This window comes from Algihabitans albus, from assembly GCF_003572205.1.
GTDB lineage: Bacteria > Pseudomonadota > Alphaproteobacteria > Kiloniellales > DSM-21159 > Algihabitans > Algihabitans albus.
Map to the genome: position 1 here is coordinate 1 of NZ_QXNY01000008.1, position 106,164 is coordinate 106,164.

103 protein-coding genes and 2 pseudogenes are annotated in these 106,164 nt (G+C 66.6%); 72 read left to right on the forward strand and 33 right to left on the reverse strand.

Going from position 1 to position 106,164, the window contains the following annotated elements:
* The 3 genes from DBZ32_RS19900 to DBZ32_RS19910 form a co-directional block, all read left to right on the forward strand.
* On the forward strand, positions 1–498 hold a 498-nt coding region (locus DBZ32_RS19900), incomplete at its 5' end, for a hypothetical protein (protein ID WP_208539339.1).
* 168 nt (positions 499–666) lie between these two features.
* Positions 667–2,397 carry a ShlB/FhaC/HecB family hemolysin secretion/activation protein gene (locus tag DBZ32_RS19905; RefSeq protein ID WP_162906870.1) on the forward strand — a complete coding sequence of 577 codons (1,731 nt, stop codon included), beginning with the start codon at positions 667–669 and terminating at the stop codon, positions 2,395–2,397.
* Between the two features lie 500 nt (positions 2,398–2,897).
* Positions 2,898–3,722: a VPLPA-CTERM sorting domain-containing protein gene (locus tag DBZ32_RS19910; RefSeq protein WP_162906871.1), complete on the forward strand. Its 825-nt coding sequence runs from the start codon at positions 2,898–2,900 to the stop codon at positions 3,720–3,722.
* Positions 3,723–3,985: 263 nt separating this feature from the next.
* On the opposite strand, the gene DBZ32_RS19915 is transcribed toward DBZ32_RS19910, so the two are convergent.
* Positions 3,986–4,234, reverse strand: coding sequence for a hypothetical protein (locus DBZ32_RS19915; RefSeq protein ID WP_119169023.1), 249 nt, complete (start codon positions 4,232–4,234; stop codon positions 3,986–3,988).
* Between the two features lie 134 nt (positions 4,235–4,368).
* On the opposite strand from DBZ32_RS19915, the gene DBZ32_RS19920 reads away from it, so the two are divergent.
* A complete protein-coding gene (locus DBZ32_RS19920; protein ID WP_119169024.1) occupies positions 4,369–5,145 on the forward strand; it encodes an SOS response-associated peptidase in 777 nt (258 codons plus the stop codon).
* A 21-nt stretch (positions 5,146–5,166) separates the two neighbouring features.
* Here the strand turns inward: DBZ32_RS19920 and DBZ32_RS19925 are convergent, their stop codons facing one another.
* On the reverse strand, positions 5,167–6,483 hold the full coding sequence (locus DBZ32_RS19925) for a methyltransferase family protein (RefSeq protein WP_119169025.1): 1,317 nt from the start codon (positions 6,481–6,483) through the stop codon (positions 5,167–5,169).
* A gap of 459 nt (positions 6,484–6,942) precedes the next feature.
* Here DBZ32_RS19925 and DBZ32_RS19930 point away from each other — a divergent pair, with 459 nt between their 5' ends.
* From DBZ32_RS19930 to DBZ32_RS19970, 9 genes are all read left to right on the forward strand, one after another.
* Complete coding sequence (locus DBZ32_RS19930) at positions 6,943–7,356, forward strand: hypothetical protein (RefSeq protein WP_119169026.1); 414 nt, start codon at positions 6,943–6,945, stop codon at positions 7,354–7,356.
* A gap of 292 nt (positions 7,357–7,648) precedes the next feature.
* A complete protein-coding gene (locus DBZ32_RS19935) occupies positions 7,649–8,959 on the forward strand; it encodes a terminase large subunit domain-containing protein (RefSeq protein WP_119169027.1) in 1,311 nt (436 codons plus the stop codon).
* Positions 8,960–8,961: 2 nt separating this feature from the next.
* Positions 8,962–9,186 (forward strand): hypothetical protein, encoded by a 225-nt coding sequence (locus DBZ32_RS19940; RefSeq protein ID WP_119169028.1) that lies wholly within the window; start codon positions 8,962–8,964, stop codon positions 9,184–9,186.
* Positions 9,187–9,491: 305 nt separating this feature from the next.
* Positions 9,492–11,231 (forward strand): portal protein, encoded by a 1,740-nt coding sequence (locus DBZ32_RS19945; RefSeq protein WP_162906872.1) that lies wholly within the window; start codon positions 9,492–9,494, stop codon positions 11,229–11,231.
* A 108-nt stretch (positions 11,232–11,339) separates the two neighbouring features.
* Positions 11,340–11,687 (forward strand): Bbp19 family protein, encoded by a 348-nt coding sequence (locus DBZ32_RS19950; protein ID WP_119169030.1) that lies wholly within the window; start codon positions 11,340–11,342, stop codon positions 11,685–11,687.
* A 104-nt stretch (positions 11,688–11,791) separates the two neighbouring features.
* On the forward strand, positions 11,792–12,475 hold the full coding sequence (locus DBZ32_RS19955; RefSeq protein ID WP_119169031.1) for a hypothetical protein: 684 nt from the start codon (positions 11,792–11,794) through the stop codon (positions 12,473–12,475).
* 12 nt (positions 12,476–12,487) lie between these two features.
* Positions 12,488–13,498: a major capsid protein gene (locus DBZ32_RS19960; protein ID WP_119169032.1), complete on the forward strand. Its 1,011-nt coding sequence runs from the start codon at positions 12,488–12,490 to the stop codon at positions 13,496–13,498.
* A 25-nt stretch (positions 13,499–13,523) separates the two neighbouring features.
* A complete protein-coding gene (locus tag DBZ32_RS19965; RefSeq protein ID WP_119169033.1) occupies positions 13,524–13,967 on the forward strand; it encodes a Bbp16 family capsid cement protein in 444 nt (147 codons plus the stop codon).
* Positions 13,964–14,374 (forward strand): hypothetical protein, encoded by a 411-nt coding sequence (locus DBZ32_RS19970; protein ID WP_119169034.1) that lies wholly within the window; start codon positions 13,964–13,966, stop codon positions 14,372–14,374. Before DBZ32_RS19965 ends, DBZ32_RS19970 begins: the two co-directional genes overlap by 4 nt.
* Here DBZ32_RS19970 and DBZ32_RS19975 read toward each other — a convergent pair.
* Complete coding sequence (locus tag DBZ32_RS19975) at positions 14,371–15,483, reverse strand: TauD/TfdA family dioxygenase (RefSeq protein ID WP_162906873.1); 1,113 nt, start codon at positions 15,481–15,483, stop codon at positions 14,371–14,373. The genes DBZ32_RS19970 and DBZ32_RS19975 overlap by 4 nt on opposite strands.
* A gap of 194 nt (positions 15,484–15,677) precedes the next feature.
* On the opposite strand from DBZ32_RS19975, the gene DBZ32_RS19980 reads away from it, so the two are divergent.
* Entirely contained in the window at positions 15,678–16,172 is a 495-nt protein-coding gene (locus DBZ32_RS19980) for a GNAT family N-acetyltransferase (RefSeq protein WP_119169036.1), read from the forward strand.
* Between the two features lie 26 nt (positions 16,173–16,198).
* Entirely contained in the window at positions 16,199–16,810 is a 612-nt protein-coding gene (locus tag DBZ32_RS19985) for a LysE family translocator (protein ID WP_119169037.1), read from the forward strand.
* Positions 16,811–16,826: 16 nt separating this feature from the next.
* Here the strand turns inward: DBZ32_RS19985 and DBZ32_RS19990 are convergent, their stop codons facing one another.
* Both DBZ32_RS19990 and DBZ32_RS19995 read right to left on the reverse strand, forming a co-directional pair.
* Positions 16,827–17,699: a transglutaminase domain-containing protein gene (locus DBZ32_RS19990; protein WP_119169038.1), complete on the reverse strand. Its 873-nt coding sequence runs from the start codon at positions 17,697–17,699 to the stop codon at positions 16,827–16,829.
* 16 nt (positions 17,700–17,715) lie between these two features.
* Positions 17,716–18,456, reverse strand: a complete 741-nt coding sequence (locus tag DBZ32_RS19995) for an aspartate/glutamate racemase family protein (RefSeq protein WP_119169039.1) — start codon at positions 18,454–18,456, stop codon at positions 17,716–17,718.
* 219 nt (positions 18,457–18,675) lie between these two features.
* Between DBZ32_RS19995 and DBZ32_RS20000 the strand changes: the two genes are divergently transcribed.
* From DBZ32_RS20000 to DBZ32_RS20025, 6 genes are all read left to right on the forward strand, one after another.
* The gene (locus DBZ32_RS20000; RefSeq protein WP_119169040.1) at positions 18,676–19,512 is read left to right on the forward strand and encodes an isocitrate lyase/PEP mutase family protein; all 837 of its coding nucleotides are present in this window, start codon (positions 18,676–18,678) and stop codon (positions 19,510–19,512) included.
* A gap of 191 nt (positions 19,513–19,703) precedes the next feature.
* Positions 19,704–20,198 (forward strand): AAA family ATPase, encoded by a 495-nt coding sequence (locus DBZ32_RS20005; RefSeq protein ID WP_162906874.1) that lies wholly within the window; start codon positions 19,704–19,706, stop codon positions 20,196–20,198.
* A gap of 94 nt (positions 20,199–20,292) precedes the next feature.
* Positions 20,293–20,637, forward strand: a complete 345-nt coding sequence (locus tag DBZ32_RS20010) for an ArsR/SmtB family transcription factor (protein ID WP_119169042.1) — start codon at positions 20,293–20,295, stop codon at positions 20,635–20,637.
* A gap of 164 nt (positions 20,638–20,801) precedes the next feature.
* Positions 20,802–21,311 carry a YybH family protein gene (locus DBZ32_RS20015; RefSeq protein ID WP_119169043.1) on the forward strand — a complete coding sequence of 170 codons (510 nt, stop codon included), beginning with the start codon at positions 20,802–20,804 and terminating at the stop codon, positions 21,309–21,311.
* Complete coding sequence (locus DBZ32_RS20020; RefSeq protein WP_119169044.1) at positions 21,308–21,862, forward strand: SRPBCC family protein; 555 nt, start codon at positions 21,308–21,310, stop codon at positions 21,860–21,862. Before DBZ32_RS20015 ends, DBZ32_RS20020 begins: the two co-directional genes overlap by 4 nt.
* Positions 21,859–22,212, forward strand: a complete 354-nt coding sequence (locus tag DBZ32_RS20025) for a DUF1428 domain-containing protein (protein ID WP_119169045.1) — start codon at positions 21,859–21,861, stop codon at positions 22,210–22,212. The genes DBZ32_RS20020 and DBZ32_RS20025 overlap by 4 nt, the downstream gene beginning before the upstream one ends.
* A 24-nt stretch (positions 22,213–22,236) precedes the next feature.
* Here DBZ32_RS20025 and DBZ32_RS22905 read toward each other — a convergent pair.
* Positions 22,237–22,416 (reverse strand): annotated as a pseudogene (locus DBZ32_RS22905) (hypothetical protein); the annotation flags it as partial.
* Between the two features lie 150 nt (positions 22,417–22,566).
* Here DBZ32_RS22905 and DBZ32_RS20035 point away from each other — a divergent pair.
* Positions 22,567–23,223 (forward strand): hypothetical protein, encoded by a 657-nt coding sequence (locus tag DBZ32_RS20035; RefSeq protein WP_119169046.1) that lies wholly within the window; start codon positions 22,567–22,569, stop codon positions 23,221–23,223.
* 24 nt (positions 23,224–23,247) lie between these two features.
* Here DBZ32_RS20035 and DBZ32_RS20040 read toward each other — a convergent pair whose 3' ends face one another.
* A complete protein-coding gene (locus DBZ32_RS20040) occupies positions 23,248–23,877 on the reverse strand; it encodes a glutathione S-transferase (RefSeq protein ID WP_208539340.1) in 630 nt (209 codons plus the stop codon).
* 99 nt (positions 23,878–23,976) lie between these two features.
* Between DBZ32_RS20040 and DBZ32_RS20045 the strand changes: the two genes are divergently transcribed.
* The 11 genes from DBZ32_RS20045 (at position 23,977) to DBZ32_RS20090 (ending at position 36,905) form a co-directional block, all read left to right on the forward strand.
* Entirely contained in the window at positions 23,977–26,343 is a 2,367-nt protein-coding gene (locus DBZ32_RS20045; RefSeq protein ID WP_119169047.1) for a phage nozzle protein, read from the forward strand.
* Entirely contained in the window at positions 26,340–26,831 is a 492-nt protein-coding gene (locus DBZ32_RS20050) for a hypothetical protein (RefSeq protein WP_208539341.1), read from the forward strand. The genes DBZ32_RS20045 and DBZ32_RS20050 overlap by 4 nt, the downstream gene beginning before the upstream one ends.
* Positions 26,824–27,351 (forward strand): virion core protein, T7 gp14 family, encoded by a 528-nt coding sequence (locus DBZ32_RS20055; RefSeq protein ID WP_208539342.1) that lies wholly within the window; start codon positions 26,824–26,826, stop codon positions 27,349–27,351. Before DBZ32_RS20050 ends, DBZ32_RS20055 begins: the two co-directional genes overlap by 8 nt.
* Positions 27,336–28,757 carry a hypothetical protein gene (locus DBZ32_RS20060; protein ID WP_119169048.1) on the forward strand — a complete coding sequence of 474 codons (1,422 nt, stop codon included), beginning with the start codon at positions 27,336–27,338 and terminating at the stop codon, positions 28,755–28,757. The genes DBZ32_RS20055 and DBZ32_RS20060 overlap by 16 nt, the downstream gene beginning before the upstream one ends.
* A 295-nt stretch (positions 28,758–29,052) precedes the next feature.
* Positions 29,053–29,253 (forward strand): hypothetical protein, encoded by a 201-nt coding sequence (locus DBZ32_RS20065; RefSeq protein WP_208539343.1) that lies wholly within the window; start codon positions 29,053–29,055, stop codon positions 29,251–29,253.
* A gap of 136 nt (positions 29,254–29,389) precedes the next feature.
* Complete coding sequence (locus DBZ32_RS20070) at positions 29,390–29,920, forward strand: hypothetical protein (RefSeq protein ID WP_162906876.1); 531 nt, start codon at positions 29,390–29,392, stop codon at positions 29,918–29,920.
* Between the two features lie 162 nt (positions 29,921–30,082).
* The gene (locus tag DBZ32_RS22205; RefSeq protein WP_162906877.1) at positions 30,083–30,412 is read left to right on the forward strand and encodes a hypothetical protein; all 330 of its coding nucleotides are present in this window, start codon (positions 30,083–30,085) and stop codon (positions 30,410–30,412) included.
* Between the two features lie 658 nt (positions 30,413–31,070).
* Positions 31,071–31,886 (forward strand): hypothetical protein, encoded by an 816-nt coding sequence (locus DBZ32_RS20075; protein ID WP_119169051.1) that lies wholly within the window; start codon positions 31,071–31,073, stop codon positions 31,884–31,886.
* Entirely contained in the window at positions 31,886–34,564 is a 2,679-nt protein-coding gene (locus DBZ32_RS20080) for a hypothetical protein (RefSeq protein WP_119169052.1), read from the forward strand. Before DBZ32_RS20075 ends, DBZ32_RS20080 begins: the two co-directional genes overlap by 1 nt.
* On the forward strand, positions 34,561–35,256 hold the full coding sequence (locus DBZ32_RS20085; RefSeq protein WP_119169053.1) for a hypothetical protein: 696 nt from the start codon (positions 34,561–34,563) through the stop codon (positions 35,254–35,256). Before DBZ32_RS20080 ends, DBZ32_RS20085 begins: the two co-directional genes overlap by 4 nt.
* A 398-nt stretch (positions 35,257–35,654) precedes the next feature.
* Positions 35,655–36,905 (forward strand): hypothetical protein, encoded by a 1,251-nt coding sequence (locus DBZ32_RS20090; protein WP_119169054.1) that lies wholly within the window; start codon positions 35,655–35,657, stop codon positions 36,903–36,905.
* A 94-nt stretch (positions 36,906–36,999) separates the two neighbouring features.
* Here the strand turns inward: DBZ32_RS20090 and DBZ32_RS20095 are convergent, their stop codons facing one another.
* Positions 37,000–37,611, reverse strand: a complete 612-nt coding sequence (locus DBZ32_RS20095; protein WP_162906878.1) for a tetratricopeptide repeat protein — start codon at positions 37,609–37,611, stop codon at positions 37,000–37,002.
* Positions 37,612–38,181: 570 nt separating this feature from the next.
* Between DBZ32_RS20095 and DBZ32_RS20100 the strand changes: the two genes are divergently transcribed.
* Positions 38,182–39,405, forward strand: coding sequence for a glycine-rich domain-containing protein (locus DBZ32_RS20100; protein WP_119169056.1), 1,224 nt, complete (start codon positions 38,182–38,184; stop codon positions 39,403–39,405).
* 7 nt (positions 39,406–39,412) lie between these two features.
* Positions 39,413–39,811, forward strand: coding sequence for a hypothetical protein (locus DBZ32_RS20105; protein ID WP_119169057.1), 399 nt, complete (start codon positions 39,413–39,415; stop codon positions 39,809–39,811).
* A gap of 104 nt (positions 39,812–39,915) precedes the next feature.
* Here the strand turns inward: DBZ32_RS20105 and DBZ32_RS22210 are convergent, their stop codons facing one another.
* Together DBZ32_RS22210 and DBZ32_RS20115 are read right to left on the reverse strand one after the other, a co-directional pair.
* The gene (locus DBZ32_RS22210) at positions 39,916–40,386 is read right to left on the reverse strand and encodes a class I SAM-dependent methyltransferase (RefSeq protein ID WP_162906879.1); all 471 of its coding nucleotides are present in this window, start codon (positions 40,384–40,386) and stop codon (positions 39,916–39,918) included.
* A 595-nt stretch (positions 40,387–40,981) separates the two neighbouring features.
* On the reverse strand, positions 40,982–41,932 hold the full coding sequence (locus DBZ32_RS20115; protein ID WP_208539344.1) for a class I SAM-dependent methyltransferase: 951 nt from the start codon (positions 41,930–41,932) through the stop codon (positions 40,982–40,984).
* A gap of 116 nt (positions 41,933–42,048) precedes the next feature.
* On the opposite strand from DBZ32_RS20115, the gene DBZ32_RS20120 reads away from it, so the two are divergent.
* From DBZ32_RS20120 to DBZ32_RS22215, 5 genes are all read left to right on the forward strand, one after another.
* Positions 42,049–42,357 carry a hypothetical protein gene (locus DBZ32_RS20120; RefSeq protein WP_119169060.1) on the forward strand — a complete coding sequence of 103 codons (309 nt, stop codon included), beginning with the start codon at positions 42,049–42,051 and terminating at the stop codon, positions 42,355–42,357.
* A gap of 27 nt (positions 42,358–42,384) precedes the next feature.
* A complete protein-coding gene (locus DBZ32_RS20125; protein ID WP_268877963.1) occupies positions 42,385–42,834 on the forward strand; it encodes a hyaluronate lyase N-terminal domain-containing protein in 450 nt (149 codons plus the stop codon).
* 158 nt (positions 42,835–42,992) lie between these two features.
* A complete protein-coding gene (locus tag DBZ32_RS20130) occupies positions 42,993–43,382 on the forward strand; it encodes a D-Ala-D-Ala carboxypeptidase family metallohydrolase (RefSeq protein ID WP_119169062.1) in 390 nt (129 codons plus the stop codon).
* A 113-nt stretch (positions 43,383–43,495) separates the two neighbouring features.
* Positions 43,496–43,675: a hypothetical protein gene (locus tag DBZ32_RS20135; RefSeq protein WP_119169063.1), complete on the forward strand. Its 180-nt coding sequence runs from the start codon at positions 43,496–43,498 to the stop codon at positions 43,673–43,675.
* Positions 43,672–43,890: a hypothetical protein gene (locus DBZ32_RS22215; protein ID WP_162906882.1), complete on the forward strand. Its 219-nt coding sequence runs from the start codon at positions 43,672–43,674 to the stop codon at positions 43,888–43,890. The genes DBZ32_RS20135 and DBZ32_RS22215 overlap by 4 nt, the downstream gene beginning before the upstream one ends.
* 455 nt (positions 43,891–44,345) lie before the next feature.
* On the opposite strand, the gene DBZ32_RS20145 is transcribed toward DBZ32_RS22215, so the two are convergent.
* Both DBZ32_RS20145 and DBZ32_RS20150 read right to left on the reverse strand, forming a co-directional pair.
* Entirely contained in the window at positions 44,346–45,341 is a 996-nt protein-coding gene (locus DBZ32_RS20145; protein WP_208539345.1) for a mechanosensitive ion channel domain-containing protein, read from the reverse strand.
* Between the two features lie 203 nt (positions 45,342–45,544).
* On the reverse strand, positions 45,545–46,573 hold the full coding sequence (locus DBZ32_RS20150) for a polyprenyl synthetase family protein (RefSeq protein ID WP_119169113.1): 1,029 nt from the start codon (positions 46,571–46,573) through the stop codon (positions 45,545–45,547).
* A gap of 260 nt (positions 46,574–46,833) precedes the next feature.
* Between DBZ32_RS20150 and DBZ32_RS20155 the strand changes: the two genes are divergently transcribed.
* The 8 genes from DBZ32_RS20155 to DBZ32_RS20190 all read left to right on the forward strand — a co-directional run bounded on the left by DBZ32_RS20155 (position 46,834) and on the right by DBZ32_RS20190 (position 53,992).
* On the forward strand, positions 46,834–47,061 hold the full coding sequence (locus DBZ32_RS20155; RefSeq protein ID WP_119169066.1) for a putative signal transducing protein: 228 nt from the start codon (positions 46,834–46,836) through the stop codon (positions 47,059–47,061).
* 2 nt (positions 47,062–47,063) lie between these two features.
* A complete protein-coding gene (locus DBZ32_RS20160; protein WP_119169067.1) occupies positions 47,064–47,822 on the forward strand; it encodes a tRNA1(Val) (adenine(37)-N6)-methyltransferase in 759 nt (252 codons plus the stop codon).
* A 116-nt stretch (positions 47,823–47,938) separates the two neighbouring features.
* On the forward strand, positions 47,939–49,054 hold the full coding sequence (locus DBZ32_RS20165; protein WP_119169068.1) for an ABC transporter ATP-binding protein: 1,116 nt from the start codon (positions 47,939–47,941) through the stop codon (positions 49,052–49,054).
* The gene (locus DBZ32_RS20170) at positions 49,054–50,013 is read left to right on the forward strand and encodes an ABC transporter permease (RefSeq protein WP_119169069.1); all 960 of its coding nucleotides are present in this window, start codon (positions 49,054–49,056) and stop codon (positions 50,011–50,013) included. The genes DBZ32_RS20165 and DBZ32_RS20170 overlap by 1 nt, the downstream gene beginning before the upstream one ends.
* Before the next feature lie 14 nt (positions 50,014–50,027).
* Positions 50,028–50,822, forward strand: a complete 795-nt coding sequence (locus DBZ32_RS20175) for an ABC transporter permease (protein WP_119169070.1) — start codon at positions 50,028–50,030, stop codon at positions 50,820–50,822.
* A 78-nt stretch (positions 50,823–50,900) separates the two neighbouring features.
* Entirely contained in the window at positions 50,901–51,941 is a 1,041-nt protein-coding gene (locus tag DBZ32_RS20180) for an extracellular solute-binding protein (protein WP_119169071.1), read from the forward strand.
* Between the two features lie 84 nt (positions 51,942–52,025).
* Positions 52,026–52,952, forward strand: coding sequence for a nitrilase-related carbon-nitrogen hydrolase (locus DBZ32_RS20185; RefSeq protein ID WP_119169072.1), 927 nt, complete (start codon positions 52,026–52,028; stop codon positions 52,950–52,952).
* 8 nt (positions 52,953–52,960) lie between these two features.
* Positions 52,961–53,992, forward strand: a complete 1,032-nt coding sequence (locus DBZ32_RS20190) for a histone deacetylase family protein (RefSeq protein WP_119169073.1) — start codon at positions 52,961–52,963, stop codon at positions 53,990–53,992.
* A 22-nt stretch (positions 53,993–54,014) separates the two neighbouring features.
* On the opposite strand, the gene DBZ32_RS20195 is transcribed toward DBZ32_RS20190, so the two are convergent.
* Positions 54,015–54,962: a phosphotransferase family protein gene (locus DBZ32_RS20195; RefSeq protein ID WP_119169074.1), complete on the reverse strand. Its 948-nt coding sequence runs from the start codon at positions 54,960–54,962 to the stop codon at positions 54,015–54,017.
* A gap of 240 nt (positions 54,963–55,202) precedes the next feature.
* Here DBZ32_RS20195 and DBZ32_RS20200 point away from each other — a divergent pair, with 240 nt between their 5' ends.
* On the forward strand, positions 55,203–56,039 hold the full coding sequence (locus DBZ32_RS20200) for a S49 family peptidase (protein WP_235830284.1): 837 nt from the start codon (positions 55,203–55,205) through the stop codon (positions 56,037–56,039).
* Between the two features lie 24 nt (positions 56,040–56,063).
* On the opposite strand, the gene DBZ32_RS20205 is transcribed toward DBZ32_RS20200, so the two are convergent.
* Both DBZ32_RS20205 and DBZ32_RS20210 read right to left on the reverse strand, forming a co-directional pair.
* The gene (locus DBZ32_RS20205) at positions 56,064–56,816 is read right to left on the reverse strand and encodes an SDR family oxidoreductase (protein ID WP_119169076.1); all 753 of its coding nucleotides are present in this window, start codon (positions 56,814–56,816) and stop codon (positions 56,064–56,066) included.
* A 102-nt stretch (positions 56,817–56,918) separates the two neighbouring features.
* Positions 56,919–57,428, reverse strand: a complete 510-nt coding sequence (locus DBZ32_RS20210; protein ID WP_208539346.1) for a MarR family winged helix-turn-helix transcriptional regulator — start codon at positions 57,426–57,428, stop codon at positions 56,919–56,921.
* A 150-nt stretch (positions 57,429–57,578) separates the two neighbouring features.
* Here DBZ32_RS20210 and DBZ32_RS20215 point away from each other — a divergent pair, with 150 nt between their 5' ends.
* Positions 57,579–58,571: a DMT family transporter gene (locus DBZ32_RS20215; RefSeq protein ID WP_162906883.1), complete on the forward strand. Its 993-nt coding sequence runs from the start codon at positions 57,579–57,581 to the stop codon at positions 58,569–58,571.
* On the opposite strand, the gene DBZ32_RS20220 is transcribed toward DBZ32_RS20215, so the two are convergent.
* On the reverse strand, positions 58,487–59,410 hold the full coding sequence (locus DBZ32_RS20220; RefSeq protein WP_119169078.1) for a LysR substrate-binding domain-containing protein: 924 nt from the start codon (positions 59,408–59,410) through the stop codon (positions 58,487–58,489). The two genes, DBZ32_RS20215 and DBZ32_RS20220, sit on opposite strands and share 85 nt — an antisense overlap.
* Positions 59,411–59,516: 106 nt before the next feature.
* On the opposite strand from DBZ32_RS20220, the pseudogene DBZ32_RS22600 reads away from it, so the two are divergent.
* A pseudogene (locus tag DBZ32_RS22600) lies at positions 59,517–59,942 on the forward strand (EamA family transporter); the annotation flags it as partial.
* 423 nt (positions 59,943–60,365) lie between these two features.
* Here the strand turns inward: DBZ32_RS22600 and DBZ32_RS22605 are convergent.
* Positions 60,366–61,124 (reverse strand): DUF6064 family protein, encoded by a 759-nt coding sequence (locus DBZ32_RS22605; RefSeq protein ID WP_235830285.1) that lies wholly within the window; start codon positions 61,122–61,124, stop codon positions 60,366–60,368.
* Positions 61,125–61,143: 19 nt separating this feature from the next.
* Positions 61,144–62,073 (reverse strand): aldo/keto reductase, encoded by a 930-nt coding sequence (locus tag DBZ32_RS20235; RefSeq protein WP_119169079.1) that lies wholly within the window; start codon positions 62,071–62,073, stop codon positions 61,144–61,146.
* A 576-nt stretch (positions 62,074–62,649) separates the two neighbouring features.
* Here DBZ32_RS20235 and DBZ32_RS20240 point away from each other — a divergent pair.
* Complete coding sequence (locus DBZ32_RS20240) at positions 62,650–64,065, forward strand: hypothetical protein (protein WP_162906884.1); 1,416 nt, start codon at positions 62,650–62,652, stop codon at positions 64,063–64,065.
* A gap of 250 nt (positions 64,066–64,315) precedes the next feature.
* Positions 64,316–64,735 (forward strand): GFA family protein, encoded by a 420-nt coding sequence (locus tag DBZ32_RS20245; RefSeq protein WP_208539348.1) that lies wholly within the window; start codon positions 64,316–64,318, stop codon positions 64,733–64,735.
* 102 nt (positions 64,736–64,837) lie between these two features.
* Here DBZ32_RS20245 and DBZ32_RS20250 read toward each other — a convergent pair whose 3' ends face one another.
* Positions 64,838–65,407, reverse strand: coding sequence for a carboxymuconolactone decarboxylase family protein (locus DBZ32_RS20250; protein ID WP_119169081.1), 570 nt, complete (start codon positions 65,405–65,407; stop codon positions 64,838–64,840).
* Positions 65,408–65,676: 269 nt separating this feature from the next.
* Between DBZ32_RS20250 and DBZ32_RS20255 the strand changes: the two genes are divergently transcribed.
* From DBZ32_RS20255 to DBZ32_RS20285, 7 genes are all read left to right on the forward strand, one after another.
* Entirely contained in the window at positions 65,677–65,979 is a 303-nt protein-coding gene (locus tag DBZ32_RS20255; protein WP_119169082.1) for a hypothetical protein, read from the forward strand.
* A gap of 119 nt (positions 65,980–66,098) precedes the next feature.
* Positions 66,099–67,052: a glycine--tRNA ligase subunit alpha gene (locus DBZ32_RS20260; protein ID WP_119169083.1), complete on the forward strand. Its 954-nt coding sequence runs from the start codon at positions 66,099–66,101 to the stop codon at positions 67,050–67,052.
* Positions 67,045–69,156 carry a glycine--tRNA ligase subunit beta gene (gene glyS / locus DBZ32_RS20265; RefSeq protein ID WP_119169084.1) on the forward strand — a complete coding sequence of 704 codons (2,112 nt, stop codon included), beginning with the start codon at positions 67,045–67,047 and terminating at the stop codon, positions 69,154–69,156. The genes DBZ32_RS20260 and glyS overlap by 8 nt, the downstream gene beginning before the upstream one ends.
* A gap of 1 nt (position 69,157) precedes the next feature.
* Entirely contained in the window at positions 69,158–69,844 is a 687-nt protein-coding gene (locus DBZ32_RS20270; RefSeq protein WP_162906885.1) for a TenA family protein, read from the forward strand.
* Between the two features lie 64 nt (positions 69,845–69,908).
* Positions 69,909–72,581, forward strand: a complete 2,673-nt coding sequence (gene ppdK / locus DBZ32_RS20275) for a pyruvate, phosphate dikinase (protein WP_119169086.1) — start codon at positions 69,909–69,911, stop codon at positions 72,579–72,581.
* Positions 72,582–72,765: 184 nt separating this feature from the next.
* Positions 72,766–72,990 carry an AbrB/MazE/SpoVT family DNA-binding domain-containing protein gene (locus tag DBZ32_RS20280; RefSeq protein ID WP_119169087.1) on the forward strand — a complete coding sequence of 75 codons (225 nt, stop codon included), beginning with the start codon at positions 72,766–72,768 and terminating at the stop codon, positions 72,988–72,990.
* Positions 72,987–73,424, forward strand: coding sequence for a type II toxin-antitoxin system death-on-curing family toxin (locus tag DBZ32_RS20285; protein WP_119169088.1), 438 nt, complete (start codon positions 72,987–72,989; stop codon positions 73,422–73,424). The genes DBZ32_RS20280 and DBZ32_RS20285 overlap by 4 nt, the downstream gene beginning before the upstream one ends.
* Before the next feature lie 24 nt (positions 73,425–73,448).
* Here the strand turns inward: DBZ32_RS20285 and DBZ32_RS20290 are convergent, their stop codons facing one another.
* Positions 73,449–74,027: a DUF2786 domain-containing protein gene (locus DBZ32_RS20290; RefSeq protein ID WP_119169089.1), complete on the reverse strand. Its 579-nt coding sequence runs from the start codon at positions 74,025–74,027 to the stop codon at positions 73,449–73,451.
* Positions 74,028–74,281: 254 nt separating this feature from the next.
* Between DBZ32_RS20290 and DBZ32_RS20295 the strand changes: the two genes are divergently transcribed.
* Positions 74,282–75,076 carry an SDR family NAD(P)-dependent oxidoreductase gene (locus DBZ32_RS20295; RefSeq protein ID WP_119169090.1) on the forward strand — a complete coding sequence of 265 codons (795 nt, stop codon included), beginning with the start codon at positions 74,282–74,284 and terminating at the stop codon, positions 75,074–75,076.
* A 55-nt stretch (positions 75,077–75,131) separates the two neighbouring features.
* Here DBZ32_RS20295 and DBZ32_RS20300 read toward each other — a convergent pair whose 3' ends face one another.
* Positions 75,132–75,773 (reverse strand): DUF1013 domain-containing protein, encoded by a 642-nt coding sequence (locus DBZ32_RS20300; protein WP_119169091.1) that lies wholly within the window; start codon positions 75,771–75,773, stop codon positions 75,132–75,134.
* A gap of 301 nt (positions 75,774–76,074) precedes the next feature.
* The gene (locus DBZ32_RS20305; protein ID WP_119169092.1) at positions 76,075–77,667 is read right to left on the reverse strand and encodes a glucan biosynthesis protein; all 1,593 of its coding nucleotides are present in this window, start codon (positions 77,665–77,667) and stop codon (positions 76,075–76,077) included.
* A gap of 220 nt (positions 77,668–77,887) precedes the next feature.
* On the opposite strand from DBZ32_RS20305, the gene DBZ32_RS20310 reads away from it, so the two are divergent.
* Positions 77,888–79,900, forward strand: a complete 2,013-nt coding sequence (locus tag DBZ32_RS20310; RefSeq protein ID WP_119169093.1) for a PAS domain-containing sensor histidine kinase — start codon at positions 77,888–77,890, stop codon at positions 79,898–79,900.
* Positions 79,901–79,957: 57 nt separating this feature from the next.
* Here the strand turns inward: DBZ32_RS20310 and DBZ32_RS20315 are convergent, their stop codons facing one another.
* The gene (locus DBZ32_RS20315) at positions 79,958–81,304 is read right to left on the reverse strand and encodes a globin-coupled sensor protein (protein WP_119169094.1); all 1,347 of its coding nucleotides are present in this window, start codon (positions 81,302–81,304) and stop codon (positions 79,958–79,960) included.
* Between the two features lie 252 nt (positions 81,305–81,556).
* Between DBZ32_RS20315 and DBZ32_RS20320 the strand changes: the two genes are divergently transcribed.
* The 3 genes from DBZ32_RS20320 (at position 81,557) to pbpC (ending at position 90,048) form a co-directional block, all read left to right on the forward strand.
* On the forward strand, positions 81,557–82,579 hold the full coding sequence (locus DBZ32_RS20320; protein WP_119169095.1) for a M48 family metallopeptidase: 1,023 nt from the start codon (positions 81,557–81,559) through the stop codon (positions 82,577–82,579).
* Between the two features lie 159 nt (positions 82,580–82,738).
* A complete protein-coding gene (locus tag DBZ32_RS20325; protein WP_119169096.1) occupies positions 82,739–87,973 on the forward strand; it encodes an alpha-2-macroglobulin family protein in 5,235 nt (1,744 codons plus the stop codon).
* On the forward strand, positions 87,973–90,048 hold the full coding sequence (pbpC, locus tag DBZ32_RS20330; protein ID WP_208539349.1) for a penicillin-binding protein 1C: 2,076 nt from the start codon (positions 87,973–87,975) through the stop codon (positions 90,046–90,048). The genes DBZ32_RS20325 and pbpC overlap by 1 nt, the downstream gene beginning before the upstream one ends.
* A gap of 21 nt (positions 90,049–90,069) precedes the next feature.
* Here pbpC and DBZ32_RS20335 read toward each other — a convergent pair whose 3' ends face one another.
* From DBZ32_RS20335 to recQ, 3 genes are all read right to left on the reverse strand, one after another.
* A complete protein-coding gene (locus tag DBZ32_RS20335) occupies positions 90,070–90,510 on the reverse strand; it encodes a hypothetical protein (protein ID WP_119169097.1) in 441 nt (146 codons plus the stop codon).
* A 336-nt stretch (positions 90,511–90,846) separates the two neighbouring features.
* Positions 90,847–91,173 (reverse strand): hypothetical protein, encoded by a 327-nt coding sequence (locus DBZ32_RS20340; protein ID WP_119169098.1) that lies wholly within the window; start codon positions 91,171–91,173, stop codon positions 90,847–90,849.
* 108 nt (positions 91,174–91,281) lie between these two features.
* Positions 91,282–93,171 carry a DNA helicase RecQ gene (recQ, locus tag DBZ32_RS20345; protein ID WP_119169099.1) on the reverse strand — a complete coding sequence of 630 codons (1,890 nt, stop codon included), beginning with the start codon at positions 93,169–93,171 and terminating at the stop codon, positions 91,282–91,284.
* Between the two features lie 98 nt (positions 93,172–93,269).
* Here recQ and DBZ32_RS20350 point away from each other — a divergent pair, with 98 nt between their 5' ends.
* Positions 93,270–93,584 carry a hypothetical protein gene (locus tag DBZ32_RS20350; protein ID WP_119169100.1) on the forward strand — a complete coding sequence of 105 codons (315 nt, stop codon included), beginning with the start codon at positions 93,270–93,272 and terminating at the stop codon, positions 93,582–93,584.
* A gap of 14 nt (positions 93,585–93,598) precedes the next feature.
* A complete protein-coding gene (locus DBZ32_RS20355) occupies positions 93,599–93,934 on the forward strand; it encodes a c-type cytochrome (RefSeq protein WP_119169101.1) in 336 nt (111 codons plus the stop codon).
* A gap of 16 nt (positions 93,935–93,950) precedes the next feature.
* On the opposite strand, the gene DBZ32_RS20360 is transcribed toward DBZ32_RS20355, so the two are convergent.
* A complete protein-coding gene (locus tag DBZ32_RS20360) occupies positions 93,951–94,496 on the reverse strand; it encodes a queuosine precursor transporter (RefSeq protein WP_235830287.1) in 546 nt (181 codons plus the stop codon).
* Positions 94,493–95,224, reverse strand: a complete 732-nt coding sequence (locus DBZ32_RS20365; RefSeq protein WP_119169102.1) for an SAM hydrolase/SAM-dependent halogenase family protein — start codon at positions 95,222–95,224, stop codon at positions 94,493–94,495. Before DBZ32_RS20365 ends, DBZ32_RS20360 begins: the two co-directional genes overlap by 4 nt.
* Positions 95,225–95,443: 219 nt before the next feature.
* On the opposite strand from DBZ32_RS20365, the gene DBZ32_RS20370 reads away from it, so the two are divergent.
* Positions 95,444–95,989 carry a GcrA family cell cycle regulator gene (locus DBZ32_RS20370; protein WP_119169103.1) on the forward strand — a complete coding sequence of 182 codons (546 nt, stop codon included), beginning with the start codon at positions 95,444–95,446 and terminating at the stop codon, positions 95,987–95,989.
* A gap of 99 nt (positions 95,990–96,088) precedes the next feature.
* Here DBZ32_RS20370 and DBZ32_RS20375 read toward each other — a convergent pair whose 3' ends face one another.
* Positions 96,089–97,216, reverse strand: coding sequence for a zinc-dependent alcohol dehydrogenase family protein (locus DBZ32_RS20375; RefSeq protein ID WP_119169104.1), 1,128 nt, complete (start codon positions 97,214–97,216; stop codon positions 96,089–96,091).
* A gap of 172 nt (positions 97,217–97,388) precedes the next feature.
* On the opposite strand from DBZ32_RS20375, the gene DBZ32_RS20380 reads away from it, so the two are divergent.
* Positions 97,389–98,285 (forward strand): DMT family transporter, encoded by an 897-nt coding sequence (locus DBZ32_RS20380; RefSeq protein ID WP_119169105.1) that lies wholly within the window; start codon positions 97,389–97,391, stop codon positions 98,283–98,285.
* 149 nt (positions 98,286–98,434) lie between these two features.
* Positions 98,435–98,827: an ArsR/SmtB family transcription factor gene (locus DBZ32_RS20385; RefSeq protein ID WP_235830288.1), complete on the forward strand. Its 393-nt coding sequence runs from the start codon at positions 98,435–98,437 to the stop codon at positions 98,825–98,827.
* A 206-nt stretch (positions 98,828–99,033) separates the two neighbouring features.
* On the opposite strand, the gene DBZ32_RS20390 is transcribed toward DBZ32_RS20385, so the two are convergent.
* From DBZ32_RS20390 to DBZ32_RS20405, 4 genes are all read right to left on the reverse strand, one after another.
* A complete protein-coding gene (locus DBZ32_RS20390) occupies positions 99,034–99,423 on the reverse strand; it encodes a c-type cytochrome (protein WP_119169106.1) in 390 nt (129 codons plus the stop codon).
* A 213-nt stretch (positions 99,424–99,636) separates the two neighbouring features.
* Positions 99,637–100,296: a c-type cytochrome gene (locus DBZ32_RS20395; RefSeq protein ID WP_119169107.1), complete on the reverse strand. Its 660-nt coding sequence runs from the start codon at positions 100,294–100,296 to the stop codon at positions 99,637–99,639.
* Complete coding sequence (soxC, locus tag DBZ32_RS20400) at positions 100,280–101,650, reverse strand: sulfite dehydrogenase (protein WP_119169108.1); 1,371 nt, start codon at positions 101,648–101,650, stop codon at positions 100,280–100,282. Before soxC ends, DBZ32_RS20395 begins: the two co-directional genes overlap by 17 nt.
* Before the next feature lie 199 nt (positions 101,651–101,849).
* Positions 101,850–102,470: a SoxW family protein gene (locus DBZ32_RS20405; protein WP_119169109.1), complete on the reverse strand. Its 621-nt coding sequence runs from the start codon at positions 102,468–102,470 to the stop codon at positions 101,850–101,852.
* A gap of 205 nt (positions 102,471–102,675) precedes the next feature.
* Between DBZ32_RS20405 and DBZ32_RS20410 the strand changes: the two genes are divergently transcribed.
* Together DBZ32_RS20410 and DBZ32_RS20415 are read left to right on the forward strand one after the other, a co-directional pair.
* Positions 102,676–104,256, forward strand: a complete 1,581-nt coding sequence (locus tag DBZ32_RS20410) for a fused MFS/spermidine synthase (protein WP_119169110.1) — start codon at positions 102,676–102,678, stop codon at positions 104,254–104,256.
* A 681-nt stretch (positions 104,257–104,937) separates the two neighbouring features.
* The coding region (locus tag DBZ32_RS20415; protein WP_162906886.1) for an MCP four helix bundle domain-containing protein at positions 104,938–106,164 on the forward strand (1,227 nt) is incomplete at its 3' end.

Sequence of the window (106,164 nt, forward strand, 5' to 3'; positions counted from 1 at the left end):
GGTGGCACGACCGGCGGCACCACGGGCGGCACCACAGGCGGAACCACGGGTGGGACGACTGGTGGCACGACGGGTGGCGGCGGGGACGCGGCAACGGTGGAACCCGGAATCTTGGTCGAACGCGAGTTCCTGGCAAACTTCGCCGAGCTTCCCGGTGAGCTTCTCGGACGGTTGACGCTGGCAGAGCTTCTGGCGAGCCTGGCACCTGCGGCCGGCGGTGACGTTGGTGCCGCCGGCACGGAGGGTGACACCGGTTTTCTGATCACCGACAATCCGACTCAGGTGGCGTCGCTGGTTCCGCAGGGAACGTCGGCCGTGATCGACTTCTCCGCCTGCGGACGTCAGCAGCTCTCGGGGACCGACTGCGTCGAGGCGTTAACCTTTGAGGACCTATTGGCCCAGTATGGTCCGGAGGACTTGCCGGAAGACCTGCAGGAGTTGACGAACCTGATCGATGGCGCAGATCTGGAGACGGGCGCCGCACCGGACGGCCAGTAAGCGGTCGCGGGCCGTAAAAGTCGTTCGTGGTGGGCGGATGTCTGTCGTCTTTTGCCCGTAACCGGTTTGGGGCATTTCAGATTTCGATGGTCTTCACCGGGTCCGATGCGGTTTTCTGTATCGGGCTTGGTCTATCGGGGCAGGGACAGACATGGCTTCGGGGGCAGCATGCGTCAGATCGTTCTAGGGCTCGGCGCGACTGTCGGGGTGACAGTCGGTCTTCTGCTGGCGGCGACCTCGGGACTTGCCCAGACGACCAGCCGCTCGATACCCCCCTCCGCCGATCCCGGGCGTCTCGATCAGCGGCTGCAGACGCCACTCGATATCCCGGGACTTGAGACCGGTCCAGGCTTCGCCGTTCCCGAGACCGCGCCGGCGCCCGAGGGTGCTGACGAGATTCGCTTTCAGCTCGAGCGCGTCGTTCTGGAAGGGAACAGCGTTTTCGCAGACGAAGAGCTGTCGGATATCTGGGCGGACGATATCGGTCGTGAGATCAGTCTCGCCGATGTCTATGTCTACGCCGACGCCATCACCACCCGATACCGCAACGAAGGCTACCTACTGAGTCTCGCACTGGTTCCGCCGCAGGAGATCGTGGAGGGCGAAGCGGCGTTGCGTGTCGTCGAGGGTTTCGTGGAAAGCGTCTCGGTGCGCGGCGAACCGCGCGGCGGTCGGGGTCTGCTACAGACCTATGGCGAGAAGATCGCGGAGGATCGCCCGCTGCGCGCCCGCACGCTCGAGCGCTACCTGCTGCTGATGAACGATCTGCCGGGGATCGAGGTGAGCTCCATCCTGTCCCCGGCGCCGGAGACGCCCAACGCGGCCGTGCTGGACGTGCTGGTCGAGGAGCGCCGCTACGACGCCTTCCTTGAGGCGGACAACCGTGGTACGCGATTTCTCGGGCCGCACCAGCAGTCGGCGGCGGTCGCCGTTCACTCGCTGCTGGCCAGTCACGAACAGATCGAACTGCAGTACGTGCGGGCGGGGGATTTCTTCACGCGCGAACTCGACTTCGTCTCCGCGGCCTTCCGCTGGCCGATCTTCGACGAGGGCACCACCATCGGTCTGTCGGGAAGTCTGGCCTGGACCAAACCCGGCGACGATCTGGAGGATCTCGACGTCGAAGGCGATTCCGCCTCGCTGGTCGTCTCCGCGACGCACCCGGTGATCCGTTCGCGCACGGAGAACCTCTTTCTCTCGGCGCAGATCGACCTTCGCCGCAGCGAAACCCGCATCTTCGAGGACGAGGACCTGCAGGAAGACCGCCTGACGGTGGCACGGGTCGGAGCCTTCTGGAACCGTGCCGACCGCCTGGGCGGCAGCAATTTCGCCAGCCTGCAGATCAGTCAGGGTCTCGATCTCTTCGGACCCTCGGAGCGCGGCGACCGTCTGCTGTCGCGCGCCGAAGGCGACCCCGAGTTCCTGAAGGCCGAAATCAATGCCAGCCGCTTGCAGAGCCTGGGCTTCCTGGTGCCGGGCCTCAGCCTTTTCGCGTCGGCATCGGCTCAGGTCTCCGACGATCCTCTGCTGGCCGGCGAGGAATTCGGCCTGGGAGGCGAGGATCTGGGCAGTGCCTTCGAGCCCGCCGAGCTGGTCGGCGAACACGGCCTGGGCGGCCGTGTAGAACTGCGCTACGCGCAACAGGTCGAGGTGGAGGATCTGCCGCTGGATGGCTGGCAGGTCTACGGCTTCGCCGATGGCGGGCGGGTTTGGAACGACGACGCGGGGGTCGGTGAGGACGATCGCGAGAGTCTTGCCTCGGTCGGCCTTGGGATGCGTTTGCGGCTATTCAATAGCGTGAGCGCCGATGTCGAGGTGGCTCAGCCGCTGTTGCGCGATCCCGGCGACGACGACGACCGACGGCCGCAAGCCTTCTTCCTGTTGCGCGCCGATTTCTGACCGTTCTCTGTTTCTGATCGGTCTCTATTTACGAGTGTAGATCGGGCAGAGAGCAGTTCGCGGGGCGAACGATCCCTCTGCGACGTCCCTCGCGCCCGAGCTGTCGTGCGGCGGCCAAAGCCGCGATGTTCCGGCGAGCGGATAGCGACGCCGGGAGGGCCTCGGCCGGAGCGCCGCCTGCCGCCGTCGGGTTCGTCCCTTCTCTTCGATTCATCCTCCGAGTTGGCCGAGCGTGTTGCCGGACGCGGACGGATTGCTTCGAAGCCTGACCGGCTGGCCAGTGACGCCGTCCGACCAACCGTTCGGTGAGGCAAAAGTGAGCCGATCTCCTTCAGCTACACAAACTTTTGATGGCTTTTCGCAGCGCAAAAAATCTCCTTTATAGCGAAAGTGGTACCTCTTAAAAGGCAAAAAGCTGCCACTCCGAAAGTGTAGTTCTGTTTCAGTATTTCTAATAATATCAATAATTTGAATTCCTATTCACCCAACCTTCACGTTCATTGCAAGCCAGAAATTTACATATTTACGAAAATTTAATTTTTACTTTATCTATCGTCCTCAATCTGTTACAGAATAGCGACTGCGCGGTCAGACCTCGTCGCAGAACGCGAAGCAAAATTTGGGGGTGCCTGATCATGATGATGCATGAAAAATTGAGTCGTATTGCTGTTGCCTTGGCGGTCGCGACCGGCCTTACCGTCGCCACCTCGACTGCGTCGCAAGCCAGTCTGATCTATGCGACCGAGGTCGACTGGTTCAACAACGGCACGGTTTCGAATCTCAACGATCGGGACAATCCGGCGAACGCGCTGGGCGCTCCGGACCAGGATTTTCTGTCGCTCGGTCAAAGCAGCGCTGGCAATCCCGGTTTCGCCGTGTTCGGGTTCGGCCAGGACTTTCTCGACGAAGGGCGCGTTTGGGAGTTCACCTTCAATTGTGTTGACGGATGCGACTTCCTGGAGACGGCGACGATTTACGTCGGCACCTCCAGCCAGTACACCATGGGACAAGCCAGCCGAGCCGATCAAATCGATCTCGTTACGGGCCTGGGCGGTTTCTTCGGCGAATGGGAAGAGGTCGGCCAGATCTCCAACCAAAATGCCCAGATCGATGACGGTGGAGCCGCCATCTCCTTCGCCGGCCAGTTCTCTTGGCTCGCGATCGTCGATAACACACCCGCCAACAGCCCCAGTCCCGACGGCTTCGATGTCAATTCCGTCGGCGTGGCGCCGGTGCCCTTGCCGGCCGCGGCGTGGTTCCTGCTGACCGGTTTGGGTGGCCTTGCCGGCCTGCGCTGGCTGCGCAACCGGCCGGAAGAAGCCTAAAGCAGGATCGCCGCGACGCTTCCGCTCTAGACCAGATAGTGATCAGCCGGACCCACGTATTGGGTCCGGCGATTCCGTTAAATCCAGTCTCGATTCAAAGTGTGAGAGTCTGTTTCCTAGGGTCGGCGGAACCGCAAAGCGAGTCCATACGATCACAACAGGCTCTAGGCGGCCTCTCCGTTCAGTTCGCGGAAACCCGTTAGGGTCTCTGTTCACGGCCTGCGACGGCGCCGCCCGTCGCAGGCTGTCGATCTTTTCGCCGCTCAGTTCCGCGCCAGGCGCCCCACGCTCAAAGAGTTTCCATAGCGGTTGCCGCAGGTGCGGCAGCGCAGTTTCCGTTCCAGATCCCCCAGCTTCGTGCGTGCCGACCAGCGTCTCCGCAAAGCTTCGGGATCGATGATCGCGCTATGGCGACAGCGAAAGCAGGTCGCCCGAAAACGGTGCCAGCGCCCCAGGTCGGAGAGGCGCAGGGCGTACTTGGGCCCAAGGTTTTCGTTCTCTAAATGTTCCATGCCGGCAGACTAGCCGAGCCCTGCAATTATCGTCCATTTGTATACAATACGATCTTTCGCCCGATCTTCCGATCCGGTGATATTTTCATCGCGCCGTCTTGCATTCGGGCGGGGAGTGCGGCGAACTGCGGGGCATGTGCAATGCCATGTCGCTGCGTCATTCCCGCAAGGAAGTGAGTCGCCTCGCCGATACCCTGGGTCTCGCCCTGGCCGGGCCGGGTCCGGAGATCGCTCCGCGGTATCGGATCGGTCCGCGGCAGTGGCACCCGGTCTTCCGGGTTTCCAGCCCGGACAGCCTGCGGATGGAGCCGGCCTTATGGGATCTGATCCCGCCCGGGACCGGACCAGGAGCGAAGGCCGAGGTTGGAGCGGGGGCGGGTCGGCCGAAATACCTGCTCACCAACGCCCGCGCCGATAAGCTGGCACACGGTTGGCCCTGGCGATTGATCCCGAAGCAGGGGCGTGCGCTGGTGCCCTGCGATGGCTTTTACGAGCCGGAGAAGCCAGCCAGGGCGAAGGGCGCGGCGCCTTGGTCCTACTATGCGCTGAAGGACGGCGGCCCTTTCCTGCTGGCGGGTCTGGTCAGCGAGGCAGTGATTCCGCAGACCGGCGAGGTGGTGGCCAGCTTTGCGGTGATAACCACCGAGGCCAACGCCCTGGTGCAGGCGCGCCACCACGACCGCATGCCCGTTCTGTTGACCCCCGAAGCAGCGAAGGCTTGGCTGTTCGAGGACCGTCTGCCGGAGCGCGTGCTGCGCCCCTATCCGGCGGAGGCCATGACGGCCTGGCGCGTATCGGACGCGGCCAAGAACTTCCGCAAGCCGGATGACGCAGGAATGATCGTGCCGGTCGAAACCTTGGAGACCTTCGGAACGCCCGAGACCGTGGAGACGCAACTCAGTCTGCTGTGACGGATCGATCCGCCGGCCCGGTCAGGTCTCGATTGGAGGCCGCTTGCCGAAGAGGCGTTTGCCGACCCGCTCGAGCAAGCCGTGCTCGGCCATCCAGGCGAGGTAGGCGCGGTAGACCGGGTCCTCGCGCAGGTGGCGTTCCTCCGTGCGCGCGCGCAGCCAGTAGATCAGATTGACCGAGAGCAGAAGCAGGCAGTTCTGAACGGTCTGGGCCGTGTCGCCGAGTGGGAGGAAGGGCAGAAAAACCAGCCACCAGAAAAGGTTCTTGGCGAGGTAGGCCGGATGCCGGAAGAAGCGGTAGGGACCGTTGGTGATAATGCCGCGATGGGTCAGGTTGGAGAAGCGTAGGCCGAAGATCACGGTCGCCCAGGCATAGAGGGCCAGGACGACCGACAACAGCGCGCTCCAAGCCCAGAGGGCGGGCTCGCTGCCCTGCATCCAGACCGCCCAGTCCTGCGTGCCCTGGCGGTAGTCTAGGGGACCGCCGTAGCCCATCAGGATAATGGGCGGATAGCAGATCAGCGCGGCGACCCAGGCGAGCAGGAAGGGGTTGGGCGAGCGGATGTGGGTGTCGAGGGGCCGCAAGGTCGCGGCGTACCCGAGGGTGCCGAAGGTGACGTCGATCAGGAACAGCAGATTGAAGACGAAAATCACGGTCACGATGGGGTTTTGCAGCAGCAAGCCCATGTCGTAGGTCACCACGGCCTGAACGTGCGAGGGCATCAGGGAGGCGGTGAAGGCCAGGAAGAAGGCCTTGATCGCCCAACTCCGCAGATGCTGGGCGATTTTCGATCCGTCAGCCCGCGCGCCGTCGCCGATGGCGAAGCGGCCGAAATGCCAGAGTTCGTCGTGCGGGTCCGTGGCATAGCGGTCGACCAGGAAGACGTAGAGCGCGGCAAGCAGGACCAGCGGCAGCCAGATGGCCCGCAGGATGCCGAGGTAGGCGGCGAACTCCTCGCCCTGATAGGAGGTCACGCTGAAGTAGAAGAGGGCGATGAGGGCCCAGGTCGCGGCCAGCCCCGCCAGCTTGATCCGGGTCGTCGCGATCGTCTCCGCGAGCGGGCGCGGCGCGGCCCAGTTGAGGCCGGTGCTGGCGCGCCGATGCACCCGTTCGACCAGCAGGCTGTAGAGGACCATAGGGACGGCGGCGGCGGCCAGGCAGAACAGCCATTGGGCCTGAAGCGTCAGTGTCGAGCCGGGCAGCCATAGGAGGGCGAGGCCCAGGCCGGCGAGCCCCGAGAGGCCGACGCCATGGCCGATCACCGAGCGCGGCCGAACGACCGGCCCGGTGACGGCGGGCGCTTCGGAGGACAGGACGGCAGACGGCTGCGGCTGCATCGGTGGCTCTTCTAAAAGCGGGGAGCGCAAAGTACCGAGCTCCCCTTCTCAAGCTCGGTGAGCCTAGACGGAAGGCCCTTGCCAAGGCGTTTACGGCGATTTCCCGCAAAATCAAGGTATCTCGGGCCGCCGTCTATTCAAGCTGGGTGGCGGATCGACCAGATCGCCAGACAGCTCCTGCGCAAAAGGCATAGGGAAACGTTTTGCGATGCTTTCGAAAAAAGTCGCGCCGTCGGGTTGACGAAAGAGGGTCGAGCAGAGGAAATTTCAGGTATCGGTGAAGAGCTGCAAGCGCCGCTGTCCGGCGAAGTCTGCCGACCGACCTGTCCGAAAAGCGCCCGCCCGATCCGTCGCGGCGGGTTTCTGTTTGCTGGAATCCCCTCTCGACGGCGCGTCGGAGGCTGGCCGGTCGTGGCGCGACAACTCCTCGTCGTGATCCGGTGGAAAGAGGGAAGCGATATGGCGGCCGACCGAAAGAGCGATCCGCAGGGAGCGGGCAGCGGCAAGGCGCTCGTCAAGGCGCGGCCGAGCCGAAGACAGGATGCGCGCTCCAAGCGCCCGTCGGGCGATCCGACCCGTCAGACGACATTGCACCTGACCGAGGCGATCCTGCTGGCAGCCGAGCAATCAGGCGAGGACTGCGAGGGAAAGGACGGTCTGGTCGGCTATCTGCGCCGGATCGCCAACGAGGATATCAAGACCTTCTCGGGGTTCCTCGCCAAGGTGCTGCCCTTGCAGGTGGCCGGCGACCCGGAAAGTCCGCTACGCGTCGTCGTCGCCACGGGGATCGAGCGGGCGCCGGACGAGCGGGCTGCGGAAGAGGCGGGACAGGAGACGGTCCGGACCGAGAGACGCGGTTCAGTCTCAAAATAATTTTCAGGACGGGTTGACGATCAGGCAGGGTTTCGAGGATATTTTCGTTAGACGTGGAGCTCTGCATCTCGCGCCGGTTTTGCCGAAGGCAGAGTCGAGAGACGAGGTCCTCCACCGTCAGTCTCCAAGTTTCGAGAACATGCCTGTCCCGCCCGCTCCGCCGAGGCGGATTTCCGCGTTCGGTTTCACCGGGTCGGGAGGGCCGTGAAAGCCGGCAGCGCGCGGTCGTGCCGCCGAGTCCGCCGCGGCGACAGACCAGCGAAACCCGACGAACAACAGGCGATGGAGAGCCGTGGAGGAACAAGCCGTTTCCACCGGCTACCGGCCGCGTTGGTATCAGCGAGACATCCATGCCGGCTTGCGGCGCTTCTCGGTGCTGGTCTTGCACCGGCGGGCCGGCAAGACGGTGCTGGCGATCAATGCGCTGATCGACGCGGCGCTGCGCTGCGAGAAGCCCAACCCGCGCTTCGCCTACCTGGCGCCCTACCAGAAGCAGGCCAAGCAGATCGCCTGGGACACGCTGCGGAGCTACAGCCGGCCGATCCCCGGCACGCGGGCACAGGACGGCGAGCTGCAGGTCACCCTGCCGAACGGGGCACGCATCCGGCTTTACGGGGCCGACAATCCCGATGCCTTGCGCGGACTCTACTTCGACGGGGTGGTGTTGGACGAAGTCGCCGACATGCGACCCGAGACCTGGGGCGAAGTGATCCGCCCGGCCCTGTCCGACCGCCAGGGCTGGTGTCTCTTCATCGGGACGCCCAAGGGGTTGGATCTGTTCCACGACCTTTATCACCACGCCGTCAAGGGGACGGACCCGGCCTGGTACGGCGCGCTCTATACGGCCGACGACACCGGGGCGATCGCGCCCGGGGAGCTGGAGCTGGCCCGGCGCAGCATGTCGGACGCGCAGTACCGCCAGGAGTTCCTCTGCGACTGGCAAGCGGCCAGCGACAACGTGCTGATCCCGCTGGACCTGGTGGCCGCGGCCATGCAGCGCCACCTGAACCCGGCCGAGGTGGCGGAACTGCCTGTCGTGCTGGGTGTCGACGTCGCGCGCTACGGCAGCGACCGCTCGAGCCTCTGTCTGCGCCAGGGACTCTGGTGCCGCGAGGTGCAGGCCTTCCAGGGGCTCGACAACATGAGCCTGGCGGCGCGGGTGGCGGTGAAGATCGCCGAGTGCCGGGCCGACGCCGTCTTCGTCGACGCCGGTCGCGGCGAAGGTGTGATCGACCGTCTGCGCCAGCTCGGCCATAGCGTCGTCGAGGTGAATTTCGGCGGCCGCCCGACCAGTCCGCGCTATCTCAACAAGCGCGCCGAGATGTGGGATGCCGTCGCGGCCTGGCTGCGCGCCGGAGGCGCCTTGCCGGCCGACAGCGCCCTGCGGCGCGATCTCTCGGCACCGACCTACGACTTCGACGCGGCCAATCGACTGCGCCTGGAAAGCAAGGACGCGCTGCGCGAGCGCGGCCTTTCCAGCCCCGACCTGGGCGATGCCCTGGCCCTGACCTTCGCCCTGCCGGTGCAGCCGCGTGGCGCTGGCGGCAACCGGCCGCGGCTGGCCCTGGGTCTCGACTACAACCCCTACGAAGAGGCGATCTAGCCATGTGCATGTTCTCCAGCCCGCCCGCCGCGCCCGCACCGCCGCCACCGCCCGAGCCGCCGAAGCAGCCGCACCGCGCGCCCGAAGGCCCGGACGGCACGGCGGCCCGCCGCGAGGAAGAGCGCCGCACCCGGGCGCGCCGGGGCGCCGCCTCGACGATTACCTCCGGTCCGCGCGGGCTGGAGACCGAGGAGCGGACCGCCGGCAAAACCTTGTTGGGAGCCTGATATCCATGTGCTCGAACCCGATCGCCCGACCTTCCGGCCCCGCGCCGCCGCCGGCGCCGGCACCTCCCCCGCCGCCGCAGGCGGAGCGTCAGCCGGACGCGACGCAAACCGGGAGGGACCGGACCACCCGCCGCCGTGCCGCGGGAGGCGCCACGCCGGGCCGGGTGACGATCCTGGGTGGAGGGACGGGCGCGGACGGCCAAGCCGCCCCCCGAGCCCGGAAGACCCTGTTGGGTCAGTGAAGATTCTGAACCAGTGAAGACTGGGAACCGGCAATGACTTCCGGGTCACTAAGGAAGGTCGCGATGACCGAACGAGAAACCCTGCGCAGCCGCCTGTTGAAACGGCGCAACGCGCTAAAGAACGAGCGCGAGGACTGGCGCGACCATTGGGAGGAGCTGGGCGACTTCGTACTGCCGCGGCGCCTGCGCTTCAGCGACCGCGACGACAAGGGCCGGCGGGGTAAGAAGATCAACACCCGCATCGTCGACAGCACCGCGACCTTCGCCCTGCGCACTCTGGTCGCCGGCTTGATGACCGGCGTGACCAGTCCCGCGCGGCCCTGGTTCAAGCTGACGCCGCGCAGCCCCGCCCTGGCCGAACAGCCGGAGGTCTCGCGCTGGCTCCACGGCGTGAGCGGCTTGCTGCGCGATATCTTCGCCGCCTCGAACGTCTACAACGCGCTGACGGTCGGCTACGAGGACCTGGGTCTGTTCGGCACCACGGCGATCTATATCGAGCCGGACTTCGACGACGTGATCCGCCTGCGGCCCATGCCGATGGGCAGCTACTATCTGGCGTCCGGCGCGAACGGTCTGGTAGATACCTGTTATCGCGACCTGCGCATGACGGTGGCGCAGATGGCCGAGGAATTCGGACTGGAGGCCTGTTCCGCCAGTGCCCAGAGTGCTTACCGCAACGGCGAGCTGGATCAGGCTTACTGGGTCTTCCACGCCATCGAGCCGCACCGAGACCGGAACCCCACGCTGGGCGACGGCCGCAACAAGCGCTGGCGCTCGGTCTACCTGGAGGAGGGCGCCGAGGAAGGCAAGCTGCTGCGCGAGAGCGGCTTCGACAGCTTCCCGGTGCTGGCGCCGCGCTGGTACGTGACCGGCAACGACGTCTACGGCCGCAGTCCGGCGATGGACGTGCTGGGCGACATCAAACAGCTGCAGGTGATGCAGAAGCGCAAGGGTCAGGCCGTCGACAAGCAGGTCAACCCGCCGATGCAGGGCGGGCCGGCCTACGGCAACCACCATGTCTCTCTGCTGCCCGGCGCGGTCAACATTCTGGCCGACGGCGATCTGCAGCGTCAGGGCCTGCGCTCCGTCTACGACGTGCGGCTGAACCTGGGCGACCTGCGCCAGGACATCTTCGAGACGCAGGAGGCGGTGCGGCGCGGCTTCTTCGCGAATCTCTTCTTGATGATCTCCAGCATGGACCGGCGCCAGGTGACCGCGACCGAAATCGCCGAGCGCCGATCCGAGAAGATGCTGGCCCTGGGGCCGGTGCTGGAGCGCCTGCAGAACGAGCTGCTGGAACCCCTGGTCGAGCGCACCTTCGAGATCGCGGCGGCGGCCGGCATCCTGCCGCCGGCCCCCGAGGTCTTGCAGGGCCTGGACCTCAAGATCGAGCTGCAGTCGATCCTGGTACGCGACCAGCGGGTCGACGCGATCCAGGGCATCGAGCGCCTGACCGGCTACGCCGGCGGACTGGCGCAGATCGATCCCGCCGCCGGCATGAAGGTGGACTGGGCCCAGTCGGTCGACGAGATGGGCGAACTGCTGGGCGTGCCGCCGACCATCCTGCGGTCCGACGAGGAAGTGGCCGCTTTGCAGCAGCAGAGCGCCCAGCGCCAGCAGATGGCTGAGGGCCTGGCCATGGCGCAGCAGGGCGCCGGCGCCCTGAAGGATGCCGGCGCGGCGGCCCAGTCGCTCGATGGCTTGCAGATGCTGCAGGCCGTGATGGGGCAGGGTGGTATGACGGCTGCGAATACTGCTCCGGATGCGGCTGCGGGCGTGACTGAAATCTCTGGGAGCGCTTAACATCAGGCCTTTTGCCACACGCAGATATTTTTGTGTGGCAAGCGGGCTGCGTATCGCGCGACAGGCAGCCGCGAAAGCGACACCGTTTCAAGAAATGGATCGAAGATCATGGAGCCACAGGACCGGCGCGAGCGGCGGACCCGCGAGAAGCTGGAGGAGCGCCAGGCGGCCTTTCTGGCGGACCTCGCCGCGCTGCTGGAGACGGAGGGCGGACGGCGCGTTTTCGCGCGACTGCTGAGGGAGACGCGGCCCTTCGCCAGCGTCTTCTCCGACAACCCGCTGGAGATGGCGCGGCGCGAGGGCGAGCGCATGGTCGGCGAGACCTGGCGGCGCTACTGCGCCGTGGCCGACCCCGAGCGGTATCTGGCGATGGAACGCGACATCGCGCGCCAGGATGGGCGCGGGCCGGCGGGGCGGGAGATGCGGGAGACCCTGTCCGAGGACGACGAGGCTTAGCCGGCGGCAGCCGGCTCGTTCGTTCCCGCGCTGCCTTACGGGCCTGGCGGCCCGGCCCTTCGCGCCGCCTGTCACATGCGCATTCAACAAGGTGATCATCGAACATGACGAGAGACTCTGAGTCCTCCGCCACGGCGGCGGAGGGAGAGAGGCCGTTTGTCTCCGGAGCCGAGGACGGCTTCGGACTGACGGTCGAGGTGCCCGGCGGCGTGACGTCACCGGGGGCCGAGGCTGACGACGACGCTGGGAGCGGGGATCGCTTTGGCGAGTCCGCCAAGTCGAACGGGGCCGAAGAAGAGAGCGACTACAGGTTCGATCTGCCGCCGGACGTGATGCCCGACGGGGGAGTCCCCGCGGGACTGGATGCCGAGCGCCTGGAGGCCTTCAAGCCGCTGGCGCGCGAGCTGAAGCTGTCCAACGCGCAGGCGCAGAAGCTGGTCGATCTTCACGCCAGGGCGCTGAAGCAGGGCACCGACCTCCTGATGCAGCGCCACGCCGAAACGGTCGAGGATTGGACGCGGCAGACCCGCGCCGACCCGGAGATCGGCGGAGACAAGCTGGAGGAGACGCTGCGCCTCGGCAACGCCGCCGTCCAGCATGCCTTCGACGCGCCGACGATCGAGCTGCTGAAGCACTTCGGCCTGCTGAACCATCCCGGGTTCATCCGCGGTCTGCGCGGCTTCGGCCGGATCGTCTCCGACGACCATTTCGTCGAATCCAGCGGGACCGCCGCGCCGCGCAGCCGCGCCGAGCGGATGTATCCCGACATGCCCAAACCCCAGCGATAAGGAGCTCGCCCCATGGCGACCGTTGGCAGCAGTTACATGACCCTGGCCGATGTGGCCAAGCGCACCGACGCGAACGGCACCACGGCCGACATCATCGAGATGCTGGCCGAATTCAACCCGATCCTCGACGACGCCCCGGCGGTCGAGTGCAACAACGGCACCAAGCATCTGACCACGGTGCGCACCGGATTGCCGACCGCGACCTGGCGCCGACTCTACGAGGGTGTTCAAACCAGCAAGTCCCACACCCGCCAGGTCGAGGACGCGACCGGCAGCCTGGTCGCGCGCTCGATCATCGACAGCAAGCTGATCGACCTCTCGTCCGATCCGCAGCAGCTCCGCCTGTCGGAGTCCGCGCCCTTCCTGGAGACCATGGCGCAGGAGATCGCCGACACGGTGATCTACGGCAATTCCGGCAGCGAGCCGGCTGCCTTCACCGGCTTCGCGCCGCGTTTCAATGACCTGTCGGCCGAGAACGGTAACCAGATCGTCGATGCCGGCGGCACCGGCGCCGACAACACCTCGATCTGGATGATCACCTGGGGCGACACCACAGCCCACCTGATCTACCCGAAGGGCTCGCGCGCCGGCGTCCAGCGCACCGACCTGGGCGTGCAGACCGTGATCGACCCCAACAACAGCGGCCGCTACGAGGTCTATGAGGAGAAGTTCGAGCAGGACATCGGCCTGTCGGTCCGCGACTGGCGTTACATCAGCCGCGTCGCCAACATCGACGTCTCCGCCCTGACCGCCGATGCCTCGGCCGGCGCCGATCTCAACGACTTCATGATCCGGGCCTATTACCGCCTGCGCAACCGGCGGATCGGCAGCGGCAACGCCGGACGCCTGGCGATGTACTGTAACACCAAGGTCAAGGAGTTCCTGCACCGCCAGGCGCTGAACGCGAACGCCAACACCTTCGTTCGCTTGAGCGAGGTTCAGGGCCGCGAGGTCATGACCTTCATGGGCGTGCCGATCCGCGAGATCGACGCGATCACCAACAGCGAAGCCCGGGTGGTTTGAAGGGTTTGAGAGAAAGGAACGTCACATGATCTTCGATACGCAGAGTCTCTTTTCCGACGCCCAGGCGATCACCGCCACGGCGGCCTCCAGCAACATTATCGACCTGGGCGCCACCGGCACCGCCAGCAACGGACCCGACGGCGGTGCCGCGCCCCTGAGCCGCGACATGGGCAAGGGCATGAAAGTGCCCCTGCGGATTCAGGTGGTGGAGGATTTCGCCACCCTGACTTCGCTGCGGGTCGCGGTACAGGTCGACACGGTGGAGAGCTTCGCCAGTCCGACCACGGTGTTGGAGACCGAAGCGGTGCCGGCTTCCGACCTGACGGCCGGCTACGTCTTCGCGCTGGACTCCCTGCCCCTGACGACCGACCAGCGCTACGTCCGGCTGAACTACGGCGTGACGGGTCCCGCCGCCACGGCGGGCCGGATCACCGCCGGCGTGACGGCCGGCAATCAGACCAATCCGTGAAGCCGGCCGGTCCGAAGGGCGAGGGTTCGCGGGGCGGCGGCCTGTCCCGCCTGCGCCTGACGGCGGCCGGTCCGACCCTTGTGCGCGCCAGGGAGAAGGGCTTCTACCCGGCCCAGCGGCGTGCGCCCGGCGAGGTTTTCGCGTTGCGCGAAGGCGAGACTCCGGCCGCCTGGATGGAGCCCTTGGCTCCCGGCCAGGCCGCCCCGTCCTCCGCCTCTTCCTCCGCCAGGTCCACGCCCGACCCAGCGTCCGGGCCGCCTGCCGAACGCGGCAACGGCCCCTCGACCTGGTCGCGCCCGCGGCTGGCCGCGTTCCTTCGGGAGCGCGGTCAGACCGCCCCTCCGCGCGCCAAGGACGCCACGCTGGCGGCGCGCGTCGCGGCGATCCTGGCGGTGGAGGGTGGCTAGCTTGATCCCGCCCGGCTTACACCCAGCATACGCAGGCGGCTGATCAAGTCGGTCCAGTCGACGTAGCAGCCGCGCAGGTGCCGGGTGCCGGAGGCGGGATCGAAGGCGGTGCGGCCGTGCAGGGTGCGGCGGTTGTTGAAGCCGATCAGGTCGCCCGGCCGGGTCTTGAGGGCGATGCGGTAGGCGGGATCGCGGGTCAGGGCCATGAAGGCGCGATAGGCAGGATAGTAGGCCGCCGTGACCTCCGGCTCCATGTCGAAGCTGTCGGCGAGGTGGGCGTTCCAGTTGACCTCCACCGGCTCGCCCCGTTCGTCCTCGCGGATGACCGGGCGGCGATAACGGATGTCGTGGCCGCCGTCGTGGAAGCGGAAGGGAATGGCGACGTCGCGCAGGATCTCGTAGTGCGCCGGCGCGTCGCGGCGCAGGGCTTCGGCCATGCGCAGGCCGTCGGCGAAGAGGGACTCGCCGCCGGTCGCGGAGTTGATCAGGGTGTGCAGGAATTGAAAGCCGGGCGGCATCTCCTGGTTCGGCAGATCGGTGTGCAGCGGCAGGGCGATCGGCGTGTAGGCCAGATTGATTGGCTGCGGCTCGCTGCGCACCTCGAAGGTCAAACCGAAGTTGGTTTCGCGCAGATGGGCGATGCGCCGGCAGACGGCCTCCAGGGCGCCCGGCTCGGCCGGCACGTTCTCCAGGACCGCGATGCCCCAGCGGGCCAGGTCGGTGATCCAGGCGGCCAGGACGCCATCATCGCTCAAGACCGCCGGGCCGGACTGGCGCGGGATCCGTTCGGCGAAGTTCGCATCCCAGCTTTCCGGCAGGACCGGCGGCAGGGTGCTGTGCCGGGCGGCGCTGCCCGCCGCGCGCAACCAGTCGCGGGCCAGCCGGGTCTCCGTGCCGTCGGCCCAGCGCAGACGGATCGTCTCGAGTTCGGCTTGCGCCTCAGCCAGGGTGAGGTCGTCCGGGACGCTCAGGAGGTCGAAGACCCGCTCCCGCGTGTCGGGGTGGAAGCCGGCGGGGTCGTTGTCGCGCAGCCACTGCAGCGCATGGCGGGTGCGCGCGCCGTCGGGCCAGTCGACCGTAAGGAAGGTGTCGTCGGCGGTAAGCTGCATTGCGGGCCGGTCCCCGTTGCGAGAGAAGGACATCTCGAAACACCTTGCCACAGGCCGTGTCAGGCCGTCCTGCTTCGCGGCGACGCAGAGCGTCGTTTTCCAGCTTGCCGGCTGGCTTGCGCTTGTTATGAGGGGGCATTCGGCGCGAAGGTGCGATGGGCAAGGTTGGGGCGCGAGCTTGGAGCTAATCGGGTATGGAGTTGGTCGAAGGCGATCTCGAGAGGGCCGACGTCGCGGCGCTGCTGGCCGCGCACCTGGACGGTATGGCCGCGCTCTCGCCGCCGGAGAGCGTGCATGCCCTGGGATTGGAAGAGCTGCGCCGGCCTGAGGTGACCTTCTGGAGTCTGCGCGATGAAGACGAGGTGCTCGGCTGCGGTGCGCTGAAGGAGATCGGGGCCGGTCACGGCGAGATCAAGTCGATGCGCACGGCCGAAGGGCATCAGCGCAAGGGCGTGGCGGCGACCCTGCTGCGTCACATGCTCGCCGAGGCACAGGCGCGCGGCTACCGGCGCGTCAGCCTGGAAACGGGTTCGACAGCGGACTTCGCGGCCGCCCATGCGCTCTACGAGCGTTTCGGCTTCCTCGACTGCGCGCCCTTCGGCGACTACCGCGAGGATCCGCACAGCCGCTATATGACACTGGAGATCCAGAAAACGCCTTTCCCCCATGAGTCTCCCGCGCCAGACTGAGCGTTCCGAAAGCTGGAGCGGCCCCTATGACCCCGGACTACCTGCTGACCTCGCTGATCGTGATTCTGCTGCCGGGCACCGGCGTGCTCTACACGCTGGCCTACGGGCTGGGCCAAGGCTGGCGGGCGAGCGTGCTGGCGGCGCTGGGCTGTACGCTCGGCATTCTGCCGCACATCGCCGCGAGTATCGCCGGGCTGGCCGCGCTGCTGCACACCAGCGCCTTGGCCTTCCAGGTCGTGAAGTATCTCGGCGTCGCCTACCTGCTCTACATGGCCTGGAGCATTCTGCGGGACGGCGGGGCGCTTCAGGTCTCCGAGCGGACCGCCTCCGTCTCTCCGGGCAAGATCGTCGTCAACGGCCTCCTGCTGAACGTTCTGAACCCCAAGCTTTCGTTGTTCTTCCTGGCCTTCCTGCCGCAGTTCGTGCCGGCGGCGGCGGCCAATGCCACGGCCTCCATGCTGATGCTGGCGGGTGTTTTCATGCTGCTGACCTTCGTGGTCTTCGCCGGCTACGGCGCCTTCGCCTCGGCGACGCGGAACTACGTCATCTCGCGGCCGGGCGTGATGCGCTGGCTGCGGCGCGGTTTCGCCGGTGCTTTCGGGGCCTTGGGTCTGCGGCTGGCGCTGGCGGAGCGTTAGACGCTGGCTCTCGTTCTCAGCGCAGCGGGCGTTCCTGCAGCCGGCCGCCGACGGCACTCAAGACCGTTTCGCCGGGGATCGCCCAGGGAAAGTCTGCGAGACTGGCGCGGGCGGCTTCCGGCGTTTCGGGTGGCTGTTCGAAGGTTTGCGCCAGGGCATCGAGATCCCGGGCCGCATCGTCCGTGACGGCTTGGGTCAGGCAGAAGTTGCGTGCCGGTCCCCAGTAGTCCCAAGGCAGCGGCTCGATCATCGCCAGCGTGGCGGCGTCCCTGAGGACGCTGGCCGCCGGAAACCAGTCACCGCTTATGCCGGCGAAGGAGACGCCACAGGTGTCTGGGTCGACCCGGCCGGCGCGGAGGTCCAGCCAAAGCTGGCTGCCGGAGCGAAAGCGCTGCCGGGGAACGCTTTCGACGGCGAAGCCGATGCCGTGGCCTTCGCGGGCGCGTCGACCCATCTGGGCATCGAGCAGATGCCATGCGCCGTCGGTCCGGTATTCGCAGAGCCAATGGTCCTCCCAACGGCCCTGGCGGAAGTAGTCGACGAAGCCGACGCGCAAACGTGCCGCAATTCCGTTGAAGCGGAAGACGCTGGCGGCAAGCAGCGCGAAGTCGTGACAGGAACCGTAGAGGTAGGCCGAGAGCTCGCGCTGTTGCGAAAGAGGCCGAGCGTCGCGAGCGAACGCTGCGGTCAGGAGCTTCTCCACGGTTCGAAGATTCCGGTCCGGCTCCGCCTCCTCCGGCACGCCGAACTTTAGAAACCGTGCCGCCACGTGATGAATCAGAAAGTTCTCCAGCGCGTCGGCCAGGTCGCGCGGCGCAACGGGCAGTTCGGTTAGACGCTCACGCAGCGGGCCGGGGTCCGACCAGAGAGTCTGTTCAGCGTAGTCCATCCAGGTTCTCCCGGCCCTAAGCCACACTCTGAACGGCCCGGCGGAGGGCGGCGCGGGCGAGCAGGCGGGTGGAGTCCAGGGTCGGCAGCGGGGAGTTGCTGTCGTCCACGATCAGAGGGATCTCTGTGCAGCCGAGGATCACGGCGTCGCAACCCCGGTCTCCCAGACCGCTCATGACCCGCTGAAAGGTTGCCACCGCCTCCGGCTTGAAGCGGCCGTAGACCAGGTCCTCCATGATGATGCGGTCGATCGCTTCGCGCTCGTCGGGCTCGGGGCGGAGGCAGTCCAGCCCGCGTGCCGCAAGCTTTTCCGGGTAGACCTCGCTCTCGACCAGCCAGCGGGTGCCGGTCAGGCCGAGCCGGCGGAAACCGCGGGCGACGGCGGCTTCGGCCACCACCTCGGCGATGTGCAGCCAAGGCAGGGGCGAGCGCGGCGCCACATAAGCGAAGGCCCCGTGGATCGTGTTGTCGGGGCAGATCAGGAACTCGGCGCCGATCTTCGCCAGTTTCTCCGCCGAAGCCAGGATCAGATCGCCCACGGCCGGCCAGTCGCCCCGTTCGAGGCAGGCCGTGTAGTCGGCCAGCGAAGGGGTGTGAAGCGACACCTCGGGGTGGGCATGCGGGCCGAGAAACTGCGCGCCCTCGACGCAGATGGTCCGATAGCAGAGGGCGGCGCCTTCAGCCGAGCAGCCGACGATTCCGATGTGCAGGGGGGCTGGGTGCTGGGGTGTGGGGTGTCGGGACTTTGCGTGGAGCATAGCGCTTTCGAGGCCTGAGACTGAGTGGCGGATCCGGTGGTTGCCGATCCAACGATCGCTCACTTTGCCTGGGGAGATGTGACGCCGCTACCTCTCAAGCGTGAGAAACCGACCGCGCCACGACAGTGTGAAGCCGGGTCGGACAGAGCAATGTTTGCGGTATGTTCTTTTTCGGTGGTAAGATCGGCTCTGAGACGCACCGCACCGCGAGAGACTGGGATGAAGCTCACGCAGCAGGAAAAGTTCGACCGCTTTCGCGCGCTGCACGAGCGCGCCGGCGCCTTCGTCATGCCGAATCCCTGGGATGCCGGTACCACGCGCTTACTGTCGGCGATGGGCTTCGAGGCGCTGGCCACGACCAGCGCCGGCTACGCCTTTTCGGTGGGGCGTCGCGACTCCTTCGCCGGTCTGACGCGCGCGGAGCTGATGGAGAACGCCGGCGCGATCGTCGCGGCGACGGAGCTTCCGGTTTCCGGCGATCTGGAGGACGGTTTCGGTGCCTCGCCCGAGAGCTGTGCCCGCACGATCGAGCTGGCGCTCGAGGTCGGGTTGGTCGGCGGGTCGATCGAGGACGCCACCGGAGACCCCGAGGCGCCGATCTATCCCTTCGCGCAGGCCGTGGAGCGGATCGCCGCGGCCAGCCAAGCGGCGCGGGAGCGGCCGTTCCTTCTGACCGGGCGGGCCGAGAACTTCCTCTGGGGCCGTCCGGACCTGGAGGACACGATTCGCCGGCTCCAGGCTTTCTCCGAAGCCGGTGCCGACGTGCTCTATGCACCGGGTCTGCCCGATCTGGAGGCGATTCGAAGGGTCTGTTCGGAGGTCGACAAGCCGGTGAACGTGGTGATGGGCCTGCAGGGCAAAAGCACGTCGGTCGCGGAGCTGGCCGAAGCCGGCGTCAAGCGCATCAGCGTCGGCGGCTCCTTCGCCCGCGCGGCCCTGGGTGCGATGGTCCGCGCCGCCGAGGAGGTACGGGACGGGGGGACCTTTTCCTACGCCGAGCAGGCCCTGGCCGACGCGGAACTCGCCGGCATGATGTTGCAGGAAAAGCGCCGGTAAGGCCGCTGTCGGCGCGCGCCGAGAGAGGGTGCTGACAGAGGGTTCGCAGCGTGCTACCCCGCGCCGACTATGCCGGGCGAGCAACCTGTCCGCCCGATGTTGAGTCAAAAGATGAGAGTCTGTTTTTCGTGATCGGCGGAATCGCGAAGCGGTTCCATAAGATCGCAACAGGCTCCAAAGCACGGGGCTTTATGACGACTGTCTCTCTAATCGTGGGAAACACCGGCGCGGGTAAAAGCACTTACGCCGCGAAGCTGTCGCACGCGCAGGACGCCCATGTCTTTGCGGTCGACGAATGGATGAAGACGCTGTTTCTGGCCGACCAGCCGAACCCCCCAAGCTACGAATGGGCCCTGGAGCGTGTGGAGCGCATCGAGGTTCAGATCCTGCGCGAGTCCCTTCGCCTCCTGGAGCGAAGGGTGAACGTCATCCTGGATCTCGGGTTCTTCCAGAAGGTTCAGAGGATGCGGGTCCTGGACTTCTTTTCCCGTCAGGGCCAGACGGCGGTCGTTCACTATCTGGATGTGGACAAGGAAACCCGCTGGCAAAGGGTGAACCACCGCAATACCCGACAGACCGAGACCTATCAGTTCGAGGTGTCGCGCGAGATCTTCGAGTTCTGCGAGACGATCTTCGAGCCCTTGGACGGTGGCGAACTGCGGGATGCGGTGGTCGTTCCCGTCTGACGGCGGGTCGAAAGAGCCGAGGCGCCAGCCGCAGAAAGTTAGGCGGAAACCTAAATGTCTTGCGCGCTAGGGTGGATTTCGATAAGTTAGGCAGATGCCTAACCAAGAAGCCGCTCTCGACACGATCTTTCGCGCCCTGGCCGATCCGACGCGGCGGGCGGTGATTCAGCGGCTTGGGCGGGGACCCGCGTCGGTCAGCGAGTTGGCCGAGCCCTTCGAGATGGCGCTGCCGTCCTTTCTGCAGCATCTGCGCGTGCTGGAAGAAAGCGGCCTGGTGCGTTCCAAGAAGGCCGGGCGTGTGCGGACCTGCGAGATCACGCCGGAGGAGCTGGCGCGGGCCGAGACCTGGATGGTCGAGCAGCGCGCACTTTGGGAAAGCCGTATCGACCGGCTCGAGGTCTACCTGCAGGGGCTGCAGGCCGGGGAGGACGAGGCGTGACTGCTATCGACAAGAGCGCCGCGACGCCGGATTTGGAGATCGTCGTCGAGCGCATTCCGGATGCCTCGCGCGTTGTGTACCGCTTCGCCGCGAACCTGAGAGAATTGAGACGTTAGAGATCGGGTGGGACGCCGATCGAGCTGGGACGCAAGAGGGAGGGAGTTATGGAAGCGACAGACCATAAGGCCGGCGCCTCGGCGCAGGACGAGGCCGAGCTGCGCGGCATTCTGACCGATCAGACCGAGGCGCTCCGGCAGAAGGATGTCGAGGCGCTGGTCATGCACTATGCTCCGGGGGTGTTGATCAGCGATCTGGCGCCGCCGCTGACGCACCGGGGAATCGACTCTGCCGGGCTGACGGCCTGGCTGGAGACCTGGGACGGTCCTATCGGTCTCGACCAGCGCGACCTCGTCTTCACCTTGGGCGATCCTCTGGCCTTCGCCACCAGCCTCAATCGCATGACCGGACGCAAGCGGGACGGAGAGGAGGTGGATGTGTGGTTTCGCGCGACGGTCTGCTTCGAGAAGAGCGCGGGGCGCTGGCGGGTGGTTCACGAACACACCTCCGTGCCCTTCCATATGGACGGAAGTCTGCGCGCGGCCGTCGATCTGATGCCCCCCGGTCCGATACCCGCCGATGCAATCTCCACCACCAGTCGGGGAGCAAGAGCATGACACGGATCACGGCCGTTTCTCCGGCACTGTCCGGCCGGAAAGAGCAAAGACCGACGCAGGAAGACGCGACGTCCCTTGATATCGAAGTCGATGTGGTCGTCACGCGGATCCTGGCGGCGCCGCCGGTACTGGTCTGGCGCGCCTGGACCGAGGCGAAGCGGGTCTCGGCCTGGTGGGGACCGCAAGGCTGCGAGGTCAGCGACTGCGAGATCGATCTCAGGGTGGGCGGTGTCTTTCGCCTCAATCTGCGGGCGCCCGACGGCACGGTCCATCCCTGTGCCGGTATTTTCCGGGAGGTCCGGGCCCCTGAGCACCTGGTCCTGGAGGGCGTGACGGCGGAAGGGGCGGCTGGCGCCGGCAGCGCCTGCGGAGCGGGGTTGCCGCTGGGATCCGTCGTGACCGTCACCTTTCAAGCGGCGGGAGACCAGACCCGGCTGACGCTCCACACACGCTTTCCAAACGCGGCGGCGCGGCGTGCCGCCGAGGCGAGCGGCTACAAGGAAGGTTGGCCGCAGAGCTTCGACCGTCTGGCAGAGGAGCTTGCGGTATGACCTACGTGGACGGTTTCGTGCTCGCGGTGCCCACGGCGAAGCGTGCGGACTACGAGAAAGTCGCGGAGGCGGCGGCCGTGGTGTTCAAGGAGCACGGCGCGCTGAGCCTGGTGGAGTGCTGGGGCGACGATGTGCCGGACGGCGAAGTCACCTCCTTCCCTATGGCCGTGAAATGCCGGGGCGACGAGACCGTGGTCTTCGCCTGGATCACCTGGCCGTCGCGCGAGGCGCGCGATGCCGGCAATGAGAAGGTGATGGCCGACCCGCGCATGGAGGGCGCCATGAACGACATGCCCTTCGATGGGAAGCGGATGATCCTGGGTGGCTTCCAAGCCATCGTCGAGCGCTGAGACACGGCCCGCGCAGACCGCGCTCTAGCCGCGGCGTGCGGTGATCCGCAGCTCGACCGCATCGCCGAAGCCGAGGCCGGCCGCCGCGAGATGCGCTTGCAGGAAATCGAAGACGTCGCGGATTTGAGCCTCGGGCTGCCGTGTCAGCGTGCCGTCGTGGTGCGTGCCGGTGACGCCGGAGAAGAACAGGGAGTCGCCGGTGTCGAGTACCGGCGAGCGTCTTCTTCACGGAGTCGTTCCTCTTCCAGAAAATCGGACTCAGGCGACCGGCTTCGAGACTTCCGAAACTTCGCCCGGTCCGCGCGCGGTCCTCGCGCGCGATGTCAGAACCGCAAACATCATGGATCTTCGACGATGACCTCAGCCGTTTCTCTCTGCAACCTCGCGCTGACGCGGATCGGGGCGCAGACCATCAACGACCTGAACGAGGCCTCCTCGGCCGCGCGGCATTGCACCGCGCTCTATGCGCCGACCCGCGATGCGCTGCTGCAGTCTCAGGCCTGGCGTTTCGCCCGTGCCCGCCAGCCGCTTGCAGAACTGCAGCTCGAGCCCGGCGAGCGGTCCAGTGAGTGGGCCCATGTCTACGCCCTGCCGACCGACTGCCTGACACCGCTCTATATCGAGCCCTCGGGCCGTGCGCTCGCGGCTGGCTGGAGTGCAGGGTCCCCCTGGCCGAGCGAGGCGGTAACGCCGCCGGTGACCCTGCGGCCGGCCCAAGCGACGCCGGACTTCGAGGTGCGGGCCGGGCGGCGGATCCTGAGCGACCAGCCCGAGGCGGCGTTGATCTACACCGCCCGCATCGAGGACCCGAACCGCTTCGACCCGCTGTTCGTCGAGGCCCTCTCCTGGCGCTTGGCCGCAGATCTGGCATCGGCGCTCAAAGGCGACGTACGCCGCCGGCAGGAAGCCTTGCGCGAGGCCCTGACGGCCAGCAATGCCGCGCGCGCCGCGGATGCCGCCGCGGCGACGATCCGGGACGATCACGACGCCGCCTGGATTCGCGCGCGCTGACGCGTTCCGCAGGGCGAGAAGCGATCAGGAAGGTGGGTTGGCCGGTTCGGTCTCGCGCAGGGACGGCCGCTCGCAGAAGGTTCCGTACCAAGCGGCCACCTTCGGAGCGTCTTGCCTCCAGTCCTTGTCCGGAGACCGGAAGTCCAGATAGCCGAGCAGCACGCCCAGCGCGATCTGACCGAGGTCGATGGGCTCGCGCAGGACTTGCTCGTGCTCTTCGAACCATTTGAGGCCGCTATCGATCTTGTCCCATTGGTCGTCGATCCAGACCGACCAGCGCTGCGCCTCGGGCCGCAGCCAGGTTTCGTAGCGCAGCAGGACCGCCGACTCGCACATGCCCTGGGCCAGGGCGTGGCTGGTCAGGACCTGCCAGCGGCGCTCGCGGTCCTGAGGAATCAACCGCCCCCCGCCCGCGCGGTCGTCCAGGTATTCGCAGATCACGGTGGAATCGTAGAGCACTTGTCCGCTCTCGGTCGTCAGGGCTGGAACGCGCCGCAGGGGATTGGCCTCGCGCGCGTAGTCGGCGTTCGGCTTGCCCGGAACGACGGCGGTCGGGATGAGCTCGATCCTATCGTCCAAGCCAAGCTCGATCGCCGCGATCCGCACCTTCCGCACGAAGGGCGAACTGGAACTGAAATAGAGTTTCATCGCCATCTGTCTATCGGTTCCGTCTGGTTTGAGCCGGGCGCCGCGAGAGGCGTGGCGACGCCGGAAGGGTGGGGCTGCAAGCAGGGTTATCCCACCGAATCGTCGTTGCGACAAACCTCCAAGGCCGTCCCGGCGCTGCCGTGGCGTCGCAACACCTTTTCACTCTGGAACGAGATCTTCGCGGCCATGCTGAAAGCCTTGCAACCCTCCTTCGCCGGCGGCGAGATAGCGCCGGACCTGCTGGCGCGGGTCGATACCGCCAAGTGGCAAGTCGGCGTCGCCCAGGCGCGGAACGTTTTCGTGCGGCCCTACGGCGGGCTCTCCACCCGGCCCGGCCTGCGCTTCGTCGCGGAGGTCAAGGACTCGGCGGCCACAACGCGGCTGATCCCTTTCCAGTTCAACACCGAACAGACTTACGCGCTGGAGTTCGGCGGCGGCTACATCCGCTTCCACCGGGACACGGGGCAGATCGTGGAAGGCAATCAGGCCATCGGCGGAGCGACCCAGGCCAACCCGGTTGTGATTTCAGCCAACGGTCACGGCTACATCAACGACGATGAAATCTTCATCTCCGGCGTCCTTGGCATGACCGAGCTGAACGGCCGGAACTTCCGGGTCGCCAACGCCACGGCGAACAGCTTCAGCCTGCGGAGCATCGGCGGCGCCACCATCGACGGCACTGGCTACGGAGCCTACGGTTCCGGCGGCTCGACGGCGCGGGTCTATCAGATCGCCACTCCCTACAGCGATGTCTTCGACATCGGTTACGTCCAGTCGAACGACGTGATGTACCTCTGTCACCCCAGTCACGCGCCTCGCAAACTCAGCCGCACCGGGGACACGGCCTGGACTCTCGAGACTATCGACTTCCTGCCGACGATCGCCGCGCCCACGGGCGTGACGACGCAGCGCATCAACGGCAGCACGGGGTCGGACGGCGTGCGCGATCACACCTACGTCGTCTCGGCAGTCAACGGCGACACGGGCGAAGAGTCGCTGCCGTCGGCAAGTGCCACGACCGCCAACGATTTGAGTCTTGCGAACAGCCGCAACAGGATCGACTGGAGCGCGGTGCCGGGGGCAGATCGCTACATCGTCTACAAGGACGAGAACGGCGTGTTCGGCTACATCGGGGAGGCTATCGGCCTCAGGTTCGACGACGACAATATCGATCCCGACACCTCCGACACGCCGCAGCGGGCGCGAAACCCCTTTGACGCTGCCGGGAAGTATCCTTCGATCACGATGATCCACCAGGAGCGGTTGGGCTTCGGGCAATCGAACGACCGGCCGCAAACCGTCTGGTTTTCCTCCAGCGCGAACTTCGAGAACTTCAACGTCTCGGAACCGACCAAGGACGACGACGCGATCGAGATCACGCTCGCGGCGCGGCAGGTGAACGAGATCCGCGCCATGGTCTCGCTGGAGGACCTGATCATCTTCACGTCGGGCGCCGAATGGCGGCTGAACGCGCCGAACGACGGCGTTCTGACGCCGAGCAATCGCGCCGCGCGTGCCCAGACCTATCACGGCGCCTCGAAGGTGCCGCCGGTGGTGATCGGCAATACCGTGCTCTTCGTGCAGGACAAGGGGTCTGTCGTGCGCGATCTGGCCTACAGCTTCGAGAGCGACGGCTACCGCGGCAACGATCTGACGATCTTCGCCCCGCACCTGTTCCGCAACCGCATGATTGTCGACTGGTGCTACGCCCAGGCGCCCTACAAGCTGGTGCAGGCGGTACGGGACGACGGCGCCCTGCTGACCCTGGCCTATCTGCTCGAGCATCAGGTCTGGGGCTGGTCGCGTTATGAGACGGCCGGCAGGTTCAAATCGGTCTGCTCCATCAGCGAAGGCAATGCGGACGCCGTCTACTGCATCGTCGAGCGCGAGGTCGAGGGCCGAACCGTCCAATACGTGGAGCGCTTCGACGACCGCAGTTTCGAGACGGTGGAGGAGGCCTTCTGCGTCGACGCCGGCCTGACCTACCGGGGCCCGGCCACCGCGCGCCTGGGCAACCTTTGGCACCTGGAGGGCGAGACCGTGACGGTCCTGGCCGACGGCAACGTGGTCAAGGCCCTGACCGTCCGCAACGGCGAGATCGTCCTACCCAATCCCGCGAACCTGGTCCATGTCGGCCTGGCCTACAGCTGCGATATCCAGACCCTGCCGCTCGACCTGGGCAACCTGGGAGAGACCGGCACGGTGATGGGCCGTCAGAAGCGCATCGGCGCCCTGACCCTCAGGGTACAGGAGGCGCGCGGCATCTTCGCCGGCCCTTCCTTCGCGCGGCTGGACGAATGGAAGCAGCGCTCGACCGAGGCCTACGGAGAGGCGATCCGGCTCTTCACCGGCGACGTCTCCATGGACATTCCGCCGGAGTGGAACGACCAGGGGATCGTCTGCATCCGTCAGGCCGACCCGCTACCGCTGACCTTGTTGTCTCTCGCCCCCGAAGTGGATATCGGCGCATGAGGGAGGCAGCCGAGATCGAGATCCGTGCGGCACGCCTCTCCGACGCGGCGGAGCTGGCCCCGCGTCTGCGCCCGGCGGACCGGCGCGAGGTCATGGCCTCCCACGGGCATCGGCCGCTGCAGGCTCTGATTCAGAGCCTGCGGCACTCCGACCTCGCCTGGGCGGGTCTGATCGATGGCGAAGTCCTCGCGCTCTGGGGTGCGGGCACCACGGCCTTGCTGGGGCGCCAGGGTGCGCCCTGGCTACTGGCCGGACGCGGTCTGGAGCGCCACAAGCGTTCCTTCCTGCGGCTCAGCCGCGAGAACCTGGCGCGCCTCCAGGCGCGCTACGACTACCTGGAGAACTGGGTCGACGCGCGCAACACGCGCTCGATCCGCTGGCTGCGCTGGCTCGGCTTCACCTTGGAGCCGGCGGCGCCCCACGGCCGTTTCGGCCGCCCCTTTCACCGTTTCTGGATGAGACCCGACCGGATGCAGAACCATGTGTGAACCGTTTCTGATCGCCTCGACGGCGGCCACTCTGGGCAGCGCCGCCATGCAGATGCAGGCGCAGAGCCAGCAGGCGGCGGCCCAGCGCGCCGCGCTGAACTATCAGCGGCAGGTGGCGGAGAACAACGCCAGCACCTCCGAGGCGCTGGCCGAGGATGCCCGCCAGCGCGGCCGCGCGCAGGAGCGCGCGCAGCGGATGCAGACCCAGCAGTTGCTGGGCCGGCAGCGCGCCGTGCTGGGAGCCACCGGCCTGCAGGCGGACAGCGGTTCGGCGCTGAACATCCTGGGCGACACGGCGGCGCTGGGCGAACTGGATGCCCTGCAGATCCGCGACAACGCCGCGCGCGAGGCCTGGCAGTTCCGAGCGCAGGCCTCCAACGACCAGGCCCAGGCCGGCCTCCTCGGACTGCAGGCCAGCAACGTTCAAGGCGCCTCGCCGGCGCCTCTGCTGACCACACTCGGTCGCGTCTCGGACCGTTGGTACGGCTACGGCAAGGACAGCGGATGGTGGTCGACCTGATGGGGAGACGGGCACCGGTGGCCGGCGGTTCACAGCATCCCGCGACCTCGCCGGAGGTGGAGACCGAGGCGGCGCGCGATGTCTCGGCACCGGCGAGATCCGTCGAGCCGATACGGCCGGCGTCCGAAGCGGCCGTTGATGTCGCAGCGCCGCCCGATCCGCCGGTTCGAGACGAGCCGCCGGCCGAGGCACCCACGGTGGCCTTTCCTCCACCCCTGCGGGATCCGCAGTGGGAGGCGACGCTGGCGCAGGCGCGCTGGATCGCGCGTCTCGGGATGCGCAAGCGGCGTCCGGACGGGACGCGGGAGGACTGGCTGGAGCCGGCACAGCGCGCTGTGCTTGAGCGGCGCGGGCGCCTGCGCCTGGCTCTCTACAAGGCCGCGGACGCCTTCGCCGCGCGCGAGGGCCGCGCGCCGGACAAGCACGAGCAGCGCCGACTGCTCGCCCGATTGCTTATCGAGGACGCCGGGGCGCCGCCGAGCGGGAGCACTGCGGCTGCCGCTTTCGCCCAGGGCGATCCGGGCTCGGCGCGAAGTCACCTTCGCCGTGTCTCGGCGGGCAGCGCGCGAGCGTCCGAAGAGACCCTGCGTTCCGATCCGCAGATTGCAACTGCCGAAGCTCCGCGCGCACCGCCGCTGCCAACGTCGGATGACGGAGAGGACCGCGATCCGCTCGATGTGGCTGAAGCCAATTTGAGAGAGACAGCGAGGGGCTGGCGGTTGCGGGGCTGGACCGGAGCTGCCGACTTTCTGGAGAAATTCCTGAATCGCGACGAGTCTCCAGTCGTTCTTTCACGTGAAGAGGCCCGGAAGATCGAATTCGTCCGAATTGCCGAAAAAGAGAACAATCGGCGCTTCATAAATGACACATTCACGGGAAATACTGAAAAAAGAGAAATTACAGAGTGCCTTCGCTTTATGACGGACGGAGAGAAATGCGAAATTCAAGACCACTATAACTATCTAAGACCGAGCTGGATTTCGAATATTCGGGGGTTTTACAACTTTGCTCAAGACGAACTGCCTGACACAGACCGGACCCGGGAAATCGACCACTTCCTGTCCTATGGAGCTTTTCATGTCAGATCTGAAGTCGCCTTCGAGGCGGAGAGACATGGAGCCGAGATAAGGATAGTGGGAAATATCACTCATCGGATGATAGATACCTACGACTTCAGCACATACAGTTTTGGCCCATTCGATTTCAGTTTCGATCCGATCTCCGAAGCTTACGCTTTGCAGACCGCGGGACGAGGTACGCCTTTCGAGATCGGAAGTGTCTGGCGACAGAAAATCCAAGGGACCGTGGAGGTTCTCGGGAGCAAGTCGGTAAGGCGCGATGGAAGGAGATTTCGAGAATTCAGACTCGGCGACCCCCGGTTTCGGGTTTGGGATATCGATCCATGAGAGTTGATAGATGACCCTCGCTTTAGAGAGCAAATCCCCTCCCAGCTTTCCGCGACGACACAAAGGTAAGTTACTGATCTTGTTGCTCTTAGGGATCTTGTCATTCTCATTTGCGCCCTATCGGCCAAGCTGTGGATTGCCGGGCTACAGTTTCGGACCGGAGTTTCGGGCCGAATATCTCGAGGCTTTGCTTGGGCACATGTACCGCTTGCGGGAGAGTGAGGGGCATAATTGGAGTAGAGTCTTCATAATGAGAGGTTTGCGACTCTATCTCTTGCGGTGGGAGCGGAACACCATGCTGACGCAGGAAGCCAATCGTTTGGCGGCGCGAGATATTCTCGACGGTTGGCTCAAGAACTTGCCCGACCGGGAAAGGCTGGACGAGCTAGATCGAATGGATCGGGGTATAGCTATCGCCGAGGGAGCGAGGGGCGACTTGGCCTTGGCGCGCCTCTGGTGCTCCGATCTGCAGGATGTAACGAGAGCGAATCTCTAAAAGGATAGAGTATGCGCCGCTTGTCGGCGTCTGCTGGCCACCACTGCAGCTGGTTATGTTTTTGCGCAGCTGCTGTCTGTCCCGATAATCGCAATGTTCGTTCGAGGGCGGAGACGTGTCGGAGAGGACACAGAGAATGCGTTGGCGTTGGACTTGCCGGAGACTGTTTCTGCTTTTGGGAATGACGGCCTTCTTGGCACTCAACGTTCACCCGTTCGTAGTCTCCTGCGATCGGGGCGGTCCTTGGCTGGGGCCGGAGCTGAGGGCGGAGTATCGGCTTGCAGTCGTGCGAGGGATGCTCAATCTGCGCGAGGGCTGGTTCACCTGGCCTGGCCACGAGCTTTTCGATCCGGGCACCTTCGACTGGTCTGGCCTGGTGCTTACGGTCGGCGACCGCCTCTACATGATTTCCTGGGAGACTCTGACCGATCTTCCCCTCAATGCGTCGAACGGTGCAGTCCGGGGTATTGCAAGTCGCTGGGTGCAAGCCGGGCTCTCGGAAGGGCCGGTATACGAGTACTACAAAGCGATGCAGTTACGAGGCTCGGCCGGCTTTAGAGCTCAGGACGAAACGTTCTGCGCCGCGATTGAGGTTATTGCCACACCGGGTGTGCCTCGTACGGGCCTCGAGCCTGTCGCAGTACCGGTACATACCGATCAGAGGTGAGGCGCGATCGCTGCCGCGGTGAGCAGCCGAGCTGTCTTCTCCGGTGTGACGGCTGGGTATGGCGCGGGTATGGCGGCGGACTCTATTCGGGCGCATCTGCGGCCGGCCTGTGCTGCTTCTGTAAGGGCGGCGCGGGCCCATCGGAACAATCGGGAGAGTCAGATGCGTGACTGCCGGCTTTTTACTCGTGCGTCATCCGGATGCGACGCCGCCTGTCAGCCGACGTCAACTTTCACCGGCGGGGATGTGAATTCAGCGTTGTTTTTCGAAGATGATGCGGTGCTGCGAGCAGATCTAAGGAGCGACTCAGCGTCTTTCCTGATTGATCGTCCCTCTACCACAGATCACGCCATGTTCGACGAGCTGAGGGTCGTTACGCGCTTGCCGAGCGGTGAAACGATCGAAGCCGGCTTCTGGCTCAGGCTAAGCCTCATGGGTGGGCCGGAAAGCTATTCAGTCGTGTTGAAAGGCAGCGGCATCAAGGCGCTGTGAATTCGCGCGCGCACTTTAGAGGAAGAGGACCTGCCGCCTTCGGAAACCCTCAGCATCCCGAAGGCTCTTTGGTGGACTTGGGAAGCCACGACCCGTTGCCAGGTCAAGCGCCCGTTCGACGTCAACCCAGCCGCTTTTTCAGGATGACATGAGAGCAACCGCCGCCCTTCGTTTGCGAGGCTGATTCGCAACTCTCGTCGAGATCCTGAGTCTGACCTCCGCCGGGGGAGCCGTGCATCCGGCGCAGCGTTAGGCTCGCGCCGAAGCCGAAGAGGGAGCGGTGCCAGGCGGCTCGGTAGAGCTTACGCGCCTTGCACTCCTCAGCACCAGTGCCGCCGACGATACGCAGCCGGCGGCCAACCGGTGTCCACAGTCCGGATATCCGTCGGTCGGGACCGTTCTCGCGGTTTCCAGTGAGCGGTACTCCGTCCGCCTGCTCTCGGCAGGGACCTGGCGGATGGGTCACGCCACCGGCTGAAGCGAGACCGCGTCCGCTCGCGCGTAGCGCGTGCGCGCTGCGTCGCGCCTCTCTCCAGACCTTCACAGCACACGCGAATTTCCGACCGCAGCGTCGCCCTGGCGCCGGCCCCGCCCGGTTTTCGTCTGGCGGCCCCCGGCGCGACCCGGTGCCGCGCGCTCCTCATGAAAGGGCCAGATCATGGTCGATGCCAAGATGCTCTATCCGACGACGCCGGCCCGCAGACTGGACGACAGCAGGTCCGGTGCGGACGACGAAAGAGCCCGGCCGCTGGATCTCGCGGGCCGGGGCTTCGCGAGTGGTTTCGCTGGCGCGGAGGTGTCGCCAGCGGATCTGTCAGGCGAAGGCACCGGCGTCCCCGAGCGGCCGGAGCGGGACGCGAAGGCCGCCGCCGAGGAGACCGCCCAGCAGGCAACCACAGAAATGCTTGGGGAGGCGCCCGGGGAGACGCCCGAGCCGAGGGCCGAGCTGACGCCGGAGCAGCGCACGGCGCTGTTCTACACGGCACCGGACGGACCGGTGGCGACGGCCGGACAGGTCGCGTTGGGACTCTCCGGCTTCTTCGACGGGCTGCAGGCCAGCTTGTCCGACGCGCCGGAGCGGTGCGACCAGGCCGCCGAGGCCGAGCGCGCGCTGCCGGCCGCCCTGAGCGAGGCCGGCTTGGCGGCTGGAGATCTGCGTGAGCTGACCGGCCTGATCGAGGGCTACGTCCGAGCGGTCGGCGAGATGGAGCCGGGACAGGGGCAGGAACAAATCGAGCAACAAGAAAAGAGACAAGGACAGGACTACGCCCGCGCCGAAGCAAGGCTGCGCGAGACCTTCGGGCCGCGCGCCGGACCGCTGCTCGCCGATGCCCGCGCCGCCGTGGCGTTGGTCGAGCGCCGAAGCCCCGGCTTCAAGGCTTGGCTGGACGCGACCGGGGCCGGCAACGACCCGCGCATCCTGCGCGCCGCAATTCGCGCCGGCCGGCGTCTGCGTCGGGAGGGCCGTCTCTAGTGCGTGTGCCCCGCGTTACCGAACAGCAGGTCCAGATCGCGCCGTTGCCTAACGCGCGCCAGCGGTTGACGGTCTCGGCCGACACCTTCGGCGCCCAGCGTGCCCGGCACCTGTCCCAGGGCGCCGAGGGCCTGGCGCAAGCCGGCGATGCGCTCGCCCGGGTCGGCTTCGAACGCCAGGCCGAGCGGACCGAGGCGGAAGCCGAAGAGGCCTTCGCGCGCTGGCAGGTCGCGGCGACCGATACCCTGGCGGGCTTTCGCGGTCTGCAGGGCGGGGACGCGGTCGGCGCCTACGACGCGGCGTTCGCGGAATTGACCGGCCTGCAGAGGCGGATCGGCGGCGCGCTTGGCGGCGGATCCGGAAGCGACGGTGGCGGGAGTGGCAGGGGGCGGGCCTATGCGCTCTTCACGCGGCAGGTCGCCAACCGGCAGCCGGCCTTCGCGGCTGGCCTGGAACGGCATCGCGACGCCCAATCCCGGGTTTACCGGACCGCCGCGATGGAGGCCCGCATGCAGTCAGCGGTGGCCGCTGGTTTGGCCGACCCCTTGTTGGGTCCGGGGGCCGAGCTGGAGATCCGGGCTGTCGCCCAACAGCAGGGCGAGGCGCAGGGCCTGCCGCCGGAGACGGTCGAGGCCATCGCGCTCGGCCACATCTCGAAGATCCATCTCGGCAGGGTGGACCGCCTGCTGGCCGAGGGGCGCGGCGCGGAGGCGCGGACCTACCTGGAAAGCCACGGGCAGGGGATGACCGCCGCCGACCGGCTGCTGCTCGACACCAAGACGAGTGCGGTGGAGCGCACGGCCGAGGTGAAGGCGCTGTACCAGGCCATCGCGACCGGCGCGCCGTTGCCCGCCTCTGCCAGAGAGCGGGGAGCGGCGTCGGAGGGCGACCCTTCGCCGGTCGAGTCCCTGGCGCCCGCAGCCGCTTTCGGCCCTCGTGCAACGGCGGCTCAGGCGAAGGCGGCCGTGCAGGCGGAGATTCTGGCCGGCAGTCCGCAGGCGGGGCCGCATAAGGTCTATCGGAAGCGGATGGCGCGACTGGCTGGTGTGGAGGCCGAGGATCCCCGGGTGCGCGGCGGCGCGGCGGACGAGCTGACGGCGGCCTACGAGCGGGAGACGGCGGCGCTGCGGGGCGCCAAGGCGACGGCGCAGGTGGAGATCCAGCGCGGCCTGCGCGCTGGCGAGGTCACACCCGCGAGCCTGCCGCCGGACCTGGCGGCGGTGTTGAGCGAGAGCGAGCGGGACGAGCTGGAGGACTGGTGGCGGACCGGCCTGGCGGTCGAGCCCGACGCGGCCTTGTTCGAGGCGCTGCACGCGCTGTTCCCCGCCTTCCCGGACGAGGTCTCTCTAGAGGCCCCGCAAATCGCCCGGCATCTGAGCCAAGAGCAGGAGGCCTTCGCGCGGCGTCGGCTGGAAGAGGGTGGCGCGCCGAACGCGCCCGGCCCGGCAAACGGTTCGCCTAAGGCGGTGGAGGGCGAGGGCAGCCCAGTCCGTCTGGGCGAGCTGGATGAGACGCTGGAGGACGCGGGCTTCGAGGTCTGGACGAACGGCGCCGAGGTTCCCTGGGATATCAACCGCCGCCCTGCCGGCACGTTGCCCACCGAGGACGAGCCGCGCGAGACCCAGGTCGCCGCCGGCATCTTCGGAGACGATGGGGATGAGGGCGGAGGCGACGGGCAGGACGGCAGGCAGGACAGCGGTGGGGGTAACCGGCCGGGTGGTGAGCCGGAACAAGCCGCACCGCCCGAGGCGCCGCGGGACGCGCCCGCCGAGCCGGAAGCTGCGCCGTCTGAGGCCGAGGAAGACGCTGCTTTCGATGAGGCGGCAGCGAAGGCTCTCGCGGATCTGATCGAGCAGGCGGCCGATCTTACCGGCTTGTCCGAGGAGCAGATCGAGCTGCTGGGCCGCGAGACCCTGAAGCTCATCCCTGGGGTCGGGGCGCCCTTGTCCTATCAGGACGGCGTCGAGGCCCTGGCCCAAGCACGGCGTGCCCTGGACGACGAAGACCACTGGGCTGCGCTGCTGGCCGCGAGCGAAGGTCTGATCGAGCTCGCCGGGATTGTCCCCGTCCTCGGGCCCTTCGTCCGTGGTGCCAGGACGGCCGGAAAGGTGATCGGACGTGCGGCGCTCGAAATCCTCGGGCGGGTTCGTAAGACCCCGCGCGGCCGGGACCTGGCGCGAGCGAAGAAGCCAGGCGGTTCGACCGCCCGCGCGCCGCAGGGCAGCGTTGCGCGGCTCCGCACCAAGTCGGGAGTCGAGGCGGGGGTCGAGACCGCGGGCCAGCGTCTGGATGTCATTCGGCGCCTCAAGAGTGTGATTGGCTATCTCAGGCCATCCGACGAGGTGTCGGTGATGGGGCTGATCAGCGGCGGGCGCTTGAAAAATGAAGCAAGAACGGCTGGGCACATAGTCAATATCCAGCGCGGCGGCGGTGCTGCCGCAGCCGATGCGGCCTTCGAGCGGATCATACGGGAACAGGGCGGTACGCTTGGGGATGTAGTTTACAAAGGTAGAGGCAGGCGTCTCTTTACAACGCGTGACGGAACCACCTATACGCGAAGGCTGAGTACCAACAGAAATGGTGAGACCGTTTCGGTGATCGTGGTGGCGCCCGGCGCGAACGATATGAACAGGTTCGATATCAAAGTTCGCTTTGGCGACGAAGGGGTGCAGCGATGAAGACCAAGCATTCCGATGGTTTCGAATTTCAGGTCTTGGAGCCGGCAGAAAGCTGGGACCGGGCTCTACCTCGCTATAGCGAAGTCTTCGTGCTGGGCGAGGGAGGAGGGTTAGATGACCGACCGCTTTATCGTCGAGATCGACCTATGCGTATTTTTCGTAATCCGAATTGGCAGGTGGTGGCACTATTCAATGAACCCTTCTTTTCAGGACTTCAAACGCTCCCGCCCGGCGAACCCGAGATGTGTCGAGGCCTTTTCGAACGCGACCACCTCGCGCCGCTTCTCAGCATTCTTCAGGAACGACAGACTCCGCATATCTATCTCACCTACATGGGCGGACCCGATCAGCTGGAAACTCTTCTGATTCCACCACGGCGACCGGAGCTGAATGCGGCTTGGCTCAGCAATGATCTTTTCATGATGCTCTGTTGCTTCGCTACCGACGACCGGGCCGATTGGGGACTGGTGATTGACGAGAACGTCATGTACCTCGGTGGCGAACAGGACCTCATGAAAAGGTTCGCCGCTGAGTCTGGGGGGATGGACGAACTGATCCGCCTCTTTTCGCTCTACATCGAAGAACATACGGTGCCCGGTGCGCCGCACTACGGAGTCGCTCCAGCGCGTTTCTATCGCCATCTCTACAGCTACTGCGGCTGGGACTGGCCCTTCCCGGAGCCGCCTCTATAGCTACGATGTGACCGGTGAGTCGGGAGCTTGACGTAGAGCAGTCTTCTCACTGCCCAGGTCTACCTCGCCGTTAGCCGGTCCCTGGTGCCTCTCGACTTCCCCTGCGGACTTCGGCCTCTGCGGACTTCGGCCTCTGTGCAACGGCGGCCCAGGCCAAGGTCTTGGCCGGCAGTCCGCAGGCGGAGCCGCACCGGTTCCACCTGGAGCGGATGGAGTGTCTAGCCTCGGGAGATGTGCAGGGGCGCAGCGGTTACTGCTTGCACGCTGTGCAGTGGCGCCCCGCGAGATTTCTATTCCGTATCTGTGAAGAAGGACGTGACATGGCTCTCGCCAGGAGTGGTTTATCGCCTGCTGTTGGGCACGCGTCTTCTCCCGCCGCCAGTGCGCGTGAGGCCGCGATGGCGGCCGTGAGTCGCGACGGGAATCTGGATCCGACTACGAACCCCGACCGTGCGTCGGCGAGGCCCGCCGAAGCGCCGGTTCAGAGCCAAGCGGAAGCAACAACGGCGACTCGCCGCAGCCGAGCTGTCAGCCCGCAGGAGTCGCAGTGGGAGGCGGCGCTGGCGCGGGCGCGCTGGGTGGCGCGCCTGGGAGTGCGCAAGCAGCGGCCGGACGGCGCCCGCGAGGATTGGCTGGAGCCGGGGCAGCGCGCGGAGTTGGAGCGGCGCGGGCGTCTGCGTCTCGCGCTCTACAAGGCCGCGGATGCCTTCGCCGCGCGAGAAGGCCGCGCGCCGGACAAGCGCGAGCAGCGCCAGCTGCTCGCCCGGCTGATCGCCGAAGAGGAGGACTCCCGGGAGACCTGGAGCCGCGCCGCCGCTGCCTTCGCCGAGGGGAGGCCCGAGTTTGCGCGCGAGTTCCTTCGGCGTTTCGTGGCCGATGGTCCGCGCCGGCCTGGAGGGACCTCAGAAGCATCCTCGCTACGCGCTGCTTCCGACCTGCGTGAAACTGAGCTCGCCGTGGGTCTTCTCGAAGACGGGAGAACCTCCGACCCGGCGGTTGAAAACGGCGGCTCCCTGGGCGCGCCGAGGCAGGACCCCGATGACCGTCCGGACAGGAGGCCCGAGACCAATGGGCCGCCGGAGGATCAGGCGGTCCCCGACGACTTACAGGTTCCTCAAGACTCCGAAGCCCTTCTGCGAGAGCTGGTGGGCGACGAGCTCTACGACCAGATCTGGTTCGGCTCCATCGAGACCATGGCGCGAGAGATGGATATCGACTTGGAGCTGGTGGAGCGGGCGGGCCCCGAGGGCGCGGCGGCACTTGCCGCCGTCGCGCTGTTCCGGCATCTCGAAATCCAGCTTCACAAGAACAAGGTTAACCATCTTGCCGTCGCGCTTGGCCGGCGAGGGCATAAGCAGTTGGAATCCAAACTGCTCGCCCGGCTCGCCTTTCAGAATTCGTTGGGCCCCGACCATGAACGTTATTCCGCGACCAATCAGGAATTGTTGGAGGCTAGCGCCATCGATGCCAAGGCGCTGCCATTCTTGCGCGCTCTCGACTCGCTCGTGGGTAAAGCACCGGGAGTCTCACTCGTTGCCAAGGCGATACCGCAGCTCTTGATTGGCGGACTCGAGAACAGCATCGCCGATCGCAATCGCATTATCCGCGCACGCAGCGGCGAGACGGATGGCGCCGAGCAGTTGCGTTGAGACAGGATCGCACGGCGCTCTCAATCTAGAATTGGAGGAAGACTGACGCCTTGAATGGGATCTCCGAGGCGGGTCCATCCGGGGCGATCCAGCTCTAAGGCCAGTATCCGGGACGCCGGCACCAGGTCATTCCGGATTCGGCTAGGCGCCGAAGCATGGCACCGTCTTCGACCCAAGGCTGGGGCAGAGGGTAGAGATCGACCGGCGGGGTCGTCTCCGGCCGGAAGCCGATCTGCAGGCGCTGGGCAGTGGCGAACTCCTCATCCGACATGATCAGCCACATGATCTGGATGGTCGCCTCTGCCCCAAGCTCGCCGCGCGCCGCGGCCGCGACGGCCCAGAGGTGCGCGCGCACCCGGTCGTAAATCACGCCTTCGCCCTGGGTATAGGCAATCGCGAGAAAGCTCATGGCAAGCGCATGTCCGCCCCGGGCCGCCTTGTCCCACCAGACCAGCGCCATACAGGCGTCGTGCCGGAAGAACTCTCCGACTTCGTACATCTCGCCGATCTTGAACTGAGCCTGGGGATCTCCGTCCACGGCGAGAGGAAAGAGCAGACGGGCGGCCTCCTCGAAGTCGCCTGCGGCATGGGCGGCCAAACCTCGCTGCAAGGCGTTCTCGGCACCGAGCGGAGCGGCGTCGATGAGCAGAAAGACGAGCAGCGCGGCCGAGGCGATACTGGCAAGCAATCGACGGTGAGGCGACATCGACGTATCCGCGAAGGTGAGTGTGAAGCGCGAAAAATCGGATTCGGACGAGGTGCGGTCAGGGGTCCCTGCCGGCGGTGCCAAGATAGAGAAGACGACCCTATGGAGCACCAAGCTACACCAAACGGATTATTCTATCATCCCGGAAAATACCCAAATACGCCGTTGTCGATTCCTTCGTGGCCGGTCGCAGCCGGTCTCACCAGGAAAAGTGCATCGAGCTTGGATTTGACACTGCGTCTGGCGCTCGAGTGAGCTGGTTGGGCCACTCTTGCTCTTTTTTGTAGAAGGCGTGATCTAAAGGAGCCGGAACGGTCGGACGGGTGTTGCTCGCTTGCGTCGCGATCCTTGTGTTTTAAGCGGCCGGGGCCGGCTCCTCCTAAAGCCGCGCGCAGCTGGACCCGAAAAACATAGCGCGCGATGATTGCGGTGTGGTCATCGACGTAAGGCGACTCGTCCCGAGTCCGGTTCGATCGCAAGACTCCGAGGCCGAGGTCCGTGCTGCAGCGTTTCTGCCGAGACTGTATCGCAAGCCACTCTCATATTCCATGAAAAGGAGACAGAATCGCTATGACCGTTCCGACGGAAACGGCGCGCTCGGGCCCTTACGTGGGCAATGGTGCGACCGACACTTTTACGTATGAGTTCCGTATTCAGCAGGACGCCGATCTGCTGGTGACGCAGCTCGACCAGGCTGGCCGGGAAACGGCCTTAACTCTCGGCGTCGACTACAGCGTGACCGGCGTAGATCGGCCGGAGGGCGGCGATGTGATCCTGGTCGCCCCTCTCCCGAGCGGTGTCCGGCTCGTCATCACCCGAGACGTGCCGGCAACCCAGGAGGTCGATTTGGAGAACCAAGGCGCCTTCTTCGCGGAAACGATCGAGAGAGCCTTTGACAAGCTGACCATGCTGGCGCAGCAGAACAAGGAGAGCGACGCTCGTACGGTGACCTTGCCGGTGGCGAGCGACGGCGTTTCGGCGAGGCTTCCGGGAGCGGTGCCAGACACGCTCATCGGATGGAATGCGGCTGGAGACGCGCTCGAAAACAAGATTCCCAATACGGCGGCCTATCTCGTTGCGCCCTTAGCCGACCTGACATCGGCCGAGGCCACGCAGCTTCTTTCTATCGGCTCGACCACGATCAGCCCAGCGCAGTGGGGCTACTTGGGTGCGATGAGTGCCGAGGCGGGCCGGTTACGGCGAATAGTGACTTTTACGAGTGTCGGCACTTACAACAAGCCATCTTGGCTAAGAACGGCGCGCATTCGCGTGTGGGGTGGGGGCGGGGGCGGTGCAGGTGGCTACGGCGTCGCTGGCTCATCGGGCTCAGGTGGCGGTGGCGGTTGTGCGGAAAGGTTGATAGCTGCCGACTCAATCAGCGCGAGCGAAACCGTCACTATAGGGGCCGCCGGCTCCGCTGGGTCGGCTGGGTCGAGCGGCGGCGGCGCTGGCGGGACAAGCTCCTTTGGCACGCTTTGCAGCGCCACGGGCGGCAGCGGCGGCCTGTACACTGGCGCCGACGGTGCGGCCCCCGGTAACGGGGGGAGCGGCATTGCTGGCGACGACAACAGGCCCGGCGGTGAGGGCATGAACGGCTCCGGATCAAATTCAATGGGTATCGGCGGCAACGCAGCAATGGGCGGTGGTCAAGGCGGACGCAGAAACTTCACTGGCGTCGCAGCAACTGGAAATAGCGGCACTGCGCCCGGAGGCGGAGGCGCCAGCGGTCTCACGTCTGGCGGCAATGGTGGCGCGGGAGCCGTCGGTCGCGTCGTGGTCTACGAGTACGAGTGAGGGCATCATGAAAGCACTAATCGAACCGACCGGCCGCATCGCTCAGGTGTCGGCCGAACCCTTTCCAGTTGCCAAGCCGCTTCTCTGGGTGGAGGTGCCCGACGACACAACGACGGCAGATACCTGGGACGGTGAGAAGGTCGTCAAGTACACAGACCCACCGGCCCCGGTTCCCGCGACTGTTACGCGATACCAAGGTATCGCCGCGCTTAAGGCGGCTGGCCTTTACGACCAGGTGATCGCTCTGCTTGACGACCCAGAAGTTCCGCAGGATGCCCGCGATCGGTGGGAACATCTGACCGTTTTCGAGCGCGACTCTCAGCTTATCGCTCAGTTGGCGCCCAAACTAGGCCAGAGCGACACCGATCTCGACAATCTCTTCATTTCGGCGGAACAGATCGAGTAGCCAGCAAGCAGTCTTAGAAAACAGCCAGCGCCGCCGGCCGGGCTTTGACGAGCCTGAGCCGGCGACTAAACGCTGATCTTGAGCGTTAACCTAGACGCAGAGATCTAAGCCCTCTGGGCCACAAACACCGACATCGGCTCCGGCAGCTTCGGCAGTGCCACGTGCTTTGGTGAAGCCCGAAAACCGATCTGGCCGAGAAGGTCGAGTAGGTCCGACCCGTAGTTGCGCCACGTGAAGACGCCACCGTCTCCAGCGAAAGGATCGCCGTGATACTCGGGCAGCAGAACATCATGGATAGATCCGTCCGGCTCACGCCTTGCGCGAAGCTTAGTCTCTTGCCCGTCATATGAAAAAGGCACGGTGAAAACGTCGCGCCCGCAGGGTTTGAGGGTGCGGAAAGTTTCTCTAAAGGCGGTCTGATCGTCCTCGACGTGTTCCATGACGCCGGTCGAAGTGATCAGGTCGAACTCCTGATCGGAGAAGGTCAGGCTCTCCAGGTTCTCGCAGCGTACACCGTTGGCGGTCTCGCCAGGTGCACCGATGGCCAGTTCGGAGCTGATCAAACGAAAGCCCACGCGGCCCGCATCCTTGCGGAGCTGACAGAACAGCGCGCCGTGATGGGAGACTTCGTAGGCAGTGCCGCTCTTGAGGCCGAACAGATCATCACCAAAGTACTGGCGAATCAGAGAGTAGATCCCGCGATGGTGGGCGGTGCTCCGGCAGCCAAGGCACCGTATTCCGATGCGTGGACTTTCATCGGTGCGCAGGTGCCACGTCGTTCGCCGGCAGATGGGACAGGCCGCGCAGATCGGAGGATGGCTGAGCTGGAGACGCAGTCGTTCCGCAGTGAGCATGCGCATGGTCGTTCGCAGGTGCATTGGCCTGTCTAGAAGCTAGAATAAAAATTCACTGATATATGGGAATTACATCATACGCCTAGATCTAAAAGGCCTAGCCTCCCTTGTGGTGGTCTTTTTAGCCGCAAGCAGGCTGGTTCAACAGGCTGGCCGGCTTTTTGTAGTCACTACCGGCGGAGGTTGGCGCGGTTTCACCCGAAACTCTTCCCGTCGCAACAAGGAGGCGTAAGCCATCAGAGTCCCTTCGGCCTGGACGACTCAGCGAAGCCAGCCCCTTCGGGTCGGCTTGAGCACCGGGGCATCACCACCGCGCTCAATGCTGTGAGAGAGACTCGGTTCTTTCGCGGGTCGGTGCCGCGTTGTTTGGTGCTCCGTGAGATGCCTGTTCAAACGGCTGTACGAGCAGCTTCGTCGAGCGCACCTGCGGCAGCGCCCGGCCCAAGGCTTGTCTCGCCGTATGTAGTGTGAAGCCGCGCGCGCATCGCCAGTCCGGGAGGGGGCGAAAGCCTGCGCGTCCTATGAGGATCGACAGGGACTCCGGCGTAAAGCCGTGGAGGTGCTCGAACGGCGCCAGTGTGTGTGGCCGGCTACCATCGAACGGCCAGACACGCCAGAGATCCGTGCCCTCGGGCGCGCGCCGCAGGTTGGGAACGGTGATGCGCACGACGGTCCGGTCGCGGCAGAGGCCGCGAATGTCACTCAGGACGCTTGCCGGGTCGGGCAGATGCTCGAGGACCTGTTCGAGGTTGACGACATCGAACGGGCCGGCGAGATCGTCAAGCTCGTGTATCACGATGATGCCGTGCCGCTCTTGCGTTCGTGTTCGGCTGGGCTCGAAGGCGGTCACCCGGAAGCCGGTCTCGACAGCGGCGGCGGCCCAGCGACCGCTCCCGGCGCCATAGTCCAGCAGCGTCGGTGTTTGTGCCGGACTCAGGCGGCGTAACCGGGCCATCTCTCGACGCATGCTGGGCGACGGCTCGTGCTTCGCCTCGCCAGGTCGCAGTGGCTGCGAAGCGTCGTACATCGCCATCAACTGATCGTGGCTCGGCTGTTGCGCGTACCAGGCGTGGCCGCAGCCGCCGCACTGGCGCACGCGAAGTGCAAACTGGTCCAGCCAGGGGTCCATGAGGCCGCGGTACTTCTTGCCGCTGAACGCGATAAAGCGCTCGCGCGCCTCGGCGGTCGCCTCGGCGACCACGCGCGACAGCGGGTTTGTACAAGCCGGACAGATGCAGATTTCTCTCATGGGCAGACGATAGACCATGAGTTCGCCGACGAGAAGCGGAGGCCGTCCTTCGGGGCGGCCTTTTTCGTGGCCACCGCCGCCGGAGTCTGGCGCGGTCCCTCCCCGAACCCACCCCATCGTAAGAAGGAAGCGCAATGCGCCAGGAGCCCTCTGCCGTGCATGACGAGCAGGGCCACCAGTACGCGGAAACCAGCGGCGGCAACGGTTGGCGCTTCGCCGGCAAGGTCGCCGCCGCCGTCTGCGCTCCCTTGGTGGTCGCGATGGTCACCAACCTCTTCGTCGTAGGCCAGTGGGTCGGCTCCATCACCGAGAAGGTTGAGGGCCTCAGCAGGGAGATCGAGGGGATCGCCCGAATTGAGGAACGGATCCGAGTACTAGAGCTTGAAGGCGCGGCCCGACGCGGCCGGGATAGCGGCGGCTTGCAACCGCCAACAGACCAGTAAACCAGAACCTTGAAGGAGAATTCGCACATGTCTACGCCATTGCAATTGCGTCGCGAGTCCGCGGTGGATCTGGCCGCGACCACGCCGGCGGAAGCCGAGCCCGCCTACGACCAGACAAATAGTCGACTGGTCGTCGGCGATGGTGTCCAGGCTGGCGGTATTCCTCATGCCTCCTATCGTGATGTGCAGGCGCAAACCTTCTCATACGGAGTAGCGATTCCTGTCGGCGATGACTACAGTCTCGACCTCGATCCGCCCTTGGTCGCCTACAGAGACGGTGTGACCGTCACCTTCAAGCCGCTGAGAGACAGCATGGGCCCGGCCACTTTGAACGTGAACGGTCAGGGGGCTCTTCCGATACGCAAGGTCGTGGGCATCGCGCTCGTTGACACGGTGGCGGGTGATCTGCAGGCCGGTCAGGTGTTTCAAGCGACGCAAATCGACGGCTTCTTTCAGCTTCTGAACCGACAGCCCTAGTCGCCTCAGTCCAGTAGGGGAGCCGACTTGATCTCAAGTGGCTCCCTTGCTGGCCGAGGCCCGGCGGACATCGGATCGATCGCGCAGGACGGGCGCTAAATCGATGCTGGAAGTTCTTTCCCTACTTATCAGCCAATAGAACCCGGCGGGAGACGGTCATGGCGCTTGTGACTGACTGGTCGCGTTATCCAAACTTCACCGAAAGCGAGTTCGTCTGCTCTCACACGGGTCGGTGTGAGATGCAGTCGGAGCTGCTCGACAAGCTGCAAGCTCTTCGCAGCCAACTCGGGCAGCCCCTCGTCGTGTCGTCCGGCTATCGCGATCCAAGTCACCCCGTCGAGGGGCGCAAAGTCAGCCCTGGAGCTCACGCCTACGGGTATGCGGTCGATCTGCGCTGCAACGGACAGCTCGCGTACCTTGTGCTGGCCTTTGCGGCCGGCATCGGCTTCGAGCGCATCGGGGTGGCTCAGAAAGGCGCACGCGGCAGCCGCTTCATTCACCTGGACACCTGGCCCGATGGACCCGCTCCAGCGGTCTGGAGCTACTGAGCGCGCGCCAAGCTTGCGCTTTCTCACGACTGGGGGCTCTCGCGCGGCAGCTCCCGGCACCCCTTTCGCCTTCACCGCCGTGCCGTCCTTGACCAAGAAAAGGAACTCACGTCATGAACTTCGCCAACTACCGCAAGCTCATCGTCGCGCTGATCGGCGCCCTGCTGATCGCGGTCGACCAGTTCCTCGGCTTTTCCGTCTCTTGGGAAGCCGAGGAGATCGTCAATACGGCGGTCCCGATCCTGACCGCCCTGGGGGTCTGGATCGTGCCGAACGATCCGGAGCCGGCGTGACCTGGCTTACGGTCCTACGGTTGCTCCTGTCTCTGACAGACGGTCTCGTCGCAACGCTGCGGGACCGTCAGTTGCTCGAGGTCGGTGAGGCGAAGGCGATCGCCAAGGGACTGGAGGATAGCCGTGCAGCCCTTGAGGAACTTCGCCGTGCTCGCCGGGATCCTGTTGTCCGCCAGCGGGTGCGCGACACCTGGACTCGGGACGACCGACCCTAGCTTCTGCCAGGTCTACGAACCTTATACTCTTCCGGCTTCAGCCTTGCAGGTCATGACGGCCGGAGAGATCAGGGCCTGGGAGGACAACTTGATAGCCTACGAGGGGCTCTGTCTGCTCAGCTCAAGCTAGCCAGTGTCCGCACGCTCGTTAAGCCCCCCAAGGTGATCGGCGTCCTTGCTACCCGGCTCAACCGATGGGCAGGCGGCGGTCGGCGCAAGGCTTGAGAAGGTCGACCAACTCGACCTTAAGCGCGCGCCTACTCCTCTGGGGCCAAGGGGGATAGCAGATCCTCCGTGTCTTCGCGTCTGCGCTCCTCTTTCACCCTCTCTTCGATCGAGACGTCCTTGTCGGCCGAGACGACCTTTGGGTCCTGCTTGGCGGGGACTGGCCGAGGATATGGGGATGGCGCGGGCTCCGGTGTGATCGGTACGCCTGCGCCATCGAACCGCAGCCGTTAGATCGGTTCCGGCAGACCGAACCCCTCGCTCTCCAGCGCCTCTTTCGTGACACGGATGGCTTCTCCGCGGGCGACCAGGAAATCCGTCTTGCGCTGGTCGATCCATCCGATCAGACGAACGACAACGTTGGAGTCCCCGACCGCTTGCGCCGTAGCCAGATCGGCGTCGGCATCGACGCCCAAGTCGAACTCGAAGCGGCGTTCGGGATTGGGGCTGAAGTTGAGGATGCGGCTTTTGAAGACGGTCGCGTTCGGGATGCGGATGTGGTTGCCGTCGGATGACAGCAGGATGGTGGCACGCGACGTCAGGCGTATGACGTTGCCTTGCTCGCCGTCGATCTCCACGAAATCGTTCGGCCTGAACGGCTGTCGCACGCTCAGTATGATGCTCGCCATGAAGTTCTCGACGGTGTCGCGAACGGCGAATCCGATGGCCAGACCGACAAGGCCGGCCGCCCCCAGCAGCGTCCCGATCAGGGCGACAGCGCCGAGGATATCGAGAGCGACCACCAGTCCGGCCAGAATGAAGGCGATTCGGACGATCTGCCGATAGATATCGGCGATAAAGCGATTCGGAGCCAAGCGTTCGAAAGGTTGCCGGCTGGTCGCCAGAATGAAACCGCAGGCCGCGATAACCAGAAAGACGGCGAAGGCGACGAGCAGCAGGGGAAGATAGGCGATCACTTGATCGAGCCGGGACAGGAAACGCTCCCAGGCCGGGTTGAGGCGGTCCGACAAGTCGGTCGTTTCCGCCACGGCATTTTCAATCGTGACCATGCCCTGGACCCGGGCGACCAAGGCTGCCAAGTCTTCGACATCGCCGGCTTCGAGAACCCGGCCCGTCAGCGTGACCACGCCCGCGTTCACCTCGACGGCGACCTGCGAGAAGTCTTCGATCTTACCGAGAATCGTGCGGATCCGACGTTCGATCGCGACGTCGGTTGCGTCGTCGTCGTCGAGGGAGATGCCGGCCGGCGGCTGTGTTCCCGGCACCGCGCTGTCCTGCGCGTGTCGCTGTCGCCATGATGGGTGGGTGGGCTGTCCGGAAGGGCCGGCGGTCGCAGCGGCGCTGTTCGGTCTCGCGAAGCCCGGGGGCCTTCGGCGAACCTCGGACAGTCCGCGATCTTCAATACGATGAGACGGGCGAGGCGCGCCTGCCGCATCGAAACGTCCCGTTCGCGGCACCGGCATGCGATCTAGTAGAGGCGCTCGACGCAGAAGTCGATGGCCTGGAGCAGTGCCTGCTTGGCGGCGTTGTCCGGAAAGATCCCAAGGTCCAGGCGCGCGCGCTCCGCATAGTCGCGGGCCCGCTGCTTCGAGTCCTCCAGCGCGCCGTGCCGCTGCATCAGGGCGAGGGCCTGCTCCAGGTCGCCGTCTCGCTGTTCCAGATCTTCGACGCAGCGCCGCCAGAAGCTCTTCTCGTCTTCGCTGCCACGCGCGAAGGCTAGAACAAGTGGCAAGGTGATCTTGCCTTCGCGAAAATCATCCCCGATCGACTTGCCGAGCGCCAGTTGTTCGGCCGAGTAATCCAGGATGTCGTCGACCAGTTGGAAGGCGTTGCCGAAGTTGAGGCCGAAGCTGCGCAGCGCCAGTTGCTCGCTGTCCGGCCGGTCGGCCACCACCGCGCCGATCTCGCAGGCGGCGGAGAAGAGCGCGGCAGTCTTCGCCTCGATCACCTCCAGATAGGCCTGTTCGTCGGTCGCCGTGTCGTTGGCGGTCATCAACTGGTGCACCTCGCCCTCGGCAATGGTGGCGGAGGCATCCGACAGCAGCTTGAGGACGGCCAGCGAGCCGTCTGCGACCATCAACTGAAAGGCTCGGGAAAAGAGGAAATCGCCGACCAGCACGCTGGCCTTGTTGCCCCAGACGGCGTTGGCCGTCTCCAGGCCGCGGCGCAGGTGGCTGTCGTCGACCACGTCGTCGTGCAGCAGGGTCGCCGTGTGAATGAACTCCACGCAGGCGGCGAGCGCATAGTGCCGTTCGCCCCGCGCGCCGCAAAGCCGGGCCGCGGCCAGTGTCAGCATGGGGCGCAGGCGCTTGCCCCCGGCCGCGACGATGTGTCCGGCCAATTGCGGGATCAGCGCCACCGGCGACTGCATTTTGTCCAGAATGATCCTATTGACCCGCGTCAGGTCGTCCGCGACCAGACCCTGCAGCGGCTCCAGACTGCCCGCCAGCGGCGGTTTGCCGTCCGTTCGGGACTGGTCCCGGCGGTCGGCTTGCATTTCGGCGACGGGGCGCAAGGCCAATACTTCGCTTTCTTATCTCTAGCTGACCGCCCTTGCCCGGTTCCTGCTCGGTAGGAGCCGGCGCAAAGCGCGTGCTACTGTGACCAATGTGGGGTTGCGCGGCCTGCCGACAACAGACCGACTCCCCAGCCCTCCCTTGCAACGGCAGCATAGGAACAAGCGGCGGGCGGTCAAGCGTTGGGGAAAACCGGCCGCATTTCTGGCGGATCTGAGAGTTCGGTCGGGAGATCGAGGTTATGCGCGAACTGTTGCGGACCAACGACCTGGTGAAGCTGTCCTGGCTGCAGGCGCTGTTGCGCGATGCCGGGATCGAGCCGCTGGTGCTGGACAGTCACGCCAGCGTGCTGGAGGGCTCGGCCATCGCCATCCCGCGCCGTCTGGTGGTGGTGGAGGAGGATTACGGTGCTGCGCGGCGTCTGCTGGAGCAGGCTGGGGAGGAGGTCTGGTCGGGCGAGGGTTGGTAACCATGACGACCAGCGACGACCGACTCCTGGACGGCCGGGTCTCTCTGCGCCAGCCGCTGGCGGGCTATCGCGCCGCGATCGACCCGGTCCTGCTGGCCGCCGCCGTTCCGGCCCGGCCCGGCGAACGGGTCCTGGAGTTGGGCTGCGGCGCCGGCGCCGCAGCGCTCTGTCTGCTGGTGCGTCTCCCCAATCTGTCCGTGACCGGGCTGGAACTGCAGCCGGGGCTGGCCGCGCTGGCCCGGCATAACGCGGAGGCAAACGGGCGGTCTGCCGAAGGTGCCGCGCCGCCTGCGGCGGGCCTGACCGTCCTGGAGGGCGACGTCGCCGCGCCGCCGAGGACCTTGGGCAGCGGTTACGACCGGGTGTTGCTCAATCCTCCGTTTCAGCTCTCCGCGGCCGAGGCGTCGCCTCTGGCCAGCAAGGATCTTGCGAATCGGGAAGCCAGCGCACCGCTGACCCTGTGGCTCGAACTCGGTCTCCGGCGGCTGAGGCAAGGCGGCACTCTGACGCTGATCCACCGGGCCGAGCGGTTGAGCTTCATTTTGGCCGCTCTGGAGGGGGCGGCCGGCGACCTTCGCGTGCTGCCGCTCTGGCCGCAGACCGGCAAGCCAGCAAAGCGCATCCTCGTCCAGGCAACACGGGGCAGCCGTGCCGGAACCACGCTGCTGCCGGGACTGTCGCTGCACGCGTCTGCAGGCCAATTCACCGCGGAAGCGGAGGCTGTCCTGCGTGGACGGGCGCAACTCTCCCTGGACGAGTGACAGCCGGCGGCCGGAATCGGACGGATGCCGCGCCGCAAAAACTCTTTGCCCGTCCGCCGGATTCCCTGAAATACTCGCTCGCAATTATACGAAGTGACAGGGGGTAACGGCTGGGCATGCGCGACGGAGCGGTCGCAGCGATCGACGTGCGCGACCTTACGAAGGTCTTCGGTAGCGGCACCGATCAGGTGCGTGCGCTCGACCGGGTCTCCCTGACGATCGCACGCAACGAGTTCTTCACCCTGCTGGGCCCCTCGGGCTGCGGCAAGACCACGCTGCTCCGTCTCATCGCGGGGTTCGAACAGCCGAGCCAGGGTGAGATCTTTTTGGACGGCGAGGACATCGCCGGCCGGCCGCCTTTCAAGCGCCCGGTCAACACCGTGTTCCAGTCCTACGCGCTCTTTCCCAACATGACGGTGGCGCAGAATGTCGCCTTCGGCCTCGAGATGCAGGGCTGGGAGCCGGCGCGCATCGGCGGCCGCGTCGCCGAGATGCTGGATCTGGTGAAGATGGAGCGGCTGGGCGACCGCCGCCCCGGCCAGCTCTCCGGCGGCCAGCAGCAGCGTGTCGCCCTGGCCCGGGCGCTGGCCAACGCCCCGCGCGTGCTGTTGCTCGACGAACCGCTTTCGGCGCTGGATTTCAAGCTGCGCAAGGAGATGCAGGTCGAGCTGAAACGTCTGCAGCGCGAAACCGGCATCACCTTCGTCTTCGTCACCCACGATCAGGAAGAGGCGCTGACCATGTCGGACCGTGTCGCGGTAATGTCCGACGGTACGGTGCAGCAGACCGGTGGCCCGGACGAGATCTACGAACGCCCGATCAACCGCTTCGTTGCAGACTTCATCGGCGAGACCAACTTCCTGCCGGCCGAAGTCGCACTGCGCGGCGCGCGCTACAGGGTCCCCGGCGGTGCTCTGCTGTCCGGCCGCGATCCCCACGATCATACCGAAGGTGCCGAGGTGACCCTGGCTTTGAGGCCGGAGCGTGTCGACTTGCTTGCCGGCGGGGACGGCCCGGCTGGCGATGTGGCCGGCGATGGCCATCTGACCGGCAGCGTGACGCAGGTGGTCTACTTCGGGACCGACACGCTCTACGTCCTGGAAATCGACGGCATTCCAGGCCCCTTTCAGGTGCGCGTGCAGAACCGCCAGGGGGCCCAGGCCGACTTCGCGGCCGGCGCGCGGGTCGGCGTTCGGGTCGGTGCCGATGCGGTTCAGGTGCTGGTCGACTGATGGCCGTGCCTCCGACGGACTCCCTCAGTGACTCGCCCTCCCTCTCTCCCCTGACTGCGCTCGCCGATCTGCTGCGCCGCAGCCGCAGGGCGCGTCTGATCGCCTTGATCGGACCGGCGCTGCTGATCATCGGCGTCTTCATGCTGCTGCCGATCGGGCTGATGGCCTATGTCTCGATGCTCGAGCGCGGCGTCAACGGCGGCGTGCAGTGGGGCGTCCATACCGTGGATGCCTATGTGGCCTTCCTCTTCGAAGAGAACCTGCTGGGCGATCTGGCGATCAACCCCGACTACCTGCAGATCTTCGCCCGCTCCTTCATCCTCTCCTCCGTCACCACTCTGGCTTGCCTGGCGATCGGGTTTCCGGCCGCCTTCTACATGGCGTTGCAGCCGGCGAAGTATCGCAACCTGCTGATCTTCCTGGTGACCATCCCCTTCTGGACCAACCTGCTGGTCCGCAACTACGCCTGGATCCTGCTGCTGCGCAGCAACGGTCTGGTCAACGAGAGCCTGATGGGATTGGGCCTGATCGATCAGCCCATCACCTTGCTCTACACCAACGTCGCCATCACGCTGGGGCTGGTCTATTCCTTCCTGCCCTTCATGGTGCTGCCGATCTACGCCAGCCTGGAAAAGCTCGATCTGCGGTTGGTCGAGGCGGCCTTCGACCTGGGCGCCAACAAGCGCCGCGCCTTCCAGCGGGTGATCGTGCCCTTGGCCCTGCCGGGCATCGCGGCGGGCTGTATTCTGGTCTTCGTTCCCTCGCTGGGCGCCTTCATCACGCCCGAGCTGCTCGGCGGCTCCAAGTCGATGATGATCGGCAACCTGATTCAGAGCCAGTTCGGGGCGGCGCGCAACTGGCCCCTGGGCGCGGCCCTGGCCTTCGCGCTGCTCTCCATCGTGCTGCTGGCGATGACGCTCTACCTGATGCGTTTCCGCCGCCCGCCGGGACGCGGGTAGAGGGGCGCCGGGCGATGTCGAGACGCAGCAAGAACCCGCTCTGGAGATTCCCCGGCATCGCGCCGGGGGCCGCGTTCTTCTTCGCCTATCTCTACCTGCCGATCTTCGTGCTGATCGCCTTTTCCTTCAACGAGAACCGCCAGGCGACCATCTGGACGGGCTTCTCGCTCGACTGGTACGGCGTCGTGCTGCGCAACGACGATATTCTGTCGGCGGCCGGAAACTCGTTGATCGTGGCGACGACGGCGACCCTGATCGCCACGTCGGTCGCACTGTTGGCCGCCCTGGCCATGGCGCGTCACCGCTTCCGCGGCGAGGACGGCGTCAACGCGGTGATCGCCTTTCCCCTGATCATTCCCGAGATCGTGACGGCCGTCGCGACGCTGCTGTTCTTCGTCGCGCTCGGTATCCAGCTCGGCCTGACGACGGTGATCATCGCCCACACCGTCTTCTGCATTCCCTTCGCCTACCTGCCGATCCGCGCGCGCCTCCAGGGCCTGGACCCCGCGCTGCCGGAGGCGGCGGCCGATCTCTATGCCAACGAGATCCAGGCCTTCCGGCGCGTCACCCTGCCGCTGCTCTGGCCGGGTATCCTGTCGGGCGCCATGCTCTCCTTCATCATCTCCCTCGATACCTTCACCATCACCTATTTCGTGGCGGGGCCCGGCGCGACCACGTTGCCGGTCTACATCTTCGGCATGATCCGGATCGGCATCACGCCCGAGGTCAATGCCATCTCCGCCCTGATGTTGGTGGTCTCCATCGTCTTCGTCACGCTCTCTTTCCTGGTCGGAAGGTTGCGCCGTTGACGCCTTGACGCTGCCGGCGCAACCATCTTGCCGGCGCTGGTTGGGATGCAAATCGATAACAGGGAGTGGGAAAAAGCTATGAAACGACATCTGATCGCAGCCGCCTCGGCGGTTGCCCTGCTTGCCGGCGCCAACGCCGCCAAGGCCGGGGGCGAGCTGTTCCTCTACAACTGGTCCAACTACTTTCCGCCCGAGCTGCTGACCAAGTTCGAGGAGGAGACGGGCATCGCCGTCACACTCGACGTTTACGATTCCAACGAGACCATGCTGGCCAAGCTGCAGGCCGGGGCCGGTGGCTACGACGTCATCGTGCCGTCCGGCTACATGGTCGCCATTCTGATCGAGGAAGGCTTGGCGCAGCGGATCGATGCGCTCGAGATGTCCAACGGCGCGAAGATCGTGGCGCCGCATGACGCGCCCTTCTTCGATCCCGAGCGGCTTTACTCCGCGCCCTACATGTGGGGCACCACCGGTGTCACCTACGACTCGGAGCGGATCGATGGCGACCTGGAGGAAAGCTGGAAGGAGGTTTTCGAGCCCCGTCCCGAACTGCAGGGCCAGATCGCCATGCTGAACGACGAGGTCGAGGTCTACAACGCCGCCGCCTACTACCTGGGCTTCAACAAGTGCACCGAGGCGCCGGAGGAGGCCCAGGCGATCCTCGAGCTGCTGGAGGCCCAGAAGCCCCACGTGAAGATGTACCAGTCGGACGGCACCATCGACCGGATGATTTCCGGCGAGGTGATCATGCATCACCAGTGGAACGGCGCTTCCCACCGGACCTCTACCGATCTGCCGTCCGCCGTCTATATCTATCCGGTCGAGGGCATCACCTTCTGGACCGACAACTTCATGATCCCGGCGGATGCCCCCAACGCCGAGAACGCGAGGACCTTCATCGACTGGATGCTGGCGCCGGAGAACGCGGCCGTCGCCTCCAACTTCACCGGCTATATGAACGCTATCGACGGCTCGTCCGACTATCTCGACGAGGCGCTCAAGGCCAATCCGGCGGTCAACATGCCGGCGGAGTTCGCCGAGCGGCTGCGTCCGAGCATCGACTGCCCGGTCCCGGCGCGCGAGCTGCGCAACCGGGTCTGGACGCGCTTGAAGTCGTAGGACGTCGTCTCAGTTGAGTCTCCGTGGCCGGGCGTCCATGACGGCGTCCGGCCACCTTTTTCCTTTTGCGGGAAAGGACAGTTTGTGAGCGAGAACGCGCCGGACAAGCTGACGATCGCGCTCTGGGCGGTGAACCTGACCAGGCCCCTGAACGGCATCGGCGCCTGGGCGGCGGCGGTCGAGGCGCAGATGCTGCGGGCCAAGGCGGGCGGCGCGGAACTGCTGGTCCTTCCCGAGTACATGTCGGAACAGTGGCTCTCCTTCGCGCCCGAAGGGATCGGGGCGACCGAGGAAATTCCCTGGATGGCCGCGCAGGCCGAGGCGGCGCTGGAGGCCATCGCGCCCTTGCCCGCCAGGCATGGCATGGCCTTGCTCGCGGGCACCCTGCCGGTGAAGCTGGAGCCCGCGCCTGCCATGGGTTCGGCCTACGTCAACCGGGCGCATCTCTTGCTGCCCGACGGCCGGGTGGTGCGGCAGGACAAGCTCTGTCTCACGCCGGGCGAGAAGGATCCCGAGGCTTGGAACCTCCGGCCGGGCGAGTGCCTGCAGGTTGTCACCTGGAAGGGACTGAAGCTGGCGACGCTGATCTGTCTCGATATCGAACTGCCGGCCCTGGCCGCGCTGCTGGCGCCGGAGCGCCCCGACCTGATCCTGGTGCCCTCCATGACGGCGAAGCTCTCCGGCTACGCCCGCGTCTTCGGCTGCGCCAAGGCGCGGGCCGTGGAACTTCAGGCCGCCGTCGCCGCCGTCGGGGTGATCGGCGCAGCCTCGACCAACAAGCCGCGCGAGACCAATACGTCCGGCTGCAGCGTTTTTCTGCCTTGCGAGGAAAGCCTCGGTTTCGTCGGCCTGCACGACGAGATTCCGGCGGCGGACTCCGCCGAGGACGAGGGACCGCTGCTGATCGCCCGCGACATCCCCTTCGGCGAAATCCATCGCCTGCGTGCCGGCGGCGCCGAAGTCTGGCCCGGCGCCTGGAGCGCCGAGCATGTCACTCTAAACCTGAACTGAAAGAGACGATGCTGACGATCTATAGCGAGGACCACCGCTACCAGGACGGCAAGGCCGAACTGATCGACGGCCAGCTTCTGCCGCCCTTCGAGATGCCGCGCCGGGCCGAGATGGTGCTGGAGCGGGTGCGCGCCGTCGGGCTGGGCGACATTCTGGAGCCCCAGGACTTCGGCCTGGAGCCGCTGGAGGCGGTGCACGACGCGCGCTACCTGTCTTTCCTGGCGGCGGCCTGGGGCGACTGGGTGAAGAGCGGGCGGGAGCACGACGCCCTGCCGCTCAACTGGCAGGTCCGCGGCATGCGGGCGCGCGAGCCGGAAAGCATCGACGGCAAGCTCAGCTACTTCTCCTTCGATGCCGGCACGCCGATCATGTCCGGCACCTGGCGGGCCGCCCGCGCCTCGGCTAACGTGGCGCTGACCGGCGCGGCGCGGGTGAAGGAAGGCGCGCGCGGTGTCTTCGCGCTCTGCCGCCCGCCGGGGCATCACGCGGCGGCCGACTATTACGGCGGCTACTGCTTCCTGAACAATGCCGCCGTGGCGGCCCAGTGGTTGCGCGATCAGGGCGCGGCGAAGGTCGCGATCCTGGACGTGGACTATCATCACGGCAACGGCACTCAATCGATCTTCTACGACCGGCCCGACGTCTTCTTCGCCTCGCTGCACGGTCACCCGAAGCAGGAGTTCCCCTTCTTCCTGGGCTACGAGGACGAAACCGGGGAAGGCCCGGGAGAGGGCGCCAACGCCAACTTCCCGCTGGAGTGGGGCACCGGCTTCGAGCGCTGGTCGGGCGCCCTGGAGGAAGCCTGCCGGCGGATCGGCGCCTTCGGCGCGGAGGCGCTGGTGATCTCTCTCGGCGTCGATACCTATAAGGACGACCCCATCAGCCATTTTACCCTGGAGGGCGACGACTACCTGCAGATCGGCCGGACCATCGCCGATCTCGGCCTGCCCACGCTCTTCGTCATGGAGGGCGGCTACGCCGTCGAGCAGATCGGTGTGAACGCCGTCAACGTCCTGACGGGGTTCGAGGAACAGATTTAGAGAGCGGGACGAACGACGGGCCTCAAAGCGCGAAGAGTTCGCGCGCCAACTCGTCGAGCGTGGCGATGTCCTGGAGCGGGAAGCGCTCCGCGATGGGTTCGAAGACGTCCATCGAGCGGTGCTGTGTGGCTCCGATGGCCTGACGGATCAGCGCCAGACCGAGCGTCTTCCGGTCGAAGTCTCTGCCGACGGGCCAGTCGCTGGCCTCCAGGAAAGTCTGGAGCAACGCCTTGTCGCAGCCGAAGAGGTCGCGATAGGGCTGGATCAGCTCGCTGTGGCGATCGGCCGCCAGGGCATCGCCCCAGTCTATGATCCCGGCCAAGCGGCGCTCTGCCACGAAGACATGGTTGGCGGTAATGTCCCCGTGGGTGAAGACGCGGTCGAAGGGACCGAGCCGGGCGAGGTAGGTCTCGGCCTGCGCGATCAGGTGCGGCGGCAGCGAGCTTTTCGCCAGAGCCGTCTTCAGGTCTGCTATCGGCCAGTGCTTCCGACTGGCGAGGCCCGTCGTCGGCAGGGCGTGCAGCCGCTTGACCTGCCGTCCCAGCTCGGCGGCCAGCGACAGACGCTCTTCCGCCGACAGCTCGGCCCGCCAGGCGGCGGCGCCAGCCATGCGGCTGGTGATCAGATAGGACCAGGGTGCGTCGGAGCCGTCGAACAAGCGCCCCTCGCCCAGCAGCCGGGGCGCTGCGATCTCCGGGTCGCTCGCGAGCAGGGCATAGGCTGCTCGCTCCGCTGCGTGACTCCGGCGCCAAGGGTGGAAGTAGCCGAACAGTTTCACCGCCAGGTCGCCGCTCGGATTGCTGCAGAGGAAGGTCGGGTAGGTCGCGTTGACCCCGGCAACCGGCGGTCCCGCGCCGCCGGCCAAGCCATGACGTGCCACGATCTCTGCGAGGTAGGGCGCCCAGAAGCCTCCGTCGCCGAGGCGTGCGACGTAGTCCTGCATGGACGCGAAGGCTGGCGGTTGGACCATCCTATCCGAGATCCCGGCCGGGACTGCGGCCAAGGCGACTTCGGTTTATATGTAGGCGTGTGGTTGTGATGGCGGGTTTCCTTCTACAGAGCCGGTGATATCGCCGTCTTTACCGCGCCTCCCGCGGCCGCGACCGCATTTCCTCTGGATTTTCCGGCCAGCTCTGTCATTTAGAGATCTATGGACATCGCCAAGCTTTTCCGTTGGATCCCGCACGAGAATTACCGGAACCCACCGCCGGTGGTTGCTGTCATCCGTTTGTCGGGCACGATCGGCGTCGGTTCGGCGCTGCGCCGTGGGCTCAGCCTGGCCGAGCTGGCCGGGCCGATCAACCGGGCCTTCAAGCAGCCACGGCTCAAGGCCGTGGCGCTGGCGATCAACTCGCCGGGCGGGGCGGCGGCCCAGTCGGCCCTGATCGCCAAGCGCATCCGCGACCTGGCCGAGGAGAAGGACGTCAAGGTCTACGCCTTTTGCGAGGACGTGGCGGCCTCGGGCGGCTACTGGCTGGCTTGCGCCGCCGACGAGATCTATGCCCAGGAAAGTTCGCTGGTCGGCTCCATCGGCGTGATCGCCTCCGCCTTCGGCTTTCAGGAGGCGATCAAGAAGGTCGGCGTCGAGCGCCGGCTCTACACCGCAGGCGAGAACAAGTCGCTGCTCGATCCCTTCCAGCCGGCCCGCAAGAAGGACGTGGATCGTCTCAAGCGGCTGCAGGGCGACATCCACGAGTCCTTCAAGTCCTATGTGCGCGCCCGCCGCGGAGACCGTCTGAAGGGCAAGGAGGAGGAGCTCTTCTCCGGAGAGATCTATGCCGGGCGCGCGGCGCAGGAGGTCGGTCTGATCGACGGCCTGGGCGACCTGCGCGGCATCCTGCGCGAGCGCTACGGCGAGCGGGTGCAGCTCCGCCGCGTCGACGGTGAAAAAAGCTGGCTGCGCCGCAGGTTCGGCCTGTCGCACTCGACGGGTGCGGTGGGCGGCGGACCGGCTCTCGGCTTGGCCGATTGGCGGCCGCAGGACCTGGCCGACGGCGCCCTGGCCGCCGTCGAGGACCGCGCCCTCTGGAGCCGCTTCGGGCTTTAGGCCTTTCGGCCCGCGCCCCTTGCCCTAGGTCTTGGCGATCGAACAGCCGCCGTCGGCCAGCATAGCGCTGCCGGTCACGAAAGACGCGCTGTCGGAGAGCAGGAAGAGCGCCGCCCGCGCGATTTCCTCTGGTTCGGCCATGCGCTTGAGCGCGTGAAGACCTTCCACGAACTCATGAAAATCCGGATCGTCTCCGGCCATGGGCGTCTTCGTCCCGCCTGGCAGCAAGCTGTTGACCCGGATGCCCTCCGGCCCGTGTTCCGCCGCGAGCACCTGGGTCAGCCCGACCAGGCCGGCCTTGCTGGCCGCGTAGGCGCCCATCCCGGGCAGGCCGATGCCGGAGCCGACGAAGGAGGAGGTGAAGAGGATCGCGCCGCCGCCCGCCGCCTTCATCGCGGGGATCTGGTGTTTGGCCGCGTAGAAGGCGCTGGTCAGGTTGGTCGCGACCACCCGATGCCAGGTCTCGCTCTTCATTTCGGGGAGCGGGCTCAGCTCGCCGAGGATGCCCGCATTGTTGAAGGCGGCGTCCAGGCCGCCGAAGGTGGAGACCGCCAGCTGCACCAGGGCTTCGGCGTGGTCTTCATCGCAGAGGTCGCCGGCCAGCCAAGCCGCCTGCCCGCCGTCCTCGACGATCTCCCCGGCCAGCCGTTCGAGATGCGCCTCCCGTCTTGCGCCGAGGATGAGCGCCGCGCCCTCCGCCGCGAAGAGGCGCGCGGCGGCGGCCCCGATCCCGCTGCTGGCGCCCGTTACGATCGCTGTCTTTCCGTTGAGCTGCATTCGGCTATCCCCAAAGGTCCGTGAAGAGCTGAGGGGTAGGGTGGCCGTCGCGCGTGCTCCATCCGCTTCTTGTGCGGGGCGTACCGCCGGGGCTCGGCCGCGTCACTCGGCCTGGGCGTGCCGCAGCAGTTTTTTCAGCAGTGCGGAAAGGTCGCACAACTCCTCCGCCGTCAGAACGGCCGTCAGCCGTGTCTGATTGGCCAGGTGTTCCGGCACCGCGCGCTCGATCAGATCGCGGCCGGTCGGGGTCAGGCTCACCAGGATGCCGCGCCGATCCTCCGGATTGTGGCGGCGCGCAACGAAGCCCATGCGCTCCAGCCGGTCGATCCGCGCCGTCATCCCGCCCGACGAGAGCATGGTGATCTCGAAGAGCTGCGTCGGCGTCATCTCGTAGGGCGCCCCCGAGCGCCGCAGGCTGGCGAGCACGTCGAATTCGCCCGGCTGCAGGCCGAAGGCCGCGAAGAGGGGCGCGAGGTGATTGCGCTCGATCACGGCGGCGGTCTCGCTCAGGCGGCCCAAGACCTCCATCGGGCGAAGGTCCCAGTCCGGAAACTCCCGACGCCATTGGGCGACGGCCCGCGCGGCCCGATCGCAGTCGTTTTCTCGGGTCACCTTGCCTCCATATATCTTGATATTAAGATAGTTAATGCAAAGATACTTGTCATCGACAGACCATCTTACCGAAAAGCGGCACCAATGCCCCAGTCGAAGCCTCAACCGAGACCGGAACCCCAGACAGCCGATCCGCAGGGAGCCTTCGCTGTGGGTCTGCAAGCTCCGGCACTGCTGCTGGTCACCGGGTGCTTGCTGGCGGTGACGATCATTCTGTCGCGGCTCGCCGCCGACGCCGGCGCGCCGATGCTCTGGTTCCTGACCCTGGTCATGAGCGGTGCGGGTCTGGCCCTCATGGGCGTCGCACTGCTCTCCGGTCAAGCGAAAGGCAACTGGCGCCGCCTGCTGCTCTACGGTCTCGGGGCTGGAGCCTTCCAGGCGCTGCCAAGCGCCATGGCCTATTTGTCGGTCGCTCATGTGGGTGCCGGCTACGTCTCGCTCGCCTTCGCCTTTCCACTCCTGGTCACGTATGTCCTGGCGCTCGCGGTGGGCATGGAGCGCTTCGCGCCCTTGCGGGCTCTGGGCGTGACCGTCGCCCTGGCCGGCGGACTTCTGCTGGCGATCTCGAAACTCAGCGGCCTCTCGGCGGACGAGGAGGCTGTCGTCTGGGTCCTGGTCGCCTCGGCCATTCCCTTGGTTCTCGCCTGCGGCAACCTCTTCCGCACCCGTTTCTGGCCGGAGGGCGCGCCGCCCCTGCTGCTGGCGGCCCTGATGCTGCTGCTGGCTGCGATCCTGACCGTGCCGTTCGCGGCCGCCAGCGAGGGGATCGCCGGGGCCGCCCGGCTCTGGGACCAGGGTTTTCTGCTCGCTTTGACCGGTCTGAACACCGCTGCCTTCGCGTTGCAGTTCGTCGCCTACTTCCGGCTCCAGCAGACGGCCGGTCCGGTCTACCTCAGCCAGATCGGGTCCGTCGCGGCGGCGGTCGGCACGCCCGTGGCGGTCCTGTTCCTGGGCGAGACCCTGCCCGAAGGCTTCGCGGTCGCCCTCCTGCTGATCGTCGGCGGCGCCGTGCTCTTTCAGGTGGCGGCACGCCGGTCGTCGCCGGCCGGCCGATCTGTTCAGCCGTCGGAGGTCAGCTCGTCCTCCAGCCACGACAGCAGGGCCGCCGCCTCCGGACGGACTCGTCCCCGCTCCCGCCGATAGATCGAGAGGCCCCGGGGCAGGGCCACGCTCTCGTGAAAGGGGCGCAGCAGTTTGCCGGACTGCAGCAGCCGTTCCATCACCCGCCGCCAGCCGAGCGCGATGCCGTGGCCTTCGACGGCCGCCTGGATCAGCACCGGGTAGCTGTCGAAGGCCGTACCCCGATGGCCGACCCGCAGCGGGCTGCCGAGCCGGTCCAGCCAGTCGTCCCACTCCAGCCAGTCCTGCGGCTCGACCCGATGATGCAGCAGGCGGTGGTTCGGCAGATCGGACAAGGGGAGCGGCAGCGGCAAGGGCGTCTCACGCCCGGCGAGGTAGGCAGGGCTGCAGATGGGAAAGACCTCGTCCGATGCCGTGAAGGCCAGGGGGTAGGGACCGCTCGGGCGGTCCGACGTCTGCAGGGCGACATCGAAAGGCTCCGGCGTTTGGGCGACCGGCCGGGTCGAGGCGGAGACCCGGATCTCGATGCGCGGATTGCGCTGATGAAAGCCGGAGAGCCGGGGCATCACCCAGTAGTAGGCCGAGCAGAGTTCCGCGAAGAGCACGACCTCGCCGCTTCGCTGCGTGCCGCGCAGTTCCGTCGCACGGGCCGCCAGCGTCTCCAGACTGGCCGCCACGCTGAGGGCGAAGTCGCGACCCGCTTCGGTCAGGAAGACGGCCCGATGCCGCCGCTCGAACAGCCGTACGCCCAGATCCTCCTCCAGGGACCGGATTTGCCGGCTGACCGCCGCCTGGGTCAGATGCAGTTCCTCGGCCGCCTGGGTGAAGCTCTCAAGCCGGGCGGCCGCCTCGAAAGGCAGAAGGCTGGCCAGCGGCGGCAGGCTCTTCCGAAAGCGATTCATAACTCAGTGTAATGGAATTGAACGCAAAAGTCGTTTGAGAACCTTAGCTGCCCGGCGTCAGGCTTGATCGAAATTCATCCACGATCGAGCGGACGGAACTGCCAGCATGAGCCGAGTAACGAGAGATCGCCCCGAGCAGGTGGGGCTGGGAATCCTGCTGATCGTCACGTCCGTATTTCTGATGTCGCTGGGGGATGCCCTCGTCAGGGACCTCAGCACAGACTTCACCCTCTGGCAGATTTTCCTGCTGCGTTCGCTTTTGGCTCTGCCGCTTCTGGCGGCCCTGATCGCCGTGCGTGGGCGGGGGCCGGCTGTCGAACGCGGCGCGCTTGGCTGGATCCTGCTCCGCAGCCTGCTGCTGGTCGCCATGTGGATTGCCTTCTACATCGCCTTGCCGCTGCTGCCCCTGTCTCTCGCCGCCAGCGCGCTCTACACGGCGCCGCTGCTCGTCGCGCTGCTGTCGGCGCTTGCGATCGGCGAGCCGCCCGGGCCGGGACTGAAGCTGGCTCTCGGTCTCGGGTTTCTCGGCGTCCTGGTGATCCTACGTCCGGGCACGGAGGTCTTCTCCTGGGCGATGATCCTCCCGCTCTTCGCCGCGGGCGCCTATGCGCTGGCCATGGTCATCACGCGCAGCAAGTGCATCGAGGTCAGTCCCCTGACCCTGTCTCTTGGTCTCAATACCTGCTTTCTCCTCGCGGGTCTGTTCGGCGTCGGGGCGCTCTTGCTTCTGGATCCGCAGCTTCGTGTGGCCGCCGCCAATCCCTTCCTGCTCGGAGACTGGGCGCCCATGGGTGGTCGGGCGTGGGGCTTCATGGCTTTGCTGGCCGCGCTTTTCGTTGCCGTCGCAACCGGGGTGGCCAGGGCCTATCAGTGCGGCCCGCCCGCGGTGATCGCCACCTTCGACTACGCTTATCTGCCCTTCGCGGTGCTCTGGGGCCTGGTGCTCTTCCTCGAGCTACCCGATGCCGCGACCGTCGCCGGCATGTCTCTGATCGCCGTCGCGGGCTGTCTCGTTTTGTGGCGACAGCCGGCTCCTGTCGGCCCGCGCCCTCCAAAGATCGAGGAAGCCCAGGATCGCGGCGAGGGCCAGCGTCGCGGCGGAGATCCAACCTTCAGGAGCCGCCAAGGTGAGCAGGGTCGCGGCGCTCGCGGCCAGCCAGAGTGACGGCACGAGGAACAGCAGGCGCCGCGCGCTGCCGGGCGGCTGCAGCAGCGCGATCCCCAGGGTGAGGATCGCCGTCGGGTCGGGCGCGATGCCAACGATCTCGGCGCCCGCCAGCGGTCGCCCGGCGAGCGGGGCTGTCAGGGGATGCAGCAGCAGGGCATACCCAATCAGCGCGAAGCCAGCGGCAGCCTGCGGATCGAGACCTTGGCGCAGGCGGATGCCGTCCCCGCGGACAGCCAGCCAGACGAACAGCAGCGCCTGCAGGCCGAACAGCGGAGCGAGATAGGCGGCCGCCCAGTTGACCGGCGCATAACGCTGCCAGAGGAAGCTCCAACCGACCCAGGCCCAGGCGGCGGCGAGCAGCAGCGCGGCGGCGCGGTCCGTCGCCGGCCGCCGGCGGAGCAGCAGCGCCGGCAGGGCGAGCCCGATCAGCAGCGTGGCCAGCGGCAGGGGCCAGAGCGCCGCGTTCTCCAGCTCGAAGAGGCGCCAGTAGGTGCGGGGCGAGAACAGCAGGAAGTCCGTCGGACGGTAGCTCAGCCAGTCCAGCATCTAGCGCTCCGCAGCCGTCTCAAAGCGCGCGGACCTGCTCGACGATCTGAGCGCGCAGCGCCGGGTCGGGCAGCGGACCGCGCGCCGCCGCCTTGTTGTCGCGCAGGTGCGCGACCTGGGTCGTGGCGGGAATCGCCACGGTGACCGCCGGCTCGGAGAGGATGTACTTCAGGATCGCCTGAGCCCAGGTCTCCGCGCCGATCTCATGCAGCGCCTCCGGCAGCGGGGCACTGCGCAGCCGACGTGTCAGGGCGCCGCCCTGGAAAGGGCGGTTGACGATCACCCCGATGCCTTTTTCGCGGGCGAGCGGCAGCAGCCGGTCCTCCGCGTCGCGGTCCAGGACGTTGTAGGTAAGCTGCACGAAGTCGATCGGCTGGGTCTCCATGATCCGTTCCAGCAGATCGTGCCGCCGTCCGTGCGAGGTGGTGATCCCGACGTAGCCCAGCTCGCCCGCCGCCTTCATCCCGAAGAGGGTGTCGAGGTGGCCCTCCCAGGCGACCAGGTTGTGGACCTGCAGCAGGTCAAACCGCGGCAGACCCCATTTTCTCCGTGTCTCCGCGATCTGCGCCCGGCCTTCGCCGGCGGCGTTGGTCCAGACCTTCTCCGCCGAGAAGACGCTGTCCGGTCGTCCGAGCCGCTCCAGGCCGTAGCCGATGGTGTCCTGGGAGGAGCCGTACATCGGCGAACAGTCGATCATCCCGCCGCCCTCCTCGACGAAGGCCGCCATGACCTCGACGCTCTCGTCGCGCAAGAGCGGGTCGTCGCCGACGTTGAAGGTGATCCAGCTCCCCAGTCCGACGGCGGGAACCGTCTGTCCGCTCGAGGGGATGCGCCGCAGATCGCTGCCGGCGGTCTGGCCCCAGGCGGCAGCCGCAAGCGGCTGCGCGGCGGCTAGGCCGAGGACCCCGCCGAGGGAGCCGATAAGAAACCGACGTCGATCCACCTGCATTGCGGGTCTCCCGTCCCTTGCGGTGCAGTGAGAGGGCTGCCGAGGCCAACTCGTTTTGAGTTAGAAGGTTTGCCGAACAGCCACTGGCAAGTCGCGCCCTTTATGGTCGAGCCTTTTGAGTTTCCCATCCAGTATGTCTCAGAGTTGCGGCATCTGGCAAAAAGGCTAAGCCCCGGTTTCCCAAAAACCGGCATCCGATTTGGCGGGTGATAGCTTGGGAATACAGGTTGGCCCGGCCTCCTGAGTTGACCGTGGCTCGAATTGCCAAAGAAAAGGAAAAGGGGCTTTTGTGGCGGAGGCCTGGGAGGCAGGCCGGGTCACTCGCGTGTGGAGTCAGTGGGCAAGTCTGTACTGTGGTGCCGAGCGGCTATTGGATGCCGAAGGTGTCCCCAATGCTCCTTGGTCACCAGGAGTCCCGGGAGCTGTGCTTGTCATGGTCTCCATGCCTGTCTCGTTTCCTTATGGGAAGAATTATCCTGACCTGCCAGCTGTTTATGCGTGCATAAATAGCAAAAATATTCTACTACCCATAGTTACTACTACTAAGCTCTATTCACCACTTATAGGGACGGCGGCATGCCAGATTCAGCTCAAATCATCGACAATCCAAGTCTGCTCAACATCATTAACCAAGTTCAAGCAAGTCCTTTGCTTAATACTTCGAGTGGTGTTCAGTATTACTTGGGTCAAGCTCTGGCGGCGAATGAGAAGGGAATTGATTTCAGTCCGGCACAAGGCGTGCTCGATGCTACGAGCAAGGCGATCGATACTTTCACAAACCCGAATGCGAATGCCTACGATATCACCTCTGGATCGCTGGCTATCGCATCCTCCATATCGATGGCGATCGCCAAAACGGTTCCTGGTGCAAGTATCGTTGCCGGCCCTCTTGGTATCGTCCTCGGCTTGGCTGGGACGATATTCGGGGCTTTTGGCAGCGCGCGTAACAACAATTCACAGATCAACATCATGCAGAAAATGCTTGATGATGCTTTCTTGAAAGCGGCCGCAGACAGTGCCCGATACGACCTCGAAGGGGCATTGGCCGAAATGAAAGATTACTACAGCGCGATGTCGGATGCGCTCGACAGTATGAATGGGCCCATTCCCTTGAACGCACTTGGATGTCGTCCTGACGATGTCACCGCGGAAGGCTCTAAGGAACTGGGTTCGGCCTGGGCGGTAATTGAAGATGATGTCAGTAGTCTGGACAACTACGCCGTCTGGCCGACCACGGCAAAAACATTTTACGTTTACGCCCAGGTTTTATCGTTCAAGCTGATGTACATGACTCAGGCGGTGGCTTACTTCAACGCCATTTATCCTGGGCCTGCCAAAAGCGAAGATGTCTATGTATCCAATGCGGAGCTCACTAAGCACCTGACCGAAGCGAAGCAGCAATTCGGTCTCTTTCTTGGCCGCCCGACTCTTCAAAACGCCTGCTTGACCAACGAAATATACAAGCTACCTCGTGAACAATTCGATGACATCCGTCGCATGGTGACCGGACTCGGGCTGATTGATTTCGACCTTCCAGAGCGTCACAAAGATGGGCATGCAGAGTTGAGTACCTACCATGTCATGATACACCATGGTAACAAACGACTCGTTCCCCACCACCAGAATTCATTCCACTTCGACGGTGGTCCCAACGGTGGCGAGTTCACCCATATTCAGCTCTACGTGAGTAAAGAGGACGATCAGGGAGCGCCGTATCAGTTTGCGAAACTGAATGCGCTTGAGAGCGATGGTCGAGACTATAGCCAGCACCCTCTGCAGTTCAGCTTCTACCCCGTGAGTCCAGCAGATGCAGAGTTCGATCGGTACTCACTGCCCCGAGATCACACTTATTGGATTATGATTCAACAGGGTGCAGGGCTCAAACCACTGGCTGTTATGGGCAACAATTCCACCTCCTTCGAGCAGCGTACTTATCACAGCATGCTTGAGGGCGATGCCGGAGTGGTCCTCTGGGTGGCGTTTGGTGGCTGAATAGGTAGCTCGCCAGCTAGACCGGATAGTGATCTGCCGGACCTACTTCGTGGGTCCGGCGATTACGTAGCTTCTGGTCTGAATCCAAAGTGTTGGAGTCTGTTTGTTGTGATCGGGGGAACCGCGAATCGGGTTCATGCGATCACAACATACTCTAGAGGCGCCGCCCTGCGGGCAGCCCGTCAGTGGCAGGCGACTGTGAGTCTCTTTATTCCGATGTGTCGCGTGAAACGGAAGTCGGAGCGTCAGTTTGGAGAAGCGAAAGAGTGCCGCGAAGCGGGCGGCGAAGCCCAGGGTTTACGCGGGTGGCTGCCTCTGCGGCGCGATCCGTTTCGAGGCCGAAGGCCCGGTCGAACGGCCGCACACTTGCTCCTGCAAAATGTGCCAGCGCCACGCTGGCGCGCTCACGGCGGCCTGGGTCGAGTTCCCGGAGGCGGCGGTACGCTGGGTCGGGCCGGGAGGCGCGCCTTCCCTCTACCGCAGCTCCGACGCCTCCAGCCGGGCCTTCTGCCCGACCTGCGGCAGTTCTCTCGGCGCGATTGACGACGCGCCGGTGGTCGCCCTATTGCTGGGTGTCTTCGACTCCAACACCCGCAAGGAGCTGATGCCGAGGGCCGACGCCTATCGCGGCGGCCGGCCCAGGTGGTGGCATCTGGAGACGAAGAGCTGAGCGCCGTGCGACTTCCCAGGCAGACCGAAAAGGGCCGCCCCGTGGGACGGCCCTTTCGCGTCTGACCTTCGAAGGCGTCGGAGACGCCGCCGCTTCGACGTCTTACTCGGCGGCCCGCGCCGAGGGCTTGATCCAGGCGAACTTCTGGAAGGCCTCGTTCACCGGCGTGTCGGCGACGTGGTTGGTGTAGTTCGACAGCACCTTCAAGCCGACGCCCAGGATCACTTCCAGCACCTGCTGCCGGCCGTAGCCGGCGGCCAGGAAGGCCTCCACGTCGCCGTCTTCGACCCAGCCGCGCTTGCCGACGACCGTGCGGGTGAAGCTCCGCAGGGCCTCCAGCTTCGGGTCGGGCAGCGGCGTGTCGTTGCGCAGGGCCTGGATCACCTCGTCGGGGACGCCCTGGGACTTGGCGATGCCTGTATGCGCCGCCATGCAGAAGGTGCACTCGTTGTCGAAGTTGACGGTGATCATGACCGTCTGCCGCTCGGTGGCGGTGAAGGAGGTCTTGTCGAAGATCGCGGCGAGGGTCTGGTAGCCCTCGAGCAAGGCCGGCGCCTCGGCCTGAACGGCCCAGAGGCTGGGGACGAAGCCGAGGTTCTTCTGGGCCGTCGCCAGCCGCTCGCTGGCGCCGTCCGGCGCCGTTTCGGGAGTGTGCAGGGTGAAATCGACCATGGGTCAGCCTCCGTTGGGGTGCTTTGGGTGCGTCGTGCCGGGGCCGGGAGAGGCGGCTCCGCCGTGACGCGGGTGCGGCGATAGCCTGCAGGTGGGGGTGACCGGGGGGCGGCTTAAGCCTTCGGATTTGCATCTCATCTGTGATGCTTTCTCATAATTCAAGTATCCGTGATGTCGTTTTGTGCCCGAACCGCAAAAGCCGAGGGGCGGGGGCGGCAAGATTTCGGCGGCGCTTGTCCTGGCGCGCCGGTCTTCCTACAACGGCTGCCATGTTCGGATTCAGCGTCACCAAGTTGCTCGTTCTCGCCGGTGTCATTCTGGCCGTCTGGTACGGCTTCAAGCTGGTCGGCCGGCTGGATTCGGCCCGCAAGGCGGAGGCCAAGCTGCGCCGCCAGGCGGACGGCGGGCGCAAGACAAAGCCGCAGGGGCCGCGGGACGCGGCCGCCAGGCCGGCGCCGCCCAGGCAAGCCGCCGACCCCGACGCTGAGGAGATGCTGCCCTGCCCGGCCTGCCGGGCCTATGTGGCTGCCGCCAGCGCCAAGAACTGCGGCCGGGCCGACTGCCCTTATTGATCTGCCCCCATTGAGCCGTTCTTCCGGGCCAGCCGGCGCCTTGATTTGCAGCGGGCCGCCCAGTAGGGTCACGCCGCTCTACCGCACCTGCGAAAACCCCCGGACTGCATCGCATATCGATGGCCAAGCGCGCCGCCAATCCCGACACCTGCTTTCAACGCCTGATCCTCAAGCTCCAGGACTACTGGGCGCGGCAGGGCTGCGTCATCCTGCAGCCCTATGACCTGGAGGTCGGCGCCGGCACCTTCCATCCCGCCACCACCTTGCGGGCGCTCGGTCCCGACCGGGTTTGGAACTGCGCCTACGTGCAGCCCTCGCGCCGACCGACCGACGGGCGCTACGGGGCCAACCCCAACCGGCTGCAGCACTATTACCAATACCAGGTGATGATGAAGCCCAGCCCGGCGAACATTCAGGAGCGCTATCTCGGCTCCCTGCGCGCCCTGGGGATCGACCCGATGGAGCACGACATCCGCTTCGTCGAGGACGACTGGGAAAGTCCCACCCTGGGGGCTTGGGGTCTGGGCTGGGAGGTCTGGTGCGACGGCATGGAGGTCAGCCAGTTCACCTATTTCCAGCAGGTCGGCGGCATCGACTGCCATCCCGTGCCGGCGGAGCTGACCTACGGGCTGGAACGGCTGATCATGTATGTCCAAGACGTGGACAACGTCTACGACCTGGACTGGGACGGCGTACCGGCGGAGCAGGGCGGCAAGTCCTACGGCGACGTCTTCCTGCAGGCCGAGCGGGAGTTCAGTGCCTTCAACTTCGAGCTGGCGGACACCGAGCGGCTGGTCCGCCACTTCGCGGATGCCGAGGCGGAGTGCGGCCGGCTGCTGGAGGCACGTCTGGCGCTGCCGGCCTACGACCTCTGCATGAAGGCGAGTCACCTGTTCAACCTGCTGGATGCGCGCGGCGTCATCTCGGTCACCGAACGGCAGGCCTACATCGGCCGCGTGCGCAGCCTGGCCAAGGGCTGCTGCGAGGCCTGGGTCGCCTCCTTCCCGCAGTCTTCGGACGGGGACGGCACTAAGTCCGGCGGCGAACCGGCAGCGGAGGCGCGCGATGCCTGAACTGCTGCTGGAGCTGCGCTCGGAGGAGATCCCCGCCCGCATGCAGGTGCAGGCGGCGGACGCCCTGCGCGCGCTCGTCTGCGACAGGCTGGGCGCGGCCGGCCTGACCTTCGACCATTCCTTCGCCAGCGCGACCCCGCGCCGTCTGGTGCTGGTGGTCGAGGGCCTGCCTCTCAAGCAGCCGGACCGGACGGAGGAGCGCAAGGGGCCGAAGCTCGGCGCGCCGGAGCCGGCCATCGCCGGCTTCCTGAAGGCCAACGGCTTCGCCTCGGCCGACGAGGCGGAGCTGCGCGAGACGCCCAAGGGCGAATTCTTCTTCGCCGTGCGCCGGATCGCGGGCCGGGCGACCGCCGAGATGCTGCCCGCCCTGCTGGCCGAGGCGATCCGAAGCTTCGGCTGGCCGAAGTCGATGCGCTGGGCCGAGACGGAGTTCCGCTGGGTGCGCCCCCTGCAGGCGGTGCTGGCGCTCTTCGACGGCTTGCGGCTGGAGGGCGCGCTGGAGCTTGGCGACCGGCGGTTGGCCTTCACCGACCGGACGCGCGGCCATCCCTTTCTGGCGCCTGAGGAGATCCGGGTCGAAGGCTGGACCGACTACAAGGAACGGCTGGAACGGGCCTTCGTGCGGGTCGACCGGACCGAGCGGCGCAAAGCCCTCGTCGAGCAAGCCTCGGCCCTCGCCCATGCCGCCGGACTGGCGGTCAAGGAAGACACGCCGCTGGTCGAGGAGGTGACGGGTCTGGTCGAGTGGCCCGAGCTGCTGATGGGCGGCATCGAGGCGCGCTTCATGGAGCTGCCGGACGAGGTGCTCTCGACCTCCATGCGCAGCCATCAGAAGTACTTCTCCCTGGTGAAGCCCGACGGCACGCTGGCGCCGCGCTTCCTGCTGGCCGCCGACATGACGGCGCCCGAGGGCTCGCTGCGCCGCAAGAACATCCTGGGCGGCAATGAGCGGGTGCTGCGCGCCCGGCTGGCCGACGCCGAGTTCTTCTGGGATCAGGACCGCAAGCAGAGCCTGCAAAGCCGCGTGACCGCGCTGCGCGCCATCGTCTTCCATGCGCGCCTGGGAACGGTGGAGGACAAGGTCGACCGTATCACCGCGCTGGCCGTGGAGATCGCCAAGGCCGTGCCCGGCGCCGACCTGGACCGGGTGCGCTCCGCCGCGCGGCTCTGCAAGGCCGATCTGGTGACCGGCATGGTCGGGGAGTTCCCGGAGCTGCAGGGCGTCATGGGCCGCTACTACGCCCTGGCCGACGGCGAGCAGCCGGAGGTGGCCCAGGCCATCGCCGAGCACTACGCCCCCCAGGGGCCGAACGACCTCTGCCCGACCGCGCCGGTCAGCCTCTGCGTCGCCCTGGCCGACAAGCTCGACAGCCTGGTCGGCATGTTCGCCATCGACGAGAAGCCGACCGGCAGCAAGGATCCCTTCGCTCTGCGCCGCGCCGCGCTGGGCGTCATCCGCCTGATCGTCGAGAACGAAGTGCGGCTGCCGCTGGCGGCGTTGTTCCGCCACGGGCATGCCGGCGTTTATCAGCTTTCGCATGCGTCGGGAGTGCGGCCCGAGGCCGCTGCGGTCGCGGACGAACTGCTGGCCTTTTTCGCCGATCGGCTGAAGGTGGCGCTGCGCGAGCAGGGGGTGCGTCACGATCTGATCCAGGCGATCTTCAATCTCGGCGGCGAGGACGATCTGGTGCGTCTGCTGCGGCGCGTCGAGGCGCTGGAGGACTTCCTCAAGACCGACGACGGCGCCAACCTGCTGGTCGCCTACCGCCGCGCCGCCAACATCGTCCGCATCGAGGCGAAGAAGGATGGCGCCGAGATTTCTGGTGCCGTGGAACCGGGCGTGCTGGAACAGCGTGAGGAACAGGCGCTGTTCCAGGCCCTGGAAGTAGCTGGAGACCGCGCTGCCGCCGCCCTCGACAGCGAGAACTTCACGGCGGCCATGGCGGCACTGGCCGACCTGCGCCAGCCGGTCGATGCCTTCTTCGACGCGGTCACGGTCAATGCCGAGGAGGCGCGCTTGCGCAAGAACCGTCTGCGCCTGCTGGCGCGGATCGGCGTCACCCTTGGCCAGGTGGCCGACTTCTCCGCAATCGAAGGCGGTTGAGATGAACGATGCGGTAAAGAGCGATTCGCCGAAGGCGGGCGAGGACTTTGCCGAGGCCTGCCGGCGCGAGGCGGGGCCGGCCTGGGACGCGGCCTGCGGCCATCCCTTCACGCTGGCGCTGGGCGAGGGAACGCTGCCGCCGGCCGCCATGGCCGACTATCTGGTACAGGACTACGCCTTCGTCGGCACCCTTGTCTCGATGGTCGGCTTCGCCGTCGGCAAGGCGCCGGACATCGCCGCCCAGGCGCGTCTCTCGACCTTCCTGGCGGCGGTGACCTCCGCGGAAAACACCTATTTCCAGCGCAGCTTCGACGCGCTGCAGGTACCGGAGGCGCAGCGCAGCCGCCCGGCGCTGCGCGAGGTCACCGAGCGCCTGATCGCGGCCATGGAAGACGCCGGCGATCGCGGCAGCTACGGGGAGATCCTGGCGACGCTGCTGCCGGCCGAGTGGATCTACCTGAGCTGGGCCGAGGCGCAGGCTGCCAAGTCGCCCGGCGCCTTCTACTTTCAGGAATGGATCGACCTGCACGTCAATGCGGATTTCCGCGCCTTCGTCCTCTGGCTGAAAGACGAGACGGACCGGGCCGCCGCGGCGGCCGGAGCGCAGGAGCGGCGGGCCATGGCGGAGCGCTTCGCCCGCATGGTTCGGCTGGAAGTCGACTTTTTCGATATGTTCCACACGCGTTGACGGGCGCGGAGGATACGGCGGTCTCCCGACACCAAGGACCGCGCAGACGAGACGGAGCGATGGTATGAGCAAGTGGGTCTACAGCTTTGGCGGCGGCAGCTCGGATGGCCGCGCGGAGATGCGCAACCTGCTGGGCGGCAAGGGTGCGAACCTGGCGGAGATGGCCTCCATCGGCCTGCCGGTTCCGCCGGGTTTCACCATCACCACGGAAGTCTGCACGCACTACACCCAGAATGGCGGCTACCCCGACGGACTCGATGCTCAGGTCCGCGACGCGCTGAGCGCGATCGAGCGGGATCTTGGGATGAGCTTCGGCGCGGTGGAGAACCCGTTGCTGGTCTCGGTCCGCTCCGGGGCGCGGGTCTCCATGCCGGGCATGATGGACACGGTCCTCAATCTCGGCCTCACCGACGAGACGGTCGAGGGCCTGGCCCGCAAGAGCGGCGACGCGCGCTTCGCCTACGATAGCTACCGCCGCTTCATTCAGATGTTCGGCGATGTGGTGCTGGGTGTCGATCACGGCCACTTCGAGGAAATTCTCGAACTGGCCAAGGAGGACAAGGGCGTCGAACTCGACACCGACCTGACGGCCGACGACTGGAAGGCGGTGATCGAGCAGTACAAGGCCAAGGTCGAAGAAGAGACCGGCGAAGCCTTCCCGCAGACGCCGCAGGACCAGCTCTGGAAGGCGGTCTCCGCTGTCTTCGGCTCCTGGTCCAACCAGCGTGCCCGGACCTACCGCCGCCTGCACCACATTCCCGAGGAATGGGGCACCGCGGTCAACGTCCAGGCCATGGTCTTCGGCAACATGGGCCAGGACTGCGCCACCGGCGTCGCCTTCACCCGCGATCCCTCGACCGGCGAGAACGACTTCTACGGCGAGTACCTGGTCAACGCCCAGGGCGAGGACGTGGTGGCCGGTATCCGTACGCCCCAGAACCTGACGGTCCAGGGCAAGCAGAAGAACGGCAGCGACCTGCCGGCGATGGAAGAGGTGATGCCCGAGGTCTTCGGACAGCTCTGCGAGGTGCGCAACCGGCTGGAGGCGCACTACAAGGAGATGCAGGACATCGAGTTCACCGTGCAGTCCGGCACGCTCTACATGCTGCAGACCCGCACCGGCAAGCGGACCGCCGCCGCGGCCCTGAGGATCGCCACCCAGATGGTGGAAGAGGGCCTGATCGACGAGGCCGAGGCGGTCCGCCGCGTCGACCCGGCGGCGCTCGACCAGCTTCTGCACCCGACCCTCGATCCCGAGGCCGAGCGCAAGGTGATCGCCAAGGGGCTGCCGGCCTCGCCAGGCGCCGCCTCCGGCCAGGTGGTCTTCAGCGCCGACCGTGCCGAGGCCCTGGGGCAGGAGGGCCGAAAGGTGATCCTCTGCCGGGTCGAAACCAGCCCCGAGGACATCCACGGCATGCACGCCGCCGAGGGCATCCTGACCACCCGTGGCGGCATGACGAGTCACGCGGCCGTGGTCGCCCGCGGCATGGGGCGGCCCTGCGTCGCCGGTGCCGGCGAGCTGCGGATCGACTACAAGACCGGCAAGATGCGGGTGCGCGACATCGAGATTTCCGAGGGCGATATCATCACCCTGGACGGCGCCACCGGCGAGGTGATGGAAGGCGAGGTGGCCACCATCCAGCCGGAGCTGACCGGCGACTTCGCCAAGCTGATGGCCTGGGCCGACGGCATCCGCAGCATGAAGGTGCGCACCAACGCCGAAACGCCGGCCGACTGTCGCACGGCGATCAAGTTCGGCTGCGAGGGCATCGGCCTCTGCCGCACCGAGCATATGTTCTTCGACGCCGACCGCATCATCGCGGTGCGCGAGATGATCCTGGCCGACACGGTGGAGGCGCGGCGCAAGGCGCTGGCGCGCATCCTGCCGATGCAGCGGCAGGACTTCGCCGAGATCTTCAAGATCATGCGCGGCCTGCCGGTCACCGTTCGGCTGCTCGATCCGCCGCTGCACGAGTTCCTGCCTCACGGGGAGGCCGAGATGCAGGAGGTTGCGGCGGCGGCCGGCGCCACGGTCGAGCAGGTGCGTCAGCGCAGCCTGCAGCTCGAGGAAAGCAATCCTATGCTGGGCCATCGCGGCTGCCGGCTAGGCATCACCTATCCCGAGATCTACGAGATGCAGGCCCGCGCCATCTTCGAGGCGGCGGCGGAGGTACAGCGCGACACCGGCGGCACCGTCGAGCCCGAGGTGATGATCCCGCTGGTGGCCACCCGGCGCGAGGTGGAGATCCTGAAGGAGCTGGTGGACGCCACGGCGCAGGCCGTCTTCGCCGAGACCGGTCAGACCGTCGCCTATCTGGTCGGCACCATGATCGAGCTGCCGCGCGCCGCGCTCTGCGCCGACGAGATCGCCGAGGATGCCGAGTTCTTCTCCTTCGGCACCAACGACCTGACCCAGACCGTCTTCGGCCTGTCGCGCGACGACGCCGGCAGCTTCCTGCCGACCTACGAGTCGCGCGGAATCGTCAAGCAGGACCCCTTCATCACCCTCGACCCCAAGGGCGTCGGCCTGCTCGTCTCGATCGCAGCGGAGAAAGGGCGGGCCGTGCGAAGCGACATCAAGCTCGGCATCTGCGGCGAACACGGCGGCGACCCCGCCTCGATCCGCTTCTGCCAGTCGATCGGGCTCGACTACGTGAGCTGCTCGCCCTACCGCGTGCCCATCGCCCGTCTCGCCGCCGCCCAGGCCGCCCTGGAGGAGAGCGAGCGGGACGTCTGACGGCGGAGCACGCTGTCACGTCGCACCTGCTTGACCGTCCCTCATGCCGGGCTTGTTGAAGCATGCCGGGGCGCCGACGGGTCAAGCTCGATCCGCGGACGCCTTCGACCGGCGATTTGTGCCTGACGGCTTGCCAACCTATGATGGGGGGCGGCGCCGCCGGCGCGCGTTCCCGGAGATCAGAATGCACAAGCTGAAAGTGATCAAGCAGGGCGGCCGTTTGTCGGTCGTGCTCCCCGACGAAGTCGTCGCGAGCCTCGCGCTGTCGGAGGGTGCGGACCTTCTGCTCAGCGAAACCAACGGTGTCTATCGGCTGTCGCGGCGCAACGACGACTTCGATCAGACCATGGCCTCCGCCCAGAAGGTCATGACGCACTACCGCGATACCTTTCGCGAGCTTGCCAAATGAAGGAACCTTACTGGCTCAAGATGGACGAGGCCCTGGCCATCCACCATGAGTTGATCGACGCGTTCGGGGGTCTGCATGGCGTGCGCGATCAGGTCTTGCTGGAGGCGGCTTTGGCACGGCCACAGCAGATCTTCGTTTATACGGAGGAGACCAGTCTCTTCGCCTTGGCCGCGGCCTACATGGCGGCGGTGGTGCGCAACGATCCCTTCGTCGACGGCAACAAACGCGCTGGTTTCGCCTTCGGGCTCGTGTTCCTCGACCGGAAAGGGATCTGGGTGGAGGGCGATACCGGGGAAGCGACCAAGCTGATCTACAACCTGGCCGCCGGTCAGCCCTCGGAGACCGATCTGATTGACTGGTTGAACCGCAACGCGGTTTCCGCCGCCACTGTTTCCGGCGCTGCCCTTTCCGCCGCCGGCGACGCTAGTCGTTAAGCCGCCCGCCGGCGAGGCCGGCCGTTAACCCGCCCGCGAGCGTTCGGTCATGACCGGACGGAGTTTCAGCTTCAACGCGATTAGATCGTTGAGCTCCACCCCGGTGATGCGCGAGACCTCGGACAGCGGCAGGTTGGTCTCCCTGATCAGCGTCTTGGCGTGCTCGATGGGCGGAATGCGCCGGTGCGAGCGGCGGCGGAAGCTGCGCGCGCGGGTTTCGCGGGCCTCGCGGGCCGCCTTGCGTTCGGCATCTTCCTCGGCCCATTGGGCGCGCTGGCGCGCGCGGCTGGCCGCCGCCGCCTGGCTGTCGTGGGCGTGGTAGGCCTGATGGAAGCGCCGTGCGAACTCGGCGTCCTCCTCGCTGCGCTTCTGCCAGTAGCTTTCGCGCCGGCGCTGTTCCTCGCGCTCAGCCCGCTCGGCCGCCATCTCTGCGTCGTGGGCGGCGAAACTGGCCGCATCCTCCAGACTCAGGCCCTTGCGGGCCGCCAGACGCTCGGCAGCCGCCAGCGCGGCGCGTCGCTCGCCTGGATAGGGCGACTCTTTGGCGAGCACCAGCAGCTTGTGCAGCCGGCCGCGCTCGTCGGGGGTAAAACTCTCTGTCATCGCCTAAACGATAGGCAAGGTGAGGCGCCGGTTCCAGGCAAGCTTGAGCTTGACAGACGGCGCTCCAGCCCTCTCAGGGCCTTTTGGCGAAAATCGACCCGGCCATGACCGATTTGCCGTGATCTGCCTGCTGGCGCCGATTCACCGGGCTCCATTCACCTGGCTCCATTCACCGGGGCCGGTTGCTGTCGGCCTTTCGGCGTGGCAGCTTCCCTCCCGGCAAACGAGCAGTCACGGGAAGGAAGCAAGCAGCGATGGGCGAGCGTTTGAAGGACAAGGTCGCGGTGGTCACGGGGGCCGCGCAGGGCATCGGCCGAGCGGTGGCGGAGGTTTTCGCGGCCGAAGGCGCCCAGGTCGTGCTGAGCGACATCGAGCAGGCGGCCGGCGAGGCCGCGGCGGAGGCGATTCGCCAATCCGGCGGCTCTGCGCGCTTCGTCGCCTGCGACGTCGGCGACAAGGCCCAGGTCGATGCGCTGATCACCGCCGCGGTGGAGGCTTACGGGCATCTCGACATCGCCGTGGCCAACGCCGGTATCGTCATCGCGAAGGACTTCCTGGAATTGGAGGAGGAGGACTGGGACCGCACCATGCGGGTCAACCTGAAGGGCGTCTTCCTGACCGGCCAGGCGGCGGGCCGCCAGATGGTGGCGCAGGTGGCGGCGGGGCGACAAGGCGGCGCCATCGTCAACATGTCCTCGATCAACGGCGTGGTCGCGATCCCGGCCATCGCGCCCTACGTCTCCAGCAAGGGCGGGGTCGACCAGCTCACCAAGGCCATGGCTCTGGCCCTGGCGCCCCACGGCATCCGGGTCAACGCCATCGGGCCCGGCTCGATCGCCACGGAAATGGGTCAAGCCGTGCTCAATGATCCCGAAAAGCGCCGCAACGCCATGTCGCGCACGCCGCTCGGCCGGATGGGCGAGCCGGAGGAAATCGGCCGCGTCGCGCTGTTCCTGGCGACCGCCGACTCCAGCTACATGACCGGCCAGACCATCTATCCCGACGGCGGCCGCCTCGCGCTCAACTACACGGTGCCGGTGGAGGAGTGACGCCAAGCCGCGCGGCATGAAAAAAGGCGCCCTCGGGCGCCTTTTTTGCTGTTCCCTAGTCGGGCAGCTTGAAGGGGTAGTTGTCCGGCATCGAATCGCCGAAGTTGCTGGGCAGCTCTGGGCCCGGCTCGTAATGCGGCTGCGGCTCTTCCTTGACCACGGCCTCGGGCCGGGCCTTGCGGGCCTTGGCGACGGTGGCGTTGAGATCCGACTGGGTGCAGAGGCCGAGCAGGACGGGATCCTTGGGCCGAATGTTCGGCGAATTCCAGTGGCTGCGGTCGCGCACGGCGCCGATGGTGTTCTTGGTCGTGCCGATCAGCTTGGCGACCTGACTGTCCTTCAGTTCCGGATGGAAGCGTAGCAGCCAGGCGATGCCGTCCGGCTTGTCCTGGCGCTTGGCGACCGGGGTGTAGCGCGGACCCTTGGTGCGCTTGGCCGGCTGGGGCAGATCCTGCTTCAGCAGCTTCATGCGGTAGCCGGAGTCCTGCTGGGCGCGCTCCAACTCGGTCTTGTCGAGCTGGTTGCTGGTCACCGGGTCCATGCCCTGAATTCCCACCGCGACCTCGCCGTCTGCGATTCCCTGAACCTCCAGGGGATGCATGCCGCAGAAGGCGGCGATCTGATCGAAGGTCAGCGCGGTGTTCTCGACCAGCCAGACGGCGGTCGCCTTGGGCATCAGGGGCAGGGTATCGGCCATTGTCGTCCTCCTTCGCACCGGCGGTTACCGACCGGCACTTGCATTGCGCCGCTAGGGCGGCAATGCCGTTGTTCTGATAAGCGGGGAGCTTTCCCGCTATATAGAGCTTGTCGGTTTCGGACGAAAGCCCGTTCTGCCCCTTCGATGGGATTCCGCCGGGATTCCGGGCCGGTCACCTCCCCCCCGCGTCGCCTCCGCTGCGGAGTCCTCCACATGCGGCGCAGGACCGGAGAGCCGAACAGGCGGCGATGAAAGACGGCGGCGGCGGCATGCAGGACGAGCAGATGCGGCCGCGCTTCGGTCAGAAAGCGACCGGACGGTGCTGCATGGCCCAGGTTTCGGTCATGGGGGCGCCCTCGTAGGCCAGGAAGGCCCGCAGTTCCAGAACCTCGGCGTCCTCCGGATAGACGTCGAAGATCAGCCGCCAGGTGTCCGTGCCGACCACCCTTAGCGCGTAGGTGCCGTCGATCTGTCCGGCGCTGGTGGTGATCATCGGTTCGATCGGGTCGGTCGATCCGAACTCGGCCAGACGCCCGCCGAGGAAGTCGATGGCGATCTTGTTGCCGCCCTCCGGGCGCGGCTGTCCGGGAACGCCGGCCCGGCCGATCCGGGTGGCGACGGTGCGGCCCAGCCCCTCCGGCGCCATGGGATCGGCCGTCCAAACCAGGCGATAGTCCCAGGCCATCTCGTCGCCCGCCGAGGTCTCCCGCTCGGGCGTCCAGAAACAGACGATGTTGTCGTGAATCTCGTCGTCCGTCGGGATCTCGATCAGCTGGACCGATCCCCTGCCCCAGTCACCCAGCGGTTCGATCCAGACAGCCGGCCGGCGCTCGTAGAAGACCGCATCGTCCTCGTAGTTGGCGAAGGCGCGGTCGCGCTGCATCAGGCCGAAGCCCCTCGGGTTTTCGTCGAGGAAGCTGCTGGTGGTGACCTGCGGCGGATTGTTGAGCGGTCGCCAGATCCGTTCGCCGGCGCCGGTCCAGAGCACCAAGCCGTCGCTGTCGTGGACCTCGGGTCGCCAGTCGCTGGCGCTGTGCCGGTTGGTTTCCGAATACCAGAACATGGAGGTCAGCGGCGCGACTCCCAACTGCGTCACGCCCTCCCGGAAGAACAGACGGGAGGTCACGGTCATCTCGGTACTCTGACCGCGCACGATCTCCATGCGGTAGGCGCCGCTCAGACTGGGGCTGTCGAGCAGCGCGTCCAGGATCAGCCGTTCGGGATTGCGCTGGTCGAGCCAGAAGGAGGTGAAACGCGGGAACTCCTCGGTGCGGCCCGGCGCCGTCGTGTCGATGGCCAGTCCGCGCGCCGAAAGGCCGTACTGGTTCATCGGGTCCGAACTGCGGAAGTAGCTTGCCCCCATCAGCGCCAGCCAATCGCCGGGATTGCCGTCGGTGTTCAACAGGCGAAAGCCGGCGTAGCCCATGTCGGCGGGAAAGTCCTCGGCCTGCAACTCACCGCGATACTCGAAGGCATTCGGCGCGTAACCGAGCTGTCGTGCGCCCTGGTCGGTCACCAGGTGAAGGGCCACGGGCAGATCGGCGAAGCGGTGCAGATGGAAGGGTGCGAGCGGCCAGGCGCCGCCCGGACCGGCCGAGACGGCGGCGGCTTCACGGAACCGGATCTGCTGGAAGGCGTCGTAGTCGACCTTCTCCAGGATCTCGGGTGCGATGCGGCGCGGTGGCGTCCAGGGGCGGCGGGCCAGAGCCCGAGCCTGCGCGACCAATTCCTCTAGATTGTATTGCTTCGCTTCCAAAAGCGGAATACTAGCAGTGCCGGTCGCGAAAGCTGGCGGGGAAAGCCCCAGCGCCGCGAGCGCACCGAAATTGGCGAGCCCAGTCACAAGTCGCCGCCGGTCGAGTGTAGGAAAGAGATTGGGAGAGTTATCGGTCATAGGCCCTTGCCGCGAGAGTAGACAATGAGTTGATCAACTTAATCCTCTTGCTCTCCCAGGATAAGATCGGCTTTGAGACATCTGTGTGGCGGTAGAATTGTTCGTCTGCTTTCACATACCGCCGGGCGAAATGCTTAACGTGAATGCAAGCACTTTTGTCTTAGAGAGTTATCGAAGTGGTCTATGGTCTGTGACTGCGCTGAGAGATTGAGGTGTGTCCATGGCTGCGGTGCAGGCCCCCGGGGGCGGTCCAGCCAGCGAAGCGAGGTGGAAGTGGCTTTTGGAAGAGTCTCCGGCCCCGATGTTGGTGACCAACGGCCTGGAGGTGCTCTTCGCGAACAAGGCGGCCGCTGAAGTCCTGGGTTACGCCGATCCTCAAGCTCTGGCGGGCAAGACCATGTGGGATCTCAATGCCGCCGAAGACTTCCCTCTGGTGCAGGAGCGGGTCCGCAGATGGCGGAATCAGGAGCAGCTCCCGCCCCGCGACGCGCGCCTGGTCTGCGCCGATGGCAGAATCAAGCAGGTCGAGGTCGCGGGCTATCCGATCGAGTACGAAGGTCAGAACGCGGTCTTCATTCGCCTGACCGACGTCTCCCAACAGCGCAGCCGGGAAGTCGCGGAACGGGAGTCTCGCGAGCGCCTGACGCTCGCCATAGACATGATCGGCGGCGCAACCTGGGTTTACGACTACAAGACCGGGGCGCTCAGCGACTACGGCGGTCTCCAGCGGCTGCTGGGCTACCCGGAGACCAACCGGGAGATCGGCACCTCGATCAACGACTTCGTTCATCCCGACGACCGTTCGCGGGTCGCGGGGCGCTTAACGCGGCAGCGGCTGGCGACACAGGACGATGTTTCCACGGAACATCGGCTGCGGCGCGCGGACGGAACCTACATCTGGGTTCGATCGCGTGCCCGGGTGATCAAGGACGAGGCCGGCGAGCCGCAACGCGCAATCGGCATCGATACGGATATCACGGCCGAGAAGCGCGAGCGCATCCTGCGTGACGGGCGCGCGGCGGCTCTCTCCGCAATCACGGCCGGTGCGCGTTTGGAGTCCGTGCTGAGGCAGATCGTCCTGACGGCCGAGCAGGCGATCGAGGGGAGTGTCGTGGCGATCCTCCGTCGCAACGGCGATACCCTCGAACTGGCAAGCGCGCCGCACCTGCCGGAGCCACTGGCCGAGCGGCTTCGTGTCCTGCCGCTGGGTGAGGCCGGCGGCAGCGCCGGACGGGCCGCCGCCTCAGGCAAGCGCGTGACTCAGGATGGGCTGGACGACGGCGACGGGTCCGCACATCCGCTGACGGCGGCGCTGCTGGCCGCCGGAATCCGCTCGGCCTGGCTGGAGCCGATCGTGGCCGGCAAGGCGCGGGTGCTAGGTGTCCTGGCGATCTACCTGCCACATTCCAGCACGCCCCGGCCGGCCGACAACGTCGTGCTGTCGGAACTCAGCGACGTCTCTCGCCTGGCGATCGAACACGCCCGCACCCAGAGGCGGCTGCGCGAAGCGCGCACCGAGGCGGAGCGCGCCAACCGGGCCAAGAGCAACTTCCTCGCGACCATGAGTCACGAACTGCGGACGCCCCTGAATGCCATCATCGGATTCTCCGAGGTGATGCAGCACGGCGTTTTCGGTCCCGTCGGCAATCCGCGTTACGAGTCCTACGTCGGCGACATCCTACAGTCGGCCCGGCATCTCCTCGATATTCTCTCCGACATTCTCGACATGTCGCGGATCGAGGCCGGCCGCTGGGAAATCAGCTTTCAGCCGGTCGATGCGCCCGCGATCCGCGGCTTCAGCCATCTGCTGACCGCCGTCGCGGAGCAGCATGGCTGCAAGCTGTCGATCGAGATTGCCGACGAGTTCCAAGTGCAGGCCGATCTCCGCGCGCTCAAACAGATCCTGATCAACCTCGTCAGCAACGCGGCGCGTTATGGCCGTCGACACGGGCAGATCCGGGTCGCCGGGTTCCTGAGGCCGGAGGGAGCCGCGCTGGAGGTGCGCGATGAAGGGCCCGGCATTCCGGCCGAGCAGATCGAGACCTTGCTGCAGCCCTTCGAACGCAGCGAGCAGGCCAAGGCAATGGTGGAAAGCGGCCTCGGACTTGGCCTGCCGATCGTCCGCCAGCTCGCGGAGCTGCAAGGCGCGGACTTCAAACTGGAGAGCACGCTCGGCGTCGGGACTTGCGCGCGCGTGGTCTTTCCCGGCAAGGACCGCGAGCCGGAGGCGTAGTGCCCGAGACGCCGCACGGCTTTGGTGGCGGAGTCCCGATCGCCTCGGGTGCCGGACTCAGGCGGCGGAGATCTCCTGCAGGAAGGCGTCCACCTGGCGGCTCAGAAGATCCGCGTCGTTCGAGAGCTCGCCGGCTGCCGAGACCACGGCCTGTGCGGCCGCGCCCGTATCGGACGACGCCGTCTCCAGGGTCCCGATGCGCGCGGACACGTCCTGGCTGCCCAGCGATGCCTCCTGGGTGCTGCGCGCAATCTCTCGGGTGGCGGCCGATTGCTGCTCGACCGCCGAGGCGATCGAGCCGGAAACTTCGTTGATGCGGTCGATGGCTTCGGAGATCGAGGCCATGGATTCGGCGGCCTCGCCGGTCGCCGACTGCATGGCCGCGATCTGCTGACTGATGTCCTCGGTGGCGCCCGCCGTCTGGGTCGCCAGGCTCTTGACTTCGGAGGCGACGACGGCGAAGCCCTTTCCAGCTTCTCCGGCACGCGCCGCCTCGATCGTGGCGTTGAGCGCCAGCAGATTCGTCTGCTCGGCGATCTCCTTGATCAGTGTGACGACGGTCCCGATCCGTTCGGCCGAGGTGACAAGCTGGCGGATCGCTTCCGCGGTACGTTCGGTTCGCGCGACGGCTTCGGTCGCGACGCTCGCCGCCTGTTGCACCTGCGTCGAGATTTCCTGGACCGAGCTGCCCATCTCCTCGCAGGCCGCCGCCGCCGCCGACACGTTGGCGGAGGTCTGTTCCGATGCGGCCGCGACCGAGATGGCCAGTTCGCTGCCGTTGCGGGCGGTGGTCAGCATGCCGGTCGCGGCGCCGTGCATCTCGCCGGCGGCCTTGCCCACCGTCCCGACGATTGCGCCGACCTTGTCCTTGAAGGTCGCCGCCAGGCGGGCCAGCGCCTCGTCCTTGGCGCGCTGATGCTCCTCGATATAGACGGAGATCGACAGCTCCATGTCCAACAGGACGGCTCTGGCGATGGCGGCCAGTTCGGCGGCGCAGGCCGTCTTGTCGGTCCGGGCCAGCCAGCCGGTCTGCATCCTCTCCAGGATACTGGCCTGCAGACCGGTCATCAGCAGCGCGTAACCGCCGATGTACCAGCGGGGGGACAGTCCGAGACGGCTGTGGGCCTGCCCGATGCGCCGCACGGACTCGATATAGCCGCTGTCGTAGGTGCCGTCGGCGATCCGCAGCCAATGCTTGAGCTGCGCGGCATGGGCCTGATTGCGATGCGCCTCGGTTGGGAACATGGCGGCCATCTCGGGGAAGCCGGACAGGTGGGCATAGAAGTCGTCCAGGATGCCCGGTAGGTGCTGTTTCAACCAAGGACGCAGAGATCTCAATCGACGGAGCGACGCCTCGTCCAACTGAATGAAATGAAGGCGGTCTTCAATCTTATCGGCGGTCACGGTCGGCGTGCTCCTGCATGGTTTATCTCTTCCCGTCTGTCTCCATTCTGTAATTTAGAAGTAAATCGGAAGTAAAATTTCCCATAATCTCAAAATATTTTAAGTAAAATGCGTGTTTATACGATAAGAGAACTTTGATGCGCCCGGCCGGAGGCTTCGAAGGAGGCACGACCAAGTGGAGGGAGACACCCTCCGCCGGCCTGCGTAAGATTAGGTCGAGGTGATCGAAGTTCGGATCGAGAGGGAATCGCGATGACCTGTTGCCGCAAGCACCGTGGATTGGCGCAGCTTGGGCGGGCACCCGGCCGCGGGTTCGGCCCGGTCCTGGGCCGCAGGCAGATGCTGATGGGCATGCTGGCCGGTGGCGCTGTCGGACTCGCGGGCTGCTCGACCAATCCGCTGACCGGGCGCGACCAGTTGATGCTGGTGAGCGATGACGAACTGGCGGCCATGTCGGTCAGTACCTGGGAACAGGTTCGGAAGGAATACGATCGCGGCGGCACGGCGGGCGAGCGTCAGGCCGTTCAGCAGGTCGGTCGCGACATGGTCGATGCCTCCGGCCTCGGCGGCACCCGAAACTGGGAGTTCGAGGTCTTCGAGGGTCCCTCCAACGCCTTCGTGCTGCCCGGCGGGCAGGTGGCGGTCTTTACCGGCATCCTGGAGGACTTCGACAACGACGCCCAGATGGCGGCCGTGGTCGGCCATGAGGTCGGTCATGTGGCGGCGCGTCACTCGGCCGAGCGGGTCAGCCAGCAGGTGCTGGCTTCGTTCGTGGTCGGCGGGACGGCGGCCATCCTGGCCGGGATCGGAACCGACCGTGCCGCGACCCAGATCGCGGTCGGTGCGCTCGGTGCCGGCGCCACCTTTGGCGTCTTGCTGCCCTATTCGCGCCGCCACGAGCTGGAGGCCGACCGCCTGGGCGTCGAGTACATGGCGCAGAAGGGCTACGACCCCCGCGAGGCGCGGGAGTTCTGGGTCGACCGGATCGAGGAGCGCGAGCGCGAGGCGCCGGCCGAATTCATGTCGACCCACCCTTCGGACGAAACGCGGATCGGCCAGATCGAGGGGCTGCTGCCCGAGGCCATGGAGGTCTATCAGCAGAATGCGGAGGCGGCTCCGGCGCCCGACGGTTTCTCGGATCGGAGCGGTCTCGCCAGCCAGGGCCGGCGTACCGAAGCGGCACCGCCGCTGGAGATGGTCGGATGCGATCTGGAGGGCCGGCGGCTGCGGGTGACACCCGAGACCTGCGTGGAGTTCGGCGGGACGCTGATCTAGCCCGCCTCCGTTCGGTCGCGGCCCTGCCTTGGTTCCGCGGTTTTGGCGGAGTGAAATTCCGCCGGATGAAGATCCGCGAAGTGAAGCGCTAAGGAGTCACGTTCCTCGCTGCCGACGGGTGGAGGATGCGCTGGCTGGACCGACTTGGGGGATACCGCGATGCCGCTGCTGCGCCGCATTGGAATCTGGATCGTTCTGAGCCTGCTTCTGGCCGCACCGCCGGTGCTGTCGGCGTCGCCCGAACAGGTGGGGCTGCCTTCCGTCGCGCAAGCCGCCGAGCGTCTGGAGGGTCGGCTCGCCGCCAACCTGGAGTTCGCCGCCGCCGCGGGGGCCGCCGTGCCGCGCGACCGCGCGCGCGTGATCGCCGAGCTGCAGGGCATCGCGGATGCCGATCTTCGGTTGCGGCGTCTGGAGGCGCTGGCGGGCGCCGGTCTGGCCCAACCCGGCGACTGGCTGATGCTGGCCCGGCTCTATCTCGATCTGCGCCAGTTCGGCGACGCGGAGGCGGCGGCCTGGCTGGCGGCGACCGGCCCGGTGGCGGCTGGGGTCGAGGGCGCGGCTCTGGTGCTGCTTGCCGACATCCTGGAAATCGGGCAGGGCGGCAATCTGAGGGGCGCGGGTGTCGTGGACTGGCTGGCCGGCCTCCCGGACGCACTGTTGACGCCGGAGCTCGTCGAGCGGCGGAGGCAGCTCGCCGCGCGCTACGCCACGCGGTTTCAGCAAGTGGAGATCGATGTCGACCGCCCTCAGCCGGAGGTCTGCCTGCTCTTCACCGGGCGGTTGGCCCAGCGGCAGGCCTTGCCCTTGACCGACTACCTGGATCTCGCTCCGGATGGACCGCTGGATGCGAGCCTGCGTGGCGACCGTCTTTGCCTGAGTGGCCTGCGTCACGGCGGCGGCTACCGCCTGACCCTCCGGCCCGGCCTCCTGTCGGAGCGGGGCGAAGCGCTCGAGGGGGTTGTCGATCTGGAGGTCGCGGTCGCCGACCGGACGGCCAGTGTCGGTTTTCAGGCCGGGGCCTACGTCCTGCCGGCCGACGACGATCCCCTGCTGCCGGTCACCAGCGTCAACGCCCGCGAACTGGATCTGACGCTCTATCGCGTCGGGGACCGCAACCTGCTGACCCAACTGGAGTATGGCGATCTCGGCCGGCAGTTGACCGGCTACGATCTGCAGAACCTGGCCGAGCGCCAAGGCGAGCGGCTCTGGCAGGGTGCGATGACGGTTCCGGCCGGCCAGCCGAATGCCGAGCAGACCACCCTGATCCCGCTCGACGAGATGATCGGCAGCCGTGCGCCCGGCGTCTACGTCGTCGTGGCGGGCGTCGCCGATCCGCAGGCCGAGGACGAGCCCTGGACGCAGCAGGCCACCCAATGGCTGGTGGTGTCGGATCTCGGCCTCTCGTTGTTCGAGGGTCGGGACGGCCTGACCGTCTTCGCCCGCTCTTTCGCCGATGCCCGCGCAGAGTCCGAGGTCGAGTTGCAGCTTGTCGCGCGCAACAACCGGATCCTCGGCCGGGCCGTGACCGGCCCCGACGGGCGCGCCGGCTTTCCCGCCGGTCTGCTGCGCGGCGAAGGCGGCAACCGCCCGGCGGCGCTCTACGCCAGCACGGCGGGCGGCGACTTCACCTTCGTCGACCTCCAGGGACCCGCCTTGGATCTCTCCGAACGCGGCATCGCCGGACGGCCCTCGCCGGGTGCGGTCGATGCCTTTCTCACGCCCGAACGCGGTATCTACCGGCCGGGCGAGGCGGTTCATCTGACCGCGCTGCTGCGCCGCGACAGCGGCTTGGCGCTGCCGGGCCAACCGCTGACCCTGTCCGTAAGACGCTCGGACGGTGTCGAGGCGCACCGCACGATCGGCCGCGACGACGGTCTGGGCGGCTATCTCTTCGTCGTACCCCTGGCCGAGGCCGTGCCGACCGGTCTCTGGCGGGCCGAGGTCTTTCTCGATCCCGAGGCCGCGCCGGTCGGGGCCGTCGACTTCCTGGTCGAGGACTTCGTGCCGCAGCGCCTGGAGCTGAGCCTGGAGAGCGATCGCGCGGCCCTGGCACCGCCGGAAACGGCCGAGATCGAACTAGAGGGACGCTGGCTGTTCGGTGCTCCGGCGGCTGGCCTTGCGGTTCAGGCCGAGGCCGTGATCGACCTTGATCCCGAGCCTTTCCCGGACTACGGCGACTGGACTTTCGGTCTGGCCGATGAAGAGGTCAGCCCGTTGCGGGAGACTCTGCCGGCCGTCCGGACCGACGCCGAGGGCGAAAGCCGGATCGCCGTCAGCCTGCCGCGTCTGCCGGACAGCGCGGGACCGCTGGCGGCGAGGGTGACGGTCAGCCTGTTCGATGCCGGCGGCCGCCCGGTGACCCGCGATCTGAAGCTGCCGCTGCGCCCGCGTCCGGCCGAAATCGGCCTGAAGCCGCGCTTCGCCGAGGGCAGCATCGACGCCGGTCACACCGCCGCCGTCGATCTCGTCGCCCTGGATCCCGCTGGCGAAACGCTCGCCGGTCGCGCGCTGCAGGTCGAGTGGATCGAAGTGCGGAGCGACTGGATCCCCTACTGGCAGAACGGCACCCGCTGGCGCCGCCTCGTCACCGAGGTGCCGCTGGAGCGGGAGACGGTGACGACGGATGCCCAGGGCCGCGCGCTGCTGCAGCGTTCGCTCGACTGGGGCGATTACAAACTGCGGGTGGTCGATTCCGGCGGTGCCGCCACGGCCGTGACGGTCCGCGCCGGCTGGCGCGCCGCGACCGGAGAGACGGACGTGCCCGATGCCCTGGAGGTGACGCTGGCCGAGCCCGACCTGCGCGCGGGCGCGCTGCTGGAAGCCTTCGTCAAGGCTCCTTTCGCTGGCCGGGCGCTGGTCACCGTGCTGCGCGACGAGGTGCTGCACAGCCTGGAGGTGGAGTTGCCGGCCGAGGGCGCTCGGGTTGCCCTGCCGGTCGAAGCCGACTGGGGACCGGGCGCCTACCTGGCCGTGACCGCCTATCGGCCCCGCGCGTCGGCCTCTTCGACCGGGGATCCGGCGGCACGGGCGCCGGCCAGAGCCATGGGCGCCGCCTGGTTTACCGTCGACCGGACCTCCCGGCGGCTGGAGGTGAGCTTGACCCCGCCCGCCGAGGTTCGCCCCCGCAGCGAGCTGACCGTTCCGCTGACGCTGCGCGGCGCGGACCTGGACCAGGGCGACGGCCGGGTTCATCTGGTCGTCGCAGCGGTGGACGAGGGGGTGCTGCTGGTCACCGATTTCGAGACACCTGACCCCTTGGAGCACCTGTTCCAACAGCGTCGCCTGGGCCTCGACTTGCGCGACCTCTACGGCAAGCTGATCGATCCCGCCGAGGGACTGCGCGGCGAGGTTCGCAGCGGCGGCGGGGCGCCGGCCAACCTCGCCGGTCTGACGACCCGCACGACGGAGGTGATCTCCCTGTTCAGCGGTCCCGTGCAGGTCGGGCCGGACGGCACCGCCGAGGTCACCTTCCAAGTGCCGGACTTCAACGGTCGCCTGCGGGTCATGGCCATGGCCTGGTCGCTGGGCGGGCTCGGCGCCGCCGCCGTGCCGGTGACGGTCCGCGATCCACTGGTGGCCGATCTGATCCTGCCGCGCTTCCTGGCCCTGGGCGACCGGGCCGAAGCCACCCTGGAGCTCAACAACGTGGCGGGTCCGGCCGGCGACTATCGGGTGAGCCTGTCGGCGGGTGAGGCCGTCGCGGTCGAGACCGGGGCCTCCGTTCGCCTCGCGTCCGCCGCACGCGCTGTCTTGCCGGTCCCGCTGGAGGCGATTGCGCTCGGTGCTACGCGGGTGCAACTCGTCGTCACGGGACCCGATGGCTTCGAATTGGAGCGCGGCTGGAACATTCAGGTGCGGGCGGCACAGCCCTATGTCACGCGCCGCAGCTTGAGCCGTCTCGGTCCCGGGGAAAGCCGTCTGCTTGGCCCGGACTTGACCGAGGGCTTCCTGGTGGAGGGCTTGGATCTCAGTGTCACTGTCAGCGACCGTCCGGATTTCGGCCTTCCGGGTCTGCTCGCCTCCCTGCAACGCTACCCTTACGGCTGCGTCGAGCAGACCATCAGCCGCGCCTTGCCGCTGGTCTATCTGCCCGACCTGGCGGCGGAGTGGGATGTGGCTCTCGAGTGGTCGGACGACAGACTCCGGACCCAGGTGCGCGACGCGACAGCTTCGGTCCTAGCCCGTCAGACGGCGGCCGGAGGGTTCGGCCTCTGGTCCGCCGGCGGCGGGGAGGATGTCTGGATTTCCGCCTATGCCGCCGACTTCCTGTCCCGCGCGCAAGCCGAGGGTTTCGCCGTTCCGGCAGCGGCGTTGGAGCGCGCCTACGGCTACCTCGCGGCGCAGGCGGGATCGAGTTGGAACGACGATCTGGCCGGTCGCGCCTATGCCTGGCAGGTGCTGGCCCGGGCGGGTCGGGCGGACCCGGGCGATCTGCGCTACTTCGCCGAACAGCAGGCCGGCGCACTCCCGACGCCGGCGGCCCGGCTGCAACTGGCCGCCGCCTTGGCCGCCGTCGGTGAGCGGGAGCGGGCGACGGCGCTCTTTGCCCTGACCGAGGAGGCGTGGCAAAGGCTGCCCGACCGTCTGGTGGCCTGGGACTACGGATCTCCGCTGCGCGACGCGGCCCTGGCCACGGCGCTTCTGGCCGAAAGCGGTCTGGAAGCCGAAGCCTGGGCGGCGGCGGCGCGGGTCGAGGGCCTGCAGGCCACGCGCCAACGACTCAGCACCCAGGAGCAGCTCTGGCTGCTGCTCGCCGCGCGCGGCCTGACGCCGGAAGAGGGCGCCCTTGCCGTAACGCTCGACGGCCGCGCGCTCGAGGGGGCCGCGCCGCTGACCTTGCGGCCCGGCGGCGAGGATCTGCAGGAAGGCCTGACGCTGACCAACAGCGGGAGCGAAGGCCTGGGAGTGACGGCGACCCGGGTCGGGATCCCCGCCGACCCCCTGCCGCCCTCGGCCGAGGGTCTGACCATCGCGCGGCGCCTGCTGGATTTCCAGGGCCAGCCGCTCGACCCGTCAACCCTGGCGCAGAACGACCAGGCCGTGGTCATCCTGAGCGGCCGCGTGACCGACGGGCGTGCCCATCAGGCGCTGGTAGTCGATCTGCTTCCGGCCGGGGTGGAGCTGGAGTCCGTCCTGGCCGGTCGGGGCACCGCGCGCGACGGTTTCGCCTTCCTGCCCGAGTTGACCAGGCCGCTCTACGAGGCGCAGCGCGACGACCGCTACGTCGCGGCGGTCGATCTGAGCGCGGGAGAGACTTTCATCCTGGCCTATGTCGTGCGCGCGGTGACGCCTGGCGACTTCGCCCTGCCGGCCCCCTTCGTGGAGGACATGTACGCGCCCGACGTCTTCGCGCGAGGCGAAAGCGGACGTCTTGCGGTTGCCCGCCTGCCGTGATGCGGTGGCGCCGGATCTCGGCTCTCGCTGCGACGGCGCTCCTGCTGTTTGCCGGCGGTCTTGTCGCGCTGCGGGGGCTGGACCGGGCCTTCCCGCCGAACCTCGACAAGGCGGCCGTCACGTCCGTCGCCGTCTGGGCGGCCGACGGGGAGCTCCTGCGGGTCTTCGCCACACCGGATGAGAAGATCCGCCTGGCCGCCCTGCCCGAGGCCGTCGACCCGCTGTTCCTAGATCTGCTGGTGGCCGTCGAGGACAAGCGCTTCTGGCGGCATGGCGGCGTCGATACGCTCGCCGTGCTCCGGGCCTCCTGGCAGGCCCTGCGGCATGGCCGGATCGTCTCCGGCGCCTCGACTTTGACGATGCAGGTCGCGCGCCTGCTCGAGCCGCGTCCGCGCACTCTGAAAGCCAAGGCGATCGAGGCTTTCCGCGCCTGGCAGTTGGAGCGCCGCTTCAGCAAGCGCGAGATCCTGGGCCTTTACATGACGTTGGCGCCTTACGGCGGGCGGATCGAGGGGCTGCAGGCAGCCAGCCTGGCCTGGTTCGGCAAGCCGCCGCAGCGGCTCCGCCCGCAGGAGGCGGCGCTGCTGGTCGCCCTCCCGCAGGCGCCGGAGCGCCTGCGGCCCGACCGTTTCCCGGAGGCCGCCGCCGCCGCCCGGGCCAAGGTTCTCGCCCGTGGCCGCGATCGCGGCTTGCTTGGGGTCTTGCCGCTGGAGGTGCCGGTTCCAAGCCGTTTGCGGGCCTGGCCGCTGCTGGCGCCGCATCTGGGGCGGCGTCTCGCCGGCGAAGGCACGACCGCCACCACGCTCGACGCCGGCCTGCAAGGTCGCGCGGAGGCATTGACGCGACAGGCGGCGGAGGCGCTGCACCCTCGCGCGGGTGCGGCTGTCCTGGTGGTGGAGCGGCGCAGCCGGGCCGTGCGGGCCTACGTCGGCAGCCCCGATTTCCTGGCCGCCGCGCGCCAGGGCCAGGTCGACATGGTGGCCGCGCGGCGCTCCCCCGGCTCCACCCTCAAGCCCTTGATCTACGGGCTGGCCTTCGATCAGCGCCTGGCGCATCCCGAAACCCTGGTGCTGGATGCGCCGACCGGTTTCGGCCCTTACCGTCCCCGGAACTTCGACGGTGTCTTCCATGGCGAACTCAGCTTGCGGCAGGCTCTGCAGCTTTCGCTCAACATCCCGGCGGTGAAGCTGATGCAGCGCGTCGGCCCGGGCGTCTTCGTCTCGCGCCTGGCCGCCCAGGGTATCGATCTGGCCTACGCGGGGGGCGGCTGGCCCGGTCTGGCGATTGCCTTGGGCGGTGGCGCCCTGTCCCTGGAGCAGCTCACGCGCCTCTATGCCGCTCTGGCCGACGATGGCGTGGCGCGGCCTCTGGAGGTCGTCCGGGGCGCCGCTGAGCAGGGAGACGCCGCGCCCACACCGCTGTTCGATCCGGCGGCGCGGGCGCAGGTTGCCGACATCCTGCTTGGCGCTCCGCGTCCGCCTTCTGCGCTCGGGCGTTTCGGAATCGCCTTCAAGACCGGCACGTCCTATGGCTTTCGCGATGCCTGGGCGGTCGGCTTCGACGCGCGGCATGTCGTCGGCGTCTGGCTCGGCCGCCCGGACGGGACGCCCTTGCCCGAGGCGAGCGGCTTCCGCGCTGCCGCGCCCTTGCTGTTCCGGATCTTCGACCTGCTGCCCGACGCGCCGCTGGCGCCCCTCGGGCCGGAGCCGCCGCCGCCCGGCCTGGCCAAGTTGGACGTTCGGGTCACCTCCGTCGCCGAGCCGGCTCCGGAGATCGTCTTTCCCGTCTCCGGATCCCGGCTGCGGCTCGGCGATCTGCCGCCTGCCCTGACCTTGGAGGCAAGCGGCGGCAAGCGCCCCCTGACCTGGCTGGTCGACGGCCGCCCGGTCGCCTCGGACTCGCTCGGCCGCCGCGCACTCTGGCGTCCGCGCGGCGCCGGCTTCGCCGAGATCGTCGTGGTCGATGCCGCCGGCCGGCGCGACGCTGTCCGTTTGCGTCTCACCGACGGCACGGCGCGGACGGACGGCCTTCCGCGGGGCCGACTGATCTCTCGCGAGCGAACGGGGGCACGGTGAAACCGGTTCGGCGATCCTGCTTTAGGCGACCGTCCGCTGCTCCGCGCCGAGCTGGCTCGTCCGCACGTAGTTGCGGGCAAGCCAGACCATCCGCTCGTGCAGGCTCGTGATGGCGAAGAGCGCGCGCCGCTCTCCGAACACCATGAAAACGATCGCCAGCAGCACGATGATTGTGCCGGCGATGGCCAACTGGACCAGCTCGGCCTGCTTCTGGGCGTCCAGCCTGGCAACGGCGTTCTGGCTGACCCCGTTAGTGAGAATGTCGGCCTTCGCGGCCAGGGCGGTAGCCAGAACCCTCAGCTCCTCCGTGACGGCACGGTCGACGCCCCGGACCGCCGTTTCGACGTTCTCCAGGATCCGGGTCTGAGTTGTCTCTAAATTGTAGTGATCGATGCCGACGAAGATGAACTGGATCAGCAGCAAGAGCGCGGCGAGGGCAATGAACGGACACCGGGAATCCATGATCGTCTACACCCTAAACCGGTTTGCCGGCCCAACGGCTCTGTAGGCCGACTGCGCCCACGGGACGTCAGCCGGACCTTCGGCCAAGGCAATGCGACAGCAGCCAAGGGCACGCTCCCGGCGCGGTTTGGCTGGTTCCGTTACGATACGTGCTATTGCTTTCGACCCCAAAAGTACCCGCTTCGTCTCTTACCTCGCGGCCACCCTGCGATGGCAACAGGCAAGCTCCGCCGGCCGTCTCCGGAAGACCGGGCCGGTCCCGCTCTCTCATAAGGTTAACGTGCGACTCGCGTTCCGTTTGAAAGCAAGACTGCGTTCATGCGGAACCGTCGCGTCTCAGGCTGTCCCGCCCGGACCCCGGCTGACGCCGTCCGTCGCGCTCATGGCGGTCTCGATCAAGTGCCGGCTCAGGCTCTGGGCCGCACCCCTCGGGGCCTTCACCATCTCCGCCCGGACTGCCATGGCCATGGCGACAGCCTGCAGAACGTCGCCGTCGCTCACGTCGGTACGGCTGCCGATCGAGCGAGTCAGGCCCTCCAGGATCGCGCTCACCATCTGCGCCACGTCCGCCTCGGAGACGGTCTGGGCGTGCAGCGGAAAGTCGAACCTCAGTGTCTCTCCGCTCCGGGTGGTCGCGCTGTAGGCAAGCGTTTCGGCGGCCATGGTGATCCTCTCCGGCTCTGTTGGGCGAGATCGAACGATCCCGTCACGCGAGATGGTGCGGCGCTGCCGCGCGACAAGCCGCCGGCGCCGTCTTCCGGCCCTTGCGCGTCAGCTCTCCGAGGCGACGACGGCCAAGAAGCTCTCGGCGTACTTGTCCAGCTTGGAACGGCCGACGCCCGGCAGTTCGGCGAAGGCCGCGCGGCTGGCCGGACGCAGCTGCGCCATCTCGATCAGCGTGCGGTCGTGGAACACCACGTAGGGCGGTACGCCGGCCGTTTCGGCCAGCTCCCGGCGTTTCGCCTTCAGGGCCTCGAACAACGCCGTGTCGGCGCTCGAGAGTTCGGCCGCCTGAGCCGAGGGTCCGCGGCTTCTGGACCGGCCCGCCGGTCGGCTCGGCTGGGTGGGACGGCGCAGGGTCACCGCGGCCTCGCCGCGCAGCACGGGCCGAACCCGTTCCGCCGGACCGAGCCGCAGGCCGCCGTGGCCCTCCAGGTCGACCTCCAGCAGCCCGCGCGTCGTCAACTGTCGCAGGATCGAGCGCCACTCCGCCTCGCCGGTCTCGGCGCCGACCCCGAAGACCGCCAGCGACTGGTGGCGATTGCGCGTCGCCTTCTCGCTCTCGACGCCGCGCAGCACGTCGACGATGTGGGCGGCGCCGAAGACCTGGCCGGTGCGATAGACCGCAGAAAGCGCCTTCTGGGCCTCGGCTCCGCCGTCCATGGCCTGCTGCGGTTCCAGGCAGGCGTCGCAATTGCCGCAGGGATCGCAGCTATCGCCGAAGTAGGCCAGCACGCCCTGGCGGCGGCAGCCAACGCCCTCGGCCAGGCCGACGAGCTGCTCCAGCTTCAGCAGTTCGATCCGCTTGACCTCGTCCGGCGCGTCGGACTCGCGCACCATGCGGCGGATGAAGCTGACGTCCTGGGCGCCGAACAGCGTCAAGGTCTCGCTTGGCAGGCCGTCGCGGCCGGCCCGGCCGACCTCCTGGTACCAGGCCTCCAGGGAGCGCGGCAGATCGAGATGCACGACCCAGCGCACGTCGGGTTTGTCGATGCCCATGCCGAAGGCGATGGTGGCCACCACGACCCGTCCCTCGTCCCGCAGGAAGCGGCCTTGCCGCTCGGCGCGCAGCCCGGCGTCCAGCCCGGCATGATAGGCCTCGGCGGCATAGCCCATGCCGGCCAGGCGCTCGGCCGTCTGCTCCGCCTTCTTGCGCGAGCGGACGTAGACGATGCCGGAGGAGCCCTCCGGACGCGCCGCCAGGAAGCGGTCGAGCTGGCGCAGCGGCTCGCGTTTTTCGGCGAAGTTCCAGCGCAGGTTGGGGCGGTCGAACCCGCCGACCAGCACGCGCGCCTCCGGCATTTGGAGCTGGTTCAGGATGTCGGCGCGGGTCTGGGCATCGGCCGTGGCGGTCACGGCGATCCGCGGCACCTTGGGAAACCAGCCCGTCAGGGCGGACAGCCGGCGGTATTCCGGGCGGAAATCGTGACCCCATTGGGAGACGCAGTGCGCTTCGTCGATGGCGATTAGCGAGACGTCGCAGCGCTCCAGCAATTCCAATGTGCCGTCCATCAGCAAGCGTTCGGGCGCCACATAGAGCAGGCGGGTCCGCCTACCGCGCAGACGCTCCAGAACCGCACGGCGTTCCGCATCGGGCAAGGCCGAGTTCAGCATGTCGGCGGCGACGCCGGCCTCGCGCAGTTGCGCGACCTGATCCGCCATCAGCGCGATCAGGGGGGAGACCACCACCGCCGTGCCGGTTCGGCAGAGTGCGGGGATCTGATAGCAGGCCGATTTGCCGAACCCTGTCGGGGCGACGAGCAATACGTCGCGCCCGGCCAGAAGCGTCTCTATCGCATCCGACTGCAGGCCGCGGAAGGCCTCATGCCCGAAGACCTCGCGCAGGGCCTGGCGGGGATCCGCGAAGGGGGCTTGCTTGTCGGCGCTGCCGGGGCCGGCGGTGACTGACGGATCGGCGACTCGGGCGGAGCTTTCCAGCATGGCCCCTTCCTTTGAGCCGCTTCCGGGCGCGTGTGCAAGACGTCGCTGCCACAATCGATTGATTTCCTGGGGACAAGACTGCTGTCATAGTGGTTGGCATGCGAAGCTTTCTCCCCTTGACCCTGGTTGCCGGGGTGCTGCTGTCCGCGCTCGTGCTGACCCTTCCGATGGGAGGATCTTCGGCGGCGGATGGCGAGGACTGGCGTCAGCAGCTCGTCGATCAACTTGCCGAAGAAGAGGGCTGCGTCGTCTCCTTCTTTTCCCAGGTCAGCGTTGTCCGCCAGGACGGCCGCGAGATCATCGCCGCGCGGGCGCACTGCGACGATCGGCGGGCCTTCGATGTGACGCGCATCTCGCCCGCCACGGCCTTCGACCTGCAAGCCTGTGACACGTCGGAAGAACGAACCTGCTAAGGAAACGGCCTGTGATGAAAGCCTTGTCCCGGACGCCTGTCCTGTATTCTGCTGCCGCGCTCTGTCTGGTCGGGTGTCTGGCCGGACCCGCGCGCGCCGACGAAGCGGCCGTCGAGCGGGGCGAGGCCCTGTCGCGCCAGCTCTGCGCGGTCTGTCATCTGGTTGGGGAGACGGCGTCCGGCGGAAGCGATGCCGTCCCCACCTTCCACGCCATCGCCAATACGCCGGACATGACCGAGGGACGCATTCGCGGTTTCATCTACAACCCGCACCCGCAGATGCCGAGCCTGCAGCTTCCGGAAAATCAGATCGACGACATCGTCGCCTACATCCGCAGCCTGGCGGAGTAGGCGGCTCGAAGCGTCTTTATGCCCGGCTTTCCCGCGTGCGCAACGCCGGGACGACCACCATCAGGGCGCGGAACGGGATCAGCAGCACCAGCGCCATGGCCAGCTTGACGCCCAGGTCGCCGATGGCCCAGGTCACCCAGGGCAGGCCCGTGCCCGCGAAGGCCAGGCTGAAGAACAGCGCGGTGTCGGTCACCGAGCCCAGTGTCGAGGAGGCCAGCGGCGCCTGCCACCAGGCGGCCTTGCGCAGGCGGTCGAAGATCGTGACGTCGAGCAGCTGCGCGACCAGGAAGGCGCTGCCGGAGGCCAGGGCGATGCGCGGATCGGCCAGCAGGATCGACAGCACGACGGCCAGGGCGAAGCCGGCATAGACGACGCGCCGCGCCTGGGCCGGACCCAGGGCTCGGTTGGCCAGGTCGGTCACCAGGAAGGCGATGGGATAGGTGAAGGCGCCCCAGGTGATCCAGTCGTTGAGCGGATACTGCACGAGGATGTTGGAGGCCGTCACCACGACGGCCATGGCGGCGATGCCGAGCGCGATGCCGCGCAGGGAAGTCTGTGTCATGCGTCTTCGATCCCGATGGGGCTTCCGATCCGGAGCCCGAAGTGTTGAGCGGCCGAACCCTGGTTGACGGCGATCTCGGCCAAACCGCAGGAGTTGGCGTACCAGAAAGCTTCGCCGGGCGCGACCCCGCCGAAGGTCTCGGCCGCCGCGAGCCTCTGGCCGCCGACGGATAGCCGGGTTCCGGCGGGCAGCTCGGCGGCCCGCAGTCCGGTCATGGCGTTTCCGTAGGCGTCGAGGTAGACGACTTCGGCCAGGGTGTCCGGCCAGTCGGCGCCGACCAGACTGTCGGGCGCCAGGGGAGTTGCGGCGGGAACCCGGCCCCTGGCCAGCATGGCGGCGACCGGGCCGAAGAGATCGCGGCCGTGGAAGCTCGGGGAGAGGCGCTCCGGCCGCCAGTCGATCCGCCAGGCACTGGTCGGCGCGGCGCGGCGCGCGACCAGGGCCAGAAGACCGTTGTCCGGGCCGACGAAACTCAGTCCCCCGGCCTGCACCGCCAAGGGTGCCCGCGCCGTACCGACGCCCGGATCGACGACGGCGAGGAGGACGGAGCCGGGCGGCGCCTCCGCCGCCAGGGCCGCCAGCAAATAGGCCGAGGCCTTGGGGTCGAACCGCGGCGCGTCGTGCTGCAGGTCGATCACCGGCAGACCTGGGGCCTCCCGGGCCAGTACGGCGTGAAGCTGGCCGACATACGGGCCGGAGGTGCCGAAATCTGTGTAGAGCAGGATCATGGTCGGGGACTTCGATTGTTTCGGGGACTCCGGTCTCGGGCTCTTCGGCCGGGAGACCGGGAGAGTCTGCCGCGAAGCCCTGCCGGCCGGACGACTGGGACAGCGGTCTTACGCTTGTCCACAGGATTCGAAACGACTCGGCTCGACTCCGTGCTTGCCACCGGATATTGTAGGTCTTGCCTGGCGGCACGCGATATATGGTTGGTAGGAGAGAGTGCAATGAGCTGGACGCCGGAGCGTATCGACGAGCTCAAGCGGCTGTGGGACGCAGGCCACTCCGCCTCCGAGATCGGTAAGCAATTGGGCGTATCGAAGAATGCCGTGGTTGGCAAGGCCCACCGGCTGAAATTGGCGGCCCGGCCTTCGCCGATCAAGCGCGGTGGCGGTACGACGCGGCGCCGGCCTGCGGCGGCCCAACGCCAAGCGGCGGCACGAGCGGCAACGGCGGGGCCTTTCGCCGGCGGTGCGGCCTCGGCCATGGCGGCTGCTGGCGGTTCGACCGCGAACGGGTCGGCCCCGAGCGGCAAAGCCGTCTCGGCTTCGCCTTTCGTCGCGCCCGAACCCGAACGGGGTCCGGCGCGGGCACGCGGCCGGGCACGCCCGGTTCGGCGTTCTCTGGGGACGCAGAACTGCGCTTGGCCGATCGGCGATCCGGGCGACCCGACCTTCCACTTCTGCGGGGAGCGCGCGGTGGCCGGCAAGCCCTACTGCGAAACTCACTGCGCCCAGGCCTACATCACCAGGAAGAAAGAAGAGGCGGCCTGATTTCAGCCGCTTTCGGGGATGGTCTCTCCCGGAGATGGCCGTTTCCGGAGGTGAAGGGCATGGCGGGTGGCGAAATTTGCCCGCTAGCGAACAGAGCCCTTAGCTCGGAATCAGTACCTGCCGGACCGTCTCGCCGCGATCGAGGCGGTCGAAGGCTTCGTTGAGGTCGTCGAACGCCAGACGCTCGCTCATGAGGCGGTCGACCGGCAGGCGGCCGCGGCGGAACAGCCCGATGTAGCGGGGGATGTCGCGGGTCGGCACGCAGGAGCCGATGTAGCTGCCCTTCAGGGTGCGTTCCTCGGCGACCAGGCTGACCTGCTGGATCGCGAGAGACTTGGAGGGATGGGCGAGCCCGCCGGTCACCGTGGTGCCGCCGCGCCGCGTGATCCGGTAGGCGAGGTCCAGCGCCGGGACGGAGCCGGCCATCTCGAAGGCGAAATCCACACCGCCGCCGCTCAGGTCCTTGACCTGCTCCGCCGCGTCCTCGTCGCTGGCCAGAACCGCGTCGGTCGCGCCCAGTTGCCGCGCGAGATCCAGCTTGGCCGGCAAGAGGTCGAGCGCGACCACCTGCTCGGCCCCGACCAGCAGTGCGGCCAGCAGGGAGTTGAGCCCGACGCCGCCGAGGCCGATCACCGCAACCTTGCTGCCGGCGGCCACCTTGGCGGTGTTCACCACGGCGCCGACCCCGGTCATCACCGCGCACCCGAACAGGGCCGCTTCATCCAGCGGCAGGTCGGGGTCGACACGGACCAGCGAGCGGCGGGAGACCACGGTCAGGGTGGAGAAGGCGGCGACGCCCATGTGATGATTGACCGGCCGACCGTCCAGGGACAGGCGCCGGCTGCCCGACAGCAGGGTGCCGGCGCCGTTGGCGGTCGCCGCCGGTTCGCAGAGCGCCGGACGGCCTTCGGCGCAGGGCAGGCAGTGGCCGCAGGCCGGGACGAAGATCATCACCACGTGATCGCCGGCCTTCAGATCCTCGACGCCGTACCCCACGTCGCGCACCACACCGGCGGCTTCGTGGCCCAGGGCCATGGGGGTCGGGCGGGGTCGGGCGCCGTTGATCACCGAGAGGTCCGAGTGGCAAAGACCGGCGGCTTTGACCTCGACCAGGACCTCGCCTTCGCCGGGGCCTTCCAGATCGAGCTCCAGGACCTCCAGCGGTCGGCTCTCCGCGTAGGGCGCCGGGCGGCCCATCTCCATCAGGACTGCGGCTCTGGTCTTCATCGTACCGGGCTCCCCACTCGTGTTTTTTCGTTGCTGTCTATATGACTAGAGCAGATCGCGACCCGAGGGAATCGCTTCGCGGTCAGGGCTTCGCGTCACGCCGATCCCGAAGACACGCCGAAGCGGCGGCCGCCCTCGGAGTGCGGAAGCGTTACTGGAGGGGTGGGCACAGGTGAGCGCAGGCGCGTCGGGCGAGGTTTTCTCAGGTCAGGATGCGCGTCGCGGGATCGCCTGGATGCTGCTGACCATGGGGCTCTTCGTGACCATGGACGGCTTGGCCAAGTGGCTGACCCAGAGCTATCCCGTGCCGCAGGTGATCTGGGCGCGCTATGTCTTTCACTTCGCGCTTTTGGCGCTTTTCCTCAACTGGCGTCTTCTCCCGACCCTGCGCAGCCGCAATCTGAAGCTTCAGATCGGGCGCTCGCTGCTGCTGGTTGTCACCACCACGCTCTTTTTCTTCGGCATCAGCCAGGTACAACTCGCCACTGCCTCGGCGCTGATGCTCGTCGCACCGTTGCTAGTCACCCTGTTGTCGATCCCCCTGCTGAAGGAGCAGGTCGGACCGCGGCGGCTCGCCTCCGTCGCCGTCGGATTTCTCGGCGCGCTCGTGATTCTGCGTCCGGGCGGCGAGCTGTTCGACCTGGCCGCGCTGCTGCCCCTGGCGGCGGCCTGCACCTACGCCCTGTACCAGATCACCACGCGGATGCTTTCGGCCGTCGACACGCCGTTGACCACTCTGGTCTACACGGCTCTGGTCGGCGCCCTTCTCTCCACTATGGTTGTGCTCTTCGTCTGGAGGACACCAGATACACTCGGTTGGGTTGTAATGATCGCGACCGGCGGCCTCGGTGCGGTAAGCCAGTTCTGCCTCATCAAGGCTTTTCAAGCGGCCCCTGCCTCGACCGTGACACCCTTCGGCTACTCGGCGATTCTTTGGGCGACTCTCTACGGTTGGCTCCTGTTTGGCGACCTGCCCGACTCCTGGACCTTGATCGGGGCCGCGATCATCGTCGCCAGCGGTCTCTATGTCTGGCACCGCGAGCATCGACGGGCGGCAAGCAGCCGATAACACCGGAGGCGTGTAGAGCCACCTTGCTTTCCCGCTTGACCACCCGATATATCGGCTGCGGGATCAGCCGGGATCAACGGACCTTGACTGTGATTGCGTTCCGGCGTCCGACAAGTGAGTGTAGAATTACCATGCTGACCGAGCGTAAAGTGACTTCACTTGGAAGGGAGGCGGCACCGGCCGTCGGTGCCGACAGAGCCGTGGACCAGATGGTGGCGAAAGCCAGAGCCCTGGGCGAGATGGAAGACGGGGCCGAGCGTGCGGCGGAGTTCCTCAAGGCACTCTCCAACAGGCACCGTCTGATCGTGCTCTGCCTCTTGGCCGAGCGCGAGCGGACGGTCGGCGAGCTGGAAGACATCCTGATGATCCGCCAGCCCACGCTGTCGCAACAGCTTGCACGGCTACGCGCCGAAGCCCTGGTCGAGACCCGGCGCGACGGCAAGCGCATCTACTACCGGCTGGCCAGCGATGAGACCCGCAAGGTGATCGAACTGCTCTACGGAATGTTCTGCAGTCCCGAGGCGAAATCCGCGAGCGCCTGAGCGGCATCGCCCCAGGGCAGTGGGGATTTCGCCGCGCCCAGCCGTCGGCTCCGTCTCCAAGGACCGGCCCCAAAAAATGAACCGGCCCCAAAAGAAAACGCGCTGTCCCGGGATCTCGACCCGAGGGATCAGCGCGTTTCTCGATTGAGGGGTCTCGAGCGAGCCTCGCTTGCGCGCGGCGGCTGGGACCGGAACCGGCTGTCTAGCTACTCGGACAGGGTCTTGAGGTAGGCGATCACGTCCGTGACCTCCTGCTCGTTGCGGAGCTGAAAGGCCATCCGGCTGCCCTGAATGACCTCGCGAGGGTTGGCCAGGTAAGGCGCCAGGGTTTCGGCATTCCAGACGAAATCGGCTTCTTTCAGGCCGTTGGAGTAGCGCGGGGCGAAAGCCTCGTTGCCGCCTGCTTGGCTGCCGTAGATGCCCCACAGGTTCGGACCGACGCGTGCCGCGCCACCTTCATCGACCGTGTGGCAGGCCGCGCATTTGCGGAAGACCTGCTCGCCGGCGGCCGGATCGCCTTCGGCCAAGGCTGGGCCGGCGAAGGACAGGACGGCGGCCGTGGCGGCCAGGGCTGCAAGGGACTTGGTAAATCGCATAACTCTCCCATTCCTCCTTTTATTGCGTGCCGAGCGGTGTGGCATGCCTTGGACTCTGTAACTGTACGGTACTCTTGCGAGTTCCATCGCTTCAGGGGAAGGGAAAACTGTCGGCCCCGCCCGGCTTGGCACGCGACCAATGGGCGCAAGCCACGGCTTGGTGTAAGCCATCGCCTTGCGCAGTTATCCCGACCCGCTGTTCGCCGGAATACCCTATTCGATCGCCGTTTGGCCGCCGTCGTCCGGCGTGACGTCGAGGACCCGTGCCTTGCCGGTGATCTCCACGGAGTCTCTGCAGTTTTCCATGCAGGGCTCGTAACGCTCGAACTCCGGCCCCTCCATCAGGAAGAAGCCGCCCGCGTTGGGCATTTCGATATCGGCGAGGTTGCTCTGGTCGATCATCTGATCGTACTCGACGATTTCGTTGAGGTAGAGCACGTAGGCCGTCACCGCATAGGTGTCGTCGATGCCGAGCGACTGCGCGTTGCCGAAGGGCATGGCGCGATAGATGTAGTCCCAGACCGTGGAGGCGTAGGGCCAGTAACTGCCGACGGTCTTCTCCGGCCGTTCCGCCGTCAGCGAGTCGAACCCGCCCATCAGGACCGGATAGCGTCCCATGCCCTCGCCGAAGTCGCCGTGGCAGAAAGCGCATTGCTCGGCATAGATCGTCTCGCCCGCCTCGGCCGACCCGCTGCCGGGCGGCAGGCCTTGACCATCCGGGCGAATGTCGATGTCCCAGGCGGCGATTTGCTCCGGCGTCGCCGGCGTGCCCAGCCCGAAGAGAGGAGGATCCTCTGCGAAAGCGCCGGCGCCGGCCAGAAGGATCGTTGCGGCTGCCGCTGCCGCCAGCGGGCGCTTAACCGAGACGGACATTGTCGACAGCTCCGTTGGCGTTCACCAGCCAGGTCTGAACCGAGTTGTTGTGATAGATCGAGTTGACGCCGCGCGCCTCCTGCAGCGCCGCCATCTGCGGCTGGACGTAGCCGGTCTCGTCGATCGCACGGCTTTGCAGCAAGGCGTCCTTGCCGCTCCAGGACCAGGGCAGCGAGAAAAAGGTCAGCGACTTGGACAGCACCGGCTCGTGCAGCCGCGCCGGCTGCCAGTTGATGCCGCCGTCGGTGGAGACGTCGACCCGCTGGATCCGGCCGTGGCCCGACCAGGCGAGTCCCTTGATCACCTGGGGCCCCTCGCTCAACATCGGCTTTTCGGGGCTGGGGCTGGTGATCACCGACTTGGCGTCCATCGTCCAGGTGAACTTGCGCGCTGTCCCGTCGGGCAGCAGGTCGGTGTACTTGGAGGTCTCCTCCCGGTGGTACCAGGGCTGGTCGCCGATCTCGATACGGCGCAGCCACTTGACCCACATGTTGCCTTCCCAGCCGGGCACCACCAGCCGGATCGGATAGCCCTGTTCGGCGCGCAGACGCTCGCCATTCTGGGAGTAGGCGACGAGGCAGTCGTCGAGCGCCTTTTCCAGAGGGATCGAGCGGGTCATGCCGGAGGAGTCGGCGCCCTCCACCAGGATCCATTTGCCGCTGGTCTTGACGCCGGCTTCGTTCAGCAGGGTCTTCAGCGGCACCCCGGTGTAGTAGACGCAGTGGATCATCCCGTGGGTGTACTGCACGCCGTTCAACTGGGCGCCGCGCCATTCCATGCCCGAGTTGGCTGCGCACTCCAGGAAGTGGAACCGGGATTCCGGCGGAAAGCGCAGGAGGTCCTGGTAGGTGAAGATCAGCGGCCGGTCGACCAGCCCGTTGATCATCAGGCGATAGTCTTCCGGCGGGATCACCGCCATGCCGCCGTGATGCCGTTCGAAGCAGAGGCCATTGGGCGTCACGAAGCCGTCCATCTCGTGGATCGGAGTGAAATTGACCGAGGATTCGGAGGTCGCCGTCAGCCACTCGACGCTACGGCGGACCACATGGGATTCGAACTCCACCGGCGAGCCGTAGGGATTGGCATCGACCCCGACGCCGAGGTAGCGCGACCAGTCGGGAATGTTCGGCGGCAGATTGTCGGGATTGCTCGCCAAGGCCTTGCCGCCGCCGGCGAACAGGCTGCCGGTCCCGGCTGCAATGCCGGCTGCCGCCGTTCCGGTCAGGAACCGGCGGCGGTCGGGCGAAAGCGGCGGGCTCTCGGTTTGAGCGGGTCCGGCTCCATGCAGTCCGGAGCCGCGGGACCCGGATCGATCCGGCGCGGGCGCGCGTCCGCGTGTCGTCTTGTCGGTCATGGGCGTCTCAACTCCCCAGGTCTGTCGCCGGCGCAACGGCTCTGGTGACCGTCTGTCCCGCGGCGAAATCTCTTTGCAACCCTACCCAGCGCACACATTATATCAAGAGTGAATATGTTTGTATTCGCTGGAGCCGGCCGATCCCGGACTGGAGCGGCGCGCGGCCTGGTGTGTGTGGTGTGGCCTAGAGGGGCGGCGCTCAGGTGGCCGGCTGGCGCCGCAGGAAGCTGCGGAAATCTTCCTCCTCGTAGGCTTTCTCGCGCACGAAGCGGAACATCGCCAGGAAGTGCGGTGGCTTGAAGTAGCCCGGCATCCGGGCGACCTCGGCCTCGATGCCGGTCAGGCCGGCGGTGCTGGCCGGGTCCTCGGGGAAGAAATGCACCGTCGGCGTGAAACGGATGGCCCAGCGGCGCGCCATGCTGCGCTCGTCCAGTACTTCCCCGTCCAGGTCCGTGGTTTCCCGCAGACCGTGGATGTTCAACTGCAGCACCTCGAAGTTTTCGCGGACGTAGTCGTTGATGACCGGGTCGGCGAAGTTCACCAGGTGCATCTCCTTGCAGTAGGGACAGCCCTTCTGCTCCCAGATCACCGCCAGCCGTTTGCCGCCCGCTGCCGCTTCGGCCAGGTCCTCGCCCAGGTCGAGAAAGGTTTGCAGAAACCAGGGCTGGGTGTAGAGCCCGTCATCGTTGACCTCCGGCTCCACCTGCGCCGCCAGGGCCGGACGCGACCCGGCGTTCAGTAAATCGCCGGCGGCTCCGCCCGCGGCGAAAGCTCCGCCGATGGCCAAGGAGCGGTGCAAAAGACGGCGTCGTGTCCACATCGGGCTGTACTCCCCTGTTTTCTGCCGGATTGAGCTCGCAGGGCCGGCCGTTCGAGGCTGTTGCGGCTCCCGGCATTCATATTCTGCTGGGCGTAACTGTAAGGTTTGCGTTAGGAGGCAGGCAAGAAAAGCTGCGCAGAACGCGACTCCGGGCAGATCGGCCCGAACACGCTAAGGTTGGGTGCGCAACGATGGGGGAGGCGGCATGGCGGACGATCGGGAGCGGACTCTGGTGCCGGCGGACGGCGGCAGGCTGCGGCGGTTCGGCTATGCGGTGGTCCTTTTGGTGTCCTCCGCCGGCGGCCTGGTGCTGGAAATCGTCGCCGGACGGATGATCGCTCCCTACGTCGGCATGTCGCTCTACACCTGGACGGCGGTGATCGCGGTGGTGCTGGCCGGCTTCTCGGTCGGTCACTGGATCGGCGGCCTGATGACGGAGGGCAGCCTGCGAAGCTGCTACCGCCGCCTGGCCTGGCTGCTGCTGGCGGCCGCGGTGTCGGCGGGTGCCTGTCTGCCCCTGATCCGGCTGATCGCGCCCCTGGTCCTGGGCGGAACGGGCGACCCCATCCTGGCCATCGTGATCTTCACGACCCTGCTGTTCTTTCTGCCGAGTCTCTTCGTCGGCACCGTCTCGCCGATCCTGACCCGCCTGGCGGTGCTGGAAATGCCGGAGCGGCCGGGCGTCGCCATCGGACAGATGTTCGCGCTCGGTGCGGTCGGCTCGATCGCCGGTACTCTGTTGGCGGGGTACCTCTTCCTCTCCTGGATCGGCTCGACCTGGACGGTCGTGGCGGTGGCGGTCAGCTACCTCGTCCTGGCACTGGGCTTCGCAGCGGCGGCCCGGCTGCGGGCGCTGGAGACGGGGGCGCTAGCGGCCGCGACCGGCGCCGCGCTGCTGGCGATCCTCCTGCCCAGCCAGCGGTTGGCGGCCCTGACCCCGCCCTGCCTGACCGAGTCCGACTACTACTGCATCAATGCCATCGACTTCACGGCCGAAGCCGGGCGGCCTGCCAAGCTGATGGTGATCGACCATCTGGCGCATGGCATCAACGACCGCGACGATCCGACGATCCTGCATTCCTCCTACATCGACCTGATCGACGTGCTTCTGCCGGAACGGCTCGGCGAGCGGCTGGACGGCTCGGACGGTTTCGACGTCCTCTTCATCGGGGGCGGGGCCTACACCCTGCCGCGCGCCTGGCAGGCCAGATATCCCGCCGCGCGCCAGGCGGTCGTGGAAATCGACCCGGCCGTGACGGCGGTCGCCGAGGCGCATTTCTGGTTCGATCCCACGGGCATCGAACTGCGCCACGAGGACGGCCGTCTCGCCTTGACCCGGATGCCGCCGGAGCGGCGCTTCGACGTGATCGTCGGGGATGCCTTTCACGACTTCTCGGCACCGCCCCATCTGGTGACGCGGGAGTTCGCCCGACTGCTGCACCGGCGGCTCGCGCCCGGCGGGTTCTACGCGCAGAACCTGATCGACAGCTCCGAGGATCCGCGTTTTCTCTATGCCTTCGTCGCGACCTTCCGGCAGGTCTTTGATCGCGTCGAGGTCTGGGTCGATCTCGATCAGCTCGGCGCCGGCGCGCGCAGTACCTTTCTCGTGGTCGCGGGCGATGCGGCAAGCCCGCGCCCGCAGCTCGGCTCGGCCCGCCATCGCTGGGTGGTCTGGCCCGACGAGATCTTGGATCCCCGCCTGGCGACCGCCGAGGTGCCGCTTCTGACCGATGACTTCGCACCGGTCGGTCGGCTGATGCGCGGCGTATTGGCGGATGCTCCGTAAAGCGCGATCGTCTCAGGTGGAGGCGTTTTTGGTTTCCGCCTGAGAGGATCCCGAGCAGGGTCGGCGCGCACGGGATGGTCGATCCCCTGCAGTGGGCTCGGCCGTGGGAGATTTGCTCCTGGGTGTCGGTCTCGTTGTTTCGGAGGGGGAAGGCGAGCCGACACAAGAGTGCCGCCCCCGCTTCGATAGTTGGCCCCCGCTTCGATAGTTGTCCGTCATGGCATGTAAAGGCTTCTCGATCGCCGAGGGGGCGAGCCGAGAACGGCAGATCGTGCGCGACCGCCGGTCGCCCGATTGCGTCGTCTGCTCGGGGGTGTTTTTCTCAAATAGTCTCTATCTGAAGTAGATAATAAGTAAATATAGAAAACCTAAGAATGAGACATCAATTTTCGGGATCAACGCATGATCAGAGTCATTTTTCTGCAAACAAATTTCGACTCCGAGTGCCGGTAGTATTCAATAATTAGAGCTTTTTTAAAAGATACTGTGATGATTAGGCGTCGAAGTTGAATTTTGTTTCGGGTTGGTTGTGTTGGCCGGCCCAATTTCTTGCGAATGTGGCCAAGAGATGAGCTGGTCGATGGCTTTGTAGCGCCTTGCGGCTAGGTCGCCGGCCGCGAGAGCCGAATATCTGCGCAGGTTTGCCCACGAAGACGGTGAGCTGACAAAGGAACAAGACCGATGTCTGAGAAAGCTGTGAAGATCGCCAAGGTTGGCGCCGCCAAGGTCCGCATGCCCTCGACCGGAGGCGCTTTGGCCTGGGTGAAGAACATCAAGATCTCGACCCGCTTGATCTCGGGTTTCGCGGCGGTCGCCATCCTCGGTGTCGCGACAGGCCTCGTGGGTCTTAAATTCATCACCGAAATCAACGCGACCCTTAACGAGATCACCGATGTCACGGCGCCGACCGTCGAGACCTCCGACGACCTGATCGCCAACATCTGGCAGGCCAATAAGGTCGCCGAGGAGATCGTGGGCGAGGAGTCGATCGAGGGCGCCGAAGGCTTGGCGCGGGAGTTCGGGGAACTCGCGAGCGAATACGATATCGCCTATGCCGAGCTGAGCGGGCTGGTCGACGATCCGGAGTTGCTTGACGAGCTGGAGACCGCGCAGAGAGAACATGACGAGTTTCTCGAGAGCTCGCGGGCGATGATGGCCGCCCACCGCACGATGCTCGAGGAGGAGATCAAGGCAAAGACACTCCTGGAGGAGTTCGACCAGGCCGGCTCGGAGCTGATCGCGGCGCTGGACGAGTTCGCGGAGGAAAACGAGGCGGAGATGGCCAATGCCGAGGAGGAAGGCGATGTCCTGACCCGGCGGGGCGCATCCGCCGCGCAGGTGAACGAGATCCTCGGGCGTTTGTTCGAGGAGGACTACCCCGTCGTCGAGGCGGCTCTCAAGCTGCAGCGGGTGGTGATGGAGATGCAGGACACGGCGGGTGAGTATCTCGCCGAGGAACTGCCGGAGAACCTGCCGGCGATCCAGGCCACCTTTCTGGACCTGAACGACTCGACCGCAGCCTTCGTCGACGTTCTGGTCGAACTGGCCGAAACGGACGAGGACAGAGCGGACGCCGAAAACCTGCAGCGTCTCTTCGTCACCTGGATCGCTCTCGCCACCGAGGACGAGCGACTGTTCGACACACACCGCGACATGCTGCAGGCCGAACAGGAAACCGAGGCTCTCACCGAGCGACTGGAGAGCGACGCGGATCGGGTCGCGACAGCGCTGGATGCCGTCGCCTCGGCCGCCGACGCCCTGAACGACGGCGCCGATGAGGCCGCGCAGGAGGCCGTCACGGCGGCCAACACCATGATCGCCATCATGCTGACGATCGCCCTTTTGCTGTCGGTCGGACTGATCGTGGTCGTGATCGCCACGGTGACGCGGCCGATCGGCGCCATGACC

Coding starts and splice junctions, on each gene's coding strand:
- DBZ32_RS19905 (WP_162906870.1), top strand. CDS start 667: ATGCGTCAGATCGTTCTAGGGCTCGGCGCGACTGTCGGGGTGACAGTC.
- DBZ32_RS19915 (WP_119169023.1), bottom strand. CDS start 4,234: ATGGAACATTTAGAGAACGAAAACCTTGGGCCCAAGTACGCCCTGCGC.
- DBZ32_RS19920 (WP_119169024.1), top strand. CDS start 4,369: ATGTGCAATGCCATGTCGCTGCGTCATTCCCGCAAGGAAGTGAGTCGC.
- DBZ32_RS19925 (WP_119169025.1), bottom strand. CDS start 6,483: ATGCAGCCGCAGCCGTCTGCCGTCCTGTCCTCCGAAGCGCCCGCCGTC.
- DBZ32_RS19930 (WP_119169026.1), top strand. CDS start 6,943: ATGGCGGCCGACCGAAAGAGCGATCCGCAGGGAGCGGGCAGCGGCAAG.
- DBZ32_RS19940 (WP_119169028.1), top strand. CDS start 8,962: ATGTGCATGTTCTCCAGCCCGCCCGCCGCGCCCGCACCGCCGCCACCG.
- DBZ32_RS19945 (WP_162906872.1), top strand. CDS start 9,492: ATGACCGAACGAGAAACCCTGCGCAGCCGCCTGTTGAAACGGCGCAAC.
- DBZ32_RS19950 (WP_119169030.1), top strand. CDS start 11,340: ATGGAGCCACAGGACCGGCGCGAGCGGCGGACCCGCGAGAAGCTGGAG.
- DBZ32_RS19955 (WP_119169031.1), top strand. CDS start 11,792: ATGACGAGAGACTCTGAGTCCTCCGCCACGGCGGCGGAGGGAGAGAGG.
- DBZ32_RS19960 (WP_119169032.1), top strand. CDS start 12,488: ATGGCGACCGTTGGCAGCAGTTACATGACCCTGGCCGATGTGGCCAAG.
- DBZ32_RS19965 (WP_119169033.1), top strand. CDS start 13,524: ATGATCTTCGATACGCAGAGTCTCTTTTCCGACGCCCAGGCGATCACC.
- DBZ32_RS19975 (WP_162906873.1), bottom strand. CDS start 15,483: ATGCAGCTTACCGCCGACGACACCTTCCTTACGGTCGACTGGCCCGAC.
- DBZ32_RS19980 (WP_119169036.1), top strand. CDS start 15,678: ATGGAGTTGGTCGAAGGCGATCTCGAGAGGGCCGACGTCGCGGCGCTG.
- DBZ32_RS19985 (WP_119169037.1), top strand. CDS start 16,199: ATGACCCCGGACTACCTGCTGACCTCGCTGATCGTGATTCTGCTGCCG.
- DBZ32_RS19990 (WP_119169038.1), bottom strand. CDS start 17,699: ATGGACTACGCTGAACAGACTCTCTGGTCGGACCCCGGCCCGCTGCGT.
- DBZ32_RS19995 (WP_119169039.1), bottom strand. CDS start 18,456: ATGCTCCACGCAAAGTCCCGACACCCCACACCCCAGCACCCAGCCCCC.
- DBZ32_RS20000 (WP_119169040.1), top strand. CDS start 18,676: ATGAAGCTCACGCAGCAGGAAAAGTTCGACCGCTTTCGCGCGCTGCAC.
- DBZ32_RS20005 (WP_162906874.1), top strand. CDS start 19,704: ATGACGACTGTCTCTCTAATCGTGGGAAACACCGGCGCGGGTAAAAGC.
- DBZ32_RS20010 (WP_119169042.1), top strand. CDS start 20,293: ATGCCTAACCAAGAAGCCGCTCTCGACACGATCTTTCGCGCCCTGGCC.
- DBZ32_RS20015 (WP_119169043.1), top strand. CDS start 20,802: ATGGAAGCGACAGACCATAAGGCCGGCGCCTCGGCGCAGGACGAGGCC.
- DBZ32_RS20020 (WP_119169044.1), top strand. CDS start 21,308: ATGACACGGATCACGGCCGTTTCTCCGGCACTGTCCGGCCGGAAAGAG.
- DBZ32_RS20025 (WP_119169045.1), top strand. CDS start 21,859: ATGACCTACGTGGACGGTTTCGTGCTCGCGGTGCCCACGGCGAAGCGT.
- DBZ32_RS20035 (WP_119169046.1), top strand. CDS start 22,567: ATGACCTCAGCCGTTTCTCTCTGCAACCTCGCGCTGACGCGGATCGGG.
- DBZ32_RS20040 (WP_208539340.1), bottom strand. CDS start 23,877: ATGGCGATGAAACTCTATTTCAGTTCCAGTTCGCCCTTCGTGCGGAAG.
- DBZ32_RS20050 (WP_208539341.1), top strand. CDS start 26,340: ATGAGGGAGGCAGCCGAGATCGAGATCCGTGCGGCACGCCTCTCCGAC.
- DBZ32_RS20055 (WP_208539342.1), top strand. CDS start 26,824: ATGTGTGAACCGTTTCTGATCGCCTCGACGGCGGCCACTCTGGGCAGC.
- DBZ32_RS20060 (WP_119169048.1), top strand. CDS start 27,336: ATGGTGGTCGACCTGATGGGGAGACGGGCACCGGTGGCCGGCGGTTCA.
- DBZ32_RS20065 (WP_208539343.1), top strand. CDS start 29,053: ATGCTGACGCAGGAAGCCAATCGTTTGGCGGCGCGAGATATTCTCGAC.
- DBZ32_RS20070 (WP_162906876.1), top strand. CDS start 29,390: ATGCGTTGGCGTTGGACTTGCCGGAGACTGTTTCTGCTTTTGGGAATG.
- DBZ32_RS22205 (WP_162906877.1), top strand. CDS start 30,083: ATGCGTGACTGCCGGCTTTTTACTCGTGCGTCATCCGGATGCGACGCC.
- DBZ32_RS20075 (WP_119169051.1), top strand. CDS start 31,071: ATGGTCGATGCCAAGATGCTCTATCCGACGACGCCGGCCCGCAGACTG.
- DBZ32_RS20085 (WP_119169053.1), top strand. CDS start 34,561: ATGAAGACCAAGCATTCCGATGGTTTCGAATTTCAGGTCTTGGAGCCG.
- DBZ32_RS20090 (WP_119169054.1), top strand. CDS start 35,655: ATGGCGGCCGTGAGTCGCGACGGGAATCTGGATCCGACTACGAACCCC.
- DBZ32_RS20095 (WP_162906878.1), bottom strand. CDS start 37,611: ATGTCGCCTCACCGTCGATTGCTTGCCAGTATCGCCTCGGCCGCGCTG.
- DBZ32_RS20100 (WP_119169056.1), top strand. CDS start 38,182: ATGACCGTTCCGACGGAAACGGCGCGCTCGGGCCCTTACGTGGGCAAT.
- DBZ32_RS20105 (WP_119169057.1), top strand. CDS start 39,413: ATGAAAGCACTAATCGAACCGACCGGCCGCATCGCTCAGGTGTCGGCC.
- DBZ32_RS20115 (WP_208539344.1), bottom strand. CDS start 41,932: ATGGTCTATCGTCTGCCCATGAGAGAAATCTGCATCTGTCCGGCTTGT.
- DBZ32_RS20120 (WP_119169060.1), top strand. CDS start 42,049: ATGCGCCAGGAGCCCTCTGCCGTGCATGACGAGCAGGGCCACCAGTAC.
- DBZ32_RS20125 (WP_268877963.1), top strand. CDS start 42,385: ATGTCTACGCCATTGCAATTGCGTCGCGAGTCCGCGGTGGATCTGGCC.
- DBZ32_RS20130 (WP_119169062.1), top strand. CDS start 42,993: ATGGCGCTTGTGACTGACTGGTCGCGTTATCCAAACTTCACCGAAAGC.
- DBZ32_RS20135 (WP_119169063.1), top strand. CDS start 43,496: ATGAACTTCGCCAACTACCGCAAGCTCATCGTCGCGCTGATCGGCGCC.
- DBZ32_RS20150 (WP_119169113.1), bottom strand. CDS start 46,573: ATGCAAGCCGACCGCCGGGACCAGTCCCGAACGGACGGCAAACCGCCG.
- DBZ32_RS20155 (WP_119169066.1), top strand. CDS start 46,834: ATGCGCGAACTGTTGCGGACCAACGACCTGGTGAAGCTGTCCTGGCTG.
- DBZ32_RS20160 (WP_119169067.1), top strand. CDS start 47,064: ATGACGACCAGCGACGACCGACTCCTGGACGGCCGGGTCTCTCTGCGC.
- DBZ32_RS20165 (WP_119169068.1), top strand. CDS start 47,939: ATGCGCGACGGAGCGGTCGCAGCGATCGACGTGCGCGACCTTACGAAG.
- DBZ32_RS20170 (WP_119169069.1), top strand. CDS start 49,054: ATGGCCGTGCCTCCGACGGACTCCCTCAGTGACTCGCCCTCCCTCTCT.
- DBZ32_RS20175 (WP_119169070.1), top strand. CDS start 50,028: ATGTCGAGACGCAGCAAGAACCCGCTCTGGAGATTCCCCGGCATCGCG.
- DBZ32_RS20180 (WP_119169071.1), top strand. CDS start 50,901: ATGAAACGACATCTGATCGCAGCCGCCTCGGCGGTTGCCCTGCTTGCC.
- DBZ32_RS20190 (WP_119169073.1), top strand. CDS start 52,961: ATGCTGACGATCTATAGCGAGGACCACCGCTACCAGGACGGCAAGGCC.
- DBZ32_RS20195 (WP_119169074.1), bottom strand. CDS start 54,962: ATGGTCCAACCGCCAGCCTTCGCGTCCATGCAGGACTACGTCGCACGC.
- DBZ32_RS20205 (WP_119169076.1), bottom strand. CDS start 56,816: ATGCAGCTCAACGGAAAGACAGCGATCGTAACGGGCGCCAGCAGCGGG.
- DBZ32_RS20220 (WP_119169078.1), bottom strand. CDS start 59,410: ATGAATCGCTTTCGGAAGAGCCTGCCGCCGCTGGCCAGCCTTCTGCCT.
- DBZ32_RS22605 (WP_235830285.1), bottom strand. CDS start 61,124: ATGCTGGACTGGCTGAGCTACCGTCCGACGGACTTCCTGCTGTTCTCG.
- DBZ32_RS20235 (WP_119169079.1), bottom strand. CDS start 62,073: ATGCAGGTGGATCGACGTCGGTTTCTTATCGGCTCCCTCGGCGGGGTC.
- DBZ32_RS20240 (WP_162906884.1), top strand. CDS start 62,650: ATGCCAGATTCAGCTCAAATCATCGACAATCCAAGTCTGCTCAACATC.
- DBZ32_RS20250 (WP_119169081.1), bottom strand. CDS start 65,407: ATGGTCGATTTCACCCTGCACACTCCCGAAACGGCGCCGGACGGCGCC.
- DBZ32_RS20255 (WP_119169082.1), top strand. CDS start 65,677: ATGTTCGGATTCAGCGTCACCAAGTTGCTCGTTCTCGCCGGTGTCATT.
- DBZ32_RS20260 (WP_119169083.1), top strand. CDS start 66,099: ATGGCCAAGCGCGCCGCCAATCCCGACACCTGCTTTCAACGCCTGATC.
- glyS (WP_119169084.1), top strand. CDS start 67,045: ATGCCTGAACTGCTGCTGGAGCTGCGCTCGGAGGAGATCCCCGCCCGC.
- DBZ32_RS20270 (WP_162906885.1), top strand. CDS start 69,158: ATGAACGATGCGGTAAAGAGCGATTCGCCGAAGGCGGGCGAGGACTTT.
- ppdK (WP_119169086.1), top strand. CDS start 69,909: ATGAGCAAGTGGGTCTACAGCTTTGGCGGCGGCAGCTCGGATGGCCGC.
- DBZ32_RS20280 (WP_119169087.1), top strand. CDS start 72,766: ATGCACAAGCTGAAAGTGATCAAGCAGGGCGGCCGTTTGTCGGTCGTG.
- DBZ32_RS20285 (WP_119169088.1), top strand. CDS start 72,987: ATGAAGGAACCTTACTGGCTCAAGATGGACGAGGCCCTGGCCATCCAC.
- DBZ32_RS20290 (WP_119169089.1), bottom strand. CDS start 74,027: ATGACAGAGAGTTTTACCCCCGACGAGCGCGGCCGGCTGCACAAGCTG.
- DBZ32_RS20295 (WP_119169090.1), top strand. CDS start 74,282: ATGGGCGAGCGTTTGAAGGACAAGGTCGCGGTGGTCACGGGGGCCGCG.
- DBZ32_RS20300 (WP_119169091.1), bottom strand. CDS start 75,773: ATGGCCGATACCCTGCCCCTGATGCCCAAGGCGACCGCCGTCTGGCTG.
- DBZ32_RS20305 (WP_119169092.1), bottom strand. CDS start 77,667: ATGACCGATAACTCTCCCAATCTCTTTCCTACACTCGACCGGCGGCGA.
- DBZ32_RS20310 (WP_119169093.1), top strand. CDS start 77,888: ATGGCTGCGGTGCAGGCCCCCGGGGGCGGTCCAGCCAGCGAAGCGAGG.
- DBZ32_RS20320 (WP_119169095.1), top strand. CDS start 81,557: ATGACCTGTTGCCGCAAGCACCGTGGATTGGCGCAGCTTGGGCGGGCA.
- DBZ32_RS20325 (WP_119169096.1), top strand. CDS start 82,739: ATGCCGCTGCTGCGCCGCATTGGAATCTGGATCGTTCTGAGCCTGCTT.
- pbpC (WP_208539349.1), top strand. CDS start 87,973: ATGCGGTGGCGCCGGATCTCGGCTCTCGCTGCGACGGCGCTCCTGCTG.
- DBZ32_RS20335 (WP_119169097.1), bottom strand. CDS start 90,510: ATGGATTCCCGGTGTCCGTTCATTGCCCTCGCCGCGCTCTTGCTGCTG.
- DBZ32_RS20340 (WP_119169098.1), bottom strand. CDS start 91,173: ATGGCCGCCGAAACGCTTGCCTACAGCGCGACCACCCGGAGCGGAGAG.
- recQ (WP_119169099.1), bottom strand. CDS start 93,171: ATGCTGGAAAGCTCCGCCCGAGTCGCCGATCCGTCAGTCACCGCCGGC.
- DBZ32_RS20350 (WP_119169100.1), top strand. CDS start 93,270: ATGCGAAGCTTTCTCCCCTTGACCCTGGTTGCCGGGGTGCTGCTGTCC.
- DBZ32_RS20355 (WP_119169101.1), top strand. CDS start 93,599: ATGAAAGCCTTGTCCCGGACGCCTGTCCTGTATTCTGCTGCCGCGCTC.
- DBZ32_RS20360 (WP_235830287.1), bottom strand. CDS start 94,496: ATGACACAGACTTCCCTGCGCGGCATCGCGCTCGGCATCGCCGCCATG.
- DBZ32_RS20365 (WP_119169102.1), bottom strand. CDS start 95,224: ATGATCCTGCTCTACACAGATTTCGGCACCTCCGGCCCGTATGTCGGC.
- DBZ32_RS20370 (WP_119169103.1), top strand. CDS start 95,444: ATGAGCTGGACGCCGGAGCGTATCGACGAGCTCAAGCGGCTGTGGGAC.
- DBZ32_RS20375 (WP_119169104.1), bottom strand. CDS start 97,216: ATGAAGACCAGAGCCGCAGTCCTGATGGAGATGGGCCGCCCGGCGCCC.
- DBZ32_RS20390 (WP_119169106.1), bottom strand. CDS start 99,423: ATGCGATTTACCAAGTCCCTTGCAGCCCTGGCCGCCACGGCCGCCGTC.
- DBZ32_RS20395 (WP_119169107.1), bottom strand. CDS start 100,296: ATGTCCGTCTCGGTTAAGCGCCCGCTGGCGGCAGCGGCAGCCGCAACG.
- soxC (WP_119169108.1), bottom strand. CDS start 101,650: ATGACCGACAAGACGACACGCGGACGCGCGCCCGCGCCGGATCGATCC.
- DBZ32_RS20405 (WP_119169109.1), bottom strand. CDS start 102,470: ATGTGGACACGACGCCGTCTTTTGCACCGCTCCTTGGCCATCGGCGGA.
- DBZ32_RS20410 (WP_119169110.1), top strand. CDS start 102,676: ATGGCGGACGATCGGGAGCGGACTCTGGTGCCGGCGGACGGCGGCAGG.